The organism is Exiguobacterium sp. EA-TM-5, assembly GCF_053878415.1.
The window spans coordinates 1,423,569-1,538,525 of the sequence record NZ_CM132670.1; the positions used below are offsets into that span (position 1 = coordinate 1,423,569).

Annotated in this window: 118 protein-coding genes, 1 other RNA gene and 4 other annotated features (2 of these 123 running past the window's edge); of the genes, 96 read left to right on the plus strand and 23 right to left on the minus strand. The window is 45.5% G+C overall.

Features of this window, described 5'->3' with window-relative positions:
• The 8 genes from minD to ACV3PA_RS07305 form a co-directional block, all read left to right on the plus strand.
• On the plus strand, nt 1-175 hold the 3' end of the coding sequence (minD, locus tag ACV3PA_RS07270) for a septum site-determining protein MinD (protein WP_029342255.1). Its footprint begins 629 nt before the window's first position; the window shows 175 of its 804 coding nt (coding positions 630-804); its start codon lies off the left edge, out of view; it ends in the stop codon at nt 173-175.
• Between the two features lie 63 nt (nt 176-238).
• Complete coding sequence (locus ACV3PA_RS07275) at nt 239-1,579, plus strand: ribonuclease E/G (RefSeq protein ID WP_053453957.1); 1,341 nt, start codon at nt 239-241, stop codon at nt 1,577-1,579.
• 73 nt (nt 1,580-1,652) lie between these two features.
• Nucleotides 1,653-1,722 (plus strand) — a sequence feature (ribosomal protein L21 leader region).
• A 15-nt stretch (nt 1,723-1,737) separates the two neighbouring features.
• Nucleotides 1,738-2,046 (plus strand): 50S ribosomal protein L21, encoded by a 309-nt coding sequence (gene rplU / locus ACV3PA_RS07280; protein WP_012370978.1) that lies wholly within the window; start codon nt 1,738-1,740, stop codon nt 2,044-2,046.
• Nucleotides 2,047-2,049: 3 nt separating this feature from the next.
• Complete coding sequence (locus ACV3PA_RS07285) at nt 2,050-2,388, plus strand: ribosomal-processing cysteine protease Prp (protein WP_023468945.1); 339 nt, start codon at nt 2,050-2,052, stop codon at nt 2,386-2,388.
• 14 nt (nt 2,389-2,402) lie between these two features.
• The gene (gene rpmA / locus ACV3PA_RS07290; RefSeq protein WP_012370976.1) at nt 2,403-2,681 is read left to right on the plus strand and encodes a 50S ribosomal protein L27; all 279 of its coding nucleotides are present in this window, start codon (nt 2,403-2,405) and stop codon (nt 2,679-2,681) included.
• Nucleotides 2,682-2,749: 68 nt separating this feature from the next.
• The gene (locus tag ACV3PA_RS07295) at nt 2,750-3,232 is read left to right on the plus strand and encodes a Spo0B domain-containing protein (protein WP_053453956.1); all 483 of its coding nucleotides are present in this window, start codon (nt 2,750-2,752) and stop codon (nt 3,230-3,232) included.
• A gap of 15 nt (nt 3,233-3,247) precedes the next feature.
• Complete coding sequence (gene obgE, locus ACV3PA_RS07300) at nt 3,248-4,543, plus strand: GTPase ObgE (RefSeq protein WP_053453955.1); 1,296 nt, start codon at nt 3,248-3,250, stop codon at nt 4,541-4,543.
• Nucleotides 4,544-4,596: 53 nt separating this feature from the next.
• On the plus strand, nt 4,597-5,865 hold the full coding sequence (locus tag ACV3PA_RS07305) for a hemolysin family protein (protein WP_456125896.1): 1,269 nt from the start codon (nt 4,597-4,599) through the stop codon (nt 5,863-5,865).
• 45 nt (nt 5,866-5,910) lie between these two features.
• Here the strand turns inward: ACV3PA_RS07305 and ACV3PA_RS07310 are convergent, their stop codons facing one another.
• Together ACV3PA_RS07310 and ACV3PA_RS07315 are read right to left on the minus strand one after the other, a co-directional pair.
• A complete protein-coding gene (locus tag ACV3PA_RS07310; protein ID WP_053453953.1) occupies nt 5,911-6,453 on the minus strand; it encodes a transcription repressor NadR in 543 nt (180 codons plus the stop codon).
• A gap of 27 nt (nt 6,454-6,480) precedes the next feature.
• Nucleotides 6,481-7,560, minus strand: coding sequence for a cysteine desulfurase family protein (locus tag ACV3PA_RS07315; protein ID WP_053453952.1), 1,080 nt, complete (start codon nt 7,558-7,560; stop codon nt 6,481-6,483).
• Nucleotides 7,561-7,657: 97 nt separating this feature from the next.
• On the opposite strand from ACV3PA_RS07315, the gene ACV3PA_RS07320 reads away from it, so the two are divergent.
• From ACV3PA_RS07320 to ACV3PA_RS07415, 20 genes are all read left to right on the plus strand, one after another.
• Nucleotides 7,658-9,127, plus strand: a complete 1,470-nt coding sequence (locus ACV3PA_RS07320) for an L-aspartate oxidase (protein WP_456125897.1) — start codon at nt 7,658-7,660, stop codon at nt 9,125-9,127.
• Entirely contained in the window at nt 9,051-9,893 is an 843-nt protein-coding gene (nadC, locus tag ACV3PA_RS07325; protein ID WP_456125898.1) for a carboxylating nicotinate-nucleotide diphosphorylase, read from the plus strand. The genes ACV3PA_RS07320 and nadC overlap by 77 nt, the downstream gene beginning before the upstream one ends.
• A complete protein-coding gene (nadA, locus tag ACV3PA_RS07330) occupies nt 9,883-10,980 on the plus strand; it encodes a quinolinate synthase NadA (RefSeq protein ID WP_456125899.1) in 1,098 nt (365 codons plus the stop codon). Before nadC ends, nadA begins: the two co-directional genes overlap by 11 nt.
• A gap of 162 nt (nt 10,981-11,142) precedes the next feature.
• Entirely contained in the window at nt 11,143-11,736 is a 594-nt protein-coding gene (ruvA, locus tag ACV3PA_RS07335; protein WP_053453948.1) for a Holliday junction branch migration protein RuvA, read from the plus strand.
• 4 nt (nt 11,737-11,740) lie between these two features.
• Nucleotides 11,741-12,736: a Holliday junction branch migration DNA helicase RuvB gene (gene ruvB, locus ACV3PA_RS07340; RefSeq protein ID WP_053453947.1), complete on the plus strand. Its 996-nt coding sequence runs from the start codon at nt 11,741-11,743 to the stop codon at nt 12,734-12,736.
• A gap of 4 nt (nt 12,737-12,740) precedes the next feature.
• Nucleotides 12,741-13,781: a tRNA preQ1(34) S-adenosylmethionine ribosyltransferase-isomerase QueA gene (gene queA, locus ACV3PA_RS07345; protein ID WP_238237398.1), complete on the plus strand. Its 1,041-nt coding sequence runs from the start codon at nt 12,741-12,743 to the stop codon at nt 13,779-13,781.
• Nucleotides 13,781-14,926, plus strand: a complete 1,146-nt coding sequence (tgt, locus tag ACV3PA_RS07350) for a tRNA guanosine(34) transglycosylase Tgt (RefSeq protein ID WP_456125900.1) — start codon at nt 13,781-13,783, stop codon at nt 14,924-14,926. The genes queA and tgt overlap by 1 nt, the downstream gene beginning before the upstream one ends.
• Before the next feature lie 71 nt (nt 14,927-14,997).
• Nucleotides 14,998-15,291: a preprotein translocase subunit YajC gene (gene yajC, locus ACV3PA_RS07355; protein ID WP_053453945.1), complete on the plus strand. Its 294-nt coding sequence runs from the start codon at nt 14,998-15,000 to the stop codon at nt 15,289-15,291.
• A 153-nt stretch (nt 15,292-15,444) separates the two neighbouring features.
• Nucleotides 15,445-16,749: a protein translocase subunit SecD gene (secD, locus tag ACV3PA_RS07360; protein ID WP_082318566.1), complete on the plus strand. Its 1,305-nt coding sequence runs from the start codon at nt 15,445-15,447 to the stop codon at nt 16,747-16,749.
• Nucleotides 16,739-17,656, plus strand: a complete 918-nt coding sequence (secF, locus tag ACV3PA_RS07365) for a protein translocase subunit SecF (protein WP_082318565.1) — start codon at nt 16,739-16,741, stop codon at nt 17,654-17,656. Before secD ends, secF begins: the two co-directional genes overlap by 11 nt.
• Before the next feature lie 72 nt (nt 17,657-17,728).
• Nucleotides 17,729-20,038 (plus strand): single-stranded-DNA-specific exonuclease RecJ, encoded by a 2,310-nt coding sequence (gene recJ / locus ACV3PA_RS07370; protein WP_456125901.1) that lies wholly within the window; start codon nt 17,729-17,731, stop codon nt 20,036-20,038.
• Nucleotides 20,017-20,535, plus strand: coding sequence for an adenine phosphoribosyltransferase (locus tag ACV3PA_RS07375; protein ID WP_035406521.1), 519 nt, complete (start codon nt 20,017-20,019; stop codon nt 20,533-20,535). The genes recJ and ACV3PA_RS07375 overlap by 22 nt, the downstream gene beginning before the upstream one ends.
• Before the next feature lie 141 nt (nt 20,536-20,676).
• The gene (locus ACV3PA_RS07380; RefSeq protein WP_053453943.1) at nt 20,677-22,875 is read left to right on the plus strand and encodes a RelA/SpoT family protein; all 2,199 of its coding nucleotides are present in this window, start codon (nt 20,677-20,679) and stop codon (nt 22,873-22,875) included.
• 14 nt (nt 22,876-22,889) lie between these two features.
• Complete coding sequence (gene dtd / locus ACV3PA_RS07385; protein ID WP_053453942.1) at nt 22,890-23,339, plus strand: D-aminoacyl-tRNA deacylase; 450 nt, start codon at nt 22,890-22,892, stop codon at nt 23,337-23,339.
• Nucleotides 23,340-23,384: 45 nt separating this feature from the next.
• Nucleotides 23,385-23,606: a binding site (T-box leader), on the plus strand.
• Nucleotides 23,607-23,648: 42 nt separating this feature from the next.
• On the plus strand, nt 23,649-24,929 hold the full coding sequence (hisS, locus tag ACV3PA_RS07390) for a histidine--tRNA ligase (RefSeq protein ID WP_456125902.1): 1,281 nt from the start codon (nt 23,649-23,651) through the stop codon (nt 24,927-24,929).
• Complete coding sequence (gene aspS, locus ACV3PA_RS07395; RefSeq protein WP_053453940.1) at nt 24,926-26,692, plus strand: aspartate--tRNA ligase; 1,767 nt, start codon at nt 24,926-24,928, stop codon at nt 26,690-26,692. Before hisS ends, aspS begins: the two co-directional genes overlap by 4 nt.
• 63 nt (nt 26,693-26,755) lie before the next feature.
• Nucleotides 26,756-27,340 carry a DNA-3-methyladenine glycosylase gene (locus ACV3PA_RS07400; RefSeq protein WP_456125903.1) on the plus strand — a complete coding sequence of 195 codons (585 nt, stop codon included), beginning with the start codon at nt 26,756-26,758 and terminating at the stop codon, nt 27,338-27,340.
• Between the two features lie 290 nt (nt 27,341-27,630).
• The gene (locus tag ACV3PA_RS07405; protein ID WP_456125904.1) at nt 27,631-28,815 is read left to right on the plus strand and encodes a DASH family cryptochrome; all 1,185 of its coding nucleotides are present in this window, start codon (nt 27,631-27,633) and stop codon (nt 28,813-28,815) included.
• 74 nt (nt 28,816-28,889) lie between these two features.
• Nucleotides 28,890-29,079: non-coding RNA, 6S RNA (ssrS, locus tag ACV3PA_RS07410), on the plus strand.
• Nucleotides 29,080-29,172: 93 nt separating this feature from the next.
• Complete coding sequence (locus ACV3PA_RS07415; RefSeq protein ID WP_053453937.1) at nt 29,173-29,937, plus strand: tRNA threonylcarbamoyladenosine dehydratase; 765 nt, start codon at nt 29,173-29,175, stop codon at nt 29,935-29,937.
• Between the two features lie 12 nt (nt 29,938-29,949).
• Here ACV3PA_RS07415 and ACV3PA_RS07420 read toward each other — a convergent pair whose 3' ends face one another.
• Nucleotides 29,950-31,287, minus strand: a complete 1,338-nt coding sequence (locus ACV3PA_RS07420; RefSeq protein ID WP_053453936.1) for a replication-associated recombination protein A — start codon at nt 31,285-31,287, stop codon at nt 29,950-29,952.
• A 60-nt stretch (nt 31,288-31,347) separates the two neighbouring features.
• On the opposite strand from ACV3PA_RS07420, the gene cymR reads away from it, so the two are divergent.
• From cymR to ACV3PA_RS07440, 4 genes are read left to right on the plus strand one after another with little or no spacing between them, the layout of a single operon-like run.
• A complete protein-coding gene (cymR, locus tag ACV3PA_RS07425) occupies nt 31,348-31,755 on the plus strand; it encodes a cysteine metabolism transcriptional regulator CymR (RefSeq protein WP_053454559.1) in 408 nt (135 codons plus the stop codon).
• Between the two features lie 13 nt (nt 31,756-31,768).
• Nucleotides 31,769-32,896 (plus strand): cysteine desulfurase family protein, encoded by a 1,128-nt coding sequence (locus tag ACV3PA_RS07430; protein WP_456125905.1) that lies wholly within the window; start codon nt 31,769-31,771, stop codon nt 32,894-32,896.
• Nucleotides 32,897-32,912: 16 nt separating this feature from the next.
• Entirely contained in the window at nt 32,913-34,034 is a 1,122-nt protein-coding gene (gene mnmA / locus ACV3PA_RS07435; RefSeq protein WP_410501583.1) for a tRNA 2-thiouridine(34) synthase MnmA, read from the plus strand.
• A gap of 13 nt (nt 34,035-34,047) precedes the next feature.
• Nucleotides 34,048-34,713, plus strand: coding sequence for a tetratricopeptide repeat protein (locus ACV3PA_RS07440; RefSeq protein ID WP_053453933.1), 666 nt, complete (start codon nt 34,048-34,050; stop codon nt 34,711-34,713).
• 47 nt (nt 34,714-34,760) lie between these two features.
• On the opposite strand, the gene ACV3PA_RS07445 is transcribed toward ACV3PA_RS07440, so the two are convergent.
• Nucleotides 34,761-35,309 (minus strand): VOC family protein, encoded by a 549-nt coding sequence (locus ACV3PA_RS07445; RefSeq protein WP_456125906.1) that lies wholly within the window; start codon nt 35,307-35,309, stop codon nt 34,761-34,763.
• A gap of 116 nt (nt 35,310-35,425) precedes the next feature.
• Between ACV3PA_RS07445 and recD2 the strand changes: the two genes are divergently transcribed.
• The 15 genes from recD2 (at nt 35,426) to ACV3PA_RS07520 (ending at nt 51,585) form a co-directional block, all read left to right on the plus strand.
• A complete protein-coding gene (gene recD2 / locus ACV3PA_RS07450; protein WP_456125907.1) occupies nt 35,426-37,651 on the plus strand; it encodes an SF1B family DNA helicase RecD2 in 2,226 nt (741 codons plus the stop codon).
• Between the two features lie 42 nt (nt 37,652-37,693).
• Nucleotides 37,694-37,905, plus strand: a binding site (T-box leader).
• Between the two features lie 56 nt (nt 37,906-37,961).
• Complete coding sequence (gene alaS, locus ACV3PA_RS07455) at nt 37,962-40,604, plus strand: alanine--tRNA ligase (protein WP_053453930.1); 2,643 nt, start codon at nt 37,962-37,964, stop codon at nt 40,602-40,604.
• Nucleotides 40,605-40,638: 34 nt separating this feature from the next.
• The gene (locus ACV3PA_RS07460; protein ID WP_029342229.1) at nt 40,639-40,908 is read left to right on the plus strand and encodes an IreB family regulatory phosphoprotein; all 270 of its coding nucleotides are present in this window, start codon (nt 40,639-40,641) and stop codon (nt 40,906-40,908) included.
• Complete coding sequence (gene ruvX / locus ACV3PA_RS07465) at nt 40,905-41,327, plus strand: Holliday junction resolvase RuvX (protein ID WP_053453929.1); 423 nt, start codon at nt 40,905-40,907, stop codon at nt 41,325-41,327. The genes ACV3PA_RS07460 and ruvX overlap by 4 nt, the downstream gene beginning before the upstream one ends.
• A gap of 14 nt (nt 41,328-41,341) precedes the next feature.
• On the plus strand, nt 41,342-41,629 hold the full coding sequence (locus tag ACV3PA_RS07470; RefSeq protein WP_023468909.1) for a DUF1292 domain-containing protein: 288 nt from the start codon (nt 41,342-41,344) through the stop codon (nt 41,627-41,629).
• The gene (locus tag ACV3PA_RS07475; protein ID WP_053453928.1) at nt 41,616-41,909 is read left to right on the plus strand and encodes a DUF1292 domain-containing protein; all 294 of its coding nucleotides are present in this window, start codon (nt 41,616-41,618) and stop codon (nt 41,907-41,909) included. The genes ACV3PA_RS07470 and ACV3PA_RS07475 overlap by 14 nt, the downstream gene beginning before the upstream one ends.
• Before the next feature lie 78 nt (nt 41,910-41,987).
• Nucleotides 41,988-43,136, plus strand: coding sequence for an endolytic transglycosylase MltG (mltG, locus tag ACV3PA_RS07480; protein WP_053453927.1), 1,149 nt, complete (start codon nt 41,988-41,990; stop codon nt 43,134-43,136).
• A 71-nt stretch (nt 43,137-43,207) separates the two neighbouring features.
• Entirely contained in the window at nt 43,208-43,846 is a 639-nt protein-coding gene (locus ACV3PA_RS07485; RefSeq protein WP_053453926.1) for an O-methyltransferase, read from the plus strand.
• A 16-nt stretch (nt 43,847-43,862) separates the two neighbouring features.
• Complete coding sequence (udk, locus tag ACV3PA_RS07490; RefSeq protein WP_023468905.1) at nt 43,863-44,510, plus strand: uridine kinase; 648 nt, start codon at nt 43,863-43,865, stop codon at nt 44,508-44,510.
• Nucleotides 44,511-44,566: 56 nt separating this feature from the next.
• The gene (gene greA, locus ACV3PA_RS07495) at nt 44,567-45,040 is read left to right on the plus strand and encodes a transcription elongation factor GreA (protein WP_029342224.1); all 474 of its coding nucleotides are present in this window, start codon (nt 44,567-44,569) and stop codon (nt 45,038-45,040) included.
• 52 nt (nt 45,041-45,092) lie between these two features.
• On the plus strand, nt 45,093-45,791 hold the full coding sequence (gene mtnN / locus ACV3PA_RS07500) for a 5'-methylthioadenosine/S-adenosylhomocysteine nucleosidase (RefSeq protein WP_053453925.1): 699 nt from the start codon (nt 45,093-45,095) through the stop codon (nt 45,789-45,791).
• Nucleotides 45,792-45,897: 106 nt separating this feature from the next.
• The gene (locus ACV3PA_RS07505; protein WP_053453924.1) at nt 45,898-46,842 is read left to right on the plus strand and encodes a beta-ketoacyl-ACP synthase III; all 945 of its coding nucleotides are present in this window, start codon (nt 45,898-45,900) and stop codon (nt 46,840-46,842) included.
• 1 nt (nt 46,843) lies between these two features.
• Nucleotides 46,844-48,082, plus strand: coding sequence for a beta-ketoacyl-ACP synthase II (gene fabF, locus ACV3PA_RS07510; protein ID WP_456125908.1), 1,239 nt, complete (start codon nt 46,844-46,846; stop codon nt 48,080-48,082).
• A 97-nt stretch (nt 48,083-48,179) separates the two neighbouring features.
• A complete protein-coding gene (locus ACV3PA_RS07515) occupies nt 48,180-49,736 on the plus strand; it encodes a peptide ABC transporter substrate-binding protein (protein ID WP_053453922.1) in 1,557 nt (518 codons plus the stop codon).
• A gap of 205 nt (nt 49,737-49,941) precedes the next feature.
• Nucleotides 49,942-51,585: a peptide ABC transporter substrate-binding protein gene (locus ACV3PA_RS07520; RefSeq protein ID WP_456125909.1), complete on the plus strand. Its 1,644-nt coding sequence runs from the start codon at nt 49,942-49,944 to the stop codon at nt 51,583-51,585.
• 92 nt (nt 51,586-51,677) lie between these two features.
• On the opposite strand, the gene trpS is transcribed toward ACV3PA_RS07520, so the two are convergent.
• Nucleotides 51,678-52,679 carry a tryptophan--tRNA ligase gene (trpS, locus tag ACV3PA_RS07525; RefSeq protein WP_456125910.1) on the minus strand — a complete coding sequence of 334 codons (1,002 nt, stop codon included), beginning with the start codon at nt 52,677-52,679 and terminating at the stop codon, nt 51,678-51,680.
• Between the two features lie 51 nt (nt 52,680-52,730).
• Nucleotides 52,731-52,936: a binding site (T-box leader), on the minus strand.
• A 56-nt stretch (nt 52,937-52,992) separates the two neighbouring features.
• A complete protein-coding gene (locus ACV3PA_RS07530; protein WP_456125911.1) occupies nt 52,993-53,373 on the minus strand; it encodes a DUF3899 domain-containing protein in 381 nt (126 codons plus the stop codon).
• Nucleotides 53,374-53,644: 271 nt separating this feature from the next.
• Between ACV3PA_RS07530 and ACV3PA_RS07535 the strand changes: the two genes are divergently transcribed.
• From ACV3PA_RS07535 to ACV3PA_RS07555, 5 genes are all read left to right on the plus strand, one after another.
• Complete coding sequence (locus ACV3PA_RS07535; protein WP_456125912.1) at nt 53,645-55,258, plus strand: peptide ABC transporter substrate-binding protein; 1,614 nt, start codon at nt 53,645-53,647, stop codon at nt 55,256-55,258.
• A gap of 333 nt (nt 55,259-55,591) precedes the next feature.
• Nucleotides 55,592-56,518, plus strand: coding sequence for an oligopeptide ABC transporter permease (opp3b, locus tag ACV3PA_RS07540; protein WP_053453917.1), 927 nt, complete (start codon nt 55,592-55,594; stop codon nt 56,516-56,518).
• Nucleotides 56,518-57,549, plus strand: coding sequence for an oligopeptide ABC transporter permease (opp3C, locus tag ACV3PA_RS07545; protein ID WP_053453916.1), 1,032 nt, complete (start codon nt 56,518-56,520; stop codon nt 57,547-57,549). The genes opp3b and opp3C overlap by 1 nt, the downstream gene beginning before the upstream one ends.
• Nucleotides 57,550-57,576: 27 nt before the next feature.
• Nucleotides 57,577-58,650 (plus strand): ABC transporter ATP-binding protein, encoded by a 1,074-nt coding sequence (locus ACV3PA_RS07550; protein ID WP_053453915.1) that lies wholly within the window; start codon nt 57,577-57,579, stop codon nt 58,648-58,650.
• Nucleotides 58,650-59,603, plus strand: a complete 954-nt coding sequence (locus ACV3PA_RS07555; protein ID WP_053453914.1) for an ABC transporter ATP-binding protein — start codon at nt 58,650-58,652, stop codon at nt 59,601-59,603. The genes ACV3PA_RS07550 and ACV3PA_RS07555 overlap by 1 nt, the downstream gene beginning before the upstream one ends.
• 47 nt (nt 59,604-59,650) lie before the next feature.
• Here the strand turns inward: ACV3PA_RS07555 and ACV3PA_RS07560 are convergent, their stop codons facing one another.
• A complete protein-coding gene (locus tag ACV3PA_RS07560) occupies nt 59,651-60,184 on the minus strand; it encodes an HD domain-containing protein (RefSeq protein ID WP_053453913.1) in 534 nt (177 codons plus the stop codon).
• A gap of 224 nt (nt 60,185-60,408) precedes the next feature.
• Here ACV3PA_RS07560 and ACV3PA_RS07565 point away from each other — a divergent pair, with 224 nt between their 5' ends.
• The 3 genes from ACV3PA_RS07565 (at nt 60,409) to mecA (ending at nt 61,916) form a co-directional block, all read left to right on the plus strand.
• The gene (locus ACV3PA_RS07565; RefSeq protein ID WP_023468890.1) at nt 60,409-60,546 is read left to right on the plus strand and encodes a hypothetical protein; all 138 of its coding nucleotides are present in this window, start codon (nt 60,409-60,411) and stop codon (nt 60,544-60,546) included.
• 172 nt (nt 60,547-60,718) lie between these two features.
• Nucleotides 60,719-61,117 carry a transcriptional regulator SpxA gene (gene spxA, locus ACV3PA_RS07570; protein WP_012370920.1) on the plus strand — a complete coding sequence of 133 codons (399 nt, stop codon included), beginning with the start codon at nt 60,719-60,721 and terminating at the stop codon, nt 61,115-61,117.
• 163 nt (nt 61,118-61,280) lie between these two features.
• A complete protein-coding gene (mecA, locus tag ACV3PA_RS07575; protein ID WP_456125913.1) occupies nt 61,281-61,916 on the plus strand; it encodes an adaptor protein MecA in 636 nt (211 codons plus the stop codon).
• 62 nt (nt 61,917-61,978) lie between these two features.
• Here mecA and ACV3PA_RS07580 read toward each other — a convergent pair whose 3' ends face one another.
• Nucleotides 61,979-62,701, minus strand: a complete 723-nt coding sequence (locus tag ACV3PA_RS07580) for an SDR family NAD(P)-dependent oxidoreductase (protein WP_053453911.1) — start codon at nt 62,699-62,701, stop codon at nt 61,979-61,981.
• A 69-nt stretch (nt 62,702-62,770) separates the two neighbouring features.
• Here ACV3PA_RS07580 and cls point away from each other — a divergent pair, with 69 nt between their 5' ends.
• The 3 genes from cls (at nt 62,771) to pepF (ending at nt 67,120) form a co-directional block, all read left to right on the plus strand.
• Entirely contained in the window at nt 62,771-64,282 is a 1,512-nt protein-coding gene (cls, locus tag ACV3PA_RS07585; protein ID WP_053453910.1) for a cardiolipin synthase, read from the plus strand.
• Nucleotides 64,283-64,302: 20 nt separating this feature from the next.
• Complete coding sequence (locus tag ACV3PA_RS07590; protein WP_456125914.1) at nt 64,303-65,253, plus strand: competence protein CoiA family protein; 951 nt, start codon at nt 64,303-64,305, stop codon at nt 65,251-65,253.
• Between the two features lie 64 nt (nt 65,254-65,317).
• The gene (gene pepF, locus ACV3PA_RS07595) at nt 65,318-67,120 is read left to right on the plus strand and encodes an oligoendopeptidase F (RefSeq protein ID WP_053453908.1); all 1,803 of its coding nucleotides are present in this window, start codon (nt 65,318-65,320) and stop codon (nt 67,118-67,120) included.
• A gap of 215 nt (nt 67,121-67,335) precedes the next feature.
• Here pepF and ACV3PA_RS07600 read toward each other — a convergent pair whose 3' ends face one another.
• Both ACV3PA_RS07600 and ACV3PA_RS07605 read right to left on the minus strand, forming a co-directional pair.
• Nucleotides 67,336-68,127, minus strand: a complete 792-nt coding sequence (locus tag ACV3PA_RS07600) for a DsbA family protein (RefSeq protein WP_456125915.1) — start codon at nt 68,125-68,127, stop codon at nt 67,336-67,338.
• Nucleotides 68,128-68,221: 94 nt separating this feature from the next.
• Nucleotides 68,222-68,803, minus strand: a complete 582-nt coding sequence (locus ACV3PA_RS07605) for a CYTH domain-containing protein (protein ID WP_456125916.1) — start codon at nt 68,801-68,803, stop codon at nt 68,222-68,224.
• A gap of 96 nt (nt 68,804-68,899) precedes the next feature.
• Between ACV3PA_RS07605 and ACV3PA_RS07610 the strand changes: the two genes are divergently transcribed.
• From ACV3PA_RS07610 to ACV3PA_RS07620, 3 genes are read left to right on the plus strand one after another with little or no spacing between them, the layout of a single operon-like run.
• Nucleotides 68,900-69,544 carry a GTP diphosphokinase gene (locus tag ACV3PA_RS07610; protein WP_053453907.1) on the plus strand — a complete coding sequence of 215 codons (645 nt, stop codon included), beginning with the start codon at nt 68,900-68,902 and terminating at the stop codon, nt 69,542-69,544.
• Between the two features lie 10 nt (nt 69,545-69,554).
• A complete protein-coding gene (locus ACV3PA_RS07615; protein ID WP_053453906.1) occupies nt 69,555-70,358 on the plus strand; it encodes an NAD kinase in 804 nt (267 codons plus the stop codon).
• A gap of 26 nt (nt 70,359-70,384) precedes the next feature.
• Nucleotides 70,385-71,269, plus strand: a complete 885-nt coding sequence (locus ACV3PA_RS07620; protein WP_456125917.1) for an RluA family pseudouridine synthase — start codon at nt 70,385-70,387, stop codon at nt 71,267-71,269.
• 53 nt (nt 71,270-71,322) lie between these two features.
• Here ACV3PA_RS07620 and ACV3PA_RS07625 read toward each other — a convergent pair whose 3' ends face one another.
• Nucleotides 71,323-72,492 carry an FtsW/RodA/SpoVE family cell cycle protein gene (locus ACV3PA_RS07625; protein ID WP_456125918.1) on the minus strand — a complete coding sequence of 390 codons (1,170 nt, stop codon included), beginning with the start codon at nt 72,490-72,492 and terminating at the stop codon, nt 71,323-71,325.
• A 144-nt stretch (nt 72,493-72,636) separates the two neighbouring features.
• On the opposite strand from ACV3PA_RS07625, the gene fabI reads away from it, so the two are divergent.
• Both fabI and ACV3PA_RS07635 read left to right on the plus strand, forming a co-directional pair.
• Entirely contained in the window at nt 72,637-73,410 is a 774-nt protein-coding gene (fabI, locus tag ACV3PA_RS07630; protein ID WP_456125919.1) for an enoyl-ACP reductase FabI, read from the plus strand.
• A gap of 110 nt (nt 73,411-73,520) precedes the next feature.
• Entirely contained in the window at nt 73,521-73,739 is a 219-nt protein-coding gene (locus ACV3PA_RS07635; protein ID WP_456125920.1) for a hypothetical protein, read from the plus strand.
• 4 nt (nt 73,740-73,743) lie between these two features.
• Here ACV3PA_RS07635 and ACV3PA_RS07640 read toward each other — a convergent pair whose 3' ends face one another.
• On the minus strand, nt 73,744-74,256 hold the full coding sequence (locus ACV3PA_RS07640; RefSeq protein ID WP_053453903.1) for a YjcG family protein: 513 nt from the start codon (nt 74,254-74,256) through the stop codon (nt 73,744-73,746).
• A 145-nt stretch (nt 74,257-74,401) separates the two neighbouring features.
• Here ACV3PA_RS07640 and ACV3PA_RS07645 point away from each other — a divergent pair, with 145 nt between their 5' ends.
• The 3 genes from ACV3PA_RS07645 to ACV3PA_RS07655 are packed head-to-tail and all read left to right on the plus strand — an operon-like array spanning nt 74,402 to nt 76,061.
• Nucleotides 74,402-74,944: a phosphatidylglycerophosphatase A family protein gene (locus ACV3PA_RS07645; protein WP_034786059.1), complete on the plus strand. Its 543-nt coding sequence runs from the start codon at nt 74,402-74,404 to the stop codon at nt 74,942-74,944.
• On the plus strand, nt 74,944-75,564 hold the full coding sequence (locus tag ACV3PA_RS07650; RefSeq protein WP_456125921.1) for a phosphatase PAP2 family protein: 621 nt from the start codon (nt 74,944-74,946) through the stop codon (nt 75,562-75,564). The genes ACV3PA_RS07645 and ACV3PA_RS07650 overlap by 1 nt, the downstream gene beginning before the upstream one ends.
• The gene (locus ACV3PA_RS07655; protein WP_456125922.1) at nt 75,564-76,061 is read left to right on the plus strand and encodes a hypothetical protein; all 498 of its coding nucleotides are present in this window, start codon (nt 75,564-75,566) and stop codon (nt 76,059-76,061) included. The genes ACV3PA_RS07650 and ACV3PA_RS07655 overlap by 1 nt, the downstream gene beginning before the upstream one ends.
• 55 nt (nt 76,062-76,116) lie before the next feature.
• Here ACV3PA_RS07655 and ACV3PA_RS07660 read toward each other — a convergent pair whose 3' ends face one another.
• The 4 genes from ACV3PA_RS07660 to ACV3PA_RS07675 form a co-directional block, all read right to left on the minus strand.
• The gene (locus ACV3PA_RS07660) at nt 76,117-76,992 is read right to left on the minus strand and encodes a DegV family protein (RefSeq protein ID WP_456125923.1); all 876 of its coding nucleotides are present in this window, start codon (nt 76,990-76,992) and stop codon (nt 76,117-76,119) included.
• 65 nt (nt 76,993-77,057) lie between these two features.
• Entirely contained in the window at nt 77,058-78,383 is a 1,326-nt protein-coding gene (brnQ, locus tag ACV3PA_RS07665; protein ID WP_456125924.1) for a branched-chain amino acid transport system II carrier protein, read from the minus strand.
• A 348-nt stretch (nt 78,384-78,731) separates the two neighbouring features.
• On the minus strand, nt 78,732-79,025 hold the full coding sequence (locus ACV3PA_RS07670) for a hypothetical protein (protein WP_050677561.1): 294 nt from the start codon (nt 79,023-79,025) through the stop codon (nt 78,732-78,734).
• 248 nt (nt 79,026-79,273) lie between these two features.
• Complete coding sequence (locus ACV3PA_RS07675; protein WP_053453898.1) at nt 79,274-80,005, minus strand: hypothetical protein; 732 nt, start codon at nt 80,003-80,005, stop codon at nt 79,274-79,276.
• Nucleotides 80,006-80,137: 132 nt separating this feature from the next.
• Between ACV3PA_RS07675 and ACV3PA_RS07680 the strand changes: the two genes are divergently transcribed.
• The 7 genes from ACV3PA_RS07680 to ACV3PA_RS07710 all read left to right on the plus strand — a co-directional run bounded on the left by ACV3PA_RS07680 (nt 80,138) and on the right by ACV3PA_RS07710 (nt 85,936).
• Nucleotides 80,138-80,695, plus strand: coding sequence for a GNAT family N-acetyltransferase (locus tag ACV3PA_RS07680; RefSeq protein WP_053453897.1), 558 nt, complete (start codon nt 80,138-80,140; stop codon nt 80,693-80,695).
• A gap of 8 nt (nt 80,696-80,703) precedes the next feature.
• Nucleotides 80,704-81,417 carry an alpha/beta fold hydrolase gene (locus tag ACV3PA_RS07685; protein WP_053453896.1) on the plus strand — a complete coding sequence of 238 codons (714 nt, stop codon included), beginning with the start codon at nt 80,704-80,706 and terminating at the stop codon, nt 81,415-81,417.
• An 87-nt stretch (nt 81,418-81,504) separates the two neighbouring features.
• Nucleotides 81,505-82,596: a conserved virulence factor C family protein gene (locus ACV3PA_RS07690; protein WP_456125925.1), complete on the plus strand. Its 1,092-nt coding sequence runs from the start codon at nt 81,505-81,507 to the stop codon at nt 82,594-82,596.
• 359 nt (nt 82,597-82,955) lie between these two features.
• Nucleotides 82,956-83,168 (plus strand): hypothetical protein, encoded by a 213-nt coding sequence (locus ACV3PA_RS07695; protein ID WP_053453894.1) that lies wholly within the window; start codon nt 82,956-82,958, stop codon nt 83,166-83,168.
• 80 nt (nt 83,169-83,248) lie between these two features.
• Complete coding sequence (locus ACV3PA_RS07700) at nt 83,249-83,695, plus strand: BsuPI-related putative proteinase inhibitor (protein WP_456125926.1); 447 nt, start codon at nt 83,249-83,251, stop codon at nt 83,693-83,695.
• Nucleotides 83,696-83,728: 33 nt separating this feature from the next.
• Nucleotides 83,729-84,547 carry an ammonia-dependent NAD(+) synthetase gene (gene nadE, locus ACV3PA_RS07705; RefSeq protein WP_053453892.1) on the plus strand — a complete coding sequence of 273 codons (819 nt, stop codon included), beginning with the start codon at nt 83,729-83,731 and terminating at the stop codon, nt 84,545-84,547.
• Between the two features lie 117 nt (nt 84,548-84,664).
• On the plus strand, nt 84,665-85,936 hold the full coding sequence (locus ACV3PA_RS07710; RefSeq protein WP_053453891.1) for an FAD-dependent oxidoreductase: 1,272 nt from the start codon (nt 84,665-84,667) through the stop codon (nt 85,934-85,936).
• 72 nt (nt 85,937-86,008) lie between these two features.
• Here ACV3PA_RS07710 and ACV3PA_RS07715 read toward each other — a convergent pair whose 3' ends face one another.
• Entirely contained in the window at nt 86,009-86,404 is a 396-nt protein-coding gene (locus ACV3PA_RS07715; protein WP_023468862.1) for a disulfide bond formation protein B, read from the minus strand.
• Nucleotides 86,405-86,469: 65 nt separating this feature from the next.
• Here ACV3PA_RS07715 and ACV3PA_RS07720 point away from each other — a divergent pair, with 65 nt between their 5' ends.
• From ACV3PA_RS07720 to ACV3PA_RS07740, 5 genes are all read left to right on the plus strand, one after another.
• Entirely contained in the window at nt 86,470-87,360 is an 891-nt protein-coding gene (locus tag ACV3PA_RS07720; RefSeq protein ID WP_053453890.1) for a transcriptional regulator CcpC, read from the plus strand.
• Complete coding sequence (locus ACV3PA_RS07725; RefSeq protein WP_456125927.1) at nt 87,344-88,456, plus strand: N-acetyldiaminopimelate deacetylase; 1,113 nt, start codon at nt 87,344-87,346, stop codon at nt 88,454-88,456. The genes ACV3PA_RS07720 and ACV3PA_RS07725 overlap by 17 nt, the downstream gene beginning before the upstream one ends.
• Nucleotides 88,457-88,690: 234 nt before the next feature.
• Nucleotides 88,691-90,088, plus strand: a complete 1,398-nt coding sequence (locus ACV3PA_RS07730; protein ID WP_053453888.1) for a cytochrome ubiquinol oxidase subunit I — start codon at nt 88,691-88,693, stop codon at nt 90,086-90,088.
• A gap of 12 nt (nt 90,089-90,100) precedes the next feature.
• Nucleotides 90,101-91,123 (plus strand): cytochrome d ubiquinol oxidase subunit II, encoded by a 1,023-nt coding sequence (locus ACV3PA_RS07735; RefSeq protein ID WP_053453887.1) that lies wholly within the window; start codon nt 90,101-90,103, stop codon nt 91,121-91,123.
• Nucleotides 91,124-91,227: 104 nt separating this feature from the next.
• Nucleotides 91,228-91,896 carry a potassium channel family protein gene (locus ACV3PA_RS07740; protein WP_035406684.1) on the plus strand — a complete coding sequence of 223 codons (669 nt, stop codon included), beginning with the start codon at nt 91,228-91,230 and terminating at the stop codon, nt 91,894-91,896.
• A 37-nt stretch (nt 91,897-91,933) separates the two neighbouring features.
• Here ACV3PA_RS07740 and ACV3PA_RS07745 read toward each other — a convergent pair whose 3' ends face one another.
• Nucleotides 91,934-92,710 (minus strand): Cof-type HAD-IIB family hydrolase, encoded by a 777-nt coding sequence (locus tag ACV3PA_RS07745; protein WP_456125928.1) that lies wholly within the window; start codon nt 92,708-92,710, stop codon nt 91,934-91,936.
• Nucleotides 92,711-92,883: 173 nt separating this feature from the next.
• Here ACV3PA_RS07745 and ACV3PA_RS07750 point away from each other — a divergent pair, with 173 nt between their 5' ends.
• Nucleotides 92,884-93,099, plus strand: coding sequence for a DNA-dependent RNA polymerase subunit epsilon (locus ACV3PA_RS07750; protein ID WP_023468855.1), 216 nt, complete (start codon nt 92,884-92,886; stop codon nt 93,097-93,099).
• Complete coding sequence (rnjA, locus tag ACV3PA_RS07755) at nt 93,096-94,763, plus strand: ribonuclease J1 (RefSeq protein ID WP_035406688.1); 1,668 nt, start codon at nt 93,096-93,098, stop codon at nt 94,761-94,763. The genes ACV3PA_RS07750 and rnjA overlap by 4 nt, the downstream gene beginning before the upstream one ends.
• A gap of 39 nt (nt 94,764-94,802) precedes the next feature.
• Here the strand turns inward: rnjA and def are convergent, their stop codons facing one another.
• The gene (gene def, locus ACV3PA_RS07760) at nt 94,803-95,342 is read right to left on the minus strand and encodes a peptide deformylase (RefSeq protein WP_053453885.1); all 540 of its coding nucleotides are present in this window, start codon (nt 95,340-95,342) and stop codon (nt 94,803-94,805) included.
• 377 nt (nt 95,343-95,719) lie between these two features.
• Between def and pdhA the strand changes: the two genes are divergently transcribed.
• The 5 genes from pdhA to ACV3PA_RS07785 all read left to right on the plus strand — a co-directional run bounded on the left by pdhA (nt 95,720) and on the right by ACV3PA_RS07785 (nt 101,006).
• Entirely contained in the window at nt 95,720-96,802 is a 1,083-nt protein-coding gene (gene pdhA / locus ACV3PA_RS07765; protein WP_053453884.1) for a pyruvate dehydrogenase (acetyl-transferring) E1 component subunit alpha, read from the plus strand.
• A 3-nt stretch (nt 96,803-96,805) separates the two neighbouring features.
• Nucleotides 96,806-97,783: an alpha-ketoacid dehydrogenase subunit beta gene (locus ACV3PA_RS07770; RefSeq protein ID WP_023468851.1), complete on the plus strand. Its 978-nt coding sequence runs from the start codon at nt 96,806-96,808 to the stop codon at nt 97,781-97,783.
• A 101-nt stretch (nt 97,784-97,884) separates the two neighbouring features.
• Nucleotides 97,885-99,174 (plus strand): dihydrolipoamide acetyltransferase family protein, encoded by a 1,290-nt coding sequence (locus ACV3PA_RS07775; RefSeq protein WP_053453883.1) that lies wholly within the window; start codon nt 97,885-97,887, stop codon nt 99,172-99,174.
• Nucleotides 99,175-99,177: 3 nt separating this feature from the next.
• Nucleotides 99,178-100,590 (plus strand): dihydrolipoyl dehydrogenase, encoded by a 1,413-nt coding sequence (gene lpdA, locus ACV3PA_RS07780; protein ID WP_053453882.1) that lies wholly within the window; start codon nt 99,178-99,180, stop codon nt 100,588-100,590.
• 110 nt (nt 100,591-100,700) lie between these two features.
• Nucleotides 100,701-101,006, plus strand: a complete 306-nt coding sequence (locus ACV3PA_RS07785; RefSeq protein ID WP_053453881.1) for an SAV0927 family protein — start codon at nt 100,701-100,703, stop codon at nt 101,004-101,006.
• 58 nt (nt 101,007-101,064) lie between these two features.
• On the opposite strand, the gene ACV3PA_RS07790 is transcribed toward ACV3PA_RS07785, so the two are convergent.
• The gene (locus ACV3PA_RS07790) at nt 101,065-102,552 is read right to left on the minus strand and encodes an aminotransferase class I/II-fold pyridoxal phosphate-dependent enzyme (RefSeq protein ID WP_053453880.1); all 1,488 of its coding nucleotides are present in this window, start codon (nt 102,550-102,552) and stop codon (nt 101,065-101,067) included.
• 132 nt (nt 102,553-102,684) lie between these two features.
• On the opposite strand from ACV3PA_RS07790, the gene ACV3PA_RS07795 reads away from it, so the two are divergent.
• The 3 genes from ACV3PA_RS07795 (at nt 102,685) to ACV3PA_RS07805 (ending at nt 104,336) form a co-directional block, all read left to right on the plus strand.
• Nucleotides 102,685-102,957 carry a UPF0223 family protein gene (locus ACV3PA_RS07795; RefSeq protein WP_053453879.1) on the plus strand — a complete coding sequence of 91 codons (273 nt, stop codon included), beginning with the start codon at nt 102,685-102,687 and terminating at the stop codon, nt 102,955-102,957.
• A gap of 280 nt (nt 102,958-103,237) precedes the next feature.
• Nucleotides 103,238-103,426, plus strand: coding sequence for a hypothetical protein (locus tag ACV3PA_RS07800; RefSeq protein WP_023468845.1), 189 nt, complete (start codon nt 103,238-103,240; stop codon nt 103,424-103,426).
• 124 nt (nt 103,427-103,550) lie between these two features.
• On the plus strand, nt 103,551-104,336 hold the full coding sequence (locus ACV3PA_RS07805) for an inositol monophosphatase family protein (protein WP_456125929.1): 786 nt from the start codon (nt 103,551-103,553) through the stop codon (nt 104,334-104,336).
• Nucleotides 104,337-104,377: 41 nt separating this feature from the next.
• Here the strand turns inward: ACV3PA_RS07805 and ACV3PA_RS07810 are convergent, their stop codons facing one another.
• Entirely contained in the window at nt 104,378-104,548 is a 171-nt protein-coding gene (locus tag ACV3PA_RS07810) for a DUF5325 family protein (protein ID WP_023468843.1), read from the minus strand.
• 185 nt (nt 104,549-104,733) lie between these two features.
• On the opposite strand from ACV3PA_RS07810, the gene typA reads away from it, so the two are divergent.
• From typA to ACV3PA_RS07825, 3 genes are all read left to right on the plus strand, one after another.
• Nucleotides 104,734-106,581, plus strand: a complete 1,848-nt coding sequence (gene typA / locus ACV3PA_RS07815; protein WP_053453877.1) for a translational GTPase TypA — start codon at nt 104,734-104,736, stop codon at nt 106,579-106,581.
• Nucleotides 106,582-106,607: 26 nt separating this feature from the next.
• The gene (locus tag ACV3PA_RS07820) at nt 106,608-106,961 is read left to right on the plus strand and encodes a YlaH-like family protein (protein WP_053453876.1); all 354 of its coding nucleotides are present in this window, start codon (nt 106,608-106,610) and stop codon (nt 106,959-106,961) included.
• Between the two features lie 122 nt (nt 106,962-107,083).
• Nucleotides 107,084-108,178, plus strand: a complete 1,095-nt coding sequence (locus ACV3PA_RS07825) for a PQQ-dependent sugar dehydrogenase (RefSeq protein WP_456125930.1) — start codon at nt 107,084-107,086, stop codon at nt 108,176-108,178.
• 42 nt (nt 108,179-108,220) lie between these two features.
• Here the strand turns inward: ACV3PA_RS07825 and ACV3PA_RS07830 are convergent, their stop codons facing one another.
• Nucleotides 108,221-108,424: a YlaI family protein gene (locus ACV3PA_RS07830; RefSeq protein WP_053453874.1), complete on the minus strand. Its 204-nt coding sequence runs from the start codon at nt 108,422-108,424 to the stop codon at nt 108,221-108,223.
• A 117-nt stretch (nt 108,425-108,541) separates the two neighbouring features.
• Between ACV3PA_RS07830 and ACV3PA_RS07835 the strand changes: the two genes are divergently transcribed.
• Together ACV3PA_RS07835 and ACV3PA_RS07840 are read left to right on the plus strand one after the other, a co-directional pair.
• Nucleotides 108,542-108,994, plus strand: a complete 453-nt coding sequence (locus ACV3PA_RS07835; protein ID WP_053453873.1) for a PNPOx family protein — start codon at nt 108,542-108,544, stop codon at nt 108,992-108,994.
• A 40-nt stretch (nt 108,995-109,034) separates the two neighbouring features.
• A complete protein-coding gene (locus ACV3PA_RS07840; RefSeq protein WP_053453872.1) occupies nt 109,035-110,351 on the plus strand; it encodes a PhoH family protein in 1,317 nt (438 codons plus the stop codon).
• Nucleotides 110,352-110,389: 38 nt separating this feature from the next.
• Here ACV3PA_RS07840 and ACV3PA_RS07845 read toward each other — a convergent pair whose 3' ends face one another.
• A complete protein-coding gene (locus ACV3PA_RS07845) occupies nt 110,390-110,851 on the minus strand; it encodes a hypothetical protein (protein WP_053453871.1) in 462 nt (153 codons plus the stop codon).
• A 123-nt stretch (nt 110,852-110,974) separates the two neighbouring features.
• Here ACV3PA_RS07845 and ACV3PA_RS07850 point away from each other — a divergent pair, with 123 nt between their 5' ends.
• The 3 genes from ACV3PA_RS07850 to ACV3PA_RS07860 form a co-directional block, all read left to right on the plus strand.
• On the plus strand, nt 110,975-111,253 hold the full coding sequence (locus ACV3PA_RS07850) for an Fpa/YlaN family protein (protein ID WP_023468835.1): 279 nt from the start codon (nt 110,975-110,977) through the stop codon (nt 111,251-111,253).
• A 70-nt stretch (nt 111,254-111,323) separates the two neighbouring features.
• Nucleotides 111,324-112,595, plus strand: coding sequence for an FtsW/RodA/SpoVE family cell cycle protein (locus ACV3PA_RS07855; RefSeq protein WP_053453870.1), 1,272 nt, complete (start codon nt 111,324-111,326; stop codon nt 112,593-112,595).
• Nucleotides 112,588-114,957 carry the 5' portion of a pyruvate carboxylase gene (locus ACV3PA_RS07860; RefSeq protein WP_456125931.1) on the plus strand. The gene runs 1,065 nt beyond the window's last position, so the window shows 2,370 of its 3,435 coding nt (coding positions 1-2,370); its start codon is at nt 112,588-112,590; the stop codon falls past the right edge of the window. The genes ACV3PA_RS07855 and ACV3PA_RS07860 overlap by 8 nt, the downstream gene beginning before the upstream one ends.

A 114,957-nucleotide genomic window follows, 5' to 3' on the forward strand; every position in this document is an offset into this window, starting at 1 on the left:
CGCTGCTTCCCACCGTGGTGTTCCCGTGACGATGAATCCGGATAACCGGGCTGGACTCGGCTACCGAAACATCGCGCGCCGGATTCTGGGAGAGTCCGTACCGCTGCTCGATTTAAATGAACAACCGCAAAAAGGGTTCTTCGTCAAATTGAAGAAGATGCTTGGGATGAAATAAGAATGGGAAATTAGACTAGGACGACATCGTCGCGCCTAGTCTAATTTTTTTGGAGGGATCAGTATGCGATGGATTAGTGAACAGACCGCCTCGCTTGAACGACTGGCATTGGTCGAAGGGGGACGATTGATTGAATACCATGAACGGATGCGTGACGAGATTCGCGTTGGTACATTCGTTTATGCGAAAGTCGATCGGCTGCATCCGACACTCGGAGCGGCCTTCTTAATCGCGACCGATGGAACGCCGCTTTATTTACCACTAAACGAGACGATTGAAGCGCTGCGTCGTTATCCGGATGTACCGACGATCGGTCAAGCCGTCCAGGTCGGACAAACGTTACTCGTCCAGGTCGTTAAGGAAGGCGTCGCACCGAAACAACATAAGGTGACGCAGAACATCACTTATGGGGGGCGTTATCTCGTCTATTTTCCGTACGGTCGGCGTGTCCGTTTTAGTCGGAAGCTAGATTTAGTCGTTCAGCGTCAGCTAGCGGAGCAACTGACGACGACAGACGAAGAAGGGATTCTCTACCGGACGGAGGCAGCAAAAGCATCGATTGAGGAATTAAAGCAAGAGCTGCAATCGTTGCGGACACGGCATAAAGAGCTGATGCAAGCACCACGTCTCGAACAAGACGAGGCGTTGATCGTCCAAGAAGCAAAACGGCTTCCACACGTCACGGAAGCACTCGTTATGACGCGTCAGGAAAAGGAACGACTTGAACTACTTGGTCTTTCTGTCGAACGCTCGTTACGAAAAGGACGCTTGCCAGAGATGGAGAAAATTGATGGGGCAATCGAGAGGGCGATGCAACGTGTCGTCTGGCTTGACGGAGGGGCGTATCTCTTGATTGAAGAAGTTGAGACGATGACGGTCATCGACGTCAACAGCGGAAAGACGATTTCCGTCAAGGAACAAAAGCGGACGTTTGACCAGATCAATGAAGCGGCTGCTGTCGAAGTCATGCGCCAATTACGATTGCGCAACATTAGTGGAATGGTTGCGATCGACTTCCTTCGCGGCTCAAGTAAAGGTCAGACACGGGTGACCCAACTCCTCAAAGAGCGAGCAGCACTCGAGACGAAACAAATCGAGGTCTACGGATTCACGAAAATGGGCTTATGCGAACTGACACGACAACGTCACGGAAAATCACTACAGGAACGCTCACAGGAATCCGGTCAGTGGACACGATTAAGCGTCTATCGGTTGATCGAACCAAAGTTACTTGAAATCGCGACTTATGCCGAAGCAGTCGTGATTCGGGCACCGCGTCACCTGATACAAGACGAATTCGTTTCTCGCCAACCGCTCGAAGTGCATGTGCTTGAAGGTGATCCCGCCGTCCTTTTCACGGGGGCGTCACAGGACTGTCTCGATTTCATCAAGCGATCGGAATAATCCTTCAGAACAGCATTGACAAGGTGGAAGAACGTTTGGTATTCTGAATAACGTTAGTTCGTTTGGAAGCACCAAATGACTACAACCGCACAGACCGGGTTTTAAAGCATCTGCTGCCCGCGATGGCGAGTCTGAGTTCCTAAGAGGAGGTGCACGTAATGTACGCAATTATCAAAACTGGTGGTAAACAAGTCAAAGTCGAAGCTGGCCAAGAAATCTACGTTGAGAAATTAAACGCAGACGTCGACAGCACAGTCGAATTTGGTGAAGTATTGATCCTTGGTGGTGACGATGTTAAAGTCGGCGCTCCACTCGTAGAAGGTGCGAAGGTCGTAGCAACGGTCATCAAACACGCTCGCGCGAAAAAGATCACTGTCTTCAAAATGAAAGCGAAAAAGAACTACCGTCGTAAGCAAGGTCACCGTCAACCTTACACGAAGGTCCGCATCGAGAAAATCGAAGCGTAAGCCATGATACGTGTCAAGATTCGACGAGATGAAGCGGAACTCGTCCGCTCCATCGAAGTGACAGGACATGCCGAGTTTGCAGAACCAGGTCTCGACCTTGTCTGTGCCGGCGTCTCGTCGGTGATCTTCGGGGCATATAATGCCATAGAAGCATTACTCGGGCAGGTCCTGCTCCTTGAAATGGCAGAACAACAAGAGGGTGGCTACTTTTATGTAGAACCGTACGCTGACTTAGCACCGGATGTCAGTGAACGCACCCAATTGTTACTGGAGGCGACTTTGGTCCAGCTTGGTACCATCGCTGAAAGTTACGGTGAGTTTATCCAACTTGAACAAGTATAGGAGGTGGATTCCACATGTTGAAACTTAATCTTCAGTTCTTCGCATCGAAAAAAGGGGTAGGTTCGACAAAGAACGGTCGTGACTCGCAATCGAAACGCCTTGGGGCGAAACGTGCAGACGGTCAAACTGTTTCTGCTGGTTCAATCCTCTACCGTCAACGCGGTACGAAGATTCACCCAGGTATGAACGTCGGACGTGGTGGCGATGATACACTTTTCGCAACTGCAACTGGTGTCGTTCGTTTCGAACGTCTCGGACGCGACAAGAAACAAGTCAGCGTTTACCCAGCATAAGGATCGACGAAGCAGACTCTAGCCACTTTCGAGGGTTAGGGTCTGTTTTTTTTAGGAGGGAACGACCGATGGAGGAACAACAGGTACTTGATCTTTTAAAGACTCTTCGTCACGAGTGGTTGAACCGGATACAACTCGTCCGTTCGTATGGCGCGATCGGAGACGAACAAGCAGTCGAGTCAATCTGTTCGGCATACCGAGATCAAGCATCTCGGGAAGGACGTCTAGGGCGAATCGGATTGCCGAAAACCGCACTGGCGTTACTACAAGCTGAATGGTCAGGCAAAACTGTGACGTATGATGTCATCGGAGCACCCCACATGGAAGATGAGCGGTTGAAACAACTCGTCGAAGCAGCCATCGCCATGATTGATGTAGGAGTAGGAGAAGTATCCGTGACCTTCCACGAGGGCGTGACCATCGAGATCTATCGGGATCTACTAGATATGTCGCGCCTTGAAGATCTAGTGACGCCGATGGAAATCGAGTCGCAGACGGAAAATGAGTGTGTGATTGAGATTGAAAGTCTTCCGTTTGAGGAAGAGAAGTAAGAGGAGGGATCCGACATGTTTGTCGATCAGGTAAATATTTATGTAAAAGCAGGTGACGGAGGACGTGGGCAAGTAGCGTTCCGTCGCGAGAAATACGTTCCAGACGGTGGCCCAGCCGGCGGTGACGGTGGTCATGGAGCTCACGTCGTCCTCGAAGTCGACGAAGGACTTCGGACATTGATGGACTTCCGTTACAAACGTCACTTTAAAGCAGTTCAAGGTGAAAACGGAATGTCAAAAGGGATGCACGGTCGTAAAGCCGAGCATTTAGTCGTCAAGGTCCCACCGGGTACGGTTGTCTACGATGATGATACAAATGCGGTCATCGCTGACCTCGTCCATCACGGACAACAAGCAATCGTCGCAAAAGGTGGACGTGGCGGACGTGGGAATACACGCTTTGCGACACCAGCCAACCCAGCGCCTGAGCACGCTGAAAACGGTGAGCCAGGAGAAGAGAAGTACTTGAAGCTTGAACTGAAGATGCTAGCAGACGTTGGTCTCGTCGGCTTCCCGAGTGTCGGGAAATCAACGATGTTATCGGTCGTTTCAGCAGCACGTCCGAAAATCGGCGCGTATCACTTTACGACGATCACACCGAACATCGGTGTCGTCGAAACGGAAGATAGCCGTAGTTTCGTCATGGCTGACTTGCCAGGATTGATTGAAGGAGCAAGTGAAGGTGTTGGACTCGGTCACCAGTTCCTCCGTCACGTCGAGCGGACGAAAGTCATCGTACACGTCATCGACATGAGTGGAATGGAAGGACGCGATCCAATCGAAGACTACAATATCATCAATAAAGAACTCGCGGACTATAATCTTCGTTTGACAGAGCGTCCACAAGTTGTCGTCGCGAACAAGATGGACATGCCGGATGCGGCAGAACATCTCGAAGCATTCAAGGAAGCTTTCCCGGATCTTGAAGTATTCGAGATTTCAGCAGCAACACGTCAAGGGTTGCGTGATCTCTTATTCCGAATCGCTGACCTCGTCGATGCGACACCAGAATTCGGTTTAGAGGAACTCGAAGAGAAAACAGCGACACCACGTGTCGTCTATGGTTACGAAGCACCAGAAGCTGGCTTTACGATTTCGAAAGATGAAGACGACTGCTTCGTCATCAAAGGACCACGGATCGAAAAACTCTTCACGATGACGAACTTCATGCGTGAAGAATCGATTAAACGTTTCGCTCGGACACTTCGTCAAATGGGTGTCGACGAAGAGTTACGTCGTCTTGGTGCGATTGACGGTGATGTCGTTCGAATTCGTGATTTCGAGTTCGAATTCGTCGAGTCATCATTCTAAGCGGTTCATTCCATTAGGAAACGGAGTGTGAAAGCATCGTGGACCCATTGCCCATGATTTCATTCGTTTGGTTAATTCCGATTCTCGTGTTATCCGCGTTCTTCTCCTCATCCGAGACGGCACTAGCGAGTGTTAATCGGTTGCGGTTGTTGCATCAGTCAGAAGCAGGGGACGCGCGTGCGTCCCGCGTGTTTCGTTTGCTTCAACGTTATGAAGAGACACTGACTTCGATTTTGATTGGTAATACACTCGTCAATGTTGGGTTCGTCTTGTTCGGCGGCTGGTGGATCATCCAGTTCGTCGAGACAGTGGCGACGAAGACTGTAGCGTTTCTTGCGCTATTCTTTTTGTTGCTGTTGTTTGGAGAATTGATTCCGAAGTCATATGCCCGTGAGCATACAGAACGTTACGTTTTGTTAATCGGGCGTCCGCTTCGTTTCTTCTTACTATGTTTTCGACCGCTCGTTTTCCTGTTACTCCGCTTACGTCAGTTGGCGTTGCGGTTGATTGGAGCGGATCCGAAAGGACCACTCGTGACAGAACAGGAACTTAAGGCACTCGTCGATATCAGTCAGGAAGAGGGCATCATGGGGCTTGCAGAGGCGGAACTCGTCCATCAAGCGGTTGATTTTCAACATGCGACGGTCGAGGATGCATTGACACCTCGGATCGACATTCAAGCGATCGATATCGATGCGCGGCTCGAAGACATCCTCACAGAAGTACAAAAAGGCGGCTATTCCCGTCTACCGGTCTATAAGGACTCGATTGATCATGTCATTGGTGTATTATCGGAACGGGACTTCCTACGAGCGTATGTGAAGAACGGCTCCGTTGAAATCCGAGAATGGATTCGACCCGTGTCATTCGTCGTCCCACAGACACGATTGATGGATTTATTACCAGAACTCAAAATCAAACAATCTCATATGGCTGTCGTCCTCGATGAATTTGGAGGCACGGCGGGTCTCATCACGCTCGAAGATATTTTAGAGGAGATTGTTGGTGAGATTTGGGATGAACACGATGAATCATTGGAATATACGAAACGAATTGGTCCGGAGCAGTATGAGTGTCTAGCAGAGTATGATATTGAAGACTTTTGTCAGCAATTTCAATTGACGATGCCAGATACGGATGCCCAGTCTCTAGGTGGTTGGATCATGGAAGAGAGTGGACAGTTACCGGAAGTCGGAACGGCGATGCATTATGAACGCGTCACGTTGACCGTCTTGCATATTGAAAACCGACGCGTCCGAAAAGTCTTAGCGACTTTTGATCGTTCATCTGCGATGCCAGATCCACGACTTGAAACGATTTAAATACAAAAACCGCTTATTCTCTAGGAATAGGCGGTTTTTGTATGTTCAGACATCAAGTTCTGAAACGAGAATCCCGAGGCGATCGAGTTTTGCAATCGCTGCTTCGAGTGCTTCTTCGTGATCGGCTTCGAGGGTATGGATATGAACTCCGTCCGTCAGGCTCGAAAGTGGAGTAGCTTGTGTCTCCTTCAGTTGCTCAAGTAATACGCGGACATCGCGACGACTTTTCAGCATCAATTCTCCCGTAATGAAACCATAAACGGGATGTTCGATGATGACATCACGAATGACGACTCCCTCATCGACGATGGCGTCACACTCATCCTTTAACTGATCGATGCCATGACGACAAACGATTTTGCGGCGAAATTTCGATCCATCGACTTCCGGATCATTGATGAAATAACCACGAGCTGTCGCAATGACAGGATATCCTTTTGCTTTTAACAATGATAAATCCTGTACGATCACTTGACGACTAACTCCTGCTTGTTTAGCGAGTGCTGTTCCCGTGACAGGTTGTTCACTCTCTTCAATCATACGAAGTAATGCTTTCCGACGTTCTTCTCCGGAGATGCGTTTCCCCATCATGTCTCCTACCTTTCTCCAGTGTCATCAAATCGTGTTCAACACATCAATGCACTGTGCGATTTCTTCGTTCGTCGTTTTTCTTCCAAAGCTAAATCGAATCAACCCATGAGCAGCTGACTCGTCAAAGCCGATCGCACGCAATGTCGCGTTTGGACCGTTTTCTCCAGCTCGACAAGCGCTACCAGCGGAAACTGCTATTCCAGCACGATTCAATGCAAGCAACACATATTGACCATCACGTTGTTTTGTATGGATGGCACAGATGGAAGCGAGTTGAATCGGTGACTCAATAATTGCGTAACGAGACGAAGACAATGTTTTTTTTAGCATACCACGAAATACCTGACTTGAATCTTGAATTCCTGGATTTTCTAGTCGCGTGGCTTCGCAAGCAGCAATGAATGCGGCAATTCCTGGAACGTCGACTGTGCCTGGGCGAATCCCGAACTCGTGATGTCCTTCGTAGTAGGGACTAAAGAGCGGTCGCCGCAGGTAGAGGGCACCTAATCCTTTTGGTCCATATACCTTATGGCTACTCATCGTGTAGGCGTCAAAGGCGTCAATGTTGATATCGTCTTTTAAAAATCCTTGAACCCCATCGCAATGAAATAGAATTCCACGTGATTGACAATAGGCGGCAATCCGTTCGACTGGAAACCGGAATCCCGTATCCGAATTGACGTGTTGAATTGAGACGATACCGATGTCGTCCGTACACGCCGTGACGAATTGATCCCAATCAAATGTTCCGTCCGGTAATAAAGTAAGGTGACGTGTTTCTTGTGCCCAGCGCGCAAGTGGGAGCAAAACCGAATCGTGCTCACATTGAAGTGTCAAGACAGTTGTCTTACGACTTTGACGCATTAAGTGAGTCAAAGCGATGTAATTCGCTTCGGATCCGCTTCCTGTAAAGATGACGGTACCCTCTTGTTGGTTCAACTGTTGCATCAGATAGTGACGTGCTCGTTCTAACAAACGTTCTGCGTCACCACCGATGTCATGAAGGGAAGAACTGTTGCCGTAGAACGACTGAGCGGCTTGCTGATAATGATCGAGCGCTTGTGGGTGTAGCGGAGTGGTAGCTGCGTAATCGAGATAGATCATGAAAAATCCTGTCCTTTCGTCTTGTCACTCAGCTAAAAGTATGCCAAACTTATTGTCAAGTCAATAGTAAACATTTAGATATAGAGGTGTAAAACATATGTCTTTACATAAAAGACTCGAGACAGATGTGTTGATCATCGGAACAGGGCTTGCGGCAATTTCTGTCGCCTTGCATCTTCCACCAGGTACCGAATCGTTACTCGTTACAAAAGGAACTCGTTTTGAGACGAATTCCGTTCGAGCACAAGGTGGAATCGCATCATCTTATGCAGAAGTCGATCATCAAGGTCATTTTGAAGATACGTGCCAGGCGGCGAAAGGACGAATTAAGGAAACCGTTGTTGGTTACGTGACGCGTTCAGGAACTGAGGCGATAGAATTTCTATTACGGTATGGTGTCCAGTTTGATCAAGATGATGCTGGGTACTTGCTTGGTCGAGAAGGGGCACACCGCTTGCCTCGGATCTATCACTCTGGTGGGGACGAGACTGGTAAACGAATCATGGAAACATTGATGCCGTACGTACCGTTCCCGATTCTCGAGCAAACGTATATTACGGAATTGATTCAAGTTGATGGACAGGTGTTAGGTGCCGTCGGATACAGGAACGGTGAACCGATTGAGATTTTGGCGCGAGCCACGATTCTTGCAACGGGTGGAGTTGGTGGATTATTTGCTGCATCAACGAATGAACCTATGATTCAAGGAGATGGTATTGCGCTTGCCTTTGAGGCAGGTGCGACGATCCGTGACCTCGGGTATATTCAGCATCACCCGACAGTACTTGTTCATAATGGACGATCGGAAGGCTTAATCACGGAAGCATTACGTGGAGCAGGAGCCATTCTTGTGACGAAAAGCGGTGACCGAATCATGGCGGATCACCCGATGCAAGATTTAGCGGCGCGAGATGAAGTAGCAAAACGAATCCATGAGGTTCGAAAACAGGAACCCGTTTATCTTGATACATCAAAAGTCGTCGATCGTGCAAAACGGTTTCCAACGTTTGTTGAAAAATGTGAAAAACTGAACATAAATCCGGATCTCGTTGAAATCGCACCAGGTATTCATTTCTTGATGGGGGGAATCGAGACGGACCTTACAGGACAGACGAATGTTCCAGGACTTTATGCGGTCGGCGAGACGGCGTCAATCGGACTGCATGGTCGAAATCGCTTGGCATCGAACTCACTGCTTGAGTGTGTCGTCATGGGGAAAGCAGTGACGGAACAGCTACAGTTGTTGCCGGAGCTTGCGGTAGGACGAGTCAAACGACGTTCGGGAACTTTACGTTCCGTAACAGCTTGTGTGTCAAAAGTGATTGGCGTTGAAATGAACGTTAAACAAATACAGGATTGCTTGGATGAATTAAGAAGGTGGACGTTAGAGGAATCAGGACAGGACGCGGAAAAAAATCGATTACGTTACGTCACGGCATGTTTGTTGCTTGAAGGGGCACGGGTTCGATTGACAGGAGAGGATGAGAACGTTGAACAAATGGCAGTTACGGCAGCAACTGGAAACATTTTTAGTGGAGGACATCGGACACTGGGATATTACGAGTGAAGGATGTCTGACAGGACAAGAGCGAGGAAAAGGTCGTTTTCTAGCAAAAGAAGACGGCATCTTTTGTGGGGAAGACGTCATTCGTGAGATGGCACATCTTTTACAGGTTGATGTGACGATTCATGTAGCAGAAGGCACTGTCGTGACGCGCGGAACGTTACTTGCTGAGTGGTCGGGTTCATTACAGGACATCTTAAGCGGGGAACGGGTCGCCTTGAATCTTGTCCAGCGTCTATCCGGCATCGCGACAAAAACACGTCAAGCGGTCGAAGTGGCAGCAGGACGGATCCGGATCACGGATACACGAAAGACGACGCCTGGATTACGGATGCTAGAGAAACATGCCGTGCGTGTCGGTGGTGGGTACAGTCACCGCGGGAGACTCGATGATGCGGTCATGATTAAAGATAATCACATCACAGTCGCAGGATCGATTACAGAAGCAGTGATGCGAGCAAAACGAGTCGCGGGTCATACGACACCAATCGAAGTCGAAGTCGAGACGGAAGCAGAAGTGCTTGAAGCAGTGGCAGCAGGAGTCGATATCATCATGCTCGACAACCGGACACCGGCAGAAATCAAACACCTCCGGCAACTGATTCCACCGCAGATCACGGTCGAACTTTCTGGCGGGATCACGATTGAGACGTTACCCGACTACGCGGATAGCGGCGCAAATGTCATCTCGCTTGGCGCACTCACCCATTCAGCAACAGCGCTTGATATCAGTATGAAAATCGAAGGAGGAAAAAAAGATGTCATTTGACTTATTACGTCATGAGGGGATTCCGGCGTCGTACTTACAGCAATCAGAAGCAGACTTGATTGCGATCATTGAAGGGGTCAAAGCACGGATGGGGAGTCGCTTATTTTTACCTGCCCATCACTATCAAAAGGATGAAGTCGTTCAGTTCGCGGATGCGACAGGAGATTCGCTCCAGCTCGCGCAAGTCGCGAAGCAGATGACAGAAGCGGAATACACGGTCTTCTGTGGCGTTCACTTCATGGCGGAGACAGCGGACATGCTGACGGATACGTCACACACGGTCGTCCTACCTGACATGCGTGCCGGGTGTTCGATGGCGGATATGGCGAACGATACACAAACGGAACGCGCATTCACGATTTTGACAGAGCGGTTCGGTGAGTCAATCTTGCCGTTGACGTATGTCAATTCAACAGCTGCGATCAAAGCATTCGTTGGTAAACACGGTGGCGCAACGGTGACGTCTTCGAACGCTGTCCAAATGGTCGAGTGGGCACTTGCTGAAAGAGATATCTTATTCTTTCTACCCGATCAACATCTCGGTCGCAATACGGCACATGCGCTCGGGATTCCGTTAGAGCAGATGGCGATTTGGGATCCGATTAAGGACGAACTTGTCTTTGGGGGAAATGATCAAGATGTCCGCGTCATCTTATGGAAAGGGCATTGCTCGGTACATGAAAAATTCACAGTCGGACAAATCGAACAGTTCCGCAAGACAGACCCGGAGCGAAAGATTCTCGTTCACCCTGAATGTTCCCATGAAGTCGTGGCGGCATCTGATTTTAACGGATCAACAGCGTATATCATTCAGCAAATCGAGCAGGCTGCACCGGGAACAAAATGGGCGATCGGAACAGAGATGAACCTTGTGAATCGACTCGCAACGACTCATCCGGATCTCGATATCGTATCGCTCAATCCGTTCATGTGCCCGTGTCTGACAATGAACCGGATTGACTTACCGCACTTAGCGTGGGCGCTCGAACAGGTCGAAGCAGGGGAACCGGTCAATATCATCACAGTCGACGAAGAAACGACACGGAATGCTGTATTGGCACTCAAGCGGATGCTCGAAAGATCGTAAGTACAGATGTGTAGCGTGGTCGCGTAAGCGATTACGCTTTTTAATTTTTAGGTTTCGAGAGCGAACGTATGTATCGATTTTTGCTGAAGAACGCTTTGAAGCCAAACGAAGATGTATGCTACAATAACACGAGAGTTTGTTTATAGATGGGAGCGTTCCACATTGATAGAATTCGTACGCGGCGAAGTCGCTTATGTCTGTGCAGAATTCGTGACGGTAGAAGTCGGCGGGATTGGCTACAAAATCGTAGCACCGAACCCGTTTTTTTATCGGACCGGAGACGAACAGATCATCGTATATACGTATCACTATGTCCGTGAGGACCAAGAAGTCTTATTCGGATTCCGTTCCCGGCGTGAGCGTGCCTTGTTCACGAAGTTGCTTGGTGTAACAGGGATCGGACCAAAAGGAGCGCTCGCAATCGTCGCATCGGGTAATGTCGATGCGCTCGTTGAAGCGATCGAACAAGAGAAGGAAAGTTATCTCGTCAAGTTCCCAGGTGTCGGCAAGAAAACAGCGAAGCAAATGACACTTGACCTAAAAGGCAAGTTAGCGGAGCTCGCACCAGACTACGTGCCGAGCGAAGGTTTGTTTGCGCAAGGTAACGCTGAGTTGAACGAAGCGTGTGAGGCTCTAATGGCACTCGGTTACAGTGATCGAGAAGTCGAAAAAGTCAAAAAAGCGTTGCAAGCAGAAGTCCTGTCGACGGATCAATATGTCAAACGGGCACTCCAGTTGTTATTGAATGTGAGGTGAGGACATGGAAGAGCGCATTTTGTCAGAATCCGCCCATGCGGAAGATCAAGAAGAGTGGAGTCTGCGTCCTCAGACGCTCGAGCAGTACATCGGGCAGGAGAAAGCGAAGGGAAACTTGAGTGTCTTCATCGAAGCGGCAAAAATCCGTCAGGAAACACTCGATCACGTGCTTCTCTATGGCCCTCCGGGTCTCGGTAAGACGACGCTTGCAACAATCATTGCGAACGAGATGGGAGTCGGCATTAAGACGACTGCCGGTCCTGCGATCGAGCGACCGGGTGATCTGGCGGCGATCCTCTCATCGCTTGAACCAGGAGACGTGCTCTTCATCGATGAGATACACCGGTTGAGTCGGTCAATCGAAGAGATTCTCTATCCAGCAATGGAAGATTATTGTCTCGATATCGTCATCGGTCAAGGGGAACTTGCGCGAAGCGTGCGGATCGACTTACCACCATTTACGCTCGTCGGAGCGACGACGCGTGCCGGAATGTTATCGGCACCGCTACGTGATCGTTTTGGCGTGACGCTGAAGCTGGAATATTATACGATGTCAGAGTTGTCTGCCATCGTGACGCGGACATCGCGTCTGTTCGGATTTGAAGCGGATCGTCTCGCAGCAGAAGCCATCGCCCTGCGTTCACGGGGAACACCACGTGTCGCGAATCGATTGTTACGACGTGTTCGTGATTTTGCGCAAGTCGCGCATCAAACGGACATCGATGCCGTGCTCGCAACGAGTGCGCTTGATCGCTTGCATGTCGATGCGCTAGGGCTCGACGATGTCGACCACCGTTTACTGCGCTCACTAGCAGAGCGGTTTGCCGGTGGTCCAGTTGGACTTGAGACGATCGCAGCGACGATTGGGGAAGATGCCCAGACGATCGAGGATGTCTATGAACCATATCTATTGCAACAAGGCTTTTTACAACGTACCCCGCGCGGACGTGTCTTAACACCGTTCGCTCGCCAACATTTAGGACTGAAAGAAGGAAATTGAACCAATGGATGTAAACTTATTTGATTTTCATTTACCAGAAGAACAAATTGCCCAAGTGCCATTGCTCGACCGGACGAGTTCGAAATTGATGGTACTCGACCGGGAGACTGGTGCGATTCAGCATCAGCACTTCCATGATATCGTCGACCATTTCCGTGAGGGCGATACACTCGTCATCAACGATACAAAGGTCTTACCGGCACGTCTCTTTGGTGTAAAGGAAGAGACTGGTGGGAAGATTGAGTTGTTGCTGTTGAAGCAGACGAGTGACGATGTCTGGGAAACACTTGCGAAACCCGCAAAACGTGTCAAACCGGGAACGATTCTATCATTTGGTGACGGATTACTCCGTGCTGAATGTGTCGAAGCACTGGAAGACGGGGGACGAATTCTGAAGTTTTTCTATGACGGAATTTTCTATGAAGTCCTCGACCAACTCGGAACAATGCCCTTGCCGCCATATATTCATGAACAACTCGAAGATCAGGATCGTTACCAGACGGTCTACGCACGAGAGCGCGGGAGTGCGGCAGCACCAACAGCTGGACTGCACTTTACACCCGAGTTGCTGGAAGCATTAAAAGCGAAAGGCGTTCAAATCGCACCGTTGACGCTACACGTCGGGCTCGGCACATTCCGTCCTGTTTCGGTCGATGACGTCGATAGTCATAAGATGCACAGTGAGTACTATGAACTGCCGGAAAGCTCAGCCGCTCTGCTACGTGAAACACGCAAACAAGGCGGACGAATCATCGCAGTCGGTACGACATCGACACGGACGCTTGAAACGGTCATCCGTGACCACGGTGACTTCGTTGAAGCAACAGGCTGGACGGATATCTTCATCTTCCCAGGGCAAGAAGTCAAAGGAATCGATGGATTGATCACGAACTTCCATCTACCGAAATCCACATTGATCATGCTCGTGTCTGCATTATCGACACGGGAACACATTCTGCACGCCTACGAAGAAGCAGTCGCGAACGGCTATCGTTTCTTTAGTTTTGGTGATGCGATGTTCTTAACGAGAGAGGAACGAAACTAATGACAAAACACGCGGTAACATACGAACATATCAAAACATGTAAACAATCCGGAGCGCGGTTAGGAATCGTCCACACGCCGCACGGTAGTTTCGAAACACCGGTCTTCATGCCGGTTGGAACACAAGCGACGGTCAAGACGATGGCACCGGAACAAATCAAGGACATGAACGCGAACATCATCCTCGCGAACACGTATCACCTATGGGTGCGTCCTGGACATGACGTCATCAAGGAAGCGGGCGGCCTGCATAAATTCATGAACTGGGATGGCGCAATTCTCACGGATTCAGGTGGCTTCCAAGTCTTCTCACTCGCTGACTTACGTAATATTTCGGAAGAGGGCGTTCATTTCCGGAACCACTTGAACGGGGACAAATTGTTCTTATCACCGGAAAAAGCGATGGAAATCCAAAATGCACTCGGTTCAGACATCATGATGGCGTTTGACGAGTGTCCACCATATCCTGCCTCTCACGAGTACATGAAAGCATCTGTCGAACGGACAAGTCGCTGGGCAGAACGTTGTCTTGCAGCGCACGAACGTCCGCAAGACCAAGCGCTGTTCGGAATCATCCAAGGTGGTGAATACGAAGATTTACGTCGCCAAAGTGCGAAAGATCTCGTATCGCTTGATTTCCCAGGTTATGCGGTCGGTGGTCTCTCGGTTGGCGAACCGAAAGACGTCATGTACCGGGCGCTCGAATTCACGACACCACTCATGCCAGAAGATAAACCACGTTATTTGATGGGCGTCGGTTCACCGGATGCGTTGATTGAAGGCGCGATTCGTGGAATTGATATGTTCGACTGTGTTCTTCCGACACGGATTGCACGCAATGGTACATTGATGACATCGCAAGGACGTCTTGTCGTTCGAAATGCAAAATATGCACGTGATTTCCGTCCACTCGATGAGAAATGTGATTGCTACGCATGTAAGAACTACTCGCGTTCATACATTCATCACTTGATCCGCGCGCAAGAAACGTTCGGACTTCATCTTTGTTCGACACACAATCTTCACTTCCTCGTTAAGTTGATGGAAGGCGTTCGCCAAGCGATTCGTGAGGATCGTCTACTTGATTTTAAGGAAGAATTCTTCGAAGAATACGGTTACAATTTACCGAACGCAAAGAATTTCTGACAAATCGTCTGACAAATTAATTCTTTCACGGTATAATGAACGTGATTTGAATGATAAAGGAGTTGATACAAATGGGAAGTGGTATCTTTGCATTTCTCCCGATGATCTTGATCTTCGTGGTGTTCTATTTCTTGTTGATCCGTCCACAGAACAAACGCCAGAAGCAAGTGCGTCAGATGCAAACTGAACTCTCACGCGGCGATTCGATCGTTACGATCGGTGGTCTTCACGGGGTTGTCCAAAAAGTCGACGACACAACGGTGACATTGAAGTCAGGTAACTCACAATTGACATTCAACCGGAGTGCTATCGCAGAAGTGACGAAAAAATCAACAACTGTCATGGGCGACGAAACGGTCGAATAAGGCATTGAAAAGGCGCTTTCCGGATTCCGGAGCGTCTTTTCTGTTTATATATGAGAAAAACGTTTGCTAAGATTACCATTTCTTTTGTAAGCTAGGGTAGGAGAACAAAGTTGTCTGAAAATATACTGGGAACTAGAGAAAGGACAATGTAGCATGATCAAGAAAGGGAAACTTGCCACATTCTTCATCGTCGTCATCGCGTTGCTCGTACTGATCGGTACGACATCGTCATGGTTGTTGAAGGATACGAAGCTTGGCCTTGACCTCAAGGGTGGCTTTGAAGTCTTGTATGAAGTACAACCACTGAAAGAAGGAGACGTCATCGATCAGAATGCGATGAGTGCAACGTTGACGGCAATCGAGAACCGTGTCAACGTTCTCGGTGTCTCCGAGCCGGATATTCGGATCGAAGGTAACAACCGGATTCGTGTCCAGCTTGCTGGCGTCAAGGATCAAACCGAAGCACGTCAAATTCTATCGTCGACGGCGCAATTGTCATTCCGTGATATCAACGATAAATTGTTGCTTGACGGTTCAGACTTAAAAGCTAAAGGAGCAAAAGTTGGTTATGATCCACAAACGAACCAGCCGCTTGTAGAACTTTCGCTTAAATCAAAACAAAAATTCTATGATGTGACACAAAAGATTTCGCAAATGCAAGCGCCTGCAAATCGTCTCGTCATCTGGCTTGATTATGAGAAAGGTGACACGTACGAAAAAGAGATTCAAAAAGCGAACTCGAAGATTGTCTCAGATGCATCTGTACGAGAGCCGATCAACTCTGATAAAGCGATCATTTCTGGTGGTGATATCGATGCCGCGTACGGGAAACAGTTATCGTCGATCCTGAACGCTGGGGCACTGCCGGTCAAACTCGAGGAAATCTACTCGACGTCGGTCTCAGCTGCTTTTGGACAGGACGCACTTGATCAGACGCTCTTCGCGTCAGCCATTGGTGTTGCAGCTGTCTTCTTATTCATGCTGCTTTTCTACCGAATCTCTGGATTCGTGTCAATCATTACCTTGCTGTTCTACATCTATCTCGTCATGATCTTCTTTAACGGGATCAATGCCGTCCTCACCTTACCAGGAATCGCGGCTCTCGTTCTTGGTGTCGGTATGGCGGTTGATGCAAATATCATCACCGCAGAACGGATCAAAGATGAATTACGAAGTGGAAAGTCCGTCTTGTCAGCATTTAAAGCCGGTAACCGCCGTTCGTTCGGTACGATTCTTGATGCCAACTTGACGACGTTAATCTCTGCTGGCGTGTTGTACTACTTCGGTACAAGTACGGTCAAAGGATTTGCCATCATGTTGATGGTCTCGATTGCCGTCACGTTCGTCACGAACGTCTTTGTCTCACGTTACCTGATGCAACTCCTTGTCAGTAGCCGATGGTTCGATAAGAAGAAATCATGGTTCGGTGTAAAGGAGAGTGAAATCCGTGAGCTTTAATCCTACGAAATTCGATTACGTCAAACATCGAAAAATCTATTTCGCAATCACGATTGCGCTTGTCATCATTTCGATACTCTTGTTGTCGTTCCGTGGTCTCAATCTCGGGATCGACTTTACGCAAGGAACACGCGTCGAGATTTCATCGACGAATCAAATCAAAGAAGCGGACGTCCGCTCTGTCATTGAAGATGCTGGAATCGATGCTGCGGAAATTGACGGCATACAATTTGCGCAAGGTGGAAAACTAGCGAACGTCACGTTCGTTGGGGAATTCAGCCAAGACCAAATTTCTGAAATGAAACAAACGATTGAAGCCAAATACAAAAAAGAACCGAGCATTTCGACAGTTTCGGCGCAAGTCGGTCAAGAAATCGCGCGTAACGCAATTTATGCCGTCTTACTCGCGTCACTCGGGATTGTCATCTATGTCTCGTTCCGATTCCAACCGTTATACGGGATTGCGACAGTGCTTGCCCTATTGCATGATGCGTTAATGATCATCGCTTTCTTCTCGTTGTTCCAGATTGAGGTTAATCTTTACTTCATCGCCGCCGTCTTGACGATTATCGGCTACTCCGTCAACGATACGATCGTTACGTTTGACAGGGTACGAGAAAATCTCGGATTGGCTGAAAAAGGTGGACGGAAAGTCTCGTTTGATGAATTGGCACATATTGTCAATGAGTCAATTCAACAGACGATCATCCGCTCGATCAATACAGTCATCACGGTCATTATGACGGCAGCAGCGCTTTATATCTTCGGTAGCGAAGCGATCCGTGGATTCAGTCTTGCCTTGCTTGTCGGCTTGATCATGGGAATGTATTCTTCGATCTTCATTGCCGCACAACTCTGGCTCGTCATGAAAGGTCGGACACTCGGTCGGACGAAACGCGCTTCCTAAAAGAGTATCCGCATCAGCTATCGCTGATGCGGATTTTCTATTATAATGGGGAAGTTGATTGGAGGGTTTGAGATGTACCATGCTAAAAAAACATGGCTTGATAAAGTCATTGATTCAGAACAAATCGAACAATTGACGGCGGATGGCACAATCTCTCCGTACGTCGCACAACTACTTGTCCAACGGGGGTTCACGACACGTGAAGCAGCCCGTGATTTTTTAGAGATCGATCAAATGGCATTCCATGACCCATTTGCTTTTAAAGACATGCCAAAAGTCGTTGAGCGGATTCAACGTGCCGTCAACGAGGGTGAGATGATTTTAATTTATGGGGATTATGACGTCGATGGCGTGAGTTCAGCTGCGATACTTTGGCATGCCTTGATCGAAATCGGTGGCATGGCGGAGTGTTATATCCCGAACCGTTTCACGGAAGGATACGGACCCAACGAAGCGGCATTCCGATGGGCTGCAGAAGAAGGGTTCAGTCTCGTCATTACCGTTGACTGTGGGATTTCCGGCATCCATGAAGCAAATGTTCTCAAAGAGCTCGGTGTCGATTTAATTATCACCGATCACCACGAAGCCAAAGAAACGTTACCCGATGCGTTTGCGTTGATTCATCCGGGAGTTGATCCAGACTATCCATTCTCAAAGCTTGCTGGAGCGGGTGTTGCCTTTAAAGTCGCGCATGCACTCCTTGAACGTGAACCAGTCGAGTTACTCGATCTAGCAGTGCTCGGAACGATTGCCGATCTCGTCCCACTCGTCGGTGAAAACCGCTTGCTGGCGATTCGTGGCATTGAAGCGCTGAATGCGAGTGAGCGTCCAGGTATCCTTGCGTTACGTGACGTTTGCAGTTTAACTGAGGACGAACTGACGGAAGAGTCGGTTGGATTTGCGTTTGGTCCACGCATCAATGCAGCAGGACGTCTTGATTCTGCGATGCCAGCGCTCGAGATGTTGCTAGCGGAAAGTAAGGATGAAGCACTGCATCTAGCAAAACAGCTCGACCAACAAAATAAACAACGCCAAGATATCGTTAAGCAGATTGCGGAGGAAGCAACGGCACTTGTCGAAGAACGCTTCAAAGAAGACCGTGTACTCGTCGTTGATGCGGAAGATTGGAATCCAGGTGTCGTCGGCATCGTCGCGTCACGACTCGTTGAAAAATATCATCGTCCCGTCATCATGCTGTGTCATGATGCTGAAAAAGGAACAGCTAAGGGTTCTGGACGTTCGATTCCTGCATTTGATTTGTTTGCTGAACTGACGAAGTGTGAAGATATCTTGCCGCACTTCGGAGGACATCCAGCGGCAGCTGGGATGACCCTTTCTTCTGATGATGTCGAGGCGTTACGCCGTCGGTTGAATGAACAGGCGAGCAGTTTGCCGGATGATGCTTTCATCGCGACGATCGATGTCGACCTACGTTTACAAGTCAGTGACGTCTCGATTCAGTTGATTGAAGATATTCAACGACTGGCACCGTTCGGGATGGGTAATCCTGCACCACGGATCGTCATCGAGCAAGCGAAGATTCGTGACATGAAACGGATTGGTCGCGACTTGACGCATGTCAAAGCACTACTATCAGGCAACGGGAAAGAACTTGACGCGATCGGATTTGGATTCGGTGATCTCGTCGATGAAGTCTCGACCTTATCGGAAATGCACTTGATGGGGAGTCTGAACATCAATGAATGGAATGGCTTCCGTAAACCGCAGTTGATGATTCAAGACGTCGCAGTCGAAGATGTCCAAGTGTTTGATTATCGTGGGGGGAAACGTCCTTTAAGTGAGCTGTTCGCTTTACCGCACGAGACGACGACGTTCGTTGCTTTCACCGATGAGGTAAAAGAGAAGTATGCCGAACGCCCATTGAATGGTCCGGTTCGACGAAATATCGTTTTCTTGGATCTGCCGGAAGAGGAAGAGGCGTTTCATCCATACGTACAACAGGCAGAACGGATTTACTGTGCCTTTAAGGACGAAGGGTATTATTTCGAGACGATTCCGTCGCGTGAAGACTTCAAGCATTACTTCCAGTATTTTGCGAAATGTCCACGAGACGAGCTTCGAATGGGGCTTGTACGTTTGTCGAAATCGCGAAAATGGACGAAACGATCGATTAACTTTATGCATTCGGTATTCTCGGAACTTGATTTTCTTGTTACAATGGAGGATGGGCTGCCGGGTGTAAACCCAAATGCTGCAAAACGAGATCTGACGGAAGCTCCGACGTACCAGCGTCATGAAGCGCGTCAAGAGCTTGAGCAACAATACATTTATTCGTCACTCGCTCAGTTGAAAGAGCGTTTTGATACTTTGGTAGAAGCGGCGAAGCAGGAGGAAAAGACATGGAGTTCAAACAGCATATAAAAGAGGTCGAAAACTGGCCGAAAGAAGGAATCAGTTTCAAAGATATTACATCACTCATGCAAAATGGACCGGCATATAAACAATCGGTCGACGCACTCGTCGAGTACGCACGTAGCAAAGGTGCAGATGTCATCGCAGGTCCGGAAGCTCGTGGATTCGTTGTTGGGTGTCCAGCAGCTTACGCAATGGAAATCGGATTTGTTCCTGTTCGTAAAGAAGGAAAATTACCGCGTGAGACAGTCCGTGTCGAGTATGGTCTTGAGTACGGAAAAGATGTCTTGACGATGCACGAAGATGCCATCCAACCGGGACAACGTGTCGTCATCCTCGACGACTTACTTGCGACAGGTGGTACAATCGAAGCGACAATCCAAATGATTGAAAAATTAGGCGGAACGGTTGCCGGAATCGGATTCTTGATTGAACTCGATGGTCTTGGTGGACGCGAGAAACTCGAAGGATACGATATTCTTTCATTGATTCGCTACGAAGACTAAAGCATACATACTCTCTTGGTACATGGTGACCAAGGGGGTATTTCTTTTTATTTTGACATCTTCTCAAGATTTCACGATAATAAGAATTATATATTAGGGATTCCGTTGCAGACGATCCCGGGGACTGGGTGAGGAAAAGGGATGACAAACAAACAAATCGTAAATGTAGAAGACCTTCTCGCTCGATGTGCGGAATACATGACGCAAGCTGAAGTCAAAGACATCGAACGGGCTTACCAATTCGCAAAGGACGAACATGATGGTCAATTCCGCCGTTCCGGGGAACCGTACATCATTCATCCGGTACAAGTTGCCGGTATCTTAGTCGATATTGGTTTGGATGCAACGACGATCGTCGCTGCGCTTCTTCATGATGTCGTCGAAGATACGGACATTACACTCGAAGAATTAACTGAACGATTCGGCCCTGACGTCGCGATGCTTGTTGATGGCGTGACGAAACTCGGGAAAATCAAATATAAATCAAAGCGTGAAGAGCTTGCTGAAAACCATCGTAAGATGTTTATCGCGATGGCAGAAGACATTCGCGTCATTTTGATCAAACTCGCTGACCGTCTGCACAACATGCGGACATTGCAACACATGGTCAAGGAAAAGCAAGTCCAAAAGGCAGAAGAGACACTTGAAATCTTTGCGCCGCTTGCCCATCGTCTCGGGATTTCGACGATCAAGTGGGAGCTTGAGGATATCAGTCTGCGTTATATCAATCCGCAACAGTACTACCGGATCGTCTCGATGATGAAACAAAAACGGACGGAACGGGAAGCACTCGTCAGTTCGGTCATCGAAGAGGTCAACGAAGTACTCGATGATGTGCAAATCGCAGCGGAAGTCGATGGACGTCCGAAGCATATTTACTCGATTTATAACAAAATGCAAAACTCGAAAAAAGAGTTCAGCGAAATCTATGACTTGATGGCTGTCCGGATCATCGTCGATTCGATCAAGGACTGTTACGCCGTTCTCGGAATCATTCATACGCAATATAAACCGATGCCAGGACGCTTCAAGGATTATATCGCGATGCCGAAGCCGAACATGTATCAATCGCTGCATACGACGGTCATCGGACCGAAAGGCGAGCCACTCGAGGTCCAAATACGGACGCGAGATATGCACTTTATTGCCGAGTACGGGATTGCCGCTCACTGGGCGTATAAGGAAGGCAAGGAACAGGAAGCAAAATCAGGCTTTGAGGATAAGATTGCCCATTTCCGCGAAATTCTTGAGTTGCAGAAGGATACAGCAGATGCTGAAGAGTTCATGGAATCAGTCAAAGTCGATTTCTTTAGCGACATGTTATATGTCTTTACGCCAAAGGGTGACGTCATCGAGTTGCCGAAAGGCTCTGTTCCGATTGATTATGCTTACCGAATTCACACGGAAATCGGTCACCGGACGATTGGTGCGAAAGTCAACGGTCGGATGGTGCCAATCGATTATAAGCTGAAGACCGGTGACATCATCGAAATCGTCACGTCGAAGCACAGCTACGGTCCTAGTAAGGATTGGCTTAAAATCTGTGTGTCGAGTCAAGCGAAAAATAAGATTCGCCAATGGTTCAAACGTCAGCAACGGGAAGAGAATGTCTCAAAAGGACGGGAACTGATTGAAGCGGAAGTCAAGAAACTTGGATTCGAGCCGAAAGAAGTCATCAATGAGAAGACACTTGCAGACGTGACGCGGAAGTTCAACTTTGCGCAAGAAGAAGATATGTATGCTGCTGTTGGCTATCATGGTCTAACTGCTGCACAAGTCGCGCATAAATTGACGGAAAAATTACGCAAAGACAAAGAATCTAAAAATCTTGAACTCAACGAAGCAATCAGTGAGATGAAAACGTTCGATCGTCCGAAGAAAGAAAATCCGGAAGGCGTTCGCGTTAAAGGGATCGATAACATGCTCGTTCGGATGAGTCGCTGTTGTAACCCGGTTCCGGGAGACGATATCGTCGGGTACATCACGCGTGGACGTGGTGTCTCGATTCACCGGACCGATTGTCTGAACGTCATTCATGAACAAAATCCGGAACGCCTGCTTGAAGTCGAGTGGGAACATGAAGGCAAAGCCGTCAAGAGCTATAACGTTGAAATCGAAATCTCTGGATTCGACCGGGCAGGATTATTGAACGATGTCCTGCAGTCGGTATCTGCGACGAATACGAACATCGTTGCCGTTAGCGGGAAAGGCGACGACAGTAAGCAAGCAAAAATTACGATGACGATCGCAATCAACAACGTCAATCATTTACAGAAAGTTGTCGATCGGATCAAACAAATCTCTGACGTGTATGCTGTACATCGCGTCATGATGACGTAAGGAGCGGATGAGTCATGCGAGTCGTATTACAACGAGTCAAAGAAGCAAGTGTCACAGTCGATCAGGAGGTCATCGGTCAGATCAAGCAGGGATTCCTCTTGCTCGTCGGGGTCACGCATGAAGATACGATCGAACAAGTGAACTGGTTAGCTGATAAAATTGCTGGACTCCGCGTATTTGAAGATGAGGAAGAACGGATGAACCGCTCATTGCAAGATGTCGATGGTCAGATTTTATCCGTCTCGCAGTTCACGTTGTATGGTGACGTCAAAAAAGGTCGTCGTCCTGCCTTCACGGAAGCGGCGAAGCCGGATGTTGCTAATGAATTGTATGAAGCGTTCAATGAACGCCTTCGTTCGCAAGGACTGACGGTCGAAACAGGACAATTCGGAGCGATGATGGATATTGCGCTCGTCAATGATGGACCGGTGACATTGATTCTTGAAAAAGAAGCAAACGCTTGACAGGAACCGAGAGACGAGGCAATATTAAACGTAACCAAATGATTCATACGACCGAAGACGAAGAGGAGTAATCAAGACCTCGTCTGCTTAGAGAGTCGCCCCTTGGCTGGAAGGGCGAACAGACGAACTCGATGAAAGACCCTTCCGAGGTATCTTCCTGAACCGATAGTAGGGAAGGTCGTATGCAGGCGTTAACTGCACCGAGTGGTCAAATGTGATTTGACAACCAGGGTGGTACCACGGGATCTTCAAGTTCTCGTCCCTTTGCGGACGAGGACTTTTTTGTATTCAAAAAAGGAGGAATTTGAGATGAAATTACCACGCGGTACGTTTGATGTCCTTCCAGGAACAGTCGAACGTTGGCAGTACATCGAACAACAATTACGTGAAATCAGTAAGCGTTATAACTATAAGGAAATCCGGACGCCGATTTTTGAGGAGACAGAACTCTTCAAACGTGGCGTCGGTGAGACGACGGATATCGTCCAAAAAGAGATGTTCATGCTTGAGAAACGTGGGAAAGATCAGTTGACGTTACGTCCAGAAGGAACGGCTGCTGTCGTTCGTTCATTCGTGACGAACAAATTGTTCGGTTCACCGAACCAACCGACGAAATTGTTCTATATCGGACCGATGTTCCGTTATGAACGTCCGCAAGCAGGTCGTTTCCGTCAGTTGCACCAATACGGAGTCGAAGCACTCGGAAGTGAACAACCGGCAATCGATGCGGAAGTAATCAGTCTCGCAATGAGCATTTATCGTTCTTTCGGATTGAAGCACCTCAAGCTTGTCATCAACACACTCGGTGATCACGAAAGTCGCGCCGCACACCGCGCAGCACTCGTTGACCACTTCAAACCAGTCGTTCATGAGTTATGCCAGGATTGTCAGAACCGACTCGAAACGAATCCACTTCGTGTCCTCGACTGTAAGGTCGACCGCGATCACCCGAGCATGGCGACGGCACCATCGATTCTTGATTACTTAAACCCAGCATCAAAAGCCTACTTCGATGAAGTTTTACTTCACCTTGACGCACTCGGTATCGAGTATGTCGTTGATCCAACACTTGTCCGAGGGATTGATTATTACAATCACACAGCGTTTGAGATCATGTCGGAAGCAGAAGGTTTCGGAGCAATCACGACACTCTGTGGTGGTGGACGTTACAATGGTCTCGTCGAACAAATCGGTGGACCAGCAACACCAGGGATTGGATTCGGAATCGGTATCGAGCGCCTCTTGATGGCACTTGAAAATGAGAATGTCTTACCAGTCGTTGACGATCAAATCGATGTCTTCATCGTTGCGCAAGGTAGTGACGAAGTCGAAAAGACGGCAACACGTCTCTTACAACTGATGCGTCTTGAAGGACTCGTCGCAGATCGGGATTATCTTGGTCGGAAATTCAAAGGACAATTCAAAGCAGCCGATCGCTTAAAGGCACGCTACACGGTCATCCTAGGGGATGAAGAAGTCGAGCGTGGCGCAGCGGCACTCAAGAATATGGCTACAGGGGAACAGACGGACGTTCCGTTATCAGCAGTCGCTGATACGATCGTCGCGAAATTAAAGGAGGAAGCACAATGATCGGACGCACGCATATGAACGGTCAGGTGACGGAAGATGTCATCGGACAACACGTTCAACTTAAAGGATGGGTTCAAAAACGACGTGACTTAGGAGGTTTGATCTTCCTTGATCTCCGTGACCGGAGTGGTATCGTCCAAATCGTCTTCCAACCGGAAAATGAGCAGGCACACCGTCTTGCTGAATCGATTCGTTCGGAATATGTCCTTGACATTAAAGGACACGTCATCGCACGTGAGAATCCAAACCCGAACATCCCAACTGGGCAAGTCGAAGTCGTCGCAGACGAAGTTGTCATTTTAAACGCAGCGAAAATGACACCATTCCCGATCAGTGAAGAAGCGGAGCAGACGTCAGAAGATTTACGTCTCAAATACCGTTACCTCGACTTACGTCGTCCATCGCTTCAAGAGACGTTCCGTCTTCGTTCGAAAGCATCGAACATCATGCGGAACTTCCTCGATGAACAGGACTTCCTTGAAGTGGAGACGCCGATCTTAACAAAATCAACACCAGAAGGCGCACGTGACTATCTCGTCCCAAGTCGTGTTCACCCAGGTGAATTTTACGCCTTGCCACAATCACCACAATTGTTCAAACAATTGCTGATGGTGTCTGGTTTTGAGCGGTACTTCCAAATTGCACGTTGTTTCCGTGACGAAGACTTACGGGCAGACCGTCAACCTGAATTTACGCAAGTCGATATCGAGACGAGCTTCATGGACATCGAAGACTTGTATGCGATGATGGAGTCGATGATGACGCGTGTCATGAAAGAAACGCTTGGCAAAGAAATCGTGACACCATTCCCACGCATGCCATATGCAGAAGCAATGAGTCGTTATGGCTCGGATAAACCAGATACACGCTTTGGTCTCGAATTGATCGATGTTGCGGAAGCGGTCAAAGGTGCAGGATTCAAAGTATTCGATATGGCACTTGAAGCAGGTGGCGAAGTCAAGGCGTTGAACGTCAAAGGTGCAGCTGAGCGTTTCTCACGTAAAGACATTGATAAGTTACAAGAATTCACGGCGATTTATGGCGCGAAAGGTCTCGCTTGGGTCAAAGTGACAGCTGATGGATTGAACGGTCCAATCGCGAAATTCTTCGACGAAGAAGCAACGGCGCGTCTGACAGCGGCGACCGATGCAGAAGCAGGCGACTTGTTATTATTCGTCGCAGCCAAAGCATCGATCGTAGCAGACAGCTTAGGAGCCCTCCGTCAGAAGTTAGCGAAGGAACTTGACTTGATCGATGAGTCGGTCTTTAACTTCCTCTGGGTGACGGACTTCCCACTTGTCACATACGAAGAAGAGGATGGTCGTTTCTACGCGAACCACCACCCGTTCACGATGCCGCGTCGTGAAGATCTTGAATTACTCGAGACGGATCCTGGAAAAGTCCTCGCAGTCGCTTATGACCTCGTTTTGAACGGTTATGAGCTTGGCGGTGGATCACAACGGATTTACGAACGGGATATCCAAGAGCGGATGTTCAAATTGCTTGGCTTCACAGAAGAAGAAGCAAACGAGCAGTTCGGCTTCTTGATGGAGGCATTCGAATACGGAACTCCACCACATGCAGGTATCGCACTTGGACTCGATCGTCTCGTCATGTTGCTCGCAGGACGTTCGAACTTACGCGATACGATCGCGTTCCCGAAAACAGCATCAGCAAGTGATCTGTTGACGGCAGCACCGAGCCCGGTTTCGGATGCTCAATTGAACGATCTTTCGATTCGGACAGCAGTTAAACAATCGTAAACTACGACAAGCGAATCTTCCAGTATAGGAAGATTCGCTTGTTTCATAGAGGAGGAAGTACGAATGGAACGACAGTTTTTTGAACGCTCACCCGTTGAAGTCGGACCAGATTTCTTAGGGACACAGATCACGGTTGATGAGGTGACGATGCGAATCGTCGAAGTCGAAGCGTATCTTGGTCCTCACGATCAAGCAGCGCACTCGTTTTCCGGTAAACCTACGAAACGGACAGCACCGATGTTCGGTCCACCAGGACATCTGTATGTTTATTTCACATATGGTATGCATCACTGCATGAATGTCGTCTGTGGGCATGAAGGGGAAGGATATGGACTTTTATTACGAGGGGCAGAAATCATCAGTGGACACGATCTAGTCGCCAAACGTCGTTTTGGTTGTTCTTACGAAGAACTGACGAATGTTCAACGACGAAATCTTGTCAATGGACCAGCGAAGTTGTGCCAAGGGTTCGGTTTAACGACAGCGGACTCAGGTCAAGATCTCTATCAATCTCGCTTTCGACTTGTTGCTGATCCAGTCGATTCGATCGTCGAGACGACACGAATCGGTATTCCGAATGCAGGAGAAGCGACGACCTATCCTTGGCGTTTTTATGTAGAAGCGAGTGAAGGTGTCAGTAAACGTTAAAAAATGGACGCTCCGATGAGGAGACGTCCATTTTTTATTTAGGGTTATTGATTGATTTTTTAGATTGTTGCTTTTTATAGAATTTATAGACGATTGGTCCAACCGTCGTTACAAGCGTCATTAATGTTCTGAGTTTACCACGTTTTGCTGCCATTGATCCATTCACTCCTCTAGTTTGTTGTACTAATCATATTCCACGAAAACAACGTCTTAAAACCTCATCGGCACATCAAGTGGTTTTCCAAGTACTGTAGTCGGGTCATAGTATAAGGAGAAGGGAGACGATCAATATGGGAGCAGTCGTCTGGTATCGCAATGATTTACGTGTCGATGACCATGAAGCACTTCGGAGTGCGTGTGAAGAACATAACACGATTCGTGCGGTTTACGTTAAAAATCAAAAGAAACGAGATTTTAAGAGAGGTACACAACAAGAGCGATTCGAACAGGAGACGCTAGAGAATTTAGCTAGTCATCTGTCCCAAATCGGAATTACGTTAGATATTCTAGAGGGTAAGGTGCTTGAAGTGCTCGACTCTTACTTGCAACCGGATGAGACGGTCTATTTCCATAAGATGACCGGAACGGAAGAAGCGGCAAGTGAAAAGTATATTGAAGACAACTATACGACGCGTTCTTTTGAGACACAGACATTACATCGCCGGGAAGATATCGGAAGTGATGAATTAAAACGCGTCTTTACAGCATTTCGAAAACGGGTCGAAGCAAAAGGGACGTTTTACGATCCGCTTGATCCGCCAACCGGCATCCAGTTAATAAAAGAGGAATCAGTCGAAGCGGATCCGGAGATCGCGTTTCCGTTTCGTGGGGGAGAATCAGCGGGGAGGGCACGTTTGCAAGAATATCTTGCTGAGCCCGTGTTTACCTATAAAGAAACACGCAATGGGTTCTTACGAAATGATTCCTCAAAGTTGTCTGCTTGGTTGGCAAACGGGTCACTATCACCGCGTCGCGTCATGGCTGAATTGCAGAAAGCAGAGCGAGAAAAAGGAGCAAATGAATCGACGTATTGGTTGTATTTCGAACTGTTATGGCGTGACTTTTTCCATTTGACGATGCGCGAAACGGGAAGTCGTCTTTTTCGATCAAGTGGACTACAAGAAGGGCAACGTACATGGAAGACTGACCAAGCAGCAGTTGAACGTTGGATAAAGGGCGAAACCGGTGTTCCATTCGTCGATGCCTTCATGAACGAGATTAGAGAAACGGGGTGGATGTCGAACCGAGGAAGGCAGATCGTTGCGAGTTATCTCATCCACGAGTTAAAGCAGGACTGGCGTATCGGAGCAAGGTATTTTGAACAGCAATTAGTCGATTATGATGTCGCTTCGAATTATGGTAACTGGGCGTTTATCGCGGGTGTCGGAAATGCGACGCGGACACCAAGATTCGACCCCGTATTCCAACAACAGCGATATGATCCGAATCAATACTTCACGAAACGTTGGACCTGAAAAAAGCATTCTTTTCTGGAGTGGGAAGTAGTTGCATTTCAGAAGGGAGGATGCTATATTAAATGCATCAGATGGGGTTCCTGAATTGTACGAGAGCCGCCTTTTATCTTTGAGCCACTCTTTTTTGATAGGGAGTTTGACGTTCCAACTAGTAGTACATGCCTCGTAACACAGCAGGAGGACGTACGAATAGGAATCGGATAAGACACCCACCTGCACAGCAGGTTCAAAAATAAGGTATCGACACGGCACTTCGGGTCCCATCGTCTTATTATTTTATTGTTTGATACGTCGCATGACGTTTTTTTTTATGATATAATTCCGAGTAAAACAGTATGAGTATTGTGAGGTTATGAGATGTTACATCAATTTTCGCGTAATGAACTAGCAATTGGTAAAACTGGACTTGACGCATTGGCATCCAAGTCTGTCGCTATTCTAGGGATCGGTGGCGTTGGATCGTTCTCAGCAGAAGCACTTGCCCGTAGTGGTGTAGGCCGTTTGATTCTTGTTGATAAGGATGACATTGACATCACGAACGTCAACCGACAAATCCATGCCTTGCTCCCGACCGTCGGTCAGCCGAAGGTCGATGCCATGGCAGAACGTCTTGCGTTAATCAATCCGGACCTTGAAATCGTTCGTTTGAAGATGTTCTATAATGAAGAAACATTCGAGTCATTTTTTGAACAGAAGCCGGATTATGTCATCGATGCTTCGGACACGGTCTCGTTCAAAATTCACTTGATTCAAGAATGCAAGAAGCGTAACATCCCGATCATCTCGAGCATGGGAATGGCAAACAAGATGGATCCGACACGCATCAAGATCGTTGACATCAAAGATACAAGTTATGATCCACTGGCGAAGGTCATTCGGACAAGACTCCGGAAAGCCGGTATTCATAAAGGTGTCCCTGTCGTCTTCTCCGACGAGCCACCTGTTAAGATCATCGAAGAAGTCCGCCAAGTCGTCGGAAACGATGCAGCGGCGATTCGTAAGGCGAAGATGCCACCAAGTTCGAATGCGTTCGTTCCATCAGTCGGTGGGTTGATTGCAGCAAGCTATGTCATCAATGAGATTGTCCGTGAAGCCGGCGTGACGATTGAGCGCGTTCGTTAAAAAAAAGCGACCTTATGGTCGCTTTTTCTGATGTGTAGCTGTTTGTTTGTTCCAAAAATCAAGACGAGCTTGCAATTGTTTCTCAAACCCACGTGGACTAGGACGATAAAAGACTGGTTTCGTCCGAGCGAGGTTCTCGGGCCAATAATTCTGGGGGACATAAGCGTGCTCAAAATCGTGCGGATATTGATAGGTGACGCCATTTCCAAGTGCTGCGGCACCTGGGTGATGGGCATCGCGCAAGTGCGGTGGGACCGGTCCCCCGTCCGAGCGACGAACGAGCGTCAATGCTTGATCAATCGCTGAGATGACAGTATTCGATTTCGGTGCCGTCGCGAGATACAAGACCGTTTCAGCGAGCGGGATTCGTGCTTCCGGAAAACCGACGTATTCACAAGCACGTGCACACGCATCGACCATTAGTAAGGCTTGCGGATCAGACAGACCGATGTCTTCTGCTGCATGGACATAGAGACGGCGGACGATAAAGCGTGGGCTTTCACCGGCTTCAATCATGACAGCGAGCCAGTAGAGCGCGGCGTCCGGATCGGAACCTCGAATCGATTTAATGAAGGCAGAGATGACATCATAATGACGGTCACCGTCCTTATCGTATTTCAATGCTTTTTGCTGAATCGATTCCTCGGCGACAGCGAGATCAATCGTAATCTGACCATCGATTTCCGGTGTCGTTAAGACAGCGAGTTCAAGTGCATTCAACAATGCCCGGTAATCGCCATCCGATAACTTGACGTAATGATCGATCGCTTCATCCGTGATCGTGATCGGGTATTTGCCAAGACCACGATCCGCATCCTTCAGGGTCCGATCAAGGACGATTCGTAAATCATCTGCTGTCGGTGGTTCAAAACGAAAGACTGTTGCTCGAGACAAGAGTGCGGCGTTGACTTCAAAACTCGGATTTTCCGTCGTCGCCCCGATCAATGTGATCGTACCCGCTTCAAGTGCCGGTAGTAAGGCGTCCTGTTGCATCTTATTGAAACGATGGATCTCGTCAAGAAAGAGGATCGTTTTTTGATCTTCGAACTGGAGACGAGCTTCAGCTGCTTTTAGAATTTCTCGTAATTGTTCCAGTTTTGCAGTGACCGCATTCAGTTGCTCAAACGCTGATTTCGTATAACTAGAGATGACGCGCGCGAGCGTCGTCTTACCAGTTCCAGGTGGACCGTAGAAAATGACGGTTCCAAGACGGTCAGCTAGGATGGCACGCCGCAGGAGCGTCGTCTCTCCAATCAGATGGTGTTGCCCAACAATCTCATCCAGATTCTGCGGACGCATCCGATTTGCGAGCGGTCCGGCAGGGGACTGGGATTCAAATAAATGTGCCATACACATACGCTCCTTCCACTTTTAGCTACTACTATACTAGAAAGGATGATCCTTCGCATGATGAAAATCTCAACGAAAGGGCGATATGGTCTGACGATCATGATCGCACTCGCGAAAGAAGCTGAATCCAAACCATTGTCTTTAAAGAAAATCGCCCAGATGTATGACTTATCTGAGCACTATCTCGAACAATTGATTGCACCGCTTCGTAACGGGGGTCTCGTCAAAAGTGTTCGTGGTGCATACGGTGGATATAAGCTCGGTCGTGAAGCACAAAGCATCACGGCGGGTGAAATCATCCGTTTACTTGAAGGACCACTCGTCGTCGTTGAAGGCGACGCGTGTGACGAGGTCACGAAACGGAAGCTGTGGGATAAGATTCAACAAGCGGTTGACCAGGTTCTTGATTCAACAACATTGCAAGATTTAGCAGAAGAAGAAGATACAGGTTATATGTTCTATATTTGAGAGGTGAAGATGAATGAATTACTTTGACCATTCGGCGACGACGCCGATGCGTCCGGAAGTCCTAGCGGCGATGACACCTTATTTACTTGAACAGTATGGAAATCCATCAAGTGTTCACGCGGCTGGTCGCTCTGCTCGGGCAGCAATCGACAAAGCACGCCGTCAGATTGCGCAAGAATTAAACGCGAAACCAACCGAATTGATTTTCACAAGCGGCGGGACGGAATCGGATAATTATGCGATTTTTGGTGCAGCTGAGGCAGCGCGTGAAAAAGGACGGCATCTCATTACGACACGTTTTGAGCATCATGCCGTGCTTCGTGCGTTCGAAGAGCTCGAAAAACAAGGCTATGACGTCACGTATCTCGATGTACCGTCGTCTGGTGTCGTGTCACTGACTGCCTTACAAGAAGCAGTTCGGGAAGATACGACACTTGTTTCGATCATGTTTGGTAACAATGAAGTCGGAACGATCCAGCCAATTGCGACATTCGGTCCATTCTTACGGGAACGCGGTATTTTGTTCCATACGGATGCGGTGCAGGTGTTCGGAAAACACGCAATCGATGTCGAAGCGTTACAGGTCGATCTACTCTCCGCGTCTGGTCACAAGATTAATGGTCCAAAAGGAATCGGGCTGTTATATGTTCGGACCGGTGTGAAGTTAGCGCCTCAGACGTTTGGCGGAGAACAGGAACGCAAACGTCGCGCTGGTACGGAAAACGTACCCGGTGTCGTCGGTTTAGCGAAAGCGCTCGAACTGATGATTGCAGAGCGCGATCAACAACAGGACCACATCAAACAGCTCCGTAGTGTTTTGCTGACACGGTTAGATGAGAGTGGCATCCATTATGAAATGAACGGGGAAGAGGGATTACCTAACGTTCTCAATCTCTATTTCCCACGTATCGAAATCGAACCGTTCTTGATCATGCTCGATATGCGTCAGATGGCGGTATCGAGCGGGAGTGCATGTACAGCAGGATCTGTCGAACCATCGCATGTCCTATCCGCCATGTATGGAGAAGATGAACGAACACGGGCATCAGTCCGAATCAGTTTTGGTCATGGAAATGATGTCTCGCAAGTCGAACTACTCGCACAAGCCTTGCAAGATGTCGTAAAATCGTTTCAGAATTAACTAAGAGGTGAAATGAATGAATACACGAGCGAAAGCCCCGAGTGAAACGACAGTCGTCGTTGGGATGTCGGGCGGTGTCGATTCCTCTGTGACGGCTCATTTATTAAAAGAGCAAGGGTATAACGTCATCGGGATCTTCATGAAAAACTGGGATGACACGGATGAGAATGGCTTTTGTACGGCGACGGAAGATTATGAAGACGTCATCGCAGTAGCCAATCAAATCGGCATTCCATATTATGCGGTTAATTTCGAGAAAGAATACTGGGATAAAGTCTTCACGTACTTCCTCGATGAATATAAACTCGGTCGGACACCGAATCCGGACGTCATGTGTAACAAGGAAATCAAGTTCAAAGCCTTCCTCGATCACGCGATGCGCCTTGGTGCCGATTTCGTAGCGACAGGGCATTATGCGCGTGCCGTTTATGAGGATGGAGAACACAAATTGCTCCGTGGTGTCGATACGAACAAGGACCAAACGTATTTCTTGAACCAATTATCCCAAGAACAAATCGCGAAAGCGATGTTCCCGATTGGTCACATGGAAAAATCAGAAGTGCGCCGGATCGCAGAAGAAGCGAACCTCGCGACAGCGAAGAAAAAAGACTCGACGGGCATTTGCTTCATCGGGGAGCGAAACTTCAAACAGTTTCTTGGTCAATATCTACCGGCACAACCAGGTGAGATGCGGACGCTTGACGGTAACGTCATGGGACGCCACGATGGGTTGATGTACTATACGATGGGACAACGCCACGGACTTGGTATCGGTGGCGATGGAGAGCCTTGGTTCGTCGTCGGGAAAAACCTAAAAGAGAACATTCTCTATGTCGATCAAGGATTCCATAACGAATTGTTGTATTCGGAAGGATTACTTGCTTCAGACGTCAGCTGGACATCTGAGCGTCCGGTCGGTGAGACATTCCGTTGCACGGCAAAATTCCGTTATCGTCAACAAGACACAGCCGTCACGGTTCGTGTCCTTGAAGATGGACTCGATGTCTCGTTTGACGAACGTCAACGTGCGATCACACCAGGACAAGCTGTCGTATTCTATGATGGAGACATCTGCCTCGGTGGCGCGACGATCGATGCAGCCTATAAAGCAGGCGAACGCCTCGCTTATCTAGCGTAAGGAGCAAATAAAGATGAACTATAATGAAGTAGGATTCCGGCATTTAGAAGCTGGGAATTATGAATTAGCAGCACAAGCATTTAACGATGCGATTGAAGAAAATCCAAAAGACCCGACAGCTTATGTCAATCTCGGAACGTTACTGCAATCGATGAACGATGCAGATCGTGCGCTCCGGTTTTACGAACGAGCACTGATGATCGACAATACGTTCGCGAGTGCCTACTATGCAAAAGGTGCGCTATTTTTTGCTGCCGATCAACTTGTCGAAGCAGAAGAATCATTGCGGGCAGCCTTATTATATGGGCTTGACGACGCGGATCTACATTTCATGCTTGGGATGACGTATCAAAAACTCGGTGATCCGGTACGCGGCTTACCTCGTTTGCAACGCGCGTCAGAATTGAATGGCGTCGACATCGAGATTGCGTTCCAATACGGACTGGCCTTAGCGCAAAACGAGAAGTTGGAAGAAGCCGTCGAAATGTTCGAGCACGTCTTGATGCTTGACGAAACGCATACGGATGCACGGTACAACTATGCGATTGCACTTGCTTTCCTCGGTCAACAGGAAGCGTGTTATGCAGAACTGGAAGCTGTTCTTGCTTATCAGCCGGAACACGCTCTCGCACGAGATGCAAAAGCGAAGATGGATGCGTTATTGAAACAAGCAGACTGATCTAAAAAAGACGATTCCTTGCGGAGTCGTCTTTTTTTGTATGGTATTTAGTTCCCGACTTCACGAATGATGCGAAGTGGCGGTCCAGAAAAATCTTCATAGGCTTCATCCATGTTTTTCGTATACAGTTCGATGACGTTGTTTTCCGTATCCTTGAAATAAGCCGAATGTTCTTTTTGGTTGGATGTCTCTTGTTCATCCCATTCTCTTAACTTCACGGTAATCGATGCCTCACGTAGTTGATTGAGTGCTTGTTGGAACTCTTCTTTTTCGACGTAAAAGGCGCAGTGCACATGGACGCCGCCTTCATCGTACAACGTATCCCATTCGGATACAGGTAAGTGTTTGACCGTTCTTTCCTCCATCGTGAAGTCCCGTTTTAGCCAAAGACCAAGTCGAGTATTGCCACCAATGTAGAGCCACGTCGCCCAGACGCCGTCCTGTTCGGATTGTTCCTTGCTTGGTTCTGCATCCTCAGGTGCCCATTGTTCGACGATCGGAATGCCCAGTGTTCCGTTCCAAAAGCGAACGGCGCGATCCATATCTTCGACTTCTAGTACTAATTCACACAAACCTGCAATTGGTAAACGTGCCATCCTTGAACTCCTCCTCGTAACGAAATGTTTCACGGTATCTTTCCCTGATTTAAAATCTGGTAAACGAATGCTATGATGAAAGCAGCGAATGAAAAAGAGAGAAAGAAGGTGGAGTGATGGAGCACCCCCATCAAGTCGTCGGACGCGTCAAACGTGTGCTCTTTTCTTCTGAAGAAGAAGCACACTCCATTGTATTGGTCGCCGTCAAAGAAAAAAACTTTGAACTAAAAGAAACCGAACTCGTCATTACGGGTACTGGTGTCGGGATTGAACTCGGAGGCACCTATCAAGCATTCGGTCGTCTCGTTGATCATCCACGTTTCGGGAAACAATTGAAAGCGGAACTGATCCGCCGTTCGGTTCCGATGACAAAACATGCAACGATCCGCTTCTTGACGAATGGTTCGTTCACCGGCATTGGACCGAAGACAGCGAAAAATATCGTCGATGCTCTTGGAGAAGAGGCAGTGGATCTTATTTTAAAGGACGAGCGTGTTCTCAACCAGGTTCCGGGATTGAAACAAAAGCAGGCAGACATTATTTTGAGTCGACTCGCCACGTTGTATGGCGTCGATCAGCTAATGCTGTTTTTAGCACCGTTTGATGTCACACCGAAGCTAGCGGCGAAGATTTATGCTGCTTACGAGGGGGATGCCATGGCACGGATTCGGGAGAATCCATATTCCTTAATGTATGAAGTGAACGGGATTGGTTTTAAGACAGCCGATCATATTGCGTCACACCTCGGACTTGTCGGGCTACATCCGGAGCGTGTCGCGGCTTCAATCATGCACATTCTAGAACAAGAAGCAGGCGAAGGGCATGCCTTTGCAACGGTCGACTCGTTACTCCAACGGGCGCCCCGTTTATTAGGTGAAGATCCAGGCGAACGATTGGAACAAGCAATTGAACTGTTACTCGCTGAGGATAAGGTCAAGCTTGAGGAAGGTTGCTTGTATCTGCCGACAATCTTTTATGCAGAAGTCCGAGCTGCGAAGGAACTAGCACGCGTCATGGCGAACGGTGCCGAACAGGAAGTCGATGTCGCGACGATCCTTGAAGCGATTGGTCATCTCGAAGAACAGTTCGGGATGGAATATGCAGCACAACAGCGGGAAGCAATCGAGTTAGCGGTCAAAGCACCGCTGATGGTGCTAACCGGTGGACCGGGTACGGGTAAGACGACCGTTATTAAAGGAATTTTACATGCACTGCAGGAAATCCATGACTGGCCGCTTGAGAAGAGCCGCGTCAAGACAGGTGATGTTTATCCGTATGTTCTCGTTGCGCCGACCGGACGCGCCGCAAAACGGCTGTCGGAAGCAACGGACGTACCAGCGATGACGATTCATCGCCTCTTGAAGTATGACGGAACGAACTTTCAATTGAATGAGGATCAGCCGATTACAGGAAAGGTACTGATCATCGATGAGTCGTCGATGATTGATATCTATCTGTTATCGAGTTTGCTCCGTGCCGTACCGAACGGAATGAAAATCCTGTTCGTCGGTGACCGCGATCAGTTACCGTCCGTTGGTCCGGGACAAGTCCTCGCTGACTTGATGGATACGGAAGGAATTCCGGTCGTTCGCTTGAACGTCGTCCATCGTCAAGCGGAAGATTCCTCGATATTACGACTCGCTCACGATTTGAAGAATCGGACGACGTCTTCTGATTTACTAGCACCACTCGCGGATCGCCGATTCTATACAGCTTCACCGCAAGAGACGTTACGCGGCATTTCTGCCTTTGCGGAAAAAGCGCTTGCGAAAGGCTATTCGAAATTCGATGTTCAGGTCCTCGCGCCGACCTATCGTGGTCAGGTCGGGATTGACGAATTAAATGTCGCCTTACAACGTGTCTATAACCCAGAAGAGCCGAAAAAACGCGAAGTCAAACAAGGTACGCGGATTTATCGGACTGGAGATAAAATTCTCCAACTCGTCAACAATGCGGAAGAAAACGTCTATAACGGGGATATTGGGGAAATCGTTAATATCTTTTTCGCCAAAGAAAATGTCGATAAAGTTGATAAAATCATCGCCCGTTTCGATCAAACGGAAGTCGAGTATAACCGGAGTGACTGGGATCAATTCACACATGCCTATGCCATCACGATCCATAAGGCGCAAGGGTCTGAGTTTCCAATCGTCTTAATGCCGGTCTATTTCACAGGAGCGTTCAAACATTCCCGAAATTTAATTTATACGGCGGTCACTCGGGCAAAGTCGAGTCTCCTGTTGTTTGGTGATCCGCGTGCGTTCCATAAAGCGTCACAAGAAGAGGAACCACGTCGCCGAACACGATTGATTGAACGACTTGGTGGCGTGACAAAGACTTGACGGATGCTGTTCGATAGGTAATAATCACGGTAGATGAATGGACGTAACACGTTGATGGAAGATAAGTAAAAGGAAAACTCGAGTCCAGAGAGAAGTGAGCCTGCTGCAATCACTTTCTCGAGTTCCTTTGAAGCTCCTTCCGGAGTCGGGTGTAAACACCTGCGGGTCATCCCCGTTATCAGATGTTCGAGGTAAGCAATGTCGTTGCTTACGAACGAGGGTGGTACCACGGAAGCGATGCTTTCGTCCCTTTTCAGGGATGAAAGCATCGCTTTTTTGCGTCCAAATAAAACAATGGGGGTAACTTTTCATGAAAGCATTAAAACCATTAACGGGTGCACAAATCCGTCAGATGTATCTCGATTTCTTCCAGAGTAAAGGACATGCGATCGAACCGAGTGCTTCACTCGTACCGGTCGAAGATCCATCACTCTTGTGGATCAACTCAGGTGTTGCGACACTCAAAAAATATTTTGATGGTCGCGTCATTCCTGACAATCCACGTATCGTCAACGCACAAAAATCAATCCGGACGAACGATATCGAAAACGTCGGGAAAACAGCACGTCACCATACATTCTTTGAGATGCTCGGGAACTTCTCCGTCGGTGATTACTTCCGCGAAGATGCCATCAAATGGGGCTGGGAACTCTTAACGAGCGATGACTGGTACGGTCTTGATCCGGAACGTCTCTCGGTCACGATTCACCCGGAAGATGACGCAGCACGTCAAATCTGGTTAGAACTCGGCGTACCAGCTGAACGAATCATTCCACTGGAAGATAACTTCTGGGAAATCGGTGAAGGTCCATCCGGTCCGAATACGGAAATCTTCTTCGACCGTGGACCAGCTTTCGGAGATGATCCGAACGATTCAGAACTTTACCCAGGTGGTGAAAACGAACGTTATCTTGAGATCTGGAATATCGTCTTCAGTCAATACAACCACGATGGACACGGCAACTACACGGAGCTTCCACGTAAAAACATCGATACAGGAATGGGACTCGAACGGATGGCATGTGTCATGCAGGATGTCCCAACGAACTTCGATACGGATCTGTTCATGCCAATCATCCATAAAACAGAAGAGATTAGCGGCAAAATCTACCGTGACGACTCGAAACTCGATGTAGCGTTCAAAGTCATCGCAGACCACATCCGTACGGTTTCATTCGCAATCGGTGACGGTGCGCTTCCTTCGAATGAAGGTCGCGGATATGTCCTTCGTCGTTTATTGCGCCGTGCAGTTCGTTATGCGAAGATGCTTGGCATCGAGCGTCCGTTCATGTATGAACTCGTCGATACGGTCGGTAATGTCATGGTCGACTTCTACCCACAAGTTCCAGAAAAAGCAGACTTCATCAAACGTGTCATCAAAAATGAAGAAGAGCGTTTCCACGAGACACTTCATGACGGTCTTGCAATCTTGAACACAGTGGCTCAGAATTCTAAAGCAAACGGTGAGCATGTCATCAGTGGTGAAGATGCGTTCCGTCTTTATGACACATACGGTTTCCCACTTGAATTGACGGTCGAGTATGCTGAAGATCATCAAATGTCTGTTGATGAAGAAGGCTTCAAACAAGCGATGGATGCACAACGCCAGCGTGCGCGTGCAGCGCGTGAAGAGAGTGGTTCGATGCAACAGCAATCGGAAGTCCTCTCGACGCTAAAAGATAAAAGTACGTTCGTCGGCTATACCGACCTTAAGGCGGATGCAAAAATCATCGCATTGTTGCATGATGGAGAACGAGTCACAGAAGTGGCTGCTGGTGAAGAAGCACAAGTTATTCTCGACATCACACCGTTCTATGCTGAAAGTGGTGGTGAAGTCGCAGATACAGGAACAATCGAAGGCAAAGACTTCGTTCTTGATGTCAAAGATGTTCAAAAAGCACCGAACGGTCAAAACTTGCACACAGTCATCGTCCGTACAGGAATCGCGACTGAAGCAGCAGACGTCGTTGCAAACGTCGAAGCAGCAGAACGTAAAGCGGTCACGAAAAACCATACGGCAACACACTTGCTTCATAAAGCATTAAAAGATACGCTCGGCACACACGTCAACCAAGCGGGATCACTCGTTTCTCCAGAACGTCTTCGTTTTGACTTCTCACACTTCGGTGCCGTGACACAAGAAGAATTGACGAAAATCGAACAAGACGTTAACCAAGCGATCTGGGCATCTCTACCGGTCGATATCGAAGAGATGAACATTGCTGATGCAAAAGCAAAAGGTGCAATGGCATTGTTCGGTGAGAAGTACGGTGAAACAGTTCGTGTTGTCTCAGCGGGCACATACTCGATTGAATTGTGTGGCGGGATCCACGTCGGGAACACAGCAGAAATCGGCTTGTTCAAGATCGTTTCAGAGTCTGGTATCGGAGCAGGTACACGCCGAATCGAAGCCGTAACGGGTGCAGGCGCATATCGTGTCATGAATCAGCACTTAGAAACACTTGAGCAAGCAGCGTCTGTTCTAAAGACGAAGACGACAGAAGTTCCTGTCCGTATCGAAGCGTTGCAACAACAGCTCCGTGAGACAGAACGAGCAAACGAATCGTTGCAAGCAAAACTTGCAAACATCGAAGCAGCTTCGCTTAAGGATGATGTCGAAGAAATCAACGGTGTACGTGTCCTTGCAAAACGTGTCGATGTCTCAGACATGGATGCACTTCGTGGCATGATGGATGAGTTAAAGAGCTCGATCGGCTCAGCAATCATCGTACTCGGTAGTGCGCAAGGTGAGAAAGTCAATCTCGTCGCAAGCGTCTCAAAAGATTTAATTGACCAAGGATACCATGCTGGTAAATTGATCAAGGAAGTCGCAACACGCTGTGGCGGTGGTGGTGGCGGTCGCCCTGACATGGCTCAAGCTGGCGGAAAAGATGCGTCGAAATTAGAAGAAGCACTCGCGTACGCTTCACAATACGTGCAATCACTGGCATAATAGAAACGTAGTGTATATGAAAGAGGTGATGAACGTGAGTCAGATGGATCAAACGATGAAATTTAACTTTCCAGAAGACGATAACAAGGCAGCGACACGTGATGTGTTGTTGACGGTCTATCATGCTTTAGAAGAAAAAGGATATCATCCGATCAACCAAATCGTCGGCTATCTCCTATCTGGAGATCCTGCTTACATTCCTCGTCATAATGACGCACGTAACTTAATTCGTAAGATTGAACGCGACGAATTGCTCGAAGAACTCGTGAAATCTTATTTGGCGGAGAGTGGAAATTCAAAATGAAACGTGCAATGGGACTAGATGTCGGTTCGAAGACGATTGGAGTAGCGGTCAGTGACTTGATGGGCTGGACGGCACAAGGCGTCGAGACGGTCAAGTGGACGGAACCCGATTATCCAGAAGCCTTCAAACGGCTCGATGTCATCATGAAGACATACAATGTCGAAATCTTAGTCATTGGTCTTCCGAAAAACATGAACGGTTCCATCGGTCCTCGTGCAGAGGCGAGTCAAGCCTTTGCGAAGGAAATCGAACAGCATACTGGACTTGAGGTCGTCTTCATGGATGAACGTTTGACGACGATGCAAGCAGAACGGATGCTGATCGATGCCGATGTTAGCCGTAAGAAACGCAAACAAGTCATCGATAAGATGGCTGCTGTCATGATCCTGCAATCGTATTTGGATCGGACGAACCGATGAAGGGGGAGAAACCGATGGCTGAAGAAAAACGTCAGTATCTCTTTCCAGATGAAGAGGGCGGGGAACATCTTTTCGAAGAATGGTACCGTTACTCGAGTGAACGTACAGGAAAAACCTATCTGTTTCTTGAAATGATCGGTAACCCTGACGAAGGAGCAGATGATTTGATCATCTGTGAGATCGATGAATATGGAGAAGGCGAAGATGATTTTGAATTGAGCCTGATTGATGAAAATGATGAGCAAACTTGGGATGAACTCGAGCTTGCGTTAAAGGAGCGGATCACTGATGCAACAGAATGAACCAACACGTTACGTAATTCCGGACGGCGAAGGAAATGATTTCGAATTCGCAGAACGCCTACGTTATGAAAGCCCACGTTCGAGCAAGACGTACATCTTCCTCGAGCCAATCGGAGCAGATTATGACGAAGCAGAAGAAGTCGATATCTTCGTTTACGAACTCGATGAATACGGTGATGGAGACAACGACTTCAATCTCGTACCAATCGATGAAGATGATACAGAGACTTGGGATGAAATCGAAGAAGTCTTTAACACGCTTGAAGATCAGTTAGACTAACCCGACTCATGACAGGTGACATCGTAAGAGACTTTCTCTTACGATGTCACCTTGTTTTAAGAGAAGAAGGAGGAACCGATGGAAAACGAATGGAAGCAAAATGCCGAAATCGAAAAAAGGCGACGCCGGACATCACGCCGGATTACGCTGATCATCCTTTCTGTATTGTTGACGATTTTTCTAGTTGCCAGTGCGGTCGTCTATGTCTTTTTGAAAAATGCGCTTGAACCGGTCGATGAAGAAGCGACGAAATCCGTCAAAGTCGAAGTTCCTTTAGGAGCAGGAACGAGTACGATTGCTTCTCTACTAAAGGAAAAAGACTTGATTGCGAACGAGACAATTTTCCGTTATTACGTCCGTTATAAGAATGAATCGTCATTCCAGGCGGGTACGTATACCCTGTCACAAGCCATGTCTCCGGATGAAATCATCAATGAATTGAAGACGGGAACGGTCATGAAGGCAGCGGATGTGAAAATCACGTTACCAGAAGGTATCACGATGGATCGTCAAATCGCTTTGATTGCGAAAGCAACAAAATTCAAAGAAGAGACAGTTCGAAAAGAATTGACAGATGCGACGTTCATCGATGGAATGATTGAAAAATATCCGATGTTGACGGACGAAGTGAAGAAAGATGGTGTCTTATATGCACTTGAAGGCTATCTCTTCCCAGCAACGTATGAGTTTGATAAAGGAAAAAGTATCAATCAAATCGTCGAGACGATGCTCGATGAAACAGAAAAAGTTTACGATGAAAATGAGGATGCTATTCGAAAATCAGGCATGACCTTCCATGAAGTACTCAGCCTCGGTTCTATGGTTGAGCGTGAAGCGGCGACACCAGATGATCGTCGTGAAATCGCCGGTGTTTTCAAAAATCGATTGGATGATGGGATGAAACTCCAATCCGATCCAACCGTTTGGTATGGCACAGGTGAAAATACGGCGTTAACGACGCTGAAGGATCTTGAGAATAACTCGAAGTACAACACGTATAAGTACGAAGGGATTCCAATCGGTCCGATTTCAACAGTCAGTAAAGATTCTGTGTTGGCTGTTTTAAACCCGAATAAAACAAAATATGTCTATTTCTTCGCCCGTCCACCAAGTGATAAACATCCACGAGGACAGATTCTATATGAAGAGACATATGAAGAACATCAACGAAACGTCGTGAAGTATAAACCGGAATGGGTAGAATACGAAGCGAGTAAAGAGCAATGAGCAACGGGTTGGGTTGAAGCGGGAAGTTCGCTTCAAGTCAACCTGTTTATGCGGAAGAGGGAGTGAATGGCGTGAAGGATTTCACGACCTATGTCGAATCGATGATTCATCCTCGCGATGCTCTACTGATGGAGATGGAGCGTTACGCGGAAGAACATCATATACCAATCATCGAACTGACCGGTTCCGAAGTCTTGTTATCGCTCCTGCGATTACAACAACCGAAGCGTATTTTAGAAGTCGGAACAGCAATTGGATATAGTGCTATCCGGATGGCACGCGCGTTACCGGATGCACACATTACGACGATTGAACGAAATGCGAAACGATATGAAGAAGCAAAAACCTTCATCGCTCGGTCAGATGTGGCAGACCGGATTGACATCATTTTTGGTGATGCAGTAGAATTAGCCGAAACCCTTGAAGAGCAGTTCGATGCAGTCTTCATTGATGCCGCAAAAGGACAATATAAGAAATTCTTTGCTGGGTATGGTCGACTCATTCCAGAGGGCGGCGTGCTGTATACAGATAATCTCTTCTTACATGGAGATGTCCTCGAGCCTGATCCGAAGACATTTGATCGAAGAAGACGTCGACTGGTACGTCTCGTCAAGGAATTTACGGTTTGGATGATGGAACAAGAACAATATGATACGACGATTTTTCCGCTCGGTGACGGTGTATCCGTCAGTCGGAAAAAGTCAAAATGATGGAGGAACGAATGACATGCAAAAACCGGTAGTAATAGGCGTAGCGGGCGGAACGGGTTCAGGGAAAACGACGGTGGCTCGTTCACTCGTCGATGCGTTTCCAAGTGAATCAATCGTCATGATTGAGCAAGACGCGTACTATAAAGATCAAAGTGATTTATCAATGGAGGAGCGGTATCAGACGAATTATGATCATCCGTTCGCTTTTGATAATGGTCTGTTGATCGAACACATTCAGTCGCTCCGTGAAAACATTGCCGTTGAAAAACCGGTATATGACTATGTCGCCCACACACGGGCACAAGAGACGATTCGTCTTGAACCACGCGATGTCATCATCGTAGAAGGAATTTTAGCGCTTGAAGACGAACGGTTACGGGAACTAATGGATATTAAGGTGTTCGTCGACACGGATGCAGATGTCCGTATTCTTCGCCGGATGCAGCGTGATATCAATGAACGGGGACGTTCGATTGATTCAGTCGTCGAGCAGTATACGAACGTCGTTCGTCCGATGCATCTGCAGTTCTGTGAACCGACAAAACGTTATGCGGATATCATCGTACCAGAAGGTGGAGAGAATCATGTCGCCATCGATTTACTCGTGACGAAGATCCGAGCAATTCTTGATTATCGTTCAGCACTCGATCAAAGAGGATATTGATTCCAAAAAAGATGTGAATATACTATACTAGTGGAATAAAAAGGAGCGTGACAAAAATGGCAGAAAAGCAATACTACATGACGCTTGAAGGTAAAGCGAACATTGAAAATGAATTGAATGAATTGAAGTCAGTCCGCCGGAAAGAAGTTGTCGAGAACATTAAGATCGCCCGTTCGTTCGGTGACCTTTCAGAGAACGCAGAATATGATTCGGCAAAAGAAGAACAAGCAATGGTCGAAGGTCGAATTGCTCAACTTGAAGAGATGCTTCGTAACGTTGCGATCATCTCAGAAGAAGAGAAGGACATCTCGGTCGTCGGTATCGGAACGACAGTAACATTCTTGAGTGTCGAAGATAATGAAGAAGATACGTATACAATCGTTGGTAGTGCGGAAGCAGATCCATTTACAGGAAAAATCTCGAACGAATCACCAATTGCGAAGAGCTTAATGGGACATCAAGTCGGAGATCAAGTCTCTGTTCCAGCACCAGGCGGCGAGTACGCAGTAAAAATTACATCGATTAAATAAAGAAGTCAGGAGCCGGAGCAATCCGGCTTTCTGTTTGATGGAGGAATGCAATATGCCAATCGCAATCATCGGCGCAATGGAAGAAGAAGTCAACTTATTGCGTAACGAATTGTCGGAACGTAAAGATACAGTCATCGCGAACTATCATTTTTATGAAGGTCTTTTGAATAGTGTTCCCGTCGTTATCTTAAAATCAGGGATCGGAAAAGTAAATGCTGCAATCGGTACGACACTTTTACTTGATCACTATAAGCCAAGTGCTGTCATCAATACGGGATCAGCTGGCGGATTTAAAGATGGTTTAACAATCGGGGACGTCGTCGTCTCAACGGAAGTGCGCCACCATGACGTCGACGTGACAGCATTTGGATACGAATATGGCCAGGTACCTGGAATGCCAGCTGCCTATCAAGCAGATCCGAAGCTCGTTGCAACAGCAGAAGCTGTCATCGAGCGCATGGATGCGATTCGTGTCGTTCACGGATTGATTGCAACAGGTGATTCATTCATCCATGATTCAGAGCGTTCTGCTCAAATCAAAGCACATTTCCCAGAAGTTGCAGCCGTTGAGATGGAAGCAGCACCAATTGCACAAGTATGTCATCAGTTTGGTGTACCATTCGTCGTAACACGCTCGATTTCTGATAGCGCAAATGAAGAAGCGTCACTCTCGTTTGATGAATTCCTCGAGATTGCGTCAATCAATTCCGCAAAAATGGTCATGGAAGTCGTTCGAACGTTAGCAGAGTAAGGTGAAAGGGAGGACGTGGGAGACCAAGTCCTTCCTTTTTTCTTTGACAAAAGCGAATTAACGCTTTATATTAGTACCAGATACTAATAATAAAAGGGGATGCCTTATGAAGATCGGGATTGTAGGATTAGGAACGTCTTTGCCGTCACGTCGCGTGACGAATGATGAATTAGCAACGACGCTCGATACGAGTGATGAATGGATTCGGACACGGACAGGGATTGGTGCACGACGAATCGCAGCCGATGATGTCGATGTAACAGATTTAGCGACGGAAGCTGCACAGAAAGCGCTTGATGATGCTGGTTTAACAGTTGAGGATATCGGATTGATCGTTGTTGGAACGGCAACAGGACGTGCCTTTCCTTCTACAGCCTGTATCGTTCAAGAGCGTCTTGGGGCACGAGGAGCGACAGCTTTCGATATCAGTGCGGCATGTAGTGGGTTCATCTTTGCACTACAAACAGCTGCTAGCATGTTAGCGACAGTTGAAGGCAAACATGCGCTTGTCATCGGTGCTGAAAAAATGTCGAGTATCGTTGACTGGTCAGACCGGTCCACAGCAATTTTATTCGGAGATGGTGCAGGAGCAGTTGTCATTGGACCAACCGAACAGGCTGGATTGAATGCCTTTGAACTCGGAACCGATGGACGCGGAGCACATCTATTGTTTAAAGATATCGATGGACCGATTGAGATGAACGGTCGCGAAGTCTTTAAGTTCGCCGTTCGCAAATTACCGGAAATCGTTGAGAAAGTCATTCAAAAAGCAGATAGTACGCTTGAAGATGTTGATATTTTAATTCCGCATCAGGCGAACCTACGCATTATTGATGCAGCGTGCGAACGACTGCATATACCGCAAGAAAAAGTCATCGTCACGATCGATGAGCATGCGAATACATCCGCTGCTTCGATCCCACTCGCACTCGAAGAAGCACGTCAGCAAGGGCGTCTGACGCCAGGTACGAAGCTTGTACTTGCTGGGTTTGGTGCCGGATTGACATGGGGAGCAGCATACATTACTTGGACTAAAGGAGAGAACACATAAGATGATGAGAAAACGCGTTGTAGTCACAGGAATCGGAGCACTGACACCAATTGGGAATGATGCCAATACATTTTGGGAAGCACTGAAAGAAGGAACGAACGGAATTCGTCCGATGGAACGTCTTGATATCGATGAATATCCGACGAAGGTTACAGGAGAATTGCAAAACTTTGATGTCACAGAGTTCATCGAGGCAAAAGAAGCGCGTAAGATGGATCGATTCGTTCATTACTCACTCGTTGCAAGTATGGAAGCTGTTCAAGACGCTGGAATCGACATCAAGTCAATTGCTGAACGTACAGGTGTCTGGATTGGATCAGGAATCGGTGGCGTTGAGACGATCGAAAAACAAGCAAAAATCTACTTTGAGCGTGGACATCGTCGTGTCAGTCCATTTTTCATTCCAATGATGATCCCGAACATGGCAAGCGGTCAGGTATCGATCTATACCGGAGCTAAGGGACCGAATAACTGTTCTGTTACAGCATGTGCTTCAGGAACGAATGCAATCGGCGAAGCACTCCGTGTCATCGAGCGTGGCGATGCGGATGTCATGATTGCTGGTGGAGCAGAAGCGCCGATTACGAACTTAGCATTCGCTGGTTTTTGTGCGAACAAAGCGATGTCGACGAATCATGATCCTGAGACGGCAAGTCGTCCATTTGATGAAGGACGTGACGGATTCGTCATGGGAGAAGGCGCAGGTATCTTGATTCTTGAGGAATACGAGCATGCAGTAGCACGTGGTGCGAAAATCTATGCGGAAGTCAGTGGGTATGGGTTAACAGCGGATGCCTACCACATTACAGCTCCAGATCCAGATGGTGACGGTGGAGCACGTGCGATGGCAATGGCAATCCAAGATGCTGGTATTGCCCCTGAAGCGGTTGGATACATCAATGCGCACGGAACGAGTACACCGATGAACGATGTCTTGGAAACGAAAGCGATTCACAGTGTCTTCGGTGAACAGGCAAAACAACTCGTCGTTAACTCGACGAAATCGATGATTGGTCACTTACTTGGTGGCGCAGGTGGTGTCGAGGCGATTGCAACAATTAAATCGTTACAAGAACAAACGGTTCACCCGACGATTCATCTGGAACAGCCAAGCGAAGGTTGTGACCTCGACTACGTGACAGAAGGTGCACGTAACGTCGAAATCAATTATGCGCTCAGTAACTCACTCGGATTTGGCGGACACAACGCATCACTCGTCTTCAAACGTTACGAAGCTTAAGCTCAAGCGATTCCCTTGAAAAATCGAGGGGGTCGCTTTTTTGTTAGATTTCTGATTCAATAGAGAAATGCGTGTCTGACGCAGAAAGGAGTCGTTTATGACTAACATTACAAAAAAAACATCAATCATAGTACTGGTCCTATTTTTATTGATTGGGCTCAGTGGTACACTCATATATCGTCTATCATCGTCTCAAAAAGCTAAAACAGATCAGAAAACACAGGCCATGAAGGTTGAATTAATTGAATCATCACTCCCGAAGACATCCGATATTGCGTTAGCAACGGATAGCCGTTCTCAGACGTTATTAGCACAACTGTATGAAGGATTGTATGTATTTACTTCTGGAACATCTGTCCGCAGAGGACTAGCACAAGATATGTCGGTTTCAAAAGATCGTTTGACTTATACGATTCAACTCAAACAAACGAAAAATGCACTGGGTCAGCGAGTTACGGCGCAAGACTTTGTCGATAGTTTCCGACGTGTCGCTGCCAATAAAACAAATTCTCCATATGGTTTCTTATTTGAAGTATTTGAAAATGGACGTGCCGTCAATGACGGGAAAATGAAACCAGAGCGTCTAGGGGTCAAGGCACAAGAGAATGACCGACTCATCATCACATTGAATCAGCCAGTTTCGAATCTAAAGGAGTTACTGGCGATGTCCGTTTTTTACCCACAACCGGAATCTAAAAAGTGGCAAGAACTCACTGGTAATGGCGCATTTATATTAAAAGAGATGTCTAAAAGCGGATATACACTCAAGAAAAATGATCAATATCATCAGCAAAGCGTCGTCACAGTAGGCGAGGTTAAAAGTCGGATTATTTCTGATCATCAGACGCAATGGAGTACGTATGAAAACAGTAAAGCGGCAATTCTCCCGTTACAAGAGAGTGTCGAGACACAAGAAGATCAAGTCTCTCGACCGACGTATCAAAAAAAACGGAGCGGTGTCTTTTATATCGCATTTAATCAAAAAAATGAAGCCTTTCGCGAAAAGACTCTCCGAAAGCGGATTGCGCAAGCGTTGATGGAGAAAGAATCGGTTCAACTTCCTTTAGGATATGCAGGTATTCCAACCAATCGATTCGTTGTCACAGATACGAACGGATTGATGACAGAACCGATACAAGTAAAACAAGAAAAAACCAAGAAACAGAAAAAACAACGAATCGAGATGCTTAATTTCGAGGATCCACAGGCAAAGAGGATTGGTCATCAACTCGAGACATATCTTGAGAAACAGTTGTCCGATATTGATATCGTCCTTAAACCAGTTGCGATTGAAGAGAAACTAGATAAAGAACAGTCAGCGCAGTATGCGATGACGTTAACGGGATGGATGCCAGATTATCCAGGTCCGCTTGCCTATTTAAACCAGTTCGTCTCAGATAATCCGTTGAATTCCGTCAATTATCGCTCAGAGACATACGATCAAATGATTGAAAAAGCACGACAGACACGTGATGTGAACAAGAAGCAAGCAATATATCACCAAGCTGAAAGACAATTAACGATACAAGATGCTGTCATCGTTCCTTTGTATCAGACAACTGAAAAATTATATGTTTCTGATACGATTCAAGGAATTGAAGTGCCAATTTATGGACCAGAATACCTACTTCGAGCTCTGAAAGTTCTTAAATAATCGCCTAATTGGGACCGTTTTTTCAGATGGTCCCAGTCTTTTTTGAAAAAATATTTAGAAAAATCCGATAAAAGGTTTGCAAAATTATCAGAACATTGTAAACTATTTGTAACGAAGGGTTTGATTCGAATATAGTAATTCTTTTTTTTTCGGTCAAAAACCTGACAGTATCATGTTTTTAGAATTTTAGGGGGGTCATCGTAACATGAAAAAGAAAAGCTTTGCTCTAGCTACATCAGTAGCTCTCGTATCAAGTGCGTTCCTCGCAGCTTGTTCGACGACAGATTCAGGCGACAAATCGGGCGACACAGGTTCAAGTAAAAAATCAAGTGAACAAACGCTTAACTTGATTGAGTCAGCTGATATTCCTACACTGAACCCGACGACTTCTACGGATGCAGTCTCATTCAACGTGTTGAACAACACGATGGAAGGTCTATACCGTCTTGATGACAAGCAGCAACCAACACCAGGTATTGCTGAAAGCCACGAAGTATCGGAAGACAAATTAACATACACGTTCAAATTGCGTGATGCGAAATGGTCTGATGGTACACCGCTCACGGCTAAAGATTTCGAATATGCATGGAAAGAAGTTCTTAATCCAGAGAACGCTTCACAGTATGCATACGTCTTCTACAACATCGAAGGTGCAGAAGAATACAACACGAAAAAAGGCGATCGTGATGCTGTCGGCGTTAAAGCAATCGATGACAAAACGTTCGAAGTTAAATTAAAAGCACCTGCGGACTACTTCCTCGGATTAACTGGATTCGGACCATTCATGCCGAAATCAGAAGAACTTTCGAAGAAAATCGGGAAAGATTTCGGTTCGACTGCAGATAAATCGCTTTACAACGGACCATTCAAATTAACAGAATGGACACGTGAGCAAGGCTGGAAGATGGTCAAAAACGATAACTACTGGGATAAAGATGCGGTCAAACTTAAAACGATCAACGTTAAGGTTGTTAAAGAGACAGCGACAGGTGTTAACCTTTACGAAAAAGGTGACATCGACCGTACAGGTCTAACTTCTGAGTTCGTTGCCCAGTACAAAGATAATAAAGACTTCAAAACAAAAGGTGAATCAACAATCTTCTACCTTTACCTCAACACGAAGGTAAAAGCGCTGGATAACGAAAAAATCCGTCGTGCCATCGACATGGGTTACAACAAAAAAGGAATCACGGATGTTATCCTTGCAAATGGATCGCTTCCAGCAAACTATCTTGTACCAAAAGATTTCGCGAAAGATGCTGACGGAAAAGACTTCCGTGAAAAGTATCCAACATTCAACGAATACAATGCAGATGAAGCGAAAAAACTCTGGGAAGAGGGCTTAAAAGAAATTGGTCAAAAATCGGTTGAACTTGAGCTCTTGAACTACGATAGCGATGATTCGAAGAAAATCGGTGAGTTCTTAAAAGGTGAACTTGAGAAAAACCTTCCAGGTATGAAGGTTACGATCAAGCAGCAACCGTTCAAAAACAAACTCGATCTTGAGAACAAAGGTGAATTCGAGTTCTCAGTAGCGGGCTGGGGTCCTGACTATCAAGATCCAATGACGTTCCTCGATCTCTTCGTCACTGGCGGACCATACAACCGCGGTAAATGGTCAAATGAAGAGTACGATAAACTCATCAAAGATGCAAAAACGCAAACAGATGCAGCAAAACGTTGGTCTGAATTGCAAGAAGCTGAGAAAATTCTTCTTGATTCAGCAGCGATTTCACCTGTTTATCAGCGTGGACGCGCATTCCTCGTTAAACCATACGTCAAAGGAATCGTCGAACATAACTTCGGCGCAGACTTCTCATACAAATGGGCTTCGATCGAAGGAAAATAAGCAAAGAAAACTGCTTCCGATAAAATCGGAAGCAGTTTTTTGTTTGCAAAAACACAAAAGACCGGAACATTCCGATCTTTTTTGCGTAGAATTTATTTTTTTACTTTGGCACGTTTTCGTTGTAAGCCCATGGCTTTTTCGATTTTTGCTAGTTTTTTTGCAGCGACTGCTTCAGCACGATCCCGTCCAGCGTCGAGAATTTGATCGAGCTCTTCTGAATCAATCAATTCATAATAGCGCTGTTGAATCGGTTCGAGTTCTGTAATGATGGCTTCTGCGACATCTGCTTTAAATGTTCCATAGTTCGAACCTTCGTATTTTGCTTCGAGATCTGAAATCGAGATACCTGCGAGTAGAGAGTAAATCTCGAGTAAATTTGACACACCTGGTTTGTTTTCTCGGTCGAATTTTACGATACCTTCAGAGTCCGTGACAGCTGATTTTACTTTTTTACGAATGACATCTGGTGCATCAAGCATCGAGATGAAGCCTTTTGGATTCTGATCAGATTTTGACATTTTCTTATCTGGAGTTGTCAAACTCATGATTCGAGCACCGGATTCAGCGATGATCGGTTCTGGTAATGTGAACGTCTCATAATAACGACTATTGAAACGTTGAGCGAGATCACGCGTTAACTCAATGTGTTGTTTTTGATCATCTCCAACAGGAACGAGTTCCGCGTCGTAGAGTAGGATATCGGCAGCCATGAGTGTCGGGTAGACGAACAACCCTGCACCAATTCTGTCTTTTCCTTGTGATTTATCCTTATATTGCGTCATACGCTCCAGTTCACCCATACCGGAAAGACATGTCAACATCCAGCCGAGTTGCGCATGTGCTTTGACTTCTGATTGAACGAAGATCGTTGACTTTTCAGGATTTAGACCACTTGCGATATACAGAGCAGCAAGGGCGCGTGTATTGTTCATCAGTTCGACACGATCGATATCGACCGTGATCGAGTGCAGATCGACGACGCAGTAATATGCATCATGACCGTCCTGTAAGTTCACGAAGTGTTTCATGGCACCTAAGTAATTTCCGAGTGTGACCGTTCCTGTTGGTTTGATACCTGAGAAAATCGTTTTCATAATGAAATCCCTCCAAATAATAAGATCAAAATAAAAAACGCCCCTTGAAAATCAAGGGACGAGTCATCGCGTTGCCACCCAAGTTGCTATTCGCATAGCCGCTCAATTTGCTGTAATGGGCAAACCCATCTGACTCTACTTGATTCGAATCAGCCACTCGAAAGTCCATTCACTTAGGCATCACCTGTCCATTTTCAGCACCATGGACTCTCTGAGAGGAATGGATCTAAGTTACTACTCTTTGTCGTCGTGTTTTCTTGTTTGATTAGTTTGAGTTTACCATACCTGAGATAGAGCGTCACGTTGATTTCGTTTAAAAATATGAGATGATCAGCGAGACGACGATGAAGATGACACCGCTTGAAACGTAAGGTTTCGTCCGTGCTGAAGCACGGCGTTGCTTTTTGCGAAGCACTTCTTCTTCTTCGTCCTCGTCTTCGTAATAATCTCCGTCAATCTCTCGCAACTTTGCTTCCCGCTGTTTTTTGAATCCAGCTGTCATGCCGCGAAAGAAACCGTTAGCAGACATGTTCGAGAAGAATCCTACCGCAATTAACAAGAATCCTGCTATGAACAAACCGCCAGACAGATGATACAAGATACCGTGTGTCGAATCCGTCATGGTTGCCCAAATCGTGTAAAGCAGAACAAGAATGACCGCGATGATGATCGGTCGGAAATACGTCGATCGCATGAAAATCCCCCTTTGATGCATTGATACCCTTAGTATACGAAACTTTTTCTCTTGTTACGAATCGGTAACAAAGGAATAATGCAAAATAGCAAATAGTATGACTATTCACTTGACGTTAATGCTATTCTCACATAAAATCAATTTATCACTTCGTTTAGGTTTTTGAAACTAGGTCAATGGATTTTGGGGAATACATTGCAGTTTCGACGGGACGTTATTGATGTCATAGGCATTATGGCAACTTGGAAATTGAAAAGGAGATGACTTACCGATGAAGAAAAAAACAGTCGGTCTTGCTTTATCCGTCATGCTTGCAGGAAGCGCTGTGCTTGCTGGATGTTCGACAGGTGGAGGAGATAGTGATTCAGGTTCGAAAGACGGAAAGAAAAATTTGCGTTTGACGGATACATCGGATATCACGACAGTTGACCCAGCAAAAGCAACGGATGCTGTCGCGTTCAACATGATCGGGAACACGATGGAAGGTCTTTATCGTTTAGATAAAGACGGAAAAGCGATTCCAGCACTTGCAGAAAAAACAGATATTTCAAGTGACAATTTAACGTATACGTTCACACTTCGTGATTCGAAATGGTCTGATGGTACGCCAGTCAAGGCACAAGATTTCGAATTTGCTTGGAAACGTGCAGCTGATCCGAAAACAGGTTCTGGTTACTCGTACATCTTTGACACGTTAAAAAACGGCTCTGATGTGACAAAAGGTAAAAAATCTGTTGACGAACTCGGTGTTAAAGCAATCGATGACAAAACGCTAGAAGTAAAACTTGAGCGTCCAGCTCCTTACTTCCTTTCACTGACATCATTCGGTACGTATACACCAATTAGCGAAGATTTCTACAAAAAGAATGAAAAAGACTTCTCGCTTCAACCAGATAAATTGCTTTATAACGGTCCTTTTGTTTGGGAATCTTGGAAAACGGATTCAAAACGTGTTCTAAAAAAGAACGACAACTATTGGGATAAAGATGCCGTCAAATTAGACGAAGTTACGATCAGTGTCGTTAAGGATACGTCAACAGTAGCGAATCTTTACGATTCAAATGAGATTGATTATGCAGGTCTGACTTCAGAGCAAGTTGAAGCTTATAAATCTAAGCCTGAATTCAAAACAGCTCTTCGTTCTTCGATCGCTTATTTGAAATTCAACAATGAAGATTCAACGATGAAGGACGTCAATGCGCGTAAAGCCATTGCTCGTGCCATCGATCCAAAAGGAATCACGGATACGCTTCTTGCGAACGGATCGATTCCAACAACAAGCTTCATTCCAAAAGAATTTGTTAAAGATGCATCAGGTAAAGATTATACGAGCGACATCAACTGGTTCGATCGTGATGCTAAAGAAGCAGCAGATCTTTGGAAAAAAGCAAATGGTAACAAAAAAACAACGATTGAATTGCTCTCATTCGATAGTGAAGATGCGAAAAAAATCGGTGAGTATATGAAAGGTCAAATTGAGAAGAATCTTCCAAACGTCACAGTTGCCATCAAGCAACAGCCGTTCAAGAACAAACTCGATCTTGAAGCAAAAGGGGACTACCAAATCTCTTACTCACTCTGGGGTCCAGACTACCAAGATCCAATGTCTAACCTCTCTATCTTCGAATCAACAAACAGCCAAAACGACGTCAAGTATAAATCATCTGCCTATGATAAATTGTTGAACGCTGCAAATGAAGAGTCGGATTTAACAAAACGTCTTGAACTCTTCAAACAAGCGGAAGCACAATTGATCGAAAAAGATCAAGCGATCGCACCAATTTATCAATCTGGTTCTGCATACTTGAGCCGTCCGACGGTTAAAGATTTCAACCGTCAGTTGTTCGGAGCAGATTTCCAATACAAATACGTTGATATTAAGTAATCGAGAATGGGAGCGTCCCCTGATCAGTTCGGGTACGCTCCTGTTTTATACTACTTTTTATGAATGGAAACTCATTTTTATAGGAAATGTGAAATTTTCGTAAAAAAGTGGTTCTAATTACTTTGTTAGCAAAGTATAATGAAATCAAACGAAAAATTCTGACTATTGGATGAAATTAGAAAAACATCCAAGCGAACATCAAATCAATGCACAATAAAAAAGAATTTTTAAATTTTTATGACAAAATTCTTGAATGTTCCGACAATTGTGGGTCATACTGATTTTATTGATGTTTCGAAAAAAACAGAAAATCTTTATAGGGGGTGCCATCTTATGGGCCGTTATTTAGCTCAACGCCTGGTTTACGGCGTACTGACGTTTTTACTCATCGCTTCGTTCACTTTCTTCCTGATGGATCTGCTACCAGGTTCACCGTTCCAAAACCAGGAGAAACTTTCTCCTGAACAGTTGAATATCCTTCGGGATAAGTACAACTTGAATGATCCACTACCACAACGCTATGCAGCGTATATGGTTAACTTGTTCCAAGGGGATCTCGGTATTTCGTTTAAATATGATAGCCGCCCGGTGACGGATTTGATTTCTGAACGAATCGGACCATCGGCTCAGTTAGGAATTCAAGCATTAGTACTTGGAGTACTTTTAGGACTCGTCCTAGGTGTTATTGCGGCACTTCGTCACAACACAGTGGTCGATTACGGTGCGATGTTCGTATCGGTTATCGGAATTTCGGTACCGTCCTTCGTGTTCGCCTCACTCCTTCAATACTATGTTGGCGTGAAATGGGGCGTTTTGCCAGTCGCGTTCTGGGAAAGCCCGGCGCATACTATCTTGCCGACCGTATCGTTATCACTTGGGGTTACGGCCTCGATTGCTCGATTCGTCCGAACCGAGATGCTAGAAGTAACGAACCAAGATTATGTCACGTTAGCTAAAGCAAAAGGCCTAGATGGTCAGTCGATTACTTGGAAACACATGGTTCGAAACGCCTTGATTCCGGCAATCACGATTCTTGGACCAATGACAGCCGCATTAATTACGGGAACACTCGTCATTGAAAAAATCTTCGCTGTACCTGGTCTTGGTGAGCTATTCGTATCATCAATCACAACAAACGACTACACAGTTATCATGGGTACGACGTTGTTCTTCTCAGCAGTCTTCATTCTCATGATTTTGATCGTCGATTTGCTGTATGGTGTCGTTGATCCACGGATTCGTTTGGGGGGTAACAAATAATGGCTGAACAAAATTCAAATGCAAAAGCAGAACAGTTTGATTCATCACTGTTCCAACATGTTGAGTTCAATGAACAGGCAGGAGAGCGTCTTGCCGGTAAAAGTTTAAACTTCTGGCAAGATGCTTGGATGCGTCTACGTAAGAACAAAGCGGCAATTCTTTCTCTTGCTGTCATCGTCATCATCGCAATCATGTCATTGGTCGGACCAGCGTTATCTGGTAATGACCCTTATACCCAAACAATCACGCAAGCTAAACTTCCACCTAAAGTTACGGGATTAGAGTGGGCTGGTTTTGACGGTATGGCGACACTTGGTGAGACACCGATTGATTTCTACAAACAAAAACAAGTGACAGAGAACTTCTGGTTCGGAACGGACCATCTCGGTCGTGATCTTTGGTCACGTGTCTGGGAAGGAACGAAGATTTCGTTATTCATCGGTTTGATGGCAGCGCTCATTGACGTTCTCGTTGGTGTCACATACGGCGGAATTTCTGCTTATTATGGTGGACGTGTCGATAACATCATGCAACGGATTGCTGAAATTTTAACAGGTGTACCGAACTTGATTTTGATTATCTTGTTCATCTTGATTCTTGAACCAGGGATTACGACGATCATCCTTGCGATGACGATTACCGGTTGGATTGGGATGAGTCGACTTGTACGTGGTCAAATTCTGAAACTAAAGAACCAAGAGTTTGTTCTCGCAGCACGGACACTTGGTGCTTCTAGCGCACGATTGATCTTCAAACACTTGATTCCAAATACTTTGGGAACGATCATTATCTCACTCATGTTCACAATTCCTGGGGCAATCTTCTTCGAAGCATTCTTAAGCTTCATCGGTTTAGGACTTGCACCACCACAACCGTCACTCGGTACATTGATCAACGAAGGGTACAAGGAATTAAAAACGTTCCCTTACTTGCTCGTTGTCCCATCGACGGTCATCGTACTCCTCATGGTCAGCTTCAATATGTTGGCAGATGGACTGCGTGATGCGTTTGACCCACGTTTACGACGCTAACGGAAACTAGAGAGGAGCTCATTCACAATGGAAACTATTTTATCTGTTCGCGACCTGAATGTCGCTTTCCATACGTATGCCGGGACGGTTCAAGCCGTCCGCGGTGTATCGTTTGATTTAAAAAAAGGTGAAACACTCGCAATCGTTGGTGAGTCCGGTTCTGGTAAATCGGTTACTTCAAAAGCCATCATGCGTTTGATTCCAAACCCACCAGGTGAAATCACTCAAGGTGAGATTTTATTCGAAGGCCGCGACTTGGTTAAGCTTTCCGATAAAGAAATGCAAAAAGTTCGCGGTCGTGATATCGCAATGATCTTCCAGGATCCAATGACATCACTTAACCCGACGATGACGATTTTTAAACAGATCGCTGAAGGGCTAAAACGTCACCAAGGATTGACTGGCGATGCAGCGAAAAAACGTACACTTGAACTTTTAACACTCGTAGGGATTCCGAATCCAGAAGCGCGTCTTAAACAATATCCACACCAATTATCGGGTGGGATGCGTCAGCGGATCGTCATCGCGATTGCACTTGCTTGTAACCCGAAAGTATTGATTGCTGATGAACCGACGACTGCACTCGATGTTACGATTCAAGCTCAAATTCTTGAATTATTGAAAGATATTCAGCAAAAAACGGGTACAGCGATTATTTTCATTACGCACGACTTAGGTGTTGTAGCGAATATGGCTGACCGGGTAGCCGTTATGTATGCTGGTAAATTGATTGAAAAAGGTACGGTAGATGAGATCTTCTACGAGCCACGTCATCCATATACTTGGGGACTACTTGGTTCGATGCCGCGTCCATCTGATGACCGTTCGCAAGATCTTCCGGCGATTCCGGGAACTCCACCGAACCTTATGCATCCACCGGTCGGTGATGCGTTTGCACCGCGTAACAAATACGCGATGAAAATTGATTTTGAGAAGGAACCACCTTTCTTCAAGATCTCAGATACACACGAAGCTGCGACGTGGTTGCTTCATCCACAAGCACCATATGTTGAACCACCTGCAGCAATCCGCGACTTGGCATTAAAATACCGTCCGGACAGCGTGTTCTCAAAATCGCTTCTGAAAGGCGGTCTGAAGTAATGGAAAACCGTAAGAAACTACTTGAAGTAAAAAACTTAAAGCAACATTTCAATATTGGTCGTGGTCGTGTCGTTAAGGCGGTCGATGGTCTCTCATTCGATATCTATGAAGGAGAAGTGCTTGGTCTCGTAGGCGAGTCAGGCTGTGGTAAATCAACAACTGGTCGTTCGATCATCGGTTTGTATGATGCGACAGATGGCGAAGTCAACTTCAAAGGTGAAAACGTCCACGCGAAAAAATCGCGTAAGGAAAAGTTGAAGTTCAACCGTGCGATGCAAATGATTTTCCAAGATCCGTATGCTTCTTTAAACCCACGGATGACAGTCGGAGATATCATTGCTGAAGGAATTGATATCCACGGTCTAGCGAAATCGAAAGAGGAGCGGAATAACCGTGTGTATGATTTGCTTGAAACGGTTGGTTTGACAAAGGAACACGCGAGCCGTTACCCACACGAATTCTCAGGTGGTCAGCGTCAACGGATCGGTATCGCACGTGCACTTGCTGTAGAACCGGATTTCATCATCGCAGATGAGCCGATTTCAGCACTTGACGTATCGATTCAAGCCCAAGTCGTCAACTTGATGAAAAAACTGCAACGTGATCGCAGTTTGACATACTTGTTCATCGCCCACGATTTATCGATGGTCAAGTATATCTCAGACCGGATTGGTGTTATGTACCAAGGTCACCTCGTTGAATTGTGTGACGCGGATCGTCTATATGAGAATCCAGTTCATGCGTATACGAAGTCGCTTTTATCTGCGATCCCGCTTCCGGATCCAGAGCACGAGCGGACACGTAAACGGATTATCTTTGATCGTCCAACGAGCGGACCCGTTGGGAAATCGGATGAAGATTCGAGTATCCCGCCGCTTCGCGAAATCGAACCAGGTCACTTTGTTTCGATGACTGATGCAGAACTTGAAGCATATCAAGCGCAACTCGTATAATCGTTAAAGCAAAAAAGGCATTTCCACGTTGATCGTGGAAATGCCTTTTAATTTTCTGATGCAATTCGTGGGAGATGAGCAAATCGGTGAACGACTGAATCAATTGCGTCAAGACGACGGATGGCTTCGTCGAAGTCGATTTTTTCATAATGGTGTAATCCGCCTGGTTGTTCTTCTAGTGTATCCGCATCGTGAACAAGTTGTTGAAGCGGTGTCCGGTTGATTGCACCTGGTGGGAGATAAGAATCCGTATGCAAGAGTACAGCAAGTGCGATTTCCTTTGCACGTGCTGGTTCTTCGCCAAGGCGAATCAAAAGTTTATGGGCACGTTCAGCCCCTTTAATGGCATGAATATCATTTTGACGATAGAGATCGTAATTCCAAGTGCCATCGGTATACCATTCGTAATGACCGATATCATGGAGGAGTGCTGCTTTCGTAGCAGTGTCAGCATCTAAGCCCCGTTTCGTAGCGAGAGTCAGTGCACGTTCTGCTACTGAAATCGCATGATTCAAGCCAGAACGGGATAAATATTTTTGAGCGATCGGATGATCGAGAATAGTAACGAGTGTTAATGCCATGAATGAAAAACTCCTTCCTGAGAGTAGATATTTCTATACACTCTACAGAAAATTGAAAGAAATTGCAACTGTTATTCCTCCATCAATCGACAATCTCACATATTTAATTGCTTAAAGTAGGAATAGAATTTTAAGATACGTGGTATACTTACTAATGTAGAAGATGATTTATTCGCTTTCGTATGGTTGTTAGTTCTGTTTCGGGCCGATTGGGGTGTCGGAATATGAAAGAACGTGATAAGAAGAAAAAGCTGAAGAAACGCCTTTTGCGGGATATTTTAGAGAAAAAACTGAAAGAAATGAAACTTCCTAAAGCAAAAGAGACGATTTCTCAGCCATTTGATCACACGCCAGCTTGTTAAAGCCACGTGGTGGCTTTAACAAGCTTTTTTACGAAAAGTTCTTTCATCTTTATAAAAAAGCTAGGTTTTCTGCTTTATTAGATGTAAACTGTCAAGTAATAGAACCATCATCAATATTTGCTTATGCACATAGATATTGAATGATGTTAAATCAGGGGGAGGATGTTTTTCAATGGTAACACTCTATACTTCACCAAGTTGTACTTCTTGTCGGAAAGCACGCGCGTGGCTTGAAGAACATGAAATCCCGTTCGTTGAACGTAATATTTTTTCAGAACCTTTATCGCTCGATGAAATCAAACAGATTCTTCGTATGACGGAAGATGGAACGGATGAGATCATCTCAACTCGTTCAAAAGTCTTCTCGAAACTCGATGTTTCAGTTGAAAACTTATCGTTGCAGCACCTATACGATTTGATTCAAGAATACCCAGGATTATTACGTCGTCCAATTTTGATTGATGAGAAGCGTCTTCAAGTTGGATATAACGAGGATGAAATCCGCCGATTCTTACCACGCAAGGTGCGTACGTTCCAACTTTTGGAAGCGCAGCGTCTTGTAAACGAGTAATTTTAAAAAGCACGCTGCTTCGTGAGCAGTGTGCTTTTTGTTACCGATAAAAAAGGTTAAAATAAAGATAACAAAGGAATAGAAATATATCCTTGGGATTTAGATAGTATGAATCCAAGTCATATCCTCGTTCGTATTCTAGATAAGGAACGGGAAGAAAGGAGTGGACAGATTGAAAATCGAACGCGTCAATGACAATACGGTCAAGTTCTTCATCACGTACACCGACATCGAACGCCGTGGTTTTGCCCGAGATGAAATTTGGTATAACCGGGAACGGGGAGAACAGTTATTCTGGCAGATGATGGACGAAGCGAATGAAAAAGAGTCCATCTCCTTCGAAGGTCCACTATGGATACAAGTGCAAGCTTTTGAAAAAGGTCTTGAAGTCACTGTGACGATCGCAAAAAATGCAGTTGATGGTGAGCAAGTCGATGAAGACGAACTCGATTCACTTTTACGATCAGCGATGTCTGAGACAGAAGATAAAGATACAGAGCTAAGCCAAGATGTTTTATTTGAAACTCGCGATTTCGAACATATCATCGCGCTCAGTCAATATGCGAATGCTCCTGTGTTTGCAGAACTTGAAACAGCGCTTTATCAAAAAGATGGACTCTATTTACTGCATGTTCATTTCGAAGATGATGTGAACGGAGAAGCACAAGAAAACGTCATGAGTTTAATTGCAGAGTATCTTCAATTCAGTGAACAAACAATACATCCTGTTGCTGAATACGGGAAACAAATCATTACCTCGGATGTCTTTCCATTCATTCGGAAACATTTTCCGAACTGAGGTCAGAAAAAGTGCGAATAAAAGGAGGATCACATTTTGTGATACCTCCTTTTATTCTGATATTAAGTGAGGGTATAGCCACCATCTACAACGAGTGCTTGCCCATTAATATAGCTCGCTTTATTAGATAGTAAGAAGCAAACGACCTCTGCAATCTCAGAAGGTTGCGCAGGCTCGCCACGAAGGTGGTGTTTCATTGCTAGGTCAAATTTATCTTTCCCGCCATATAACGCGTGACTAAGTGCTGTATCGACTGGTCCTGGGCAAATGGCGTTAAATCTGTACTTCCCATGAAATCGTGCTGCATATGTCTTCGTAAGCGTCAGTAGAGCGCTCTTAGACGATGCATAAGGCAATAGCATTGCTGGGAACTTAACGTGACCTACGATGGCACTATTGTTGACGATGGAAGCACCTTTTGAGAAGCGTTTCGTTGCTAACTGGATGATTCGTTCGGGAGAGTGATAATTGACTTGGAATACTTCTTTTTGCTGATCGGAGACGCGTTCGGGTGCAACGGGTTTTCCAAAGGTACCAGCATTGTTGAAAATCCCATCGATTTCAGGGAAATCCTCTTGTGTTTCTTCAAAGAACGCATCGATTGCAGAGGAATCCGCTAAGTCGACAGGGAAGAAATATAAACGTCCTTCTCCGCTTGATTCGAGTGAGGATCCTTTTTCCTTATTACGACCAATTGCAAGGACGGTGTGTCCCTCCCGAATGAGCTGAAGGGAAGTTGCTTCACCAATTCCACTTGTTGCACCAGTAATGATATACGTACCCATTTAAACGCTTCCTTTCTGTCATCAGTCTAAATACGATTTGTACTACATACAAAAAAAGGAGGGGGATTCATGCTACGACGTGTACAACTTCTCATGACCCTCATCTTGACCATCGGCTTGATCGCCTTTTTATCCTACTATTGGAGCGTTTATATGGTAGGTTGGCTGTCCATCGTCATCATCTTGGTCGTCATGAGCGTGTTCGTCATCATTTTACTTGAAAATCGAAACCCGGAACGAACACTCGTCTGGGCACTCGTCATGATGGCACTGCCTGTCGTTGGCGTTTTCGTGTATTTCACGTTCGGCCAGAACTACCGTCGAAAACGAATGTTTCGGTTAAAAGCCATGCTTGATGAAGAGTCTTACATTAAATATCGTACCCAGTTTAAGACAGAGGTACACCAATCAGTGTTCCAAGAAGGACGTTACGGAAAAGTTGTTACACTTATCGACTCGATCAGTCGACTACCAATTTCGTATAATACACATACACGCATCTTGACGAATGGGCAGGAGAAGTTTCCGATTCTTTTAGAGGAAATCCGCCAAGCACAACATCATATTCATTTGGAATATTACATCGTACGAGATGATCAACTCGCACTTCAGTTACAAGAAGCATTGATTGAAAAGGCCAAGCAAGGAATTGAGGTTCGCTTTCTCTATGATGCTGTCGGTTGCTTTTCGACAGATAAGCATTATTTCAAGAAGCTACAAGAGGCTGGTGTAGAGGTTCGAGCATTTTTCCCAGTCGTGTTACCTTTCATTTCGAGTAAATCGAACTACCGGAATCATCGAAAGATCGTCGTTATCGATGGGACAGTTGCTTTTACAGGCGGGATTAACATTGGGGATGAATACATCGGTCGCAATCAACATTTTGGGTTTTGGCGCGATACCCATCTTCTTGTACGAGGAGAAGCTGTCTCTGAACTCCAACTGATTTTTCTCCAAGATTGGTACTACATGACAGGGGAACGACTTTTTACGCCGTTTTATATGGAGTCACTGGAGAATGTCGAAGAAGCAACTGGAGGTGTACAGATCATTGCGAGTGGACCTGATGAACCGCACGAGGCAATGAAGTCGCTTTACTTCGGACTTATTACGGAAGCACGTGAGTCCGTCTATATCGCTTCCCCGTACCTCATACCTGACGAAGACCTTATGACAGCGCTGAAGACCGCTGCTATGGCAGGGATTGATGTTCGTATTTTACTCCCGAGCTTTCCGGATCATAAAATCGTTTTCTATGCGAGTCGCTCTTATTTTGATGATCTACTGCAAGCTGGTGTAAAAATTTATGAGTACAATAAGGGCTTCATGCATTCTAAAGTCATCGTCGTTGACGACGCCATCGCAACGATCGGAACTGCGAACATGGATTTACGCAGTTTTCATTTGAATTTCGAAGTGAACGCTTTTTTGTACGGAACAAACTCTGTTCATGAATTAACGCGTGATTTTTATGAAGATTTTAGCCATTCGACAGAAGTTGATGCTGATTTGTTCCATCGTCGTCCATTACGTCGTCGTTTAATTGAATCGATTTCGCGCTTATTCTCGCCTTTACTTTAGTAAAAAGGGGAACGATGCTGATGTTCGAAGCTATTGATGACTCTGGTAAACGCATCATGATTCATAGATTTTCGATCCATGACTTGAAAGCCATGTCCTTACGGTGTCCGTATTGCCTGAAGCCGTTGCGCGTCAGGCAAGGACGGCGACCGCATTTTGCGCATATCTCAGCTTGTTCAGGAGAGAGTAGATTGCATATATCTTGGAAACAGCGGATTGCAGACTCCTTGATGACCGCAGGCATTCAAGTTGAAACTGAATGGATAACGGGACAACGTCGCTTTGATCTATGGCTCCCAGAAAAGCAACTTGGTATTGAAATTCAGTGCTCGCCGATGTCGGCAGATGAATGGATGAGACGAGCAAAACTTGATGCGAAACAAGAACGGACAGTTCGTTGGATCGGGTTTCATCCTTCACAAGGTGTCACGATTCGATTGCAAGGATGGATGAGACAAGCATTCCTACAAAATGAATATTTGGATCTGATTGTCGAGAATCAAATTCGACGATTCCGACATCCGATTCCTTTTGCGAAGCATCATGTCTATTGTACGGTTCAATCACTTTCTTTATCTGACTTTCTTTCAACTGAACTACCTTCATTTCCTCGGAAATTTTCAATGGCTCGATGGCAAGGAATCGTTCACCGCTATCGTCAGCGACCTTTTCATACCTCTTTACCTCCGCGTATTCTAAGACTTCCACTTTATCAAGCAGGTTTTCATCTGCAGAACCTACCATCTTTTGTCTTTCTTCCCATCACCCACTTGTTATCTATTCCAGTCCATCCTTTTGAGTTTCAAATCGCAGTCTTTTTAAGGCTAAAAGGGAGATACACGTCGATCCATCTGGAACATGCAATCCATCATCTGCTACAACAATTGAACCTTTCGATTGAAAGACCTGTGATGGATTCACTCATCAAGGAATGGATGGAGCGGATTGAGGAGACGAATAGGCTGTTCTAGCAGGAGCACTTCAATTGTTTGTCGAAAAGAAAACAGGTATAACTGAATTAAAGGAGTGAGGCAAATGGCAGAAGTATTAACACGTCAAGATGTTGACGTTACAGAAACGTGGAACCTAGAATCGATTTACGCATCAAACGAAGTATGGGAAGAAGAATTCGAATCGGTGAAAGCAATGCTCCCATTACTCGTCGAGTATAAGGGACGTCTTGGTCAGAGTGCGGAAACGCTATATGAAGGGTTACAGCTACGAGATGAAGTCTCTAGACGTCTTTATAAGCTCTATACATACGCGCACATGCGTTATGACGAAAATACAGCGGATAGTTTCTACCAAGCCATGAATGACCGTGCTCGGACGCTAGCATCGCAAATCGGAGCAACACTTGCTTTCATGACACCAGAATTGTTGGCTGTACCTGAAGCGACGATTGAGACATATCTCAATGAGAATACGGATCTCGCGATGTATCGTCATGCATTTGATGAGTTGAATCAAGAGCGCGAACACGTGCTGACAGAAGCGGAAGAAGCGATTCTTGCGAAAGCAGGAGAAGTACTCGGTCAATCGGGTACGACGTTCGGTATGCTGAATAATGCAGATTTGACATTCCCGAAAATCAAAGGTGAGGACGGGGAAGAGACAGAATTGACACATGGTCGCTTCATTACATTCCTTGAGTCGTCTGACCGTTCTGTTCGGGAAGCCGCATTCAAAGCGATGTACGGAACGTATGCGAAGTATACGAATACACTTGCTTCGACACTTGCAGGATCAGTCAAGAAGGATAACTTCTATGCAGATGTTCGGAAGTTCCCGTCGGCACGTGCAGCCGCATTACATGGTAATGCGATTCCTGAATCCGTCTATGATGGATTAGTTGAAGCGGTACATGAGCATTTACCGTTACTTCATCGCTACGTAGCTTTACGTAAACGGGTACTCGGACTCGACGAATTACACATGTATGATATGTATACACCGCTCGTTTCTGAAGTTGAAATGAAAGTCTCTTATGAGGAAGCGAAACAATTGATGGTCGAAGGGCTCGCGCCGCTTGGAGCAGAATATAAACATATTCTCGAAGAAGGATTGTCTGAGCGCTGGGTCGATGTTCGAGAAACGCGTGGTAAACGTAGTGGGGCTTACTCTTCTGGTGCTTATGATACACAACCATTCATTTTAATGAACTGGCAAGATAACATCAATAACCTCTTTACGCTCGCACATGAATTCGGACATTCGGTTCATAGCTACTACACGCGGAAATCACAACCATACCCATACGGTGACTATTCAATTTTCGTCGCAGAAGTTGCTTCAACGACGAATGAAGCGCTGTTGAATGATTATCTATTGAAAAAAGTGACGGATCGTAAAGAAAAACTTTATCTGTTGAACAATCAACTTGAAACATTCCGTGGAACATTGTTCCGACAAACGATGTTCGCTGAGTTCGAACATGCAATTCATGATGCTGCGCGTCTTGGACAATCGTTGACACCAGAATTCTTGACGTCGACGTATTATGCCTTGAATCAAAAATACTTCGGGGAAGAGATTGTATTAGACGAAGAGATTGGTTTGGAGTGGGCTCGAATTCCACACTTCTATTACAATTACTATGTCTATCAGTATGCAACAGGCATTTCAGCGGCTGCTGCATTGACGGATCAAATCCTAGAAGAAGGACAACCGGCTGTAGAGCGTTACATCAATAATTTCTTAAAAGCAGGATCAAGCGATTATCCAATCGAAGTGCTAAAAGCTGCTGGTGTTGATATGACAACAAAAGCACCAGTCGAAGCAGCACTTCGTCAATTTGAACGCGTCCTAGATGAATTCGAAGCTTTGTTGGCAGAGTGACATCTTTGTGACAAAGTGAACAAATGGTGGAAAAGAGTATAGTCTCACGATATACTTATATTGTGAAGAGAGTCACATTCCCCAGTCGATTCTCTTTTTCCCCCATCCAATGATCAAAAGAAAAAGTCCTTTTCGTCATGAAGGACTTTTTCTTTTTCTATGAGTGAGTATAAAAAGGACAGTGAAGCAGACTTCACTGTCCTTTTATTGTTATATCATGCATGTGCTGAATCTTTTAAATGACGCCATACTTTTCCATCACAGTATGATAGAGAAGCACATTTCTGTTGCAAGACCAGTTTTTTTAGTTCATGTTCAATCTGGGATTCAGGAGCGTCATAAATAAAGGCAATTTCAGCCGTAGTTGCTGTTTCATACCGTCTCAAGAATTGTTCAAGTGGTGGCTTTGGTTGTTTTTCAATCGTATGATCTAGTAGTTCACTTAAGATCGAGACATAGACCAAATACTCATAAGGTCCTTCCGCCTTAATGGCTTCCTCATCTCCAACGAAAGCGAGTGTCGGAAGAATTCGGACATCCCATTCTGTAACCAGTTCAGTCTCTTTCTCAAGCATTTGCTGAATCGTATCCGATGAGACATCACGATGGAATTCATCTAAATCCAAACCATACTCTGTCAGTGCTTCTGCTAATCGCATCAATGATGGACGGCTGTAAGCACTCTCTCCTTCAACATTATGAAGCATCCGAAGGCGTCGCATGAATCGCATACCAAACGTTTTTCCTTGAAGCTCAATGGCTTTTAGGATGACGAGTGGTGATATGTCACATGCCGAACGTGAAGGAGCGCATGGAATCGTCGCAATCGTCCGGAGACGAAAGAGATGACCATATTCTAGCTCTAGTTTCTTGAGAACGGGTATCAACCGTAAACCATCCGTTTGTGTCACATCTAGGAAATGATAGATTTCCAGAGGTTTCGTCGGTTGTTGAATCGATGGTTCGTCCAATGAACAATAGGATCCGTTGCATTGTGCGTGTTCCATCCGTTCACCCCTTCCTGTTGTTATCGTTACCCTATTTTAGCAACGAAAAAAAAGAAAGAGCAAAGGTTTTGCTTGTTCACTTCTACACGAGAAATCAAGAAAGCGCTTTACGTTCCATGAAGCGAACGATTTTATTTTTTGTTTCACGCTGTGGAATGTCGTGTTCTAAAAGGAGTTGCTCGAAGTCCTTTTGCCCTTGTTTGAAGTTGCTGACTTCAAACTCTAACTCATAATCGGTATATCCGAGATAACGACTTTTATCAAGGACGAGTAAACCTTCCGGAAGCACGATGTCGATTCGTTCCGTCTCTAATCGACCTAAATGCTCTAAAGATCCTTGTAAGTCAAACGATTTTAGCTGGTGATTCATCTCATCAGAATGAATCAGACCATATTTAAATAGGTCTTCCGCTTCATTTGCTGATAACGTAACATGCGTTTCAAGCAATCCATCTTCGTGAGGTTGTTTTAAAGTAAGGACGAGTCCTTGCTTTTTTTCACGGATTCGTAAAGCAGCACCTTTTTTTCGAAGTTCAAAATCAGGCGTATCAAAATAATCATTTGCTTGCCAAATGGGTTGTTTAGTTGATGCATAATGGGTAAATAACGATAGGTATTCTTGTTCAGACAATAAGTTCTTAAATTCGATTTCCAATTCTTGTCTAATCGGAATCACGCCTTTCTAGTTGAATGTCTGAAAATATGATAACATGAATGAGGTAGGAACACGCACTGAACCAATACTATTCGATTAAAAGTGGTGACAAATCAGATGACAAAAGAAAATTGGGATTTATTTCTTGCACCGTACCAAATCGCGGTCGATGAGTTGAAAGTCAAGCTAAAAGCGATTCGTAAACAATTTCAGCAACGGGGAGAACATTCACCGATTGAATTTGTCACAGGACGGGTCAAACCTGTAAAAAGCATTCTTCAAAAAGCGGAACGAAAAGCAATTGCGCGGGATTCTTTAGAACAAGATATGCAGGATATCGCCGGATTACGTATCATGTGTCAATTCGTTGATGATATCATTCATGTCCTTGAACTATTGCGTTCGCGTGGTGATTTTAAGATCGTCGAGGAACGAAACTACATTACTCAAAAGAAGGATAGTGGTTATCGATCGTATCACGTTATCATTGCTTATCCGGTTCAGACAATCGAAGGGGAAGTACCGACGTTAGTGGAGATCCAAATTCGGACACTTGCGATGAACTTCTGGGCAACGATCGAACACTCGTTGAATTACAAATATCAAGGCAATATTCCGGAAGAGACGCGTGAGCGACTGCGACGTGCGGCAGAAGCAGCGTTTTTGCTCGATGCGGAAATGAGTCAACTGAAAGTAGAAATTCAAGACGCACAACTCGTCTTTCAACGTGACGCCAAGGCGTCCGAACGATTAAAAGAGTAGGGGGATGACCATGCGTTTTGCAATCACGGCTCGCGATGATGAGCGTTCACATGCGCTTAAACAAGAGCTCGAGCAGGCATTGACGAATCGGGGATGCGTCCTTGATGTCAGTCAACCGGAAATCGTCGTCTCGATTGGTGGAGACGGAACGATGTTACAGGCGTTTCATTCGTATCTCGATCAAGTAGAGACGATCACCCTTGTTGGAATTCATACGGGGCATCTCGGTTTTTATGCGGATTGGCGCCCGGAAGAAATGGATGAACTGATCGATCATATCGCGAAGCAGGATTTAGCGACGGTTCAATATCCATTGCTTGAACTTTCGATTGATTATGCGGATGGTTCTCACAACCAACTATTAGCCTTGAATGAATGTACGATTAAGAGTTTTAACCAAACGCTCGTCTGCGATTTGTCGATTCGAGGTGATTACTTCGAGACGTTTCGTGGTGATGGATTATGTGTATCGACACCATCAGGTTCGACAGCATACAATAAAGCGCTCGGCGGAGCAATCGTCCACCCAGCGCTCGAAGCAATTCAAATTACAGAGATGGCATCGATCAATAATCGTGTTTACCGGACGATTGGCTCGCCGATGTTGTTACCGAAACATCATGATGTCGAAATTCGTCCAGTCAACCCAATTGATTTTCAAATGACGTATGACCACTATGCTTCAATCATTCATCAAAACGTAACGTCGATTCGGTGCCGAGTCTCAGATAAAAAAGTGAAATTTGCTCGTTTTCGTTCTTTCCCGTTCTGGCAGCGGGTTCGGGAATCTTTCCTAGCAGACGAAAGACGTTAATGTAGCATGTAAAGGGAATTGGAAATATGAATGGATTTCAGCTACAACAGACGGTAAGCGATCTCGAAGACGGATGGCGTGTCAGTCATTTTTGCACGACGCGTTTAGGGATCTCGCGAAAAATGTTAGTATCAATCAAAAATCACGGGGATATTACGAGCAACGGGCAACACGTCAATGTTCATGATGTCTTGCGTGCGGGCGATCATGTCCATGTCTTTTTCCCGGAGGAGACGCCAGCACCCGATATGGTGGCGACAGAAGGAGAACTTGATATCTTGTTTGAAGATGAGTGGCTACTTGTCGTCAATAAACCGCCGGGTATGGCATCAATCCCTTCACGATTACATCCAGAGCGCTCGCTATCGAATTATGTCCTTGGTTATTATCGAAAACAAGGAATCCCATATGCGATTCATATCGTTAATCGTCTTGACCGTGACACGAGTGGTCTTGTCTTATTTGCGAAACATGGATTAGCCCATCACCGGATGAGTCTTATGCAAAAGTCAAATGAGCTAGAACGACATTATTTAGCCTATGCACCTGGACACGTACCAGCACAAACGATTGATCAGCCAATCGGTCAAACCGATCATTCCTTCATGGAACGGATGGTACGACCAGATGGTCAACGGGCTATTACTCATATTTTAAATAGCCGTCCAGTTCAAGCCTTTGACCAAGAGCTGTCGTTACTTGATATTCGACTAGAGACAGGACGGACACATCAAATTCGTGTCCACCTTGCGTTTCTTGGTCATCCCTTGATTGGTGATACGATGTATCAGGGTCAGCCGTTACTGCCGCGTCAGGCACTTCATAGTGCGTCAGCATCGTTTCTTCATCCTGCAACAGGAGAACGGGTTCGATTTGAGGCACCGCTTCCTGAGGATCTCCGAATTGAATGATTGATATACGCTAAAAGGCAGTGGATCAAGTCCACTGCCTTTTAAACGTACGCTTAATCTTCATCGAACATGGAAATCCGTGACTGAGAAGCGATTGCCATGATTAATCCTAGACCGACGAGGTTTACGATCATCGTCGATCCACCATAACTGATGAACGGTAGAGGGAGACCTGTGATTGGTAAGACACCAATCGTCATCCCGATGTTTTGGAAGATCTGGAACGTAAACATCGCGACGTATCCTGTCACGATATAGGTACCAAATGGATCCGCCGTTTCAAGTGCAATTTGAATCAAGCGATAGACGAAAAGGAACAAGACGATCAATACGATGGCAGCTCCAATGAAACCGTAGTGTGAGGCAATCGTCGTAAAGATGAAGTCTGTATGCAGCTCTGGAACGAATACTTGCAGTTTCCCGTAGCCAACGCCAAACATTTGACCTGAACCCGTTGCATTGATCGCTTGGACAAGCTGGTACGAAAGATCATCTGCGTATTCGAACGGTTGCAACCAAGCCATGATCCGATTCATTGCATGACCTGGGAAGAAGGTTGCGAGTAAGTCATTCTGGAAAAAGAATAGGTAAAAGAAGATGATGACGGCGCCTGCGAATAGAGCAAACATCGTCAAGAGCCATTTCCAGTTCAGTCCTGATAATAACATCGCACATGCCAAGATGACACAAAGGATCAAACCGATCCCTAAATCGGGTTGGATGATAATGAGACCGAGTGGTAAGGCTGTGACAGCGACCATTTTGATAAGTAATAAGAGGTCACGTTCATGCTGAACATAGCGTGCATTGTGTTCGGTGATGACGGCAGCGAGCGAAACGATCAAAAAGAACTTCATGAACTCGGCCGGCTGAACAGTACCGATGACCGGAAACTGATACCAACCATATGCCCCTTTGATTTCAGTAACAACTGGTGTGTTTCGAAGAACGACAAGACCAACCAATGACAAGATACCTGCTCCATATAAAAACCAGTGGAATCGCTTCAACTGTTCATAATCGATGAAAATGACGACAGATAACGCCATGAAGCCGATGATATACCATTGAATTTGTTTGGCAGAGAAGTTGATGGCACTAATTGCACCTTTAAGCGAAGGTTGAGCCGTATAGATGGCGATGACACTGATGACCATCAGACAGGCGAGTAAAAAAAGCAACGTATGATCATAACGTTGTGTAAATGATTTGAATCGATTCATTTCATCCCTACTTTCTATCACTTTCTATATTACCGTAATTTATCAAATCCGCAATATCAAGAGCGATGGTTGACAGAAGCGTTACGTTTTTGTAACCTGAAGATAGGTTTTATTACCAGGTACTAATTCAAGGGGGACTTTATCATGAATATTTATCCTTCACTCGAAGGCAAGACGTACGTCGTCATGGGTGTCATCAATCAACGCTCGATTGCATGGGGAATCGCACGTGCGCTCGATGCTGCTGGAGCAAGCCTGGCATTTACATATGTCGGGGAACGTTTTAAGGCGCCACTTGAAAAATTAGGACAAGAATTATCACGTCCGGCTTCGTATTATACGTGCGACGTCACGAGTGACAAAGAAATCGAACAAGTCTTCCAAACGATTCATGCGGATCACGGTAAGATTTCAGGAATCGCACACTCGATCGCATTCGCGGATAAAGAAGCACTTCGTGGTGAGTTTTCTGGTGTGACACGTGAACAGTTCGCGCAAGCACTCGACATCTCTGCCTACAGCTTGACGGCAGTCGTCAAGGCAGCAAAAGATTTCTTCACGGAAGATGCATCCGTTATCACATTGACGTATCTAGGTGGCGAGAAGATGGTTCCGAACTACAATGTCATGGGTGTCGCAAAAGCAGCACTAGATGCAAGTGTTCGTTACTTAGCTGCTGAATACGGTCAGCAAGGTGTTCGTGTCAATGCAATCTCAGCTGGTCCGATCCGGACAGTTTCAGCAAAAGGTGTCGGCGATTTCAACTCAATTCTAGATAGCATCGAAGAACGTGCGCCACTTCACCGTAACGTCACGACAGAGCAAATCGGTCAAAGTGGACTGTTCTTGCTTTCACAAATGTCGAGTGGCGTAACAGGAGAAATCCTTCATGTCGATAGTGGATTCCACATTCTTTAATAGATAACAGGTTGAACCAAGCTTTCCTGAGAAGGGGGCTTGGTTTTTTTTGTGCTGGATCGGGGAAGTGTTAAATATGAACGTGTTGAAGGAGAGAGGAAGTGTAATGGATGAATGCAATCGATTTTACAGTTGTACAATATGTGAACCGTCAAGTACGTATCGATCCACAGTTAAAGACTGAGCCGGTCGCTCGGGTTCAACCGATACGCCCAGTCGATCCTTACCGAGAACATGAAACCCAGGATTTTTTAGAAGAACAGGCAAATGCATATGGTGTATTGCCAGAACTAAAACTTCCCGGTCGAAGCTTCGACCGGGAAGTTTAATCATTCATTGACCTGTGAAGCGGAATGTCTCATAGACACTCCAAGCACCATTTTCTAATTCATACAATAACGCCATTTTCGTGACATCCTCTTGGAAGCGAATATCTTCCATTTTGAGACGTTCTAGCACATCGAACAGTTCGACATCGGACAGTTCTTGACCAATCGTGATATGCGGCAAGAAATCATATTTTGGCTTATGTTCGAGTGGACCCGTATGCAGAGCGCGATGTAATTGCTCTAATTCATCGGTTGGCATCACTTTAAGGAACAAAACATTGTTTGTCGGATGAAACGAACGAGCTCCTTGAATGTGCAGATTGACTGGCTTAGTCTCAGATGCAATCCGATTCAATTCAGTGACGATATGGTCTAATTCTGTCTCGTCCATCTCCATCCGCTCCCGTAGCGTGATGTGAGGTGTGATTAGTGCATACTTCGAGTCATATCTCTTTCGATATGAATTGGCAAAATCTTGAACGCGTTTCGATGGAAACAATACAACCCCGATGTTCATCGAAAATCCCCTACTTTCCCCTGAAATGATAACGCTTTACAAAATAATCATGACGGATTCTGGCTTCGATGTCAAAGAAGTTTGAGAGGAGCTTTAGAATCCGTGTATACTAATGAGGTACTTTGTTGGAGAGGTGGATACAGTCATGAAGAAAACACATTCAAAAGAGGTCAAACAAGCAGCAATTGATAAGCTACATGAACGCGGGGTGACAATCCACGCGATTGCTGAAATCGTGTACCAAATGCAAGCCCCATACACAGTGGATCTGACAATCGAGACATGTGTTAGTTCTGTTGAACGTGTTCTTGAAAAACGTGAATTACAACATGCGATTCTCGTCGGAGCAGAACTAGACATCTTGGCAGAAAAGGGTTTATTATCAGAACCACTCTTGTCCATCATCCAAAGCGATGAAGGGCTATTTGGCGTCGATGAGACGATTGCGATTGGTGCCGTCAATACGTATGGGTCGATTGCTGTAACGACATTTGGATATTTAGATAAAGCAAAGGTCGGAATCATCAAAGAACTCGATACGAAGCTTGGAGACGGAAAAGTCAATACGTTCATGGATGATATCGTAGCAGCGATTGCGGCAAACGCATCCGGACGTCTAGCACATCGTTTACGAGATAAGGAAGACTATTCAGCAGAAGAATTAGAAGAACGTAAGGGAACATACTGATGCGGGGTGCAAGAACAGCTTGGGTGGGTGCATCTATCGCGGTTGTCCTATTCGTGATTATTGCTGTCTCGATTCGTATGACGGGTTACTTTTTATTTGATGCACAATTATCGTCGTACATGTCTCAACAGGTTCCAGGAGATTACGTCTCTTGGTTCACTCAACTAGGCTCGGGTCCAGGGGCGATGACGATGACGGCGTTACTTGGAATACTCAGCTATGTCTTGTGGCGAGACCGCATCGCAAGCATTTGGTATGTGATCATGGCGATATCAGTAGGGGTGTTGAATCAGGTCGTTAAGTTTGCCTTTGTTCGAGAGCGTCCGTCATTAAATGAACTGGTTGGCGGCGTAGGATACAGTTTTCCGAGCGGTCATTCTGCCATGGCATTTGCTGTCTATGCTGGATTTCTTGTTGTCGCTTTCCGCCATCTTAAAGTGGGTGGAAAGGTTCTTGTATCCGTATTGACGATTGGATTGTTTCTTGCCATGGGAGCTTCACGAATCATTTTGAACGTTCACTATTTCTCGGATGTAATCGGTGGTTATTGTTTTGCTACGATTATTCTTTGTAGCTCCTATGCATTTATTGTCTCACGCAGAAAAAAAGGAGTGGCTTGATGTTAGTGTTAGATGTAGATCATAGCTTATTGTTTGATGAAGAGACGATGCGTTCCATCGATAAGCCGACCTTACTTGTCGAACGAGTCGCTGGACGACCGCGCTTCATGACGATGCGAGCGCATCTTAGATTAAAGCGATTAGTATCAATCGATGGTGTCGTTCCGGTGACGAAACGAACGATGGAAGAGTACCAGCAGTTGGAACTCTTTCAAATCGATGCGCCACCTAAATGGGCAATCATTGCCGGTGGAGAAGTTTTGCTTAAAGACGGGAAAGTGGATCGTCGATACGAAAATTGGTTACGGCAATTTAATAAAAAAACATCCCTTGATTCGATTCTTGAGTATCTCATTGAAATGGAGCAAGTATCGTTTGATGTATATCCTTCTGAAACATTATCAAGTTTAATCACACTTCCGCATGATCCTATTCAGCGGACAACGGATGAAGCTTTGTTATTAGAAGAATTATTTCGTAAATATGAAACAACATGAAAAAACCGGACGGTCTCAAACAGACCGTCCGGTTTTCATCGTTTAGCGTAAGATATCAAGTTGCCGGTAAAGGAATCTCATCGAACCAATACACACCGACCGTCTCAGCACCAGCATGTGCCAAGATAGAAGGACCGAATTGTGTGATATGGACATTGATTCCAGGATGTTCTGTTACGATCAAACGTTTTAGTTCTTCAGCAGCAGTATGGGCGAGTGTATGACTGACATAAAGTGTCCGATCATAAACACCATGAGCGCTTACCTTTGAAGAGATTTCACTAACCATCTCTTTAAATGCTTTTTTTATGGAACGAACTTTCTTGAAAGGAACAAGCCGTCCTTCTTCATTAAATTGAGCAATTGGCTTGATATTAAGCATGTTCGCTAGTAAAAATTGACTGCCTGAGACACGACCACTCCGTCGCATAGTCTCCATATTTCCGATGATCAAATAAAAATGCGATTTGTGCTTAAATGTTTCAAGTGTAGATAGAACTTCATCGGGACCTTTTCCAGCAGCAGCTAGACGTTGTGCGATCCGGACGAGTTCTTGCTGATTCGAAGCACCCGTATACGAATCAATTGCGTACAAAGGGAATCCGACGGCTTCAGCTGCAGCTACAGAACTCGAATACGTACCACTCAAGCCACTCGTGATGTGAATTGCGTAACCGTAATCATATCCGTCTTCGAGTAACTGTTCGTACAACGTCACGAAATCACCAAATGATGGTTGAGAAGTTGTAGGTGAAACGTGAGTATCTTCTCGCATTTTTTGATCAAGCTGTTCAATCGAGATATCGACATACTCCCGGTAAGAATCTCCGTTTAAGATGAGTAAGGTCGGTATCACATGGACTCCGAGTTTTTCAGCCTCTTCTGGCTCAAAAAAAGCCATGCTGTCGGTAATCCAAGCAATCTTATCCATGTATATGACGCCTCCATTAATATAACCATTTTGTCCATCATACCATAGCGATGAAAGCGGAATCACTAGCTAGCGCGTTTTTGTGTGATAGGAGCACTGGAAACGTGTCCAAACCATGAACTGATACCAAAGGCGATGAGTGCCGGGAATAACCATTCTAAACTTTGATCAACTAAAGGTAAGGATTGATAAATCGTTTTAAGATTTCCCGGGAAAAGGGAAAGTTGATTCAATGCACTACAGAATGAGAAGAAGATTGTAATTCCTAGAGTTGATTGATAGACGACCGATTTACGACGGAATAGATGACGCATGAACGTCAATGCAATCAATACGATGACGATTGGATAAAGGAACATCAATACTGGAACGGCGATTGATAGCAATGTCTGTAATCCGACAATCGATACTGTAAGACCAAGAGCTGTTGTGAAAATACTAGCTGATTTTAATGAAACACGTTTGGAAATCGTCATCATATATTCTGCAAATGCAGTGACGAGACCAACAGATGTTGTCAAACAAGCAAGTAAAATCGCAAGACCAAGTACAGCTAAACCAATTGAGCCAAACGCTGTATTCGCATAATGTTGAAGAAGTGCCGGACCATCAACTTTTCCGATAGCAGCGAACGTATTACGTCCAATCATCCCAAGACCGACATATACAAGAGTCAAAGCAGTGGCAGCGATTATTCCAGCGCGAGTAACGATTTTAAATTGTGCTGTTCGTTCATGAACGCCCCGACTTTTTAATGTATGCAGTACGACGACACCGAATACTAAGGCGCCGAGAGCATCAAGCGTTAAGTATCCTTGAAGGAAACCTTGAATGAATGCTTGTCCAGTCGTCTCATATGCTTCGTTTGGCGAAGCGACGCTCGAGAGTGGTGAAATGATACTACTGATGCTTAATGCGGCAAGAGCGATCAATAATAAGGGTGTGATGAAACGCCCGATGATCTCGAGTAATTTTCCTGGACGTAGTACAAGATAGAGTGTAGCAAGGAAAAAGAGACTTGATGAGATGACCAACGTCATTTGTGAGGGAGCACCAAGGAATGGTACGACTCCAAGCTCATACGTGACGACGGATGTTCGTGGGATCCCAAAGAAGGGACCAATTGCAACGTAAAGTGCAAACGTCAATGCAGCACCTATAAAACGAGGAAGTGGTGCGGCAAGCGTTTTGATACCTCCTCCGATAGAGGCAACTGCCAGTAAGCCGAGTAAAGGAAGACCGACACCCGTTACGATAAAACCGAGGATGGCAGGAAGGAACTGTGTGCCTGCAAGCGCTCCGAGTTCCGGTGGGAAAATCAGGTTACCCGCACCGAAAAATAAAGCGAAAATCATAAATCCTAAAGCAAATGTATCTTTTGTCTTAAACATGTGTTGTCCTCCATTCATCCTAATTTCATAAAAAAAGCCTCATCCACAATGTTTGTGGATAGGCGTCGTTTGCTCAGACGCCTTGTCGAAATGACGAAAAGGGCCTGGATCTTCATTTTCTCAAACGAGAAATGAATCTTCAGTCCCTACTCTTAATCACAATCAGTCGTTCTTGGATGAGTGTAGCGTGTGTCATGTTTAAAACCTCCTGTTTGAATTTTTCTAAGAATAACATGATGAATCTAATAAAACAATATTTTCTGAAAATTCACCGCCGAGTTTTTTTAAAATAGAGAACGCCTCGAGCAGAAATAGGATTCTCTGCTTGAGGCGTTTCAGATAAAAATATCAGCTCGTTGCAATCGAGCGTGTTTTTTTATGGCGTTTTAATTTATGGAGGAGCCAAGCGTGAACGACCTCACAGGATTGACGCGGTAACGTCAGTTCCACAAGCGATTCCTGCTGTTGCCCTTTGATGATGAAAAGACCGTTTTCTTCATCGACCGGGGCGATGGTCATTGAACTCGCTTCATTCAGCGACAATTTCACTTCACCGAGCGTTGCATCCTTTAATTTCAGGATGTTCCCATTTGTCGCAAATTTCGTGAATGAGCCAATTCCGTTCACTTTTAACTGATCCATATTGAATTCCTCCTTCTGCTGATTCCAGTGCTTTCCCTATAAAAAACCGGGTCTAACTTCTATCTTTAAAAGGTTATCCTCATTATAGCGAAGTCTTCACAAGATGCTAGTCTTATTTTGTGTGAAAATTCGAATAATTTTTTAACGATATTGTCATATAGAGAGAAATAGTTGTTAAGAGGGAGTCGTCATTTAAAATTCAAATAGAACAAAAGCATCCTTTTCCAAAAAGAAAAAGATGCTAAAGGTCAATCTAACTCAAAACTCCATTTCTTCTTGCGACAAACTAACGTTCCTCGTCGAAGGATTGATTCTTTCTCTGCTTCAAAATCTTCACGTAATACACTCATATCTTCATATCGTCCTGCCACATATACGGGGATTGTAATATTTCTTGAGAAAACAGATCGTTTTGCACTTTCAAAATCAATCAAAACGCCTTCTCCGAGAAGTTGACGGATGTGAATCATGATTTCAGCTGTTAAAGCAATCGAGGCAACGGATCGAGCATGCTGTCGAAATTTCCGTTGGACGAGGTCGGCGATCAGTTGTTCCACTCGTGACCAATCTTTTAAATAAACAGAAGCATGAAGACCATCGTATTCGCTAAAATAAACCAGTTCATTCTCGATCGAGTCAAGGAAGGGAAGTGGTGTTCCTCGTTTCATATGCATTAGAAATAATAATTCCGCGATTTCGACATCCGTCAATACATCGAGCGAATGGGATGAGCGAATATCAATAGCAATCAAAGGATGACGCTGAATATCCGTTGATTGTGAAAACTGTTCGATTTCATGTGCTTCGATATAATGAAGCATCGTTCGAAAAGATTGTTTCGTCTGTTTGAAATTACTTCCTGAAATGAGTAAAGGACGTTTCAAATCGACTGCTGCAGCGAAATCAGAGAAATGGACCCCCGACATCGTCAACCGTTGATTTTCCTCGTCCTCATATAAGTAAAGTAACGCACTCGACATACCACTTCGCTTCCTTTCCATGACTAACTACTTCATAATTTAATAGTAGCAAAACTTCGAATTGCCTGAAAGGATATTTACTTCTGAAAACGGGCATACTACATAGAGAAGCATAAAGAGGGGTGATGGAGCATGTGGGGCTTGCGAAAGCCATTCCCGGAATTGCGGACCGAGCGCTTCATATTACGTGAGCTCGAAAACCGCGACGCACGTGAATTGTTTAAAATCTTATCAGATGATGAAGTCATGTACTATTATGGATCGGATCCGCTCGTGACGGTCTATGAAGCCAAAAATGTCATCAGTTACTTTAAAGAACAGTTCACGCAAGGTAAAGCGATTCGCTGGGCAATTGCTGATGCGCAAACGAATCAATTGATCGGGACGATCGGTTTTCATAACTGGCTCTCTCAATATCATCGGGCGGAGATTGGTTTTGAAGTCAGTCAAGATCATTGGCAACGTGGTGTCGCTTCGGAAGCGGCGAGGGCTGTTCTGACATATGGCTTTGAAGAATTTGCTCTCCACCGGATTAGTGCTCTCGTTGCACCTGAAAATATCGCTTCCAATGCATTAGTACAAAAATTAGGATTTCAAGCTGAAGGATTATTAGAAGATTATGCATACAGTCATGGTCGTTTCATGGATTTGACGATGTATCGTATGCTCGCATCTGAATGGAAGGGATGAGGTAGTCAATGGAAAAACAAACACTTGTGCTCCTACATGGATTTACAGGAGGAACAGATTATTTTAATCGAGTAGAGGCGAATTTACGACATTCTTTCGATGTATTGCCGTTAAGCTTACCGGGGCACGAGGGACTCGATGTCGGACCAGATACGATTGAGGGGTTTGCCGAATGGGTCATGCATGATCTTGAGCGACGTGGTATTGAAAATCCAATCATCATTGGACATTCCTTTGGCGGATACATTACCGCGGCAATCGTAGAAGCGTATGCCGATCAAATCAGCGGGTACGGTCTTGTGTATTCGACAGCAAAAGCAGATGATGAACAAGCGAAACAAAAACGGAATCAAAACATCACGCGTGTCGAAGAAGTCGGCGTAAGAGAATTCGTCAATGGTCTCGTTCCATCCTTATTCGCGGAAGGGGCAGATGAATTTGCGGTTGCTGAAGCACTTGAGATCGGATATATGATGACAGTCGAAGGAGCTATCCGCGCGCTTTCTGCGATGCGAGATCGCCGAGATATGACAAGAGCGCTGACTGAATCAACAGTCAAAGGTGTCATTATTCATGGTAAGAAAGATCAATTGATTTCAAAAGAAAATGCCTTTGCACCAGTGAACGACCATCTCTTACATCGCTCAACAGAAAGTGGACACATGGGGATGCTTGAAACACCGGATGCATTCGTTGCGATCATCGAGGAAGCATTCAAGTAACGATTTTGCCCTACGGTCATTTCTGTAGGGCATTTGCTTTGCATTTCAGATTGGATTTCTGAAATGATAGAAATGGAGGGGATATACATGAAAATCGTAGCGATTGAGCCAACACCAAGTCCAAATAACATGAAAGTCATCGTCGATGAAAATTTCTCGGAAAAAGGGCAGACTTTTGAGCATGCATTTGGAGCACCAGAACACATACAGCGATTGCTTGAAATTCCAGGTGTTAAATTCGTCTATCAGGTCAGTGACTTTTTGTCGATCGAACGTTATCCGAAATATGATTGGCGTTCGCTTGTCATCGATATACGACGTGCATTTGGAGAAACATTAAATAATGTAGAACAGCACGAGACGGATGCTGAGTATGAACCTGTCCATCTATTCGTTCAGTTCATTTTAGGCGTGCCAATGCAAATCAAAGGTGTGAAGGGATTAGAAGAAAAACGGGAAGGATTGTCAGAACGTTTCCGAGAAGCGGCGTTATTCGTCCAACCATTCGTCCAAAACGTCATCAGTGACAGACGATGGGTGGAACAAGCACCTCGATACGGTGATCTTGATGAGAGTTTGCGCGAAGTAGCACATGAGATTGAGATTGCTTATCCAATCGAACGTTTGGAGCGTCTTAAGTCGCTCGCAGCAGGAGAAGATATTATGTTCAGTGGGCAAGCGATTCAGTCGAACGATTGGAAAGAACGATTTGCGGCACTTGATGAATTACCTGTTGAGATGGAATGGGTTCCAGCGTATGCCCGATTATTACAGGATGAGAAGATGCAAATTCGTCGTCAAGCGATTGTGAAGCTCGGGATGTTCGAGGATCATCGGGAAGAGTTGTTAGAGTATTTGACAAGTGCGCTGCACGATCCGTCGGGTATCGTTCGTCGGACAGCCGGTGATACGATTTCGGATTGGGCGATGCCTGAAGCTGAACCGATGATGATGGAAGCGTTGACGGATAAAAATAAATTAGTACGCTGGCGTGCTGCTCGGTTCTTATTTGATGTAGGAACGGAACAGTCGATTCCGAGATTACGTGAAGCAAGTCGGGATCGCGAGTATGAAGTAGCCCTACAGGCGGAACTTGCTTTAACACGGATTGAAAGTGGGGAAGAAGCACTAGGGACGGTCTGGCAGCAAATGAATCGATTGATTGATGAAAGTTCATAAGAACTCGAAAAAATACTGTATCGAGTAATCATTCGACAAAATGAGTCATCAATTATCTAGGTATATTTTCCCTGTTTCTCAATAACGATGGTAAAAAAATCAAATTTGTGTTGTCATCTTTTTGAAACCAAAATGAAATGTGTTGGGAATGCTCGTTAAAAAGCTTGCATGTAGCAATTAAATAGATAATTCCAAAATATTCCTTCTTTGATTGAAATATTGTTTTGAAATGAAATGTCGAATGACAATTCTCTTCTTTTTTTAGCTCTTTGGTACAGTAAACCTACAATAACGAATTCGAAACATGTAGGTCATCTCTTGACTGAACATATGAATGAGAAAAGGGGAGAATCGGGGATATGTTACTTTTCGCTGAAACAGATTTAGCAGTAGGATACAAAGAACGAACAGCAATGGGGGTATACGTGACGATCGAGACAGTTGACAGTCGGACAATTACGTTAGTCGCACCAGCTAACGCTGCTGAAGATATTTGTGATGAATTGTTTGCGACAGGACTTGAGCAATTGTTTTCATTTAATATGAATCCATCGACTTTACCTGTAGCATAAGCAAATTAACGCGCGAAAGAGGAGAATCCTCTTTCGCTTTTTTTTTGTGATAAAATTGATTTAGATTAAGGAGGGATGAGATGAAACGTCTCTTTTTCGTTCTACTTTCTCTGACTATTTGTCTTGCGGGGTGCCAGGAAAAGAAACAACAGGCAACCAAAACGATGAACGAACCGATTCAGATTGCAGTCAAGATGACAGAACAAGATGACATGATTCAATTAAACATTTTGTTAACGAATCCGAATGATCATAGTGTAAACGTGACGTATCCATCCTCACAACGTTTCCAGGCTCAATTAATTGATGCCAATCAACACGTAACGTATGATTTTGAGAAAGAGCAAGTGTTCACACAAGCTATTGAAAAGGATACATTTACGAAAGGTGAAACCAAAAGCTACACAGTGGAAGTACCAATCCGGGACTCAGGCGATAGTACAGAAGTACGTGTTGCAACCATTCGCCAGTTCAAGGGAGCAAATGAAAAACAAACGACGGATCGTCAAAAGCTTAATTCAAATTGATGAACAATACGATATGAAGGAGTGAAGAGATTCATGCAGCAAGAAATCATTCAAGTAACAGGCGTAAAACCTGTCATTGACCCAGCACAAGAAGTAAGTAAACGTGTATCGTTCTTAAAGGCATACTTAAAACATACAGGGGCTAAAGGATTTGTTTTAGGTATCTCTGGAGGACAAGATTCATCGCTCGCGGGGCGTCTATGCCAACTAGCCGTTGAAGAACTACGAAAAGAAGAAGGGAAAGATGTCGCATTTTACGCGGTCCGCTTACCTTACGGAGAACAGCAGGACGAAGCAGATGCACAAACGGCATTGACGTTCATTCAACCGGATCATTCACTCCGTGTAAATATCAAACCAGCGGTCGAAGCATCGATGCAAGCGTTCGAAGAAGCTACAGGCGCAGAACTTTCCGACTTTAGTAAAGGAAATACGAAAGCGCGTGAACGAATGAAAAGCCAGTATGATTTAGCCGCTCATTATGGATGTCTCGTCGTTGGAACGGATCATGCAGCCGAATTCGTGACAGGGTTCTATACGAAACATGGTGATGGTGCTTGTGATTTAACGCCATTAACAGGTTTGAATAAACGCCAAGGAAAGCAACTCTTACGTTATCTAAATGCACCAGAGGTTTTAATTGAAAAAATTCCGACGGCAGATCTTGAAGAAAACCGTCCGGCATTACCAGACGAAGTAGCGCTTGGTATGACCTACGAAGAAATTGATGATTACTTGGAAGGCAAAACGATTTCAGCAACTAGCCAAGAGAAGTTAGAAACGCAGTATAAACGTGTTGGGCATAAGCATCATATGCCAGTCTCGCCACTCGACGACTGGTGGAAAGCATAATCGTGAATAAGAAGACGTGATTTCATGTTTGAAATCATGTCTTTTTTTTCATCTTCTTCGATTTCTCTTTGACTGTTATGGGAAAAGAATAGAAATGATTGTTGAGGAGGCGAAGGTATGACGATTGGTATCATAGGTGGGGGATTATCCGGGTTAACTGCAGCGGCATTATTCGCAAAACAAGGAGAAGCAGTCATGCTCTTTGATGCTGGATTACTCGGAGGACGTGCTACCTCTCAAACCGTAAAAGGATATACGTTTAATTACGGCGCTCATGCTATATATGGACGCGATCAATCCATTCTTCGAAAATTAACGAAACAACTCGGAATCGAAGTGACATGGCTTGATTTTTCGGCGAGTCGTGCGAAATATGAGTTTTCAGGTCATTTGACGGCTGTACCTGCGAACGCCTGGGGATTGTTGAAAACGGAGGTCATCGAAGGAACGAACAAGGTCCGGTTTACATGGGAAATCATTAAAACGATTTTACGGGTGGAACGAGGCGATCCGCAACAATCAATCGGACAATGGTTAAAAATAGAACAAGTCGATGAACAAGTCGCGCAGTTGATGCTTGATTTGGCATCGACGAACTTTTTTACGGCGGAACCGGAGAAGATTCCTTCAGACGTTTACTTCGAGTATTATCAAAAACTTTTTCGGACACGTAAGCCTGTCTCCTATATTGAGGGAGGGTGGCAAGGATTAGTGCAGGAGCTAGAACGAATCATATTAGAAAATCAGGGATCAATCCTGAAGAAAACGAAAATAACAGCAGTTGAGTCGACTACGTCAGGATTTCTGATTCGAGATCGAAAAAAGCAGGAATGGACCGTAGAACGAATCATCTTTGCCATACCGCCACGCGAAATCCTAAAAATGGCGACACCGCCTACAATACAACAATTCGTTACACCATATGCTAGTCATGAACCGGTAGAAGTATTCGTGTATGATCTTGGACTACAGCCTTATATTCAAACACCTTATTCCTATATCTATGACCGAGCGCATCGTGCTTTCATCACGGATTTATCGCATTATGATACAAGTCTTGCACCGAAAAATGGTCAAGTGCTTCAAGCGATCGCCTATCTCGAGCACGATCGTTTAGAAGATCCGGGTTACATTGAACATGTTCGATCTGGAATCGAACAGATGCTAGACCTTCATTTCGCAGACTGGCGTAAGCGTATCGTCGCAGAAAGAACGATCAAACGGGCAGTCGTTCAAGAAATCAAATGGAAGATGGGACAAACTCCTCTTTCGACGCAGCTTCCTGACCATGCGGACGTTGCATTCGTCGGAGATTGGTGTGAAGGGACAGGGCAACTCTCAGAGTTAGCATTTTCAAGCGCAGTGAGCGTCTTCAATCGATGGACATGATACTAAACGATACAAATAAGGAGAAGCGCAATCGGCTTCTCCTTACTTTTAGTCCTTTAAAGATGTTACTTCTTACGCTTCGTTGTTTGAACGTGCTGGATAGAACGCTAAAATCAATAGCAATGTAAAGGCGATGAGACTCATCATCGGGATTGTCAAGAAACCAAAGTAGTTGACCCATTTGATGAGGCATCCGCTCGTACATAATGCTTCCCCATCGGGTAAACGCTCAAGGATGACATGGTATAAGGCGACGCCAAAACCGGCTAGCACATATAGGCGAACGAATAGAGGATCAATCGTTTTCGATCGGAACAGCGAGATAAGCAAATAAAACGCTGTCGTATACATGAATAGCCGTTGCCACCAACAGAGTGGACAAGGGATGAACCCGCGAATTTCACTGAAATAGAGACTGCCGAGCGTTGCAATCGTTGAGATGATGAACATAAAATGATAGCGTGTCATATGTATCGTCCTTTCTAACGTGTTAAACTAATGCCATCTTATATCATGAGGAGTCGAATCTCACATTGCAAGTGTCTGAAATGGAAATGTTGATCACTTTATCGGAAGAATTAAATATGAGGCGGGCCGCTGAACGATTATTCGTTTCGCAACCTGCGCTTAGTCAACGTCTTGTTGCGATCGAGAGACGTTGGGGAACAAAACTATTCATCCGTTCATCGCGTGGCTTAAGTATCACACCTCAAGGAGAAAAAGTGATTGGTCTCGCGAAAGAGATGAATCGAAAAGAACTCGAACTAAAAAGTGAATTGACGGCAGAAGAAGGTGCCGTCTATGGGACACTTCGGATTGCAGTCGCCTCCATCATGGGTCAGTACTGGCTCCCGCGTGTCTTGAAGCGATTCGTTGAACGCTACCCGCATGTTCGCGTTCAGCTCGTCACAGGATGGTCCAGTGAGATGATGCGTCATATGTTAGAAGAGCACTTTCATATCGGTATCATTCGTGGAAATCCAGATTGGAAAGGTGTCAAAGAGCGCCTGTTCTCAGATCCGCTCTATCTCGTCGATAGTGAACTGACGTCGATCGAGCAGTTGCGCGTAACAGATCGACCATTCATTCAGTTCAAGAGTGATTCGACTTACTATCAAGAAATTTTAGAATGGTGGCAAGATCGGTTCGCAAGTCCACCATCTCGGACACTTGTCGTCGATCAAATCGAGACATGCAAACAGATGGCGCTACATGGGATTGGTTTTGCAATCCTGCCTGAGTCGACGATTCAGCACTCGAATGAAGTTATGCAACTTCCGTTGAAGACCTCATCCGGAAAAGTACTGAAGCGAGATACGTGGATCTTGTCTACGGAATCGATGCTTGAATTAAAACAAGTCCAAGCATTTTGGGACATCGTAAAAGAAGAAGGAGGAAGTCAGTCAGATGGAATACGCCATTGAAATGCGGCGCGCGCTTCATAAAATACCAGAACCAGGGTTCAAGGAATTTAAGACGCAAGCTTTTATATTGGAACAAATTCGTGCCTATCCACCAGATCGTGTCACGTATGATACGTTTGAAACAGGTGTGTTCGTCCGAGTGAAAGGATTGACCGGAAACCGGACGATCGGTTACCGAGCAGATATTGATGGATTACCGATCGAAGAAGCAACAGGGCTTCCGTTTTGCTCAGAACATCCAGGCTTCATGCATGCCTGTGGTCATGATATGCATACGTCGATTGCGTTAGGATTGATACAACGAATCGTTGAGTTACCTGTCATGGATGATGTCGTCTTTTTATTCCAACCAGCGGAAGAAGGACCGGGCGGGGCGGAACCGATGATTAAAAGTCCGTTGTTTGAAAAATACCGTCCAAGTGAGATGTATGGTCTACATGTCGCACCGGAATATCCAGTCGGTACGATTGCCAGTCGTCCCGGTGTCTTATTCGCGAGTGCTCGAGAAGTTCATATTACGATTTATGGTCAAAGTGGTCATGCGGCGTTTCCTCACTTGACGATTGATACCGTTGTTGCTCAAGCCGCTCTCATCATGCAACTACAAACGATCGTCAGCCGATCGATCAATCCGATGAACTGCAGTGTCATCACGATTGGAAAGGTCGATGCTGGAATTCGGGAAAACGTCATTGCCGGTAGAGCGGTTCTTGACGGAACGATGCGTGCACTCAATGGAGAAGACATGGAAAAACTTGAACGACGCGTTCGTGATATCATTCGTGGAATCGAAGCTTCGTTTGGGGTCAAGATCGATTTACAATTCGGAAATCGGTATTACGAAGTCGTCAATGACCGGCAAATCGTCGATAAATTTTCGTCATTCGTCAAGATGAATGCGAACTATATTGAGTGTGACGCGGCAATGACAGGAGAAGACTTTGGTTTCATGCTTAAGGAAATTCCAGGGATGATGTTTTGGCTTGGGGTTGATAATCCGACCTCTGGATTACATCAACCAACATTAAACCCGGACGAATCGGCCATACCGTTCGTGATCGATTTATTGGATCATTATTTCCGAGAGTATGTTTAAAAAATTTTATGAAATAATGAAGGATATCGTGCTTTCCCTTTCGAAATCAAGAATGGGAAAGCTTTTTATATATGTAAGAATAGGAGTTTTCGAACATTTTGTGAAAAAAATCACGTGCACATGTGAACAATTTGTTACATCAAACATTATAAACAGACATAAAGGGTTATGTTCTCTATGATACGGTTATAGACCATATAGAGAAGTATGTTTTAGGAAGAGGGGGCTATATACATGTTCAATGATCCCGTAGTGCTCAGTCGATTGTTGACAGGGCTCACATTAGCGTTTCACATTATATTCGCGACGATCGGCGTCGGGGTACCACTCATGGTACTTGCAGCTGAATTCATCGGTCTGAAACGAAAAGATCCGGATTATATCTTATTAGCAAGACGATGGACACGTGGATACGTCGTCACCGTAGCAGTCGGTGTCGTAACAGGGACGGCAATCGGGTTGCAATTATCACTACTTTGGCCGTCACTCATGCAAGTGGCAGGTCAAACAATCGCACTACCACTATTCATGGAAACATTCGCATTCTTCTTTGAAGCGATTTTCCTCGGTATTTACCTGTACACATGGGATCGCTTCAAAAACCCATGGTTACACTGGTTGATTGGGATTCCAGTCGTCATCGGTGCGACAGCATCAGCGTTCTTCATTACGACGGTCAACTCTTTCATGAACTCACCAGAAGGGTTTAAGATCGTCAACGGGACACTCACACAAATCGAACCGTTAAAAGCAATGTTCAATACGGCAACACCGACGAAGGCGACACACGTCATCGTGTCAGCTTACTTGACAGTCGCCTTCATCTTGGCGGCAATCGCTGCATTCCATCTGCTTCGGAAAAAAACACTTTCAGCAGCGGAAACGGCGTATCATAAAAAAGCACTTCGCTTAACGGTCATGGCTGGATTAATTTTCGCCTTCTCGACTGCACTTGTCGGGGACTTCTCAGGGAAATACTTGGCGAAATACCAACCAGAGAAATTAGCAGCAGCGGAATGGCACTTTGATACGACAAGTGAAGCAGAATTGATTTTTGGTGGGATACTTGATCAGCAAGAAGACGGTAGCTATGAAATCAAGGGAGCCGTTAAAATCCCATATGCACTCTCAATTCTTGCAGGTGGGGCACCTGATACAGAAGTCATTGGCTTAAATGAGTTCGCAAAAGAAGATCAGGCACCACTAATCGTTCACTATTTCTTCGATATCATGGTCTCGATTGGTATGTATTTAGCTGCTATTTCTGCCTTGTTCATCTTGGCATTCCGTCTCAAAAAATTGAATCCGTATAATAAGTGGATTCTAAGAGGTATTTTCATCGGTGGACCTCTAGCGATGGTTTCAATTGAAGCAGGTTGGATGTATGCCGAAATTGGACGTCAGCCTTGGACGCTTTACGGTATCATGCGGACAGCAGATGCAGCGACGACGTCAACGGCTGTTGGTCCGATGTTGATTCTATTCAGTGCCTTGTACTTGATGCTCGGTACGATTTGTACAGTCGTATTATTACGGATGTTCAAGAAAAACCCGGTTGGAAAAGAACTTCAAGAACTTGCTGAGAATCACCACGCTCGTGGGGAAGCAATGTTCGTGGATGATAACAAGTAAGGAGGGAACGATTTGGACGTTCAAACACTAGGAATTACGGTCCTTTGGACTTTCCTGTACGGATATCTCATCGTTGCCTCAATTGACTTCGGTGCTGGATTTTACGCCTTTTATTCAAAATATACGAAGCGGGATCACTTGACGAATCGATTGATTCTTCGTTATCTCTCACCAGTGTGGGAGGTAACGAACGTCTTCTTCGTATTCTTCTTCGTCGGACTAGTCGGGTTCTTCCCGGATACCGCTTACTATTTCGGTACGGCACTACTCGTGCCAGCCTCAATCGTTCTTGTGTTGATTGCGATTCGTGGTAGCTTCTATGCATTCGCCAATTATGGATCAAACAACAGCATGTTCTATACGTTCTTATATGGAGCAACTGGTTTATTGATTCCGGCAGCGATGTCAACGACACTGACGATTAGTCAAGGCGGATTCATTCGCAAAACGAATGAAACGGTCGAATTTTTAGGAACAAAATTATTCTCGAACTTTTACTCTTGGTCGGTCGTAGCACTTGCGATCGTATCAGTCCTTTACATCAGTGCGATGTTCCTTTTATTCTACGCAGATAAAGCGAAGGATGAAGGGGCTACGCCATTGATTCGTAAATGGGCGCTCTTCTGGAGTGGACCAACGATTCTTGTCTGTGCACTCGTCTTCTTCGGATTGAAAAATCAAGCGGCATGGCACTATGAAAATATTTTAAACGGCAACTGGTGGTGGTTCGCTGCTAGTTTCATCTTCTTCCTCATTGCTGTGACACTTGTCTACATGAAGAAGAATTACGGAATTGCCTTCGTTGCGGTCATGCTACAGTATGGAGTGGCGTGGTTCGGTTACGGTTATACGCACTTACCGTATATCTTGTATCCATATATCGATATCAACAAAGCGGTTGTTAACGAAACGATGGCTTCCGCACTCGTCGTCGTCTTCATCTTCGGACTCTTACTCTTGATTCCGGCGTTGTACTTGATCTTACGACTCTTCTTGTTCGATAACGATTATGTACGTGGAAAATCATCAAAATAATGGATGAATAAACGCCTCTGCGATTCGCAGAGGCGTTTATAGTATTTTTAAAATGAATCGGGTACACTACTAAGGAAGAGCGATTGTGAAGGAGAGTTGTGAAAATGAATGGAGAGTTTGCAGTAATTGGACTAGGGCGTTTTGGTGGCTCCATCGTCCGGGAACTATCAAAAAATGGTTACGATGTCTTAGCGATTGATTCAGATGAAGAGCGAGTCAATGAATTCATGGGAATTGCGACGCATTCTGTCATTGCGGATACGACAGATGAGAACGTCCTAAAGAGCTTAGGAATCCGGAACTTCGATCATGTCATCGTCGCCATTGGGGAAAATATTCAAGCTTCAATTTTGACGACGTTGATTTTAAAAGAACTCGGAGTACAATCAATTACCGTCAAAGCAACGAACGACTACCACGAAAAAGTATTACGGAAAATCGGAGCGGATTTCATCGTTCACCCAGAACGTGATATGGGGGTCCGAATTGCAAATGGTTTAATGAGTTCAAATATTCTTGATTATCTCGACTTATCTCAAGAATTTTCGATCGTCGAGATTAAAGTCAGTGATCGGATGGCAAAACAAACATTGATTGATCTTGATCTACGGAGCAAATATGGTGCGAACGTCGTCGCTATTAAACGTGGCGAAAACGTCATGATCTCTTTGCAAGCAGATGAAGTCATTGAAAAAGGTGATTACCTTGTCGTCATTGGCGAAAACGAGGATCTCGATCGTTTAGAGCGCGCGATTCATAAAGTGAAGAACTAAAAAAAGCTGAGGCATGCCTCAGCTTTACAACTATCTGTTAAATGAGTTGAAATTCTTTTAATCCGTGTGCGATACCGTCTTCAAGGATGGATTTCGTAACATAGTCAGCAGCAGCTTTCGTTTCTGGAAGCCCGTTGCCCATCGCGATACCAGTTCCGACGTAACGGAGCATCTCTAGATCGTTGAGAGCATCACCGAATGCAAAGGTATCCTCACGACGAATGTTCGTCAACTTCAGAAATTGTTTGATGCCTTCTGCTTTCGAAGACCCGACATTGATGACATCCATTGCATGTTGATGCCAACGAATGAAATCGAAGGCGTCATATCGTTTGACGTAATCTGCTTCTTCTTCTGCCGTACAGTAGACGAGTGTTTGGAAAACATCCTGGGATAAGAATGCTTCTTCATCGTGAATTGGTAATGGCATATCAAGGTCACCGAGCGAATCAACGACATGAAAATCATTCGATTTCGTCGTGAAGCCCTTTGTTTCACCTAGGTAGACGAGTGTATGCCCGTTTTCCTTTGCTTGTTGCGTCAATTGTGTCAAATCGGCTTTAGGTTGCGGACGCTTATAGATGATTTCATTTTGATGAACGACGATTTGCCCGTTATAGCCGATGATCGTATCGATGTTGAGCAGTTCACGAATTCCGGATAACATCGCAGGTCCGCGGCCGGTTGCAAGTGCTACATAGACACCGTTTTCTTGAAGTTGGCGAATTGCCTGTTTTGTTGATTCTGGAACAAAATGACCATCATGCAATAAGGTTCCGTCGATATCGAAAAAGACGACTTTCTGATTTGCCATGGTTTCACCTTCTCTTTTTATTTGGTCGAAGTGACCTATTCATGAGAAAGTATAGCATAACCAAAAGCGTGTTGCCGGAAGGGAACATGCGGAATAAGGATGAAAAATAGTCCATGTATCGTGTATACTGTACTAAGGACAAAAAACAATGTACTGATAAGGAGTTGCTAGGCATGATTTTTAAAGTATTTTACCAACCGCTTCGTTCGGAAGCACCTGTTCGTGAACGGACAGAAACAATGTATGTAGAAGGGGAAAGCATTCGTGACGTGCGATCAACGATTGACCACCTCAAAGATATCAACATCGAGTTCATCCGCGAAGTTAGTGGAGAATTTTTGACATACGAACAACAACATCCTGATTTCAAGGTTGCGACATTCGAATGAAGTTCGTCAAAAACCATCAAGCCGCCGTCTTCGCACTCGGTGGACTCGGGGAAATCGGAAAGAACACATATGTCGTTCAATTCCAAGATGAGATCATCGTCATTGACGCGGGTGTCATGTTCCCCGAAGATGAATTACTCGGAATCGACTATGTTATTCCAGATTACACTTATTTGATCAAGAACAAGGATAAGGTCAAAGGAGTCTTCATCACTCACGGTCATGAAGACCACATTGGCGGTCTTCCTTTCTTGCTTAAACAAGTGAACTTACCGATTTACGCAGGAAAGATCGCGATGGGTCTCATCAAGGTGAAACTAGAAGAGCACGGTTTGCTTCGTAACGCGGAACTGCATGAAATCGATGAGGATTCGATTATCAAGTTCCGGAAGACAAGCATCTCGTTCTTCCGTACGACACACTCGATTCCGAATTCGTTCGGTGTCGTCGTTAAAACGCCACAAGGGAACATCGTTCATACGGGGGATTTCAAGTTCGATTTCACACCAGTTGGAGAACCAGCTGATTTAGCGAAAATGGCTGAACTCGGTAAAGAAGGCGTATTGTGTCTTCTATCGGACTCAACGAATGCAGAAGTGGAAGGGTTTACGATGAGTGAACGCGTCGTCGGTGAAACGATCTCAGACATCTTCCGCAAAGCAGAAGGACGGATCATCTTCGCGACATTCGCGTCGAATATCTATCGTTTACAACAAGTCGTCAATGCTTCTGTTGAAGCAGGACGTAAAATCGTCGTCTTCGGACGTAGTATGGACAAGGTCATGATGATTGGTCAAGAACTTGATTTCATCAAAGCGCCGAAGGGTACGATCATCGAGCCAAACGAGATGAAACGTTATAAATCAAACGAATTGACGATCCTTTGTACCGGTTCGCAAGGTGAACCGATGGCAGCACTTAGCCGCATTGCAAACGGAACACACCGTCAAATCTCAATCATTCCAGATGATCTTGTCATCTTCTCTTCGTCACCGATTCCAGGGAACGTCGTTTCTGTCGGGAAGACGATCAACCAGCTGTATAAAGCTGGAGCGGATGTCATGTACGGTAAACTAAATGATATTCATACATCGGGTCACGGTAGTCAACAAGAGCAACTGCTCATGTTACGTCTATTGAATCCAAAGTATTTCATGCCGATTCACGGGGAATACCGGATGCTGAAAAAACATATGTCGCTTGCGATGGATGCTGGTGTACCGGAAGAAAACTGTTTCGTCATGGATAACGGTGAAGTATTAGCATTAGATGCGAACGCTGCTGCTATCACTGGTAAGATTCAAGCAAATGCCGTCTATGTTGATGGAAAAGGGATTGGGGATATCGGAAACATCGTCTTGCGCGATCGTCGTATTCTCTCGGAAGAAGGGCTCGTCGTCGTCGTCGTTACCCTCGACTCGAAGACGAATCGTCTTGTCTCAGGACCAGATATCATCTCGCGTGGTTTCGTCTACATGCGTGAATCAGGTAATCTGATTAAAGATGCTGAGCGTCTACTCAAGCGTTCGCTTGATCAATCACTTGCGAACCGCAACACGAAATGGACAGACATCAAACAAGTCATCAATGATACGCTCACACCGTATTTAACAGAAAAGACACAGCGCCATCCGATGGTCATGCCGATCATCATGGAAGTATAATAAAAAAACTCGTTTCCGCTTTGGAAACGAGTTTTTTTATTACGTAGCAGGACCATATTCCTTAAATGGCTCTTTTTTATCAATTCGATCGTAAAACATGACGCCATCTAAATGGTCATATTCATGCTGACAGACGATTGCTTTCATCCCTTTTAAACGTAATTTTACAGGATTTCCGTTATGATCGATGCCAGTTAGGGTAATACGCATATAGCGCGGTACATGTCCTTCTACTTCACGGTCGACGGACAAACATCCTTCGCCGCCAGTTAAATAGGTCTGCTCGACGGAATGACTGATGATTTTTGGGTTATAGATACCAAATTCCAACAAATCATCACCATCCGGTAAGCGGATCGCGAACATGCGCTTGTTGACACCGATTTGTGGCGCGGCAAGTCCGATACCACTTCTTAAATCGTATTTCTTCGCAATTTCATCATCTTGACTGTTGGCGAGGAACTCGCGCATGAGTCGCATCGTTTCCTTATCCTCATCGCTGAGAGGGAAGGTCACTTCTACTGACCGTTCGTGAAGAGTCGGAACGTCTTCACGTACGATTTCATTCATGGTAATCATGAACAACACTCCTTTCGTCTACAAAAAGTATAGCATAGGAAAGTGGGGAATGATGACAACTAACACAGTAGGAAATTATCGAATGATACAGAAGATGGAATATTCTTGTTTTGTGATTGAATTCACAATATAAAGAGCGAAAAAAATAAAACATTTCCTTTGATTTTAAGGTGTTACAGATTTATACTTGTAACGTAATGAACAAGACACTACAACGTGTCGATTCATGATAATACAGTTTACTCAACTGAATAGGTACACAGACACATGTTCAAAGGATAGTCACACGGGACTTCGTTTTTTGGACACTATTGTTATGTGGGCAAATCAGTCAGAGGAATATTTCGCTGAACGCAGTGAAAGGATGAGGTGAAAAGATGAACGTAAACATGTTTAAAAACGTGGAAGAAAACTTTGAAACGTTCCGCATTCTTGACGAGAAAGGTGAAGTCGTCAATAAAGACGCTATGCCAGATCTCTCGGATGAAGAGCTTACGGAATTAATGCGCCGTCTCGTATACACACGTATCTGGGACCAACGTGCAATCTCACTTAACCGTCAAGGACGTCTTGGTTTCTATGCTCCAGTAGCTGGACAAGAAGCGTCAATGATCGGTACGCAATTCGCTTTGGATAAAGATGACTGGATTCTTCCTGGATACCGTGATATTCCACAAATGGTCTTCCATGGCTTCCCACTTTACAAAGCATTCTTGTTCTCACGCGGTCACATCACAGGTGGTAAGATTCCTGAAGGTGTTAACGTCTTAATGCCACAAATCATCATCGGTGCGCAGATCGTTCAAGCGGCTGGTGTTGCTCTCGGTCTTAAGAAAAGCGGTAAAGAACAAGTTGCGATCACTTACACAGGTGATGGTGGTTCTTCACAAGGGGACTTCTATGAAGGAATGAACTTCGCTGGAGCTTTCAAAGCACCTGCTATCTTCGTCGTTCAAAACAACCGTTTCGCAATCTCGACACCAGTCGAAAAGCAATCAATGGCGAAAACAATCGCTCAAAAAGCTGTTGCTGCTGGTATCAACGGTATCCAAGTCGACGGTATGGACGTTCTCGCTGTATACGCAGCTACGAAACAAGCTCGTGTTGAAGCACTTAACGGTGTTCCAACATTGATCGAAACATTGACTTACCGTTACGGACCACACACACTCGCTGGTGATGATCCAACACGATACCGTACAAAAGACATGGATGATGAGTACCAAGCACAAGATCCACTCGTCCGTTTCCGTGCTTTCATGGAAACAAAAGGTCTTTGGAACGAAGATAAAGAGAATGAAGTCATCGAGCAAGCAAAAGCTGACGTGAAGGAAGCACTTGCACAAGCTGACAAAGAACCAAAACAAAAAGTTACAGATTTCATCAACGTGATGGCTGAAAAGCTTCCACAAAACCTGCAAGAGCAGCTTGATGAGTATACAGCAAAGGAGTCGAAATAACCCATGGCACAAATGACGATGATCCAAGCGATCACTGACGCAATGCGCGTCGAGATGAAACGCGACGAACAAGTTCTCTTGTTCGGTGAAGACGTCGGTAAAAACGGTGGGGTATTCCGTGCGACAGAAGGTCTTCAAGATGAGCTCGGCGAAGACCGCGTCTTCGATACACCACTTGCGGAATCAGGTATTGGTGGTCTTGCTGTCGGATTCAGTCTGACAGGATTCCGTCCAATCATGGAAATCCAATTCTTCGGATTCGTATTCGAAGTATTCGATTCAGTCGCAGCACAACTTGCGCGTCTCCGTTACCGTTCAGGCGGCACTTACAGTGCACCTGTTACAATCCGTTCACCATTCGGTGGCGGTGTAAAAACACCGGAACTTCACGCAGATAACCTTGAAGGACTCATGGCTCAGTCACCAGGACTTAAAGTTGTCATTCCTTCAACACCATACGATGCAAAAGGTCTCTTGATCGCATCAATCCGTGACAACGATCCAGTCGTCTTCCTCGAGCACATGAAACTCTACCGTTCATTCCGCGGTGAAGTGCCAGAGGGCGATTACACGATCGAACTCGGAAAAGCTGATGTAAAACGTGAAGGTACAGATGTCACAATCGTCACTTACGGTGCGATGGTACACGCTTCACTTAAAGCAGCGGAAGAGCTCGAAAAAGAAAACATCAGCGTTGAAATCATCGATTTGATGACAATCAGCCCGATCGACATCGATACGATTCTTGCTTCTGTCAAGAAAACAAACCGTGTCGTCGTCGTTCAAGAAGCACAAAAACAAGCGGGTATCGCTGCAATGGTTGCAACTGAAATCCAAGAGCGCGCAATCCTTGACCTCGAAGCACCGATTCTTCGTGTTGCTGCACCAGATACAATCTTCCCATTCGCACAAGGTGAAGACGTCTGGATCCCAGATCACAAAGATATCGTTGAGAAAGTCAAAACTGTCTACAATTTCTAAGAGCATTTCGGAAAATAAGGAGAGGGTTCTATTCTCTCCTTGCTTCCGTTTTTACAGATAACAATCGACTAGAAGAGTGAACTAAAAGGAGGCATATTCAAATGGGTTTATTTGAATTCAAATTGCCGGATATCGGTGAGGGTATTCATGAAGGTGAAATCGTAAAGTGGTTCGTAAAAGCGGGCGACACTGTCAAGGAAGACGACGTTCTTCTTGAAGTACAAAACGATAAAGCAGTCGTTGAAATCCCATCACCAGTTGATGGTACTGTCAAAGAAGTAAAAGTTGACGAAGGTGTCGTAGCTGTCGTTGGCGACGTCCTCATCACATTCGAAGTCGAAGGCGAAGGTTCTGCTCCTTCTGAAGAAGCAGAGCAACCAAAAGCTGAAGACAACGCTAAAGACGTTCAAGATACGGATCAAAAAGTGGAAGACAAACCAAATGAGGTTCAAATCCATAAATCAGAACGCGTTATCGCAATGCCTTCTGTCCGTAAATATGCACGTGAAAAAGGTATCGACATCCGTGAAGTCCAAGGTTCTGGAGACAACGGTCGTGTCGTTAAAGAAGACATCGATGCATTCGCAAACGGTGGTCAAACTTCTGAAGCACCAGCAACAGAAGAAAAAGCACCAGCTGCAGCTTCTGCACCAAAAACAGAAGTTAAGCCTTACGTTGCTGCTCAACCTGAACTTGAAACACGCGAGAAAATCAAAGGAATCCGTAAAGCGATTTCGAAAGCAATGGTTAACTCGAAACATACAGCTCCACACGTAACACTCATGGACGAAGTCGATGTGACGAACCTCGTAGCACTCCGTAAAAACTTCAAAGAAGTTGCGGCTGCTCAAGGTACGAAATTGACTTACCTTCCATTCGTCGTAAAAGCATTGACTGCTGCTGCTAAAAAATACCCAGCAATCAACGCATCAATCGACGATGTAAACGAAGAAATCGTCTACAAAAACTACTTCAACATCGGTATCGCTGCAGATACAGACAACGGTCTTGTCGTACCAGTCGTTAAAGATGCAGATCGCAAATCGATCTTCTCACTCGCTGACGACATCAACGACCTTGCTGGTAAAGCACGCGAAGGTAAACTTTCTGGCGACGAGATGAAAGGTGGATCAATCACGATCACTAACATCGGTTCTGCTGGCGGTCAATGGTTCACACCAGTCATCAACCACCCGGAAGTTGCAATTTTAGGTATCGGCCGTATCGCTGAAAAAGCAGTCGTTAAAAACGGCGAAATCGTTGCTGCACCAGTTCTTGCACTTTCATTCAGCTTCGACCACCGTCTCATCGATGGTGCAACTGCACAAAATGCGCTTAACTTAGTTAAACGCCTATTGAACGACCCACAACTTCTCATCATGGAGGGATAAGCAATGGTAGTAGGTGAATTCGCACAAGAAACAGATTTACTCGTAATCGGGGCTGGCCCTGGTGGTTACGTTGCTGCAATCCGCGGCGCGCAACTCGGTATGAAAGTAACAATCGTTGAACGTGAAAACGTCGGCGGTGTCTGCTTAAACGTTGGATGTATCCCGTCAAAAGCCTTGATCACTGCAGGACATAACTTCCAGCATGCTAAAGGTTCAAGCGACATGGGGATCACTTCTGAGAATGCAACTGTCGATTTCTCGAAAGTTCAAACTTGGAAACAATCAGTCGTCAACAAATTGACTGGCGGCGTTAGTGGTCTTCTTAAAGGGAACAAAGTCGAGACTGTCGTTGGAGAAGCATACTTCCAATCAGAAGACACAGTTCGTATCATCAACGAAGATTCTTCGACTCCTTATAAATTCAAGAAATGTATCATCGCGACAGGTTCGACTCCAATTGAACTTCCAGCTTTCAAATGGTCAAAACGCGTTCTTTCTTCAACAGGCGCATTGAACCTTCCTGAAATCCCGAAAAAACTCATCGTCATCGGTGGCGGATACATCGGGATGGAGCTTGGTACAGCGTATGCGAACTTCGATACAGAAGTCGTCATTCTTGAAGGAACAAAAGATATCCTTTCTGGATTTGAGCCTGCTATGACGCAAGTCGTTAAGAAAAAGCTCAAACAAAAAGGTAACATCACAATCCACAACGAAGCACTTGCTCAAAGTGTGGAAGAGTCGGAAGACGGCGTAAAAGTAACATTCGAAGTTAACGGTGAAGCACAAACAGTTGAAGCGGACTACGTCCTCGTCACTGTTGGTCGTCGCCCGAACACAAACGATCTTGGTCTTGAAATGGCAGAAGTCAAAGTCAGCGACCGCGGTCTTGTTGAAATCGATGATCAGTGTCGTACTTCGAACGAAAACATCTACGCAATCGGTGATATCGTTCCAGGACCACCACTTGCACACAAAGCTTCATTCGAAGCTAAAATTGCTGCTGAAGCAGCTGCAGGACATCCTGCATACCTCGACTACAGTGCGATTCCAGCGGTCGTCTTCACAGACCCAGAACTCGCTACAGTCGGTTACACGGAAGCACAAGCGAAAGAAGAAGGACTCGACTATGTCGCGTCTAAATTCCCTTACGCTGCGAATGGTCGTGCACTTGCACTCAATGAGCCAGACGGCTTCTTGAAAATGATCACTCGTAAATCAGATGGTCTCTTGATCGGCGCGCAAATCGCTGGTACAGGCGCATCTGATATGATCGCTGAAATGGGACTCGCAATCGAGTCTGGTATGACTGCTGAAGATATCGCACTCACAATCCACGCGCACCCATCACTCGGTGAAATCGCAATGGAAACTGCTGAAGTTGCAATCGGTAGCCCAATCCACATCATTAAATAATTCCGAAACACCTTATTCACGGGGAGCCGACCGTGAATAAGGTGTTTTTTTGTTTGGTCTTGATTTAAAAAAGGAAAAGGAAGAGTAAAAATCGGAGAGGGTGGACGCACATGGAATCCGTGACTGCCTTAGAAGAGCTCTATTACGTATCGGAGATGGATAAGGTACGCTTTGTCGGCTGGACGACAGCACTAGCCCGCTATGATTTTGCTGTCGTCTGTACAGGACAATTTTTTGGGAAAGTGCTTGTCGTCAGTTTAACCGGTGGTCAGTCAGCGTTACTCGATCAACAGGATGTGTTAAATGGAGAAGTCTTAGTACGTACGTTTGCGATTGAACGAGAAGATGTTGAAGCGATTGGTGAAGCACTAGCGGCATTCATTCCTTGTTCACCAAATGATGAGTATGCCGAATAAAAGGACTCAATCAAAAAAACAGCAATCCTCAGGTTTAAGGATTGCTGTTTTTGCGTACTTAACGAATCGCATTCGATTGTTGAATGACTTTAATTGTCTTGAGTGAATGATCCTCAAGGCCTTGAACGGGAAGACCCGCTTCAATATTTTCTTTAATATAAGCCAGGTTATCTGTCGTAATCATCTCACCCGGGATGAAGATTGGAATACCAGGTGGATACACCATCATGAATTCAGCTGAAATCCGTCCGACTGCATCCACTAAAGGAATCGTTTCTGTTTCTTCATAGAATGCATCACGCGGGCTAAGGGCAAGTGCCGGGATGTCTGGAAGAACGATCGAGTGATCGACTGTCTTAGCACCATTATTTTGATAACGTGCAACGAGTAACGACATAGCGTGCAGGAACGCATCAATTGTCTCTTCCGAATCACCAGACGTAATGATAACAAGGATGTTATTCAAATCAGAGAGCTCGACTTCAATGCGGTGCTCATCGCGTAAGAATTCCTCAACGAGATGACCAGAAATGCCGAGTCCTTTAACGGAAACGAGGACTTTCGTTGGATCAAAGGCAAATGTCGCACTCGAGTGAAGATCGGATTCGCCGAAGACAGCGAGATAAGGAAGCTTCGCTAATCCGAAACGCATCCGTGTAGCGAGTTCAAGCGCTCGACGATTCATCGCCTCACCGTTAATCGCGAGATGACGCCGTGCGCAGTCAAGAGATGCGAGCAATAGGTAAGAAGTTGATGTCGTCGTCAACATCGATAACACCGCTTGGACTTTATCCGGAGAGACAAGACCACGACGGACATTTAAAACAGAACTTCCTGTCAGTGATCCACCGAGTTTATGAACACTTGTTGCGGCAAGATCGGCGCCAGCTTGCATCGCAGAGAGCGGCATATCTTCGTGGAACGCGATATGAACGCCGTGTGCTTCGTCGACGAGTACCGGAATACCTTTGCTATGGGATAGCTTGACGATGCTCTCTAAGTCACCAGCAACGCCGAAGTAAGTCGGGTTAATGACGAGGACGGCTTTCGTGTCCGGGTGAAGAGCAAGAGCACGTTCTACTGCGCTTGGTGTGATGCCGTGAGCGATACCAAACGTCTCATCAAACTCAGGGTGAATGAAAATCGGATGCGCACCAGAAAGAACGATAGCTGACATCACCGATTTATGAACGTTCCGAGGAACGAGAATTTTATCGTCAGGTCCGACGACACTCATGATCATCGCCATGATTGCTGTTGATGTTCCTTGTACGGAAAAGAATGTTTCGTCGGCCTGGAAGGCTTGTGCTGCCAATTGATGAGCTTCCTTGATGATTGCCTTTGGATGATGGAGATCATCAAGGGGAGCGATATTGATTAAATCGATATCGAGCGCATTCTGACCGATGAACGATCGAAAGGCTGGATCCATTCCTTGACCATTTTTATGACCGGGAATATGAAATTGAATTGGTTGACGTTTCGCATGCGCAAGTAGCGCATCGAATAAAGGTGTATCGAGCTGTGTTAAGCTTTTTGTTTGCACCAGATTTCCCCCCTTAAAACCGAATAAAAATACAATCAAACAAGCTAACTATAACAAGTTTTCGGATGGTTGCAACTGTTTTATGCTTCTTTTCCGTGTAAAATAGAAAAGTGCAGAAAGGAAGTGGGAATGATGGCATTGAATTATCCGCTTAATTCCGATTGGTCAACTGAAGAAATCGTAAAAGTCATCGACTTCTTTAATTTAGTCGAGCAAGCCTATGAGACAGGTGTTGAACGCCAACGATTACTCGAAGCCTATCGTGAATTTAAACAAATCGTTACCTCGAAGTCCGAGGAGAAACAGTGGGATCAGTTTTATATGGAAGAGACGGGATGCTCGAGTTATCGGACAATGCAACAGGCAAAACGTCAAGAAGAGCCGCTCGTTCGGATGAAAAAATAACTGAATGAAGTAGATAGGACTCCTACGCGATCGTGTAGGAGTCCTTCTTTGATTCGACTGGAAATGTGCGGGAAATGATCAACATTTGTTTAAAGTGGAAAGGAAGCGGCTATATACTACATACAAGACGTTGTCCTTACAAATATGTGAAACTGTATTTTTTAAAATTAGATGCTTTACATCTAACTTGAATCGTACTATTATAGATTCAATCCACTAATAAGTCGCAATTGTCTGACAAATTAAACCTCTGTTTATCCCGCGAAGGAGTGTGGTTACTGTGAAACAAGTGATAGAAGCATACAAAAGAAAAGATGCAGAAAAACGCATTCCTGTGTTGCGTCTTGAAATCGATTATGAGCTTGCTACATTGCATGATGCCATGGTGGCAAGTGACGCAGAAGCTGTTGGTGCAAGTAAAGAGCGCCTCGAAAAATATCGCCAAGAGATGGTACGTCTTGAAGCTTGATTTCAACGTCCTTGTCTCTACCTTATAACAAAATATCAATACTTCAACCAGCGAATCGTTCGCTGGTTTTCTTTTTTTGTTACTATAGAAGAAGCTGGAAACGATGATGAAGGAGTGAAGTACGATGCAAATCGAGTTGGATGCGATAGATTTGATTAAGCGCGCAGGGAAGTACATTCGCGAAAAGATTGATGTGTCGTATCACATTGAACAAAAAACGGGGAAAAGTGATTTAGTAACGGAAATTGATCAAGCGGTCGAAGATTTGTTGATTCGAGGTATTCTTGATCGATATCCAGATCATCACATTTATGGAGAAGAAGGTCGGGTCGCTCGACCGGATACACTTGAAGGAACGATCTGGTTCGTTGATCCGATTGATGGAACGATGAATTTCATCCGTCAAAAACGAATGTTCGCCATCTCGATTGCCATTATGATAGAAGGAGAATTGCGGTACGGATTCGTTTACGATGTCATGGCAGACGAGATGTTCCATGTCATCAAAGGGCAAGGGGCTTATCAAAACGGAATTCGATTACCACAACTGACAGAGCGAAGTGTGAAAGAAGCAATCATTTGTATGAATGCGACATGGGTCACACCGAACCGTCGAATCAACACAGATCGTCTCGCACCGCTCGTACGACACGCAGTAGGGGTGAGAGCAATCGGTGCAGCTTCACTTGAACTCGCATGGACTGCTGCCGGTAGAGTAGATGGGTATATTACGATGCGTAACATGCCTTGGGATTACGCAGCCGGTCAATTGTTGATTGAAGAGGTTGGTGGGCGTGTCGGTACGATCACAGGTGAATCGATGTCATTTCTCGAACAAACGAGTGTATTAGCAGGGAGCCATACATTCGTAGAGGATGTATTGACGTTCGTTCAAACACAAGAGGATTGAAAAAAGGTTTCTTTCGTCTTGAACGAAAGAAACCTTTTTGCTCATGCTTGTTTTCGTAAACGTGCCTTTAAAACGAATCCGGCACCCATCGCAACAATCATCAAGATGACAGAGGCGATCGTCATCGGTACGTTTTGTTCTGCGATGAAGATGCCGATGGCTGCCATGGATCCTACGGCAAGCATGGCGAGTAATAAAAATAGCAGACGCATGTTCTTTTCCCCCTCTACCCGTGAGTACGTTAACAGTGTAGCGTGAATGAAGCGTAATGAAAAGGCTTTCGGAGTGATGTCGAATCTTAGTCATTGCCAATTAGGACTCTACCTGTGCTATACTCTTAAAGTTGACCGAAAGTATGATAAGATTTATTTAAATGAATAGAAAGAGGTACACACCTATGACAACATTAGTACGAAATGATTTACGCAACGTTGCGATTATCGCCCACGTTGACCATGGTAAAACAACTTTAGTCGATGAACTTTTGAAACAGTCTGGTACGTTCCGTACGAACGAACAAGTCGAAGAACGCGCAATGGACTCAAATGACATCGAGCGGGAACGTGGAATCACGATTCTTGCGAAAAACACTGCAATTGACTACAAGAACACACGCATCAACATCGTTGATACGCCAGGACACGCCGATTTCGGTGGAGAAGTTGAGCGAATCATGCGTATGGTTGATGGCGTTATCCTCGTTGTCGATGCACGTGAAGGCTGTATGCCACAAACACGTTTCGTTTTGAAAAAAGCGCTCGAGCAAGGACTTCAACCAATCGTCGTCGTCAACAAAATTGACAAACCGATGGTCCGTCCTCTTGAAGTCGTCGACGAAGTCGTTGATCTCTTGATCGACCTCGGAGCTGACGAAGATCAACTCGAATTCCCAGTCGTTTATGCATCGGCAGTCAACGGCTCAAGTTCATTTGAACCTGAATTAGAGAAACAAGAAGATACAATCACAAACGTTCTTGATTTAATTCTTGAGCACACACCAGCACCTGTCGATAACACAATGGAGCCGCTTCAGTTCCAAGTGACGATGCTTGATTATGATAACTACCTCGGACGGATCGGTGTCGGTCGTGTCTTCCGTGGGGAAATCAAAGTTGGCGATAGCGTTTCGCTTTCGAAACTTGATGGTTCAACGAAAAACTTCCGCGTTACGAAGTTGTTCGGTTACTTCGGTCTTAAACGTGTCGAAATCGAAACTGCAAAAGCAGGAGACTTGATCGCGATCGCTGGTATGGAAGACATCAACGTCGGTGAGACGGTTTGCCCGACTTCACACGTTGATCCACTCCCACTATTACGTATCGATGAGCCAACGCTTCAAATGACATTCATCGTCAACAACTCGCCATTCGCTGGTCGTGAAGGGGATCTCGTTACTTCACGTAAAATCGAAGAGCGTCTTGAAAAAGAACTCGAAACAGACGTTTCACTCCGTATCGAAAATACGGATTCACCGGACCGCTGGATCGTATCTGGTCGTGGGGAACTTCACCTGGGGATCTTGATCGAAAACATGCGCCGTGAAGGATACGAAATTCAAGTATCGAAACCGCAAGTAATCATCAAAGAAGAAGAAGGCGTCAAAGTCGAGCCATTCGAGCGCGTCGTCATCGATACACCGGAAGAGTACACAGGTTCTGTCATGGAATCGATCGGTCTCCGTAAAGGTGAATTGACGAACATGCAAACTATGGACAACGGTCAAACGAAAATGGAATTCATCGTTCCTTCACGTGGTTTGATCGGTTACCGTAACGAATTCCTTTCTGCTACACGCGGATACGGAATCATGAATCACACATTCGAAGAATACCGTCCGTTCATCCAAGCGGATATCGGTGGTCGTCGTAGTGGAGTTATGGTTTCAATCGAAACAGGTAAAGCAACTGCTTACGCGATTTCAGCTCTTGAAGACCGCGGAACAATCTTCATCGAGCCTGGTCTTGAAGTATACGAAGGTATGATCATCGGCGAATGTAACCGTGATGTCGATCTCGCTGTCAATGTCGTTAAAGCAAAACAATTAACGAACATGCGTGCATCTGCAAAAGATTCAACGAACGTTCTTAAACGTCCACGTGTCTTCTCACTTGAAGAGTCGTTGACATTCTTGAACGAAGATGAGTACTGTGAAATCACACCACAATCGGTTCGTCTCCGTAAACAAGTCTTGAACAAGAACGAACGTGAAAAGCAAGAAAAACGTCGTCGTCTAGGTAAAGATTAAGTCTTGAACGAATAGGGGGACTGGCAATGAATGCACAAGCTGCCGTTGCTTCTGATTTCTCGAAATACGATATTCCGTTCATCGCGAAACTTCTCGGTATCGGAAGTGATCCGAATAACATCGAAGCGGGATTTTATCCTTTGATGATCACCGTCGTCATTTTGACGCTTGTCGTCTTTAAGTTAGGATTTGCTAAGGAACTAGCATGGTGGAAATCACTGATCGTCTATCTATTGCTCGCCGTCTTCTCGGCAGCATTGACGCTTGTCTTCTGGACATGGCCGATTCCTGAAGTACTCCTTGCGATGGTCGTCGTCCTTGGCATTTATCGCTTCCGGATGTGGATGGTCAAGCGTGAACGTGAACGGACAGCTTCTTAACAGAAGCATGTCATGAATCAAAAGAACGAATCTCTTCGGAGGTTCGTTCTTTTTTTTGAGACAATTCGAATGCATGATTTAAAGGGAAGCGGGAACAATAATAATAAAAGGGGGAGAAAATATTGAAAATAAGGTATGTCATACCCCTTTTGTTAACGATTGTTCTGATGGGCTGTACACAAACTTCAGAAGAATCGTCAACAAAGGAAACGAATCAGACGACACAAGGAAACAATCAGCAGGATTCAGGCGATCAAAAAGCGACGCAATCATCTCAAACGCAAGAAGGTGTCGTATTTAAAGAGCTAAATGCACCGTGGAACATCGTTCGAGAAGGAGAGACATTCTATATCACAGAACGAGAGGGAACGATCGTCAAAGGAAAACAAGGTGATTATGAGAGGATGCGCTTGCAACTGAAGGAAGATGTACTTGCTGAAGGAGAAGGTGGATTGCTCGGGATGGTACTTGATCCTGATTTTAAGGATAATAAGACGGCATACGTCTACCATACGTACGCAAAACAAGGACAAGCGACGAATCGCGTCATCGCGATAAAAGAAGAAGGTAATCAATGGACGCAAGAACGTATTCTACTCGACGACATTCCGGGAGCATCGATTCACAACGGAGGTCGACTTGAGTGGGGACCTGAAGGGGCGCTTTACGTGACAGCGGGAGACGCGGCAAAACCTGAGCTGGCGCAAGACATCGATTCACTTGCAGGAAAAATTTTACGCATCACACCGGAAGGAAAACCGTTCGAGGGGAATCAAAAAGGATATGTCTACAGTATCGGTCACCGGAATCCACAAGGGCTCGTTTTCGTCGATGATCAACTGTACGCAAGCGAGCACGGACAAAGTGGACATGATGAAATCAATCGAATCGAGAAAAAGAATTATGGATGGCCGACGATTGAAGGAAAAGAAACAGCAGATGGACTCGTGACACCATGGTACGAAGTAGGAGAGCAGTCCGTTGCACCTAGTGGAATTGCAGAAGCAGATGATACGTTGTACTTTGCAACGCTTGTCGGTCAACGATTACAAGCGATTGATCTAAAGACGAAACAGGTCACAACGATCGTCAAAAATCAAGGTCGGATTCGCGATGTGTGGATTGATGATACGTCGATTTATTATATTACGAACAATACAGACGGTAGAGGGAAGCCGTCAGCTGAGGATGATCGATTGATTCGAATCGAGCGATGAACGAAAAAGGTCTGTCAGGGAAATTCCCCGCAGACCTTTTAGTTACCAGTGTTTTCGTTTTGTTTCCCAAGATGGGTATAGATGAAATTGTCCAGAAGCATGGCGTTCAAGTGTCCGCTCTTCTACACGCGATCGGCACTCATCACAGAGGTGGACACGGACTGGTTTATTGCGTAATCGCTTCGCTGTGAAGGACCAATCATCAATCGTTTCACGCTTATCGCAAATCGTACATTTCACTCGCATGTCAGGTCCTCCCTTTTTTTCTTAGTATATCATATTAGAAGATTATTCAGATGTAAAAAAGGGAATCGAGAAGTATATCTCGAAATATCATCACTAAGTCATAGAGGGGGTGATGTCATGGCAAATAAAGTAGAACAACAACTCAGTTCAGATCAACTGGATGCTTTATCACAATTACCGCTCGTTTTTCTGATCACACACGATCAATCTAAACATTGGCCCATCACACATGCGATCAGTTGGGTACATGCAACGGATTCGCAAACGCTTCGTTTTGCAATCGAAGCAGATTCTCATTTAGTCAAAACGTTACGAGAACATCCGGTTTTCACATTAATCTTTTTTGCAGAACAGTCGGCGTATAGCCTGACCTGTACAAACGTCAAGGGATTTACGCCGCAAGAACCGCTTCCACTTCCGCTCTCTTTTTATGAAGGACGCGTCGAAGAGGTACGTGACATCTTGTTTTACGGAGCAGCTGTCACGCAACGACCGACCATTGAAAAAACATATGATGAACAGGCGGCCGAACGGTTGGATCAACTTGTTCATCGCATCCTAAAAGCGTAACATTCATCACAAACTCGACTCTAAAGGGGCGAACGATGGAATGAAGAAAATATACGTACTTGATACTAATGTCATGCTTCACGATCCACTCTCTCTTTTTCAGTTTCAAGAGCATGATGTCGTCATACCAGCGATCGTATTAGAAGAACTAGATGGAAAAAAGCGCAATATGGATGAAGTTGGGCGCAACGCAAGAGAAACAGCACGGATTTTAGACCAATTGCGGGAAACGGGTCAGCTTCATGCGGGAGTTCCGCTTGGAAACGGTGGTATTCTTCGCGTCGATATTGGCGATTCTATTCACGAAGGTTCTCCGTTTATGCATGAATCAAACGATAACAAAATCATCGAGCTCGCATGGTCGATTCATCGTGAACAACAAGCCGAAGCGACACCACGAGATGTCATTCTTGTCTCAAAAGATATCTTAGTCCGTGTCAAAGCAGATGCATACGGTTTAGTCGCTGAAGATTATATGACGGATCATATCGCTGATCTGACCGGTCTCTATACAGGGTTCATCGAAGTAACCGTCGATCAGGAATATATTGATGCCTTCTATCAGGACAAACGACTTTCTGTTGATGTGTTGCCAGAAAAAGTGCAGCCGAATGAATTCGTCATTCTAAAAAGTAATATGTCAAAAGCCTCTGCCATTGCTGTTGTCGATCAGAACTTGCCAATCATTCGGGCGCTTTCAATCGATGTCGATCAAGTCTGGGGCGTCGTTCCACGAAATGTTCAACAACGGATGGCATTTGAACTATTACTACGTGACGATGTACCACTTGTCACACTCGTTGGGAAGGCAGGTACTGGGAAAACATTACTCGCACTCGCTGCGGGTCTCCTGCAAGTAGAAGATGAGCATAAATATAAAAAACTCGTCGTTGCGCGTCCGGTCGTGCCGATGGGAAATGATATTGGCTACTTGCCAGGTGAAATGGAAGAAAAACTTCGTCCGTGGATGCAACCGATTTACGATAACCTTGAGCACCTCTTCAATACGGGATCGGGGGACGAACTTGGTAACATTCTTGCAGGAATGAAGACGATTCAACTCGAAGCGTTAACGTATATCCGAGGACGGAGTATGCCGGGACAATTCATCATCATCGATGAAGCACAGAATTTGACTAAACATGAAGTGAAGACGATTTTGACTCGTGTCGGAGAAAATTCGAAAATCGTATTAGTCGGTGATCCACAGCAAATCGACCATCCATATTTAGATGAGTATTCGAATGGTCTATCCTATGCCGTAGAACGACTCAAAAACGAGAAGATGACTGGACACGTCAAACTCGTCAAAGGGGAGCGCTCGAATCTAGCGCGTCTCGCAGCCGATTTATTATAAAAAATGTGGTGCGTCTATTCAGGCGCACCACATTTTCGTTATAGGACGGTGACTGTATGAACGGATTTAACGATCCGTTGTCCGTGCAATAGGTGAACTGGTCCATCTGCTAATACCTTGCCGTCTTGTGAGAATTGAAGATATACTTCATCGAGTTGTTCAAGCGGTAGCTCGACCGTTTCTTCGCCTTCGAACCGAATAGCAATTGCATCTGGTAAGAGCTCAGCGTTCCGAATGAACGGTGCAAGTGCCATCGCAAACGAACCTTGAAGTGCGGCTTCTTTTTCAGCACGTGTCATCGGACGATTATGATCCGTTCGACTTCCTTCCATGATGCCTTTATCCCACGCAGCCCCCATTTTTGCGTAGTATGCTTCTTGTTCACTCGTGTCTGCTGGTTGCCCGATTTTCTCAATCGCAACCTTTCGTTCGTCAAAGATCCAGACTGTCGGATCAATCGTCAACTGGTGCCGTACTTTACCGTTAATCGGAAAAATCATTTGTTCTACCCCCTAAATGTGTAAGTCCAACAAATCCATTATACCGAAACGTTGAATTGTTGGCGAAAGTAAGGTAAAGTTTAGCTATAACAGGAACGCGTCATTTGATGAGGAGGGATTGGATTGTCAACTGAAATCGAGACAGTTCATCGCCAGCGCGCTCTTGAGCTACTAGAAGCGGATGCACAAAAAATCCGCCGGTTGATCGAGGTCCAGCTTGCGAATTTAACGATGCCACAATGTCCTCTTTACGAGGAAGTATTGGATACACAAATGTTCGGATTGTCCCGTCAGATTGATTTTGCGGTACGTCTGGAACTGATTGATGCGGGTGAAGGGAAACAATTGCTCGAATCACTTGAACAGCAATTATCTGATTTACATGATGCGGAGACGTGCTGATTTTCTACTCAAACGTGAAATGCGGCGTTTGGGTATTTTTTTTTAGAGAATAAAAAAAGGACGTGTACATATGTTAGCGAAGTTTAAAGAAAAACGAGCATTTTTTGATTATGGTCTATTCTTTACGATGCTCATCCTCATGGCAATCAGTACGGTCATGGTCTATAGTGCGAGCGTGTGGAACGGTGGAGATTATGCGAATACGTCCTTCTTTGAGAAGCAGTTGATGTTTGATGCGATGGCTATCGTGCTGTTCCTTTTCGTTTCGCAAATTAACCATGAGGTGTTCCGTGGACCGGTCATTCGTTTAATCCTTTATTTGATTACATGGTTGATGTTGATGGCAACGTTGTTCTCGGTTCCACTAAACGGCGCCCGCGCGTGGTTGAACTTCGGTATCTTCTTGATTCAACCGATCGAACTCTGTAAATTCGTCCTCGTCGTAGGACTTGCCAGTTATTTTGATCAAAAACATAAAGGAAAAATGGACGGGGTGATTGGAATCGTACATCATTTCATTCATCGTCAAATTAAAGGGACGACTTCAGGACGACGCATTCTACTTAGTTTCTCGGACTGGATTTTGATTCCAATGGTCGTGTTACTGGCACCATATGCGATTATCATTCGTATGCAACCGGATGATGGTGGTTTATTCATACTTTTACTTGTCACGGCGATGATCCTATTCGCTGTTGGGTTACCTAGTGGATACATCGCTCTTTGTGCCATTAGTGTTCCACTCATTTTCATGTATGCTTGGAATAACTTTTCTGATAATCAGATGCAACGGATTCAAGCAAGTTTAAATCCATTTCTCGATGCGGAAGGAAAGGGATATCAGCTTATCAATTCCGTTATATCAATTGCCCACGGGGGGGTATTTGGGGTCGGTCTAGGGAATAGTTTTCAGAAGTACGGTTATTTGCCGGAACCTGAAACCGACTATATTATGTCGATCATCTCAGAGGAGCTTGGATTTGTGGGTGTTCTCGTCGTGCTCGGTCTATTGTTCTACTTGATGATTCAAGGGGCAATCATCGCTAATCGGTGTGTCTCACTTTACTCGAGTATGCTTGCGCTCGGCATCTCAGGTATCATCTTTATTCAGACATGTATCAATATCGCGGCGATGTCTGGTCTCTTTCCGGGAACAGGTGTTACCTTGCCATTCATCAGTTACGGCGGTTCATCGTTACTCGTCATGAGTACGATGCTTGGTGTAATGGCGAACATTTCCATGCAAAACAAATATCGAGTGGCTTATCAGAAAGAAGTGCGGACTGCACGTTCGATGAGTGCCACAAGCTCATTAACTAAAGGGGGAGCATCAGTTGACTAAAATCCAGAAGATTCTCGTAGCAAACCGCGGGGAAATCGCGATTCGCGTTTTCCGTGCAGCGACAGAACTCGGTATTCGTACCGTTGCCATTTATTCGCGAGAGGACATGGGTTCTCTTCATCGCTATAAAGCCGATGAAGCGTACCGGATCGGAGAAGGAAAAAAACCGATCGAAGCTTATCTCGATATTGAAGATATCATTGCAACAGCGAAAAAAGCCGAATGTGATGCGATCCATCCTGGTTATGGATTCCTCTCTGAGAACATTGAGCTGGCAAAACGTTGTCGCGAAGAAGGTATCATCTTCATCGGACCGCAAGAAGACCATCTTTACAAATTCGGGGATAAAGTACGGGCACGGACGACAGCGATTGAAGCGGGTCTTCCTGTCATCCCAGGAACGGATGGTCCAATCTCGTCGATTGACGAAGCCTATGCGTTTGCAGAAAAAGCAGGCTATCCGCTAATGGTCAAAGCATCGCTTGGTGGCGGTGGACGTGGTATGCGTGTCGTCCGGACAGAAGAAGAGCTTCTAGACATGATCGAACGCGCGAAATCAGAAGCTCTGAAAGCATTCGGTTCTGATGAGATTTACGTTGAAAAATTGATTGAACGTCCAAAACATATTGAAGTCCAAATCATCGGAGACGCGCATGGAAATATCATTCACCTGTTTGAACGGGATTGTTCTGTGCAACGTCGTCACCAAAAAGTCGTTGAAGTGGCACCATGTGTGACACTTTCAGATGAAGGTCGACAAAAGATTTGTGACGCAGCCGTCACGTTGATGAAACATGTCGGATACGAAAATGCAGGAACGGTCGAGTTCCTCGTCACGCAAGATGAATCATTCTATTTCATCGAAGTCAACCCACGTGTTCAAGTCGAACATACGATTACAGAGATGATCACGGGCATCGATATCGTTCAGACTCAAATTCGTGTCGCTGAAGGTGAATCGTTACATAGCGACCTCGTTGGTATACCACAACAAGAAGAGATTAAGATGCTTGGTTTTGCGATTCAGAGTCGTATTACATCGGAAGATCCTGAGAACGGCTTCTTACCGGATACAGGGAAGATTAAAGCCTACCGTTCACCGGGTGGTTTTGGAGTACGTCTCGATGGTGGGAATGCCTATGTCGGAGCAGAGATTTCACCGTACTATGATTCGCTTCTCGTTAAAATCTCGACGCATGGTTTAACTTACGATCAAGCCGTCGCGAAGATGCGTCGAAACCTTAGTGAATTCCGCATCCGTGGTATTAAAACGAACATTCCGTTCTTGAGCAACGTCTTGAAGCATCATGCGTTCGTTAGTGGTGATTACAACACGTCGTTCATCGATGATACGCAAGAGTTATTCATCTTCCCAAAACGTCAAGACCGAGGAACGAAGCTCTTGACATACATCGGAGAGGTTTCCGTCAATGGATTCCCGGGAATCGGAAAATTGGACAAACCGCTTGCACGCGATGTCCGAGTTCCAAAGATTCTTCCCGCGGATTACACACCGGGAGCAAAAGCAATTCTTGATGCGGAAGGTCCGGAAGCCGTCGCGAAATGGTTGACAGCACAAGAAAATGTTCTATTGACCGATACGACATTCCGTGATGCTCATCAGTCGCTACTTGCGACACGAATGCGGACGAAGGATCTCGTCGCCATCGCAGAGGCAGAAGCGAAACTGTTACCAGAATTGTTCTCTGTCGAAGCCTGGGGTGGTGCGACGTTCGATGTTGCTTACCGATTCTTATCGGAGGATCCATGGGTTCGCTTGATGAAATTGCGTGAAAAGATGCCGAACGTTTTGATTCAAATGTTGCTTCGTGGTGCGAATGCTGTTGGCTACAAGAACTATCCGGACAACGTCATCCATGCGTTCGTCAAAGAAGCAGCACAAGCTGGAGTCGACGTCTTCCGGATTTTCGATAGCCTGAATAACCCGGAGTCGATTCAACTCGCAATCGATGCAGTCTTGCCAACAGGTAAAATCGCGGAAGCAGCTGTCTGTTATACAGGCGATCTATTCGATGCGAATCGTCCGAAATATCATCTGCCGTATTACGTCAATTTGGCGAAACAACTCGAAGAAAGTGGCGCCCACATCATTGCAATCAAGGATATGGCAGGTCTTCTGAAACCGGAAGCAGCTTATGCGCTCGTGTCAGCACTTAAAGATGCCGTATCGTTACCAATCCATCTTCATACACATGATGCGAGTGGAAACGGTATCTACACGTATGCGCGTGCGATTGATGCCGGTGTTGATGTTGTCGACGTTGCAGCATCAAGTATGTCTGGACTGACGAGTCAACCAGCGGGTGGTAGTTTGATTCATGCCTTAAGTGGTCATCCACGT

Bases quoted from the DNA above. Each gene is read 5' to 3' on its own strand.
- ACV3PA_RS07275 (WP_053453957.1), top strand. From the start codon at position 239: ATGCGATGGATTAGTGAACAGACCGCCTCGCTTGAACGACTGGCATTG.
- rplU (WP_012370978.1), top strand. From the start codon at position 1,738: ATGTACGCAATTATCAAAACTGGTGGTAAACAAGTCAAAGTCGAAGCT.
- ACV3PA_RS07285 (WP_023468945.1), top strand. From the start codon at position 2,050: ATGATACGTGTCAAGATTCGACGAGATGAAGCGGAACTCGTCCGCTCC.
- rpmA (WP_012370976.1), top strand. From the start codon at position 2,403: ATGTTGAAACTTAATCTTCAGTTCTTCGCATCGAAAAAAGGGGTAGGT.
- ACV3PA_RS07295 (WP_053453956.1), top strand. From the start codon at position 2,750: ATGGAGGAACAACAGGTACTTGATCTTTTAAAGACTCTTCGTCACGAG.
- obgE (WP_053453955.1), top strand. From the start codon at position 3,248: ATGTTTGTCGATCAGGTAAATATTTATGTAAAAGCAGGTGACGGAGGA.
- ACV3PA_RS07305 (WP_456125896.1), top strand. From the start codon at position 4,597: ATGATTTCATTCGTTTGGTTAATTCCGATTCTCGTGTTATCCGCGTTC.
- ACV3PA_RS07310 (WP_053453953.1), bottom strand. From the start codon at position 6,453: ATGGGGAAACGCATCTCCGGAGAAGAACGTCGGAAAGCATTACTTCGT.
- ACV3PA_RS07315 (WP_053453952.1), bottom strand. From the start codon at position 7,560: ATGATCTATCTCGATTACGCAGCTACCACTCCGCTACACCCACAAGCG.
- ACV3PA_RS07320 (WP_456125897.1), top strand. From the start codon at position 7,658: ATGTCTTTACATAAAAGACTCGAGACAGATGTGTTGATCATCGGAACA.
- nadA (WP_456125899.1), top strand. From the start codon at position 9,883: ATGTCATTTGACTTATTACGTCATGAGGGGATTCCGGCGTCGTACTTA.
- ruvB (WP_053453947.1), top strand. From the start codon at position 11,741: ATGGAAGAGCGCATTTTGTCAGAATCCGCCCATGCGGAAGATCAAGAA.
- queA (WP_238237398.1), top strand. From the start codon at position 12,741: ATGGATGTAAACTTATTTGATTTTCATTTACCAGAAGAACAAATTGCC.
- tgt (WP_456125900.1), top strand. From the start codon at position 13,781: ATGACAAAACACGCGGTAACATACGAACATATCAAAACATGTAAACAA.
- yajC (WP_053453945.1), top strand. From the start codon at position 14,998: ATGGGAAGTGGTATCTTTGCATTTCTCCCGATGATCTTGATCTTCGTG.
- secD (WP_082318566.1), top strand. From the start codon at position 15,445: ATGATCAAGAAAGGGAAACTTGCCACATTCTTCATCGTCGTCATCGCG.
- recJ (WP_456125901.1), top strand. From the start codon at position 17,729: ATGTACCATGCTAAAAAAACATGGCTTGATAAAGTCATTGATTCAGAA.
- ACV3PA_RS07375 (WP_035406521.1), top strand. From the start codon at position 20,017: ATGGAGTTCAAACAGCATATAAAAGAGGTCGAAAACTGGCCGAAAGAA.
- ACV3PA_RS07380 (WP_053453943.1), top strand. From the start codon at position 20,677: ATGACAAACAAACAAATCGTAAATGTAGAAGACCTTCTCGCTCGATGT.
- dtd (WP_053453942.1), top strand. From the start codon at position 22,890: ATGCGAGTCGTATTACAACGAGTCAAAGAAGCAAGTGTCACAGTCGAT.
- hisS (WP_456125902.1), top strand. From the start codon at position 23,649: ATGAAATTACCACGCGGTACGTTTGATGTCCTTCCAGGAACAGTCGAA.
- aspS (WP_053453940.1), top strand. From the start codon at position 24,926: ATGATCGGACGCACGCATATGAACGGTCAGGTGACGGAAGATGTCATC.
- ACV3PA_RS07400 (WP_456125903.1), top strand. From the start codon at position 26,756: ATGGAACGACAGTTTTTTGAACGCTCACCCGTTGAAGTCGGACCAGAT.
- ACV3PA_RS07405 (WP_456125904.1), top strand. From the start codon at position 27,631: ATGGGAGCAGTCGTCTGGTATCGCAATGATTTACGTGTCGATGACCAT.
- ACV3PA_RS07415 (WP_053453937.1), top strand. From the start codon at position 29,173: ATGTTACATCAATTTTCGCGTAATGAACTAGCAATTGGTAAAACTGGA.
- ACV3PA_RS07420 (WP_053453936.1), bottom strand. From the start codon at position 31,287: ATGGCACATTTATTTGAATCCCAGTCCCCTGCCGGACCGCTCGCAAAT.
- cymR (WP_053454559.1), top strand. From the start codon at position 31,348: ATGAAAATCTCAACGAAAGGGCGATATGGTCTGACGATCATGATCGCA.
- ACV3PA_RS07430 (WP_456125905.1), top strand. From the start codon at position 31,769: ATGAATTACTTTGACCATTCGGCGACGACGCCGATGCGTCCGGAAGTC.
- mnmA (WP_410501583.1), top strand. From the start codon at position 32,913: ATGAATACACGAGCGAAAGCCCCGAGTGAAACGACAGTCGTCGTTGGG.
- ACV3PA_RS07440 (WP_053453933.1), top strand. From the start codon at position 34,048: ATGAACTATAATGAAGTAGGATTCCGGCATTTAGAAGCTGGGAATTAT.
- ACV3PA_RS07445 (WP_456125906.1), bottom strand. From the start codon at position 35,309: ATGGCACGTTTACCAATTGCAGGTTTGTGTGAATTAGTACTAGAAGTC.
- recD2 (WP_456125907.1), top strand. From the start codon at position 35,426: ATGGAGCACCCCCATCAAGTCGTCGGACGCGTCAAACGTGTGCTCTTT.
- alaS (WP_053453930.1), top strand. From the start codon at position 37,962: ATGAAAGCATTAAAACCATTAACGGGTGCACAAATCCGTCAGATGTAT.
- ruvX (WP_053453929.1), top strand. From the start codon at position 40,905: ATGAAACGTGCAATGGGACTAGATGTCGGTTCGAAGACGATTGGAGTA.
- ACV3PA_RS07470 (WP_023468909.1), top strand. From the start codon at position 41,342: ATGGCTGAAGAAAAACGTCAGTATCTCTTTCCAGATGAAGAGGGCGGG.
- ACV3PA_RS07475 (WP_053453928.1), top strand. From the start codon at position 41,616: ATGCAACAGAATGAACCAACACGTTACGTAATTCCGGACGGCGAAGGA.
- mltG (WP_053453927.1), top strand. From the start codon at position 41,988: ATGGAAAACGAATGGAAGCAAAATGCCGAAATCGAAAAAAGGCGACGC.
- udk (WP_023468905.1), top strand. From the start codon at position 43,863: ATGCAAAAACCGGTAGTAATAGGCGTAGCGGGCGGAACGGGTTCAGGG.
- greA (WP_029342224.1), top strand. From the start codon at position 44,567: ATGGCAGAAAAGCAATACTACATGACGCTTGAAGGTAAAGCGAACATT.
- mtnN (WP_053453925.1), top strand. From the start codon at position 45,093: ATGCCAATCGCAATCATCGGCGCAATGGAAGAAGAAGTCAACTTATTG.
- ACV3PA_RS07505 (WP_053453924.1), top strand. From the start codon at position 45,898: ATGAAGATCGGGATTGTAGGATTAGGAACGTCTTTGCCGTCACGTCGC.
- fabF (WP_456125908.1), top strand. From the start codon at position 46,844: ATGATGAGAAAACGCGTTGTAGTCACAGGAATCGGAGCACTGACACCA.
- ACV3PA_RS07515 (WP_053453922.1), top strand. From the start codon at position 48,180: ATGACTAACATTACAAAAAAAACATCAATCATAGTACTGGTCCTATTT.
- ACV3PA_RS07520 (WP_456125909.1), top strand. From the start codon at position 49,942: ATGAAAAAGAAAAGCTTTGCTCTAGCTACATCAGTAGCTCTCGTATCA.
- trpS (WP_456125910.1), bottom strand. From the start codon at position 52,679: ATGAAAACGATTTTCTCAGGTATCAAACCAACAGGAACGGTCACACTC.
- ACV3PA_RS07530 (WP_456125911.1), bottom strand. From the start codon at position 53,373: ATGCGATCGACGTATTTCCGACCGATCATCATCGCGGTCATTCTTGTT.
- ACV3PA_RS07535 (WP_456125912.1), top strand. From the start codon at position 53,645: ATGAAGAAAAAAACAGTCGGTCTTGCTTTATCCGTCATGCTTGCAGGA.
- opp3b (WP_053453917.1), top strand. From the start codon at position 55,592: ATGGGCCGTTATTTAGCTCAACGCCTGGTTTACGGCGTACTGACGTTT.
- opp3C (WP_053453916.1), top strand. From the start codon at position 56,518: ATGGCTGAACAAAATTCAAATGCAAAAGCAGAACAGTTTGATTCATCA.
- ACV3PA_RS07550 (WP_053453915.1), top strand. From the start codon at position 57,577: ATGGAAACTATTTTATCTGTTCGCGACCTGAATGTCGCTTTCCATACG.
- ACV3PA_RS07555 (WP_053453914.1), top strand. From the start codon at position 58,650: ATGGAAAACCGTAAGAAACTACTTGAAGTAAAAAACTTAAAGCAACAT.
- ACV3PA_RS07560 (WP_053453913.1), bottom strand. From the start codon at position 60,184: ATGGCATTAACACTCGTTACTATTCTCGATCATCCGATCGCTCAAAAA.
- ACV3PA_RS07565 (WP_023468890.1), top strand. From the start codon at position 60,409: ATGAAAGAACGTGATAAGAAGAAAAAGCTGAAGAAACGCCTTTTGCGG.
- spxA (WP_012370920.1), top strand. From the start codon at position 60,719: ATGGTAACACTCTATACTTCACCAAGTTGTACTTCTTGTCGGAAAGCA.
- ACV3PA_RS07580 (WP_053453911.1), bottom strand. From the start codon at position 62,701: ATGGGTACGTATATCATTACTGGTGCAACAAGTGGAATTGGTGAAGCA.
- cls (WP_053453910.1), top strand. From the start codon at position 62,771: ATGCTACGACGTGTACAACTTCTCATGACCCTCATCTTGACCATCGGC.
- ACV3PA_RS07590 (WP_456125914.1), top strand. From the start codon at position 64,303: ATGTTCGAAGCTATTGATGACTCTGGTAAACGCATCATGATTCATAGA.
- pepF (WP_053453908.1), top strand. From the start codon at position 65,318: ATGGCAGAAGTATTAACACGTCAAGATGTTGACGTTACAGAAACGTGG.
- ACV3PA_RS07600 (WP_456125915.1), bottom strand. From the start codon at position 68,127: ATGGAACACGCACAATGCAACGGATCCTATTGTTCATTGGACGAACCA.
- ACV3PA_RS07610 (WP_053453907.1), top strand. From the start codon at position 68,900: ATGACAAAAGAAAATTGGGATTTATTTCTTGCACCGTACCAAATCGCG.
- ACV3PA_RS07615 (WP_053453906.1), top strand. From the start codon at position 69,555: ATGCGTTTTGCAATCACGGCTCGCGATGATGAGCGTTCACATGCGCTT.
- ACV3PA_RS07620 (WP_456125917.1), top strand. From the start codon at position 70,385: ATGAATGGATTTCAGCTACAACAGACGGTAAGCGATCTCGAAGACGGA.
- ACV3PA_RS07625 (WP_456125918.1), bottom strand. From the start codon at position 72,492: ATGAATCGATTCAAATCATTTACACAACGTTATGATCATACGTTGCTT.
- fabI (WP_456125919.1), top strand. From the start codon at position 72,637: ATGAATATTTATCCTTCACTCGAAGGCAAGACGTACGTCGTCATGGGT.
- ACV3PA_RS07635 (WP_456125920.1), top strand. From the start codon at position 73,521: ATGAATGCAATCGATTTTACAGTTGTACAATATGTGAACCGTCAAGTA.
- ACV3PA_RS07640 (WP_053453903.1), bottom strand. From the start codon at position 74,256: ATGAACATCGGGGTTGTATTGTTTCCATCGAAACGCGTTCAAGATTTT.
- ACV3PA_RS07645 (WP_034786059.1), top strand. From the start codon at position 74,402: ATGAAGAAAACACATTCAAAAGAGGTCAAACAAGCAGCAATTGATAAG.
- ACV3PA_RS07650 (WP_456125921.1), top strand. From the start codon at position 74,944: ATGCGGGGTGCAAGAACAGCTTGGGTGGGTGCATCTATCGCGGTTGTC.
- ACV3PA_RS07655 (WP_456125922.1), top strand. From the start codon at position 75,564: ATGTTAGTGTTAGATGTAGATCATAGCTTATTGTTTGATGAAGAGACG.
- ACV3PA_RS07660 (WP_456125923.1), bottom strand. From the start codon at position 76,992: ATGGATAAGATTGCTTGGATTACCGACAGCATGGCTTTTTTTGAGCCA.
- brnQ (WP_456125924.1), bottom strand. From the start codon at position 78,383: ATGTTTAAGACAAAAGATACATTTGCTTTAGGATTTATGATTTTCGCT.
- ACV3PA_RS07670 (WP_050677561.1), bottom strand. From the start codon at position 79,025: ATGGATCAGTTAAAAGTGAACGGAATTGGCTCATTCACGAAATTTGCG.
- ACV3PA_RS07675 (WP_053453898.1), bottom strand. From the start codon at position 80,005: ATGTCGAGTGCGTTACTTTACTTATATGAGGACGAGGAAAATCAACGG.
- ACV3PA_RS07680 (WP_053453897.1), top strand. From the start codon at position 80,138: ATGTGGGGCTTGCGAAAGCCATTCCCGGAATTGCGGACCGAGCGCTTC.
- ACV3PA_RS07685 (WP_053453896.1), top strand. From the start codon at position 80,704: ATGGAAAAACAAACACTTGTGCTCCTACATGGATTTACAGGAGGAACA.
- ACV3PA_RS07690 (WP_456125925.1), top strand. From the start codon at position 81,505: ATGAAAATCGTAGCGATTGAGCCAACACCAAGTCCAAATAACATGAAA.
- ACV3PA_RS07695 (WP_053453894.1), top strand. From the start codon at position 82,956: ATGTTACTTTTCGCTGAAACAGATTTAGCAGTAGGATACAAAGAACGA.
- ACV3PA_RS07700 (WP_456125926.1), top strand. From the start codon at position 83,249: ATGAAACGTCTCTTTTTCGTTCTACTTTCTCTGACTATTTGTCTTGCG.
- nadE (WP_053453892.1), top strand. From the start codon at position 83,729: ATGCAGCAAGAAATCATTCAAGTAACAGGCGTAAAACCTGTCATTGAC.
- ACV3PA_RS07710 (WP_053453891.1), top strand. From the start codon at position 84,665: ATGACGATTGGTATCATAGGTGGGGGATTATCCGGGTTAACTGCAGCG.
- ACV3PA_RS07715 (WP_023468862.1), bottom strand. From the start codon at position 86,404: ATGACACGCTATCATTTTATGTTCATCATCTCAACGATTGCAACGCTC.
- ACV3PA_RS07725 (WP_456125927.1), top strand. From the start codon at position 87,344: ATGGAATACGCCATTGAAATGCGGCGCGCGCTTCATAAAATACCAGAA.
- ACV3PA_RS07730 (WP_053453888.1), top strand. From the start codon at position 88,691: ATGTTCAATGATCCCGTAGTGCTCAGTCGATTGTTGACAGGGCTCACA.
- ACV3PA_RS07740 (WP_035406684.1), top strand. From the start codon at position 91,228: ATGAATGGAGAGTTTGCAGTAATTGGACTAGGGCGTTTTGGTGGCTCC.
- ACV3PA_RS07745 (WP_456125928.1), bottom strand. From the start codon at position 92,710: ATGGCAAATCAGAAAGTCGTCTTTTTCGATATCGACGGAACCTTATTG.
- ACV3PA_RS07750 (WP_023468855.1), top strand. From the start codon at position 92,884: ATGATTTTTAAAGTATTTTACCAACCGCTTCGTTCGGAAGCACCTGTT.
- rnjA (WP_035406688.1), top strand. From the start codon at position 93,096: ATGAAGTTCGTCAAAAACCATCAAGCCGCCGTCTTCGCACTCGGTGGA.
- def (WP_053453885.1), bottom strand. From the start codon at position 95,342: ATGATTACCATGAATGAAATCGTACGTGAAGACGTTCCGACTCTTCAC.
- pdhA (WP_053453884.1), top strand. From the start codon at position 95,720: ATGAACGTAAACATGTTTAAAAACGTGGAAGAAAACTTTGAAACGTTC.
- ACV3PA_RS07770 (WP_023468851.1), top strand. From the start codon at position 96,806: ATGGCACAAATGACGATGATCCAAGCGATCACTGACGCAATGCGCGTC.
- ACV3PA_RS07775 (WP_053453883.1), top strand. From the start codon at position 97,885: ATGGGTTTATTTGAATTCAAATTGCCGGATATCGGTGAGGGTATTCAT.
- lpdA (WP_053453882.1), top strand. From the start codon at position 99,178: ATGGTAGTAGGTGAATTCGCACAAGAAACAGATTTACTCGTAATCGGG.
- ACV3PA_RS07785 (WP_053453881.1), top strand. From the start codon at position 100,701: ATGGAATCCGTGACTGCCTTAGAAGAGCTCTATTACGTATCGGAGATG.
- ACV3PA_RS07795 (WP_053453879.1), top strand. From the start codon at position 102,685: ATGGCATTGAATTATCCGCTTAATTCCGATTGGTCAACTGAAGAAATC.
- ACV3PA_RS07805 (WP_456125929.1), top strand. From the start codon at position 103,551: ATGCAAATCGAGTTGGATGCGATAGATTTGATTAAGCGCGCAGGGAAG.
- ACV3PA_RS07810 (WP_023468843.1), bottom strand. From the start codon at position 104,548: ATGCGTCTGCTATTTTTATTACTCGCCATGCTTGCCGTAGGATCCATG.
- typA (WP_053453877.1), top strand. From the start codon at position 104,734: ATGACAACATTAGTACGAAATGATTTACGCAACGTTGCGATTATCGCC.
- ACV3PA_RS07820 (WP_053453876.1), top strand. From the start codon at position 106,608: ATGAATGCACAAGCTGCCGTTGCTTCTGATTTCTCGAAATACGATATT.
- ACV3PA_RS07830 (WP_053453874.1), bottom strand. From the start codon at position 108,424: ATGCGAGTGAAATGTACGATTTGCGATAAGCGTGAAACGATTGATGAT.
- ACV3PA_RS07835 (WP_053453873.1), top strand. From the start codon at position 108,542: ATGGCAAATAAAGTAGAACAACAACTCAGTTCAGATCAACTGGATGCT.
- ACV3PA_RS07840 (WP_053453872.1), top strand. From the start codon at position 109,035: ATGAAGAAAATATACGTACTTGATACTAATGTCATGCTTCACGATCCA.
- ACV3PA_RS07845 (WP_053453871.1), bottom strand. From the start codon at position 110,851: ATGATTTTTCCGATTAACGGTAAAGTACGGCACCAGTTGACGATTGAT.
- ACV3PA_RS07855 (WP_053453870.1), top strand. From the start codon at position 111,324: ATGTTAGCGAAGTTTAAAGAAAAACGAGCATTTTTTGATTATGGTCTA.